The organism is Microbacterium sp. zg.B48 (assembly GCF_024623505.1).
GTDB lineage: Bacteria > Actinomycetota > Actinomycetes > Actinomycetales > Microbacteriaceae > Microbacterium.
Genome location: NZ_JANJFE010000002.1, coordinates 113,869 through 227,232, shown reverse-complemented (window position 1 = coordinate 227,232; position 113,364 = coordinate 113,869). Strand labels below are relative to the sequence as shown.

Below are 113,364 nucleotides of genomic sequence, written 5' to 3'. Positions count from 1 at the left end.
TGAGGCGCGCGAGGGACCGCCCGAGGCCGCAGCGCCGCCGCAGGCGCTGCACCGCACGCTCAAGGAGCAGCGGCAGCTGTTGAACAGCCTGGTGGGCGTGTACGCGCGCCAGACCGGCGACCCGCACGGAATCGTGCACGCCGAGCTGCGCCGCGTCTGCGGCGGCCCTGCGGTCAGCCACGCCACCGTGGCGCAGCTGCAGGCTCGGATCGACCTGCTCCGCGCTCGCGTGCACTCCTGAAGCCGACCCGGACGGTCCTCGTTCGGAGGCCCGAAATGCTGGCAATCGCTGCGCTGAGCTGAGGCCGGCGCACGGCGCTGGCTACCGTTGAACAGTCCCGCACCCCCGCCCGGAGGCTTCATTGACCGCGCCCGCAGAGCCCACCACCCGCGACCGGCGTCGCTGGGCCCAGTACCTCGTCGACGAACGCGCCGAGGCACAGGTGTACCGCGAGCTCGCGGCGCGGCGCGACGGCGAGGAGCGCGCGATCCTGACGGCGCTCGCCGACGCCGAGGGCCGCCACGAGGCGCACTGGCTGCGCCTGCTCGGCGGCGAGCCCGCACAGCTCCCGAGACCGGATGTGGGGACCCGACTGCTCGGCTGGATGGCCAGGCGGTTCGGGTCGATCTTCGTCCTGGCCCTCGCGCAGAATGCGGAGGGACGTTCGCCGTACGAGAGCGAGCCGTTCGCCACCTCCGCGATGGCCGCAGACGAGAAGGTCCACCACGAGGTGGTCCGCGGGCTGGCCGCGCGCGGACGCCGGCGACTGTCGGGCACGTTCCGGGCCGCCGTGTTCGGTGCCAACGACGGGCTGGTCTCCAATCTCGCACTGGTCTTGGGCATCGGAGCCACCGGTGTCGCCCCACAGGTGGTGCTGTTCACTGGCATCGCCGGTCTGCTGGCGGGCGCCCTGTCGATGGGCGCGGGCGAGTTCGTGTCCGTGCGTTCGCAGCGGGAGCTGCTGCAGGCCACCGAACCCAGCGACTATGCGGATGCCGCGCTGCCCAATCTGGATCTGGACGCGAACGAGCTGGCGCTGGTGTACCGGACGCGGGGGCTGTCGCCCGCCGAGGCCCTGGAGCGCGCCCGGCGGGTGGTCAGCGCCGCGCAGGACGGCACGACCCCGCGCGGCGGACCGCTGGACGTGCCGTCGGAGCACGACGTCGTCGGCGGGGCGTGGAATGCGGCCCTGTCGAGCTTCCTCTTCTTCGCGTCCGGTGCGGTGGTCCCGGTGCTGCCCTGGATGTTCGGGCTGTCCGGGCTGCCGGCGGTCCTGACCGCCCTCGTGCTGGTCGGTATCGCGCTCCTGGCGACCGGGGCGATGGTGGGGCTGCTCTCCGGCGGCCCTCCGCTGCGCCGCGCCCTGCGGCAGCTGCTGATCGGCTACGGCGCGGCAGCCGTCACGTACGTGCTCGGATGGCTGTTCGGGGTCTCGGTCGGCTGACCGCGGTTACGGCCTGGGGCTCCGGACGTGATAATGTCGATCTTCGGTTGGCGACAACCCAAACCCATGCGCGGGTGGCGGAATAGGTAGACGCGCTAGCTTGAGGTGCTAGTGCCCTTTAACGGGCGTGGGGGTTCAAGTCCCCCCTCGCGCACAGAACGACGAAGGCCCCCTTTCGAGGGGGCCTTCGTCGTTTCGGACGGCGATCCGTGTGCAGGGCCGGCCGGCGGCCAGCGGGTAGGTTAGTCCGCATGCCCAGCCCCGGTTCAGACCTCCCCGAGGTCGTGCGCATCGCCCGTGATCTGATCCGCTTCGACACGTCCAACTGGGGCGGCGGCAAGGCCGAGGGCGAGCGTGAGGCTGCCGAGTACGTCGGGGCGTACCTGGAGTCGCTGGGCCTGACCCCCGAGTACTACGAGCCCATCCCGCGCCGTACCAACGTGATGGCCCGCGTCCGGGGACGCAATCCGGACAAGCCCGCACTCGTGCTGCACGGGCACCTCGATGTCGTCCCGGCGATCGCCGAGGATTGGTCCGTGGATCCGTTTGCGGGCGAGATCCGCGATGGGATGCTGTGGGGCCGCGGGGCCGTGGACATGAAGGACATGGATGCGATGATCCTGACCTCGGTCGCGGAGATCCTCCGGGCCGGTGAGCGGCCCGAGCGCGACCTGATCCTGGTCTTCTTCGCGGACGAGGAGAACGGCGGGGTCGAGGGATCCCACCTGGTCGTGACCCAGCATCCGGAATGGTTCCACGGTGCGACCGAGGCCATCAGTGAGGTCGGCGGGTACTCCATCGCGGTCGGCGACCGGCGTGCTTACCTGCTGCAGGTCGGTGAGAAGGCGTTGATCTGGATCCGTCTGCGCGCCCGCGGCCGGGCCGGACACGGCAGCCGTGTCCACCCGGACAACGCCGTCACCCGCCTTGCGGAGGCGGTCGCGGCGCTCGGGCGCACCGAGTGGCCGGTCCAGCTGACCGCCACCAGCGAGCAGATGCTGGATGGGCTGAGGCAGCTCACCGGCGCCTCCGACCAGGATCCGGACAGCCTGGCGATGGCCACCGGGCCGGCTGAGGGATTCATCCGGTCCACGCTGCGGACGACGACGAACCCGACCGGGCTCACGGCCGGCTACAAGCACAACGTCATCCCCGACGTGGCCGAAGCGCTGATCGATGTGCGCACCCTCCCCGGGGGTGAAGAGGCCGCCCTGGCCGATATCAGGCGGATCGTGGGCGAGGACGTCGAGGTCGAGGTCGTGGTCCGCGACGTCGGGCTGGAGGTCCCGTTCGACGGTGCTCTGGTGCACGCGATGGTGGCGGCGCTCGGGCGCGCCGATCCGGGCGTGCCGGTGATCCCGTATCTGATGGGCGGCGGGACGGACAACAAAGCGCTGTCGATGCTGGGCATCGAAGGGTACGGCTTCGCGCCGCTGCGGCTGCCGGCCGATCTGGATTTCACCGGAATGTTCCACGGCGTGGACGAGCGCGTTCCGCTGGATGCGCTGATCTTCGGCCAGCGAGTGCTGACGGACCTGCTGCGCACGTACTGACCCGCACCTGACCTCACCGCAACGCTCCACTTGAGCACGAAAGGCGCGCCCATGCTTCTGGAGGCGATCATCCTCGGCCTGGTCCAGGGACTGACCGAGTTCCTGCCGATCTCATCGAGTGCGCACCTGCGCATCCTCGGCGAGTTCCTGCCCGGCGCACAGGACCCGGGGGCGGCGTTCACCGCGATCACGCAGATCGGCACGGAGGCGGCGGTCGTGCTGTTCTTCTGGCGTGACATCGTGCGGATCGTGACCCGGTGGTTCCAGGCGCTGCTGGGCAGGATTGCGCGCAACGATCCGGACGCGCGGATGGGCTGGCTCATCATCGTGGGCAGCATCCCGATCGTGGTGCTCGGTCTGCTCTTCCAGGACCAGATCGAGACCACCTTCCGCTCGCTCTGGCTGATCGCCGGGATGCTGATCTTCTTCGGCGTGCTGCTCGGGATCGCCGATCACGTGGGGGCGAAAAGGCGCCAGCTGAAGGACCTCACCGTCCCGCACGGCGTGATCTTCGGCTTCGCCCAGGCGCTGGCGCTGGTGCCCGGCGTCTCCCGCTCGGGCGGAACCATCACCGCCGGCCTGTTCCTGGGCTACGAGCGGGCCGCGGCCGCCCGTTACGCGTTCCTGCTGGCCATCCCGGCGGTCTTCGGCAGCGGGTTCTATCAGCTGTTCAAGAGCTGGGACGAGCCGGGGGTCTTCACCCTCGGCGAGACGGCGGTGGCGACGGTCGTCGCCTTCGCGGTGGCGCTCGGCGTGATCGCGTTCTTCATGCGCTGGATCTCCAAGCACAGCTTCCTGCCGTTCGTGCTCTACCGCGTCGCGCTGGGCTCGCTGCTGCTGGTGCTGCTCAGCGCCGGGGTCCTCCAGGCGTACTGAGGCAGACCCGCGCTAGCGGCGCGGGTCGTCGCGGCCGGGCTTGGCCGGCCCGTCGCCGCGGCGCCGCAGGTACTTCTCGAACTCCTGTGCGATCGCGTCGCCGGACGCCTCGGGGGAGTCCCAGGTGTCGCGGGTGCGCTCGAGCTGGCGGATGTACTCGGTCATCTCCTCGTCGTCTGCGGCGGCCGCGTCGATCGAGGCCTCCCAGGCGGCGGCGTCGGTCGCGAGGTCGCCGCGGGGCACCTGGGCCCCGGTGAGGTCCTCCAAGCGGTCCAGCAGCGCGAGGGTCGCCTTCGGCGAGGGCGTGTGCCCCGCGACGTAGTGCGGCACGCTGGCCCACAGGCTCGCGGCCGGAATACCCGCGGCATCGGCCGCATGCGAGAGCACGCTGAGAATGCCCACCGGCCCCTCGTACGTGCTGCGCTCCAGGTCGAGGCTGTTGCGGACGTGCTCGCTCTCGCTGCCGGCGAAGATCGAGATGGGCCTGGTGTGCGGCACGTCCGACATCATCGAGCCCAGCGCGACGAACCCGGTGATGTCCTCGCGCAGTGCGACGTCCACGAACTCGGTGGCGAACGCCTGCCAGGCCCGGGCGGGCTCCACGCCGGTCAGCAGCCACAGCTGGGTGCTCCGAGTCTGTTTGACCGGCTTGAGGATCGTCGCCTCCGGCCAGCGGATGACGCGGGTGCCGTCCGCGTCCATCGCGACCTGCGGGCGGGTGTACTGGTAGTCGAAGTACAGCTCCGGGTCGACGGAGAAGACCGGCTCGTATTCGCCGCTGTCGCGCAGGTGCGACACCGCGGCGGATGCTGCTTCGCCCGCGTCGTTCCACCCGTCGAAGGCGGCGACGAGCACCTTGCGTCCCAGTCCGTCCACACGACCTCCTTCCCCCGGCGATCCCGGGGTGCATCCAGGATAGGCTCCGCGGCCGGATGCCGGGCGGCCAACGCCTCGGCGTGCCCCCAGGTGGCCGGAGCGGGAACGGCCCGTCGTCGCCCCGCGACTACCATGGAGCAGTGAGCGATAGCACCTTGGCAGCGGTCCTGTGGGACATGGACGGGACGCTCGTTGACACCGAGCCCTACTGGATGGCGGCTGAGGCGGTGCTCGTCGGCCAGTTCGGCGGCACATGGTCGCACGAGCAGGCGCTGCGGCTGGTCGGCCTGGGACTGGAGGATTCCGCGCGCATCTTCCAGGACGCGGGGGTGCAGATGGGCATCCACGCGATCGTCGACCATCTCACCGACGATGTCATGGGCCAGCTGGCCACGAAGGGCGTGCCGTTCCGCCCCGGTGCGCAGGAGCTGCTGGCCAGCCTCCGTGCGGCTGGCATCAGGACCGGGCTGGTCACGATGTCGTTGCGTCGGATGGCACAGACCGTCGTGGACCTGATGGACTCCCACGCCTTCGACGTGGTCATCGCCGGAGACGACTCCACCCGTCCCAAGCCCTTCCCCGACCCGTACCTCCAGGCCTGTGCCGCGCTCGGCGTCGACCCTCGCGACACCGTCGCGATCGAGGACTCGCCGAACGGATTGCGCTCCGCAGTGGCGTCCGGTGCCGCCGTGATCGGCGTGCCGCACATGGTCTCGATCACGGGCGCCGGCGCGCACGCGGTGTGGCCCACTCTTGCCGGGCGCACCGCCCAGGACGTCGCGCTGTTCCACGCCGGACACGTGCAATCCGCTTCCGAACACCGCCCAGGAGATGCACCATGACCGTCGACCGTCCGAGCGGCCCTTTCCGGATCGGCGACCGTGTGCAGCTGACCGGCCCCAAGGGCCGACTGCACACCGTGACCCTCCGCGAGGACGGCGAGCTGCACACCCACCACGGAGTGCTCCGGCACACCGCGCTGATCGGACAGCCGGACGGGTCCGTGGTCTCCAACAGCGCAGGACACGAGTACCTCGCGCTGCGCCCGCTGCTGCGGGACTTTGTGATGTCGATGCCGCGCGGCGCCGCCATCGTCTACCCCAAGGACGCCGCACAGATCATCGCCCAAGCGGATGTCTTCCCGGGCAGTGTCGTGGTCGAAGCCGGAGTGGGCTCGGGGGCGCTGTCGCTCTCGCTGCTGCGCGCGATCGGCGACGGCGGGCACCTGGTGTCGTTCGAACGTCGGTCCGAGTTCGCCGACGTCGCGCGCGCCAATGTCGAGACGTTCCTCGGACGGGTCCCGGCGAACTGGGACGTCGTCATCGGCGACCTCGTCGAGGAGCTGCCGAACGCGGTGGCCGCGGCATCCGTGGACCGTGTCGTGCTGGACATGCTGGCGCCCTGGGAATGCATCGACGTCGTGGCTGACGCGCTGACGCCGGGGGGAGTGGTGCTCTGCTACGTCGCGACGGCGACACAGCTGAGCCGCGTGGCGGAGTACATCCGGGCGACCGGGCTGTTCACCGAACCGGACGCCAACGAGACGATCGTGCGCGGCTGGCACGTCGAGGGCCTCGCCGTCCGCCCCGACCACCGGATGGTCGCGCACACCGGGTTCCTGATCTGGGCGCGCCGACTGGCACCCGGCGCCATCGCCCCGGAGCAGCGGCGCCGGGCATCGAAGTCCAGCTACGGCGATGAGGACGTGGAGCTGTGGACGCCTGGCGCGGTAGGGGACCGGGTGATCACGGACAAGAACCTCCGCAAGCGTGTGCGCGAGGCCGAACGCGCCGCCGACGGAGCGCGGCAGGCGGCATCCGGCGATCAGGACTGACCGAGTGCGCCCCTAGACTGTTCCGGTGCGCAAGATCTCCGCTTCCCTCGCGGTCCTCGGACTCCTCTCCGTCGGACTCGTCGGCTGTTCGCTGCTGCCGGGCGGGGACGCCTGCCCCCGGCCGACCGCCTCCGACTCGGCGGTGACCGACCTGATCACGGTGTCCGGTTCGACCGACGACGCGCCCGATGTCGACCTGTACCTTCCCTTCCACGCCTCGGCGGTGACGGTGCAGGACGAGGTCGTCGGAGAGGGCAATCGGATCACCACCGACTCCCAGCTGATCATGATCGACGTCAGCATCACCAGCGGAGCGACCGGCGAGCGGGTCGTCGAGACCGCGTACGACGGCGATCTGTCGCGTGTGTCCACGGTCTCGCAGTGGACCGAGGTCATCCCCGGCTTCGAGGATGCCCTGATCTGTGCGACCGAGGGCTCCCGGATCGTCGTCGCGCTCCCGCCGGGCAGCATTTCGGAGGCGACGGCCACCGGCCTGGAACTGGACCCCGAGGAGACCGCCGTCGCGGTGATCGACCTTCGCAAGGTGTATCTGGCCAAGGCGGACGGGGCGGACCAGTTCAACTTCAGCGCCGGGCTCCCGACGGTCGTGCGCGCTCCGGACGGCCGGCCTGGCGTGATCGTGCCGGACGCGGATCCGCCGGCCGACCTGGTCGTCCAGACGCTGAAGAAGGGGGACGGCGCCGTCGTCACCGGCGACGAGCCGGTGCGCGTGCACTACACCGGCCTGACCTGGGACGATCGCGCCGTCTTCGAGACGACCTGGGACGATTCGCCCCAATCGGTCACTCTCGACTCGATGATCCCCGGCTTCGCCGACGCCCTGCGCGGTCAGACCGTCGGCTCGCAGGTGCTCGTGGTCGTGCCGCCCGATCAGGGCTACGGCGATCGGGAGCAGGGAGCGATCCCGGCCGATTCCACCCTGATCTTCGTGGTGGACATTCTGGGGCTGGACCAGCCCGCCACACGCTGACGTCGCACCGGCCCGACGCTTAGGATAAGGCTCGTGCCCGCGAACGCTTCTACGAAGAATCCTCCTGAGGAGCGCCTCGTCAACCTCGTCGTCGCTCTTGTGGCGACCGAGCAGGGACTGACGAAGGACACCATCCTCACCTCCGTCTCCGGCTATCGGGAGCAGACCGAGGCCGGGGCGTCCAAAGACGCGCTCGAGAAGATGTTCGAGCGGGACAAGGAGGCCCTGCGCCGTCTCGGCGTTCCCATCGAGACGATCGGCGACTGGGCGGACCCCGACGATCTGCGCGAAGCCCGCTACCGCATCCCCACCGCCGAGTACGAGCTGCCCGAGGACATCGTGTTCACGCCGGCCGAGCTGGCACTGCTGAACCTCGCCGGCGGCGTGTGGAGCGAAAGCTCGATGTCGGCGGACGCGCGCAGCGGGCTGCGGAAGATCCGCGCGCTCGGAATCGCGGTGGACGAGCCGATCATCGGCTACTCGCCGCGCATCAGCCTCCGCGAGCCGTCGTTCGCGGTCCTGCAGCAGGCGATCGAGCAATCACGCGTGGTGACGTTCGGGTACCTCAAGCCGGGCGAGTCCGCACCGCGCACCCGGCGCGTGCAGCCGCTGGCACTGGTGGACTACGAGGCGCGCTGGCATGTGTTCGGAGTCGACCTGGACGTCGGCGCGGACCGCACCTTCCTGCTCCGGCGCATCGTCGAGGATGTCGTCATCACCCGCGACACGTTCGACCCGGCGCTGCGGGAGGGGGCGGGGGAGCGCGCCCTTGCCGGCTTGAACGAGGTGGCCGCGCGCAGTCGCGCCCTCCTCGAGGTGAATCCCGGCACGGAGGCGGCGCTCCGGCTCAGCCGCAGGTCGCTTCCGGCGGATCAGGGAATCCTCGTGCCGTTCGTCGACATCCACGTGTTCGCGGACGAACTGGCCTCCTACGGACCCGAGGTCAGGGTCGTGCAGCCGGCTGAGCTGCGCGACCAGGTCATCCGGCGGCTCGAAGCCACGCGCGCGATCCACGGAGGAGCAGCATGACCACCCGCAAGCCGCTGATCGCCACCGACCGGGCAGCGCTCATGCTGCAGCTGGTGCCGTACCTGATCGGCAAGGGCGAGGTCTCGATCGCCGAAGCGGCGGATGAGTTCGACGTGACCCCCGCTCAGATGCGGGCGATGGTGGAGACCCTGACCGTGATCGGGCTTCCCGGTGACGGCGGGTACTGGCAGATGGCGAACGACCTGTTCGACATCGACTGGGACCTCCTCGACGAGCGCGACATCATCGTCATCACCAACTCGGTCGGTCTGGAGCGCGCACCCAAGCTCACCGCCCGTGAGGCTGCGGCGCTGCTGACCGGTCTGCAGCTGGCGCGCGCCATTCCCGGCGTCGGGGACACCGAGCTGTTCGCTGGCCTGCTCGCCAAGCTGGCGCGCGGCGCGTCCAGCACTCCGGCCGACGTGATCCTTGCTCCTGCCCCCGTGGACGCGGTGCGCGATTCGGTCGCCGAGGCGTTGCAGCGCGGCGTGGCGGTCTCATTCACCTACAAGGCGCCGGATGCCGCGCCCACCCCGCGCACGGTCGACCCGGTGAAGGTGCTCATCGCCACGGGGGAGTGGTATCTGCAGGGATGGTGCCACCTGCGACAGGCGATGCGCACGTTCCATCTGGACCGCGTCAGCGAGCTGGAGCTGACCGACATCCCGATCGAGCACGCCGCCGACCCGGTCCCGGGCTGGTTCGAAACCGGCACCGGCGAGATCGTCGCGCGCATCCGCTTTCCTGAGTCCGTGGCGCCGCTGCTCGGCGAGTACCTCGATCGGGCGGCCCTCGAGACCGTGGCCGGTGTCACGACGGCCACCATGCACATCGCCGACGAGCACAGTCTGCGCCGGCTCGCAGCGCGTCGTGCCGGAGCGGTCGAGATCCTGGAGCCGGAGTCCGCGCGCCGCGCGGCCGCGGCGTGGGCCGAAGCGGGCCTCGTGCAGTACCGTTGAGATGCCTCGTACTATCCCGCGACCGCGGCTCCCTCGCGCACTGCGGGATAGAATGAAGCGACGAACCGGAAGGACTCGACATGTTGCAAGGTCTCACAGGATGGCACTTCCTGATTATCCTCGCCGTCATCCTCCTGCTGTTCGGTGCCGCGAAGCTGCCCGCACTGGCCAAGAGCATGGGCCAGTCGGCTCGGGTGTTCAAGGGCGAGATGAAGGCCATGAAGGACGACGACCCGGCCGTTGGCAAGACGGAGTCGCTCGCCAGCCCCGCAAGCGAAGGGTCGGTCACGCAGACCACCGCTGACGCGAGCAGGGCTGCTGATAACAAGCCCTGACCTGCGCGTGGCCACCGCAGGACCGTCGCGCATCGCCGACTCCGGCGAACCCCGGCGTGAGAAGCGCATGTCACTCGGACAGCACCTCGTCGAGCTCCGCAAACGCATCATCCTGGCGGCGCTCGCCCTGATCGTGGGCATGGTCGTCGCATTCTTCATCACGGATGCCGTGATCTATCTGATCACCGTTCCCATCCGCGAGATCGCTGAGACCGCGGGTGAAAGCGCGAAGGTGGAGCTGATGTTCAGCACCGTCACGTCCGCGTTCGATCTGCGTCTGCGCATCTCGTTCGCGATCGGGCTGCTCATCTCGGCGCCGGTGTGGCTGTGGCAGGTCTGGGCGTTCATCATGCCCGGGCTGACGCGCAAGGAGATCAGGTACACGATCGGCTTCGTCGCGGCCGCGGTCCCGCTGTTCTTCGCCGGATGCTACGTCGGTCTGCTGGTGATGCCGCACATCGTCGAGCTGATGGCCTCATTCGTGCCCGACGGCGGCGCCTCGTTCTTCGACGCGTCGTACTACTACGACTTCGTGTTCAAACTGCTCATCGTCGTCGGCGTCTCCTTCGTCCTGCCGGTGTTCCTGGTCGCACTCAACCTGGCCGGCGTGATGACCGGGCGCGCGATCCTGAAGGGCTGGCGCGTCGCGGTGCTGGTGGCCGTCGTCTTCGCCGCGATCGCCACTCCCGCCGCCGACGTGGTGAGCATGCTGCTGCTCGCAGGGATGCTGGTCGTGCTCTTCTTCGCCGCCGCAGCCGTCTCGATGCTGTTCGACCGGCGACGCACCAAGCGAGAGGCGAGCTTGCTGCCGCCCGAGGCCCTCGCGTGACGGAGCTGAGCCCCGCAGAGCGTTACGCACGCGCGGCCAAGGACCGGGACCACCCGATCACCGCGGAGTTCGCCGCCTCGCAGCGCTTCGAGCTGGACCCCTTTCAGATCGCCGGATGCCAGGCGCTGGAGGACGGCCGCAGCGTCCTGGTGGCGGCGCCGACCGGAGCAGGCAAGACGATCGTGGGGGAATTCGCGATCCACCTGGCGATGCGCGAGCCGGCCGTCGGCGGATTCGGGGACAAGGCGTTCTACACGACCCCGATCAAAGCGCTCTCCAATCAGAAGTTCCGCGAGCTGCAAGAGGTGTACGGCGCCGACGAGGTCGGACTGCTCACCGGCGACACCAACATCAACGGCAACGCCCGGATCGTGGTGATGACGACCGAAGTGCTGCGCAACATGCTGTACGCCGACTCCGGCGCGCTGCGGGGCCTGCGGTACGTCGTCATGGACGAGGTCCATTACCTCGCCGACCGGTTCCGCGGCGCCGTGTGGGAGGAGATCATCATCCACCTGCCCCCGGCCGTACGGCTCATCTCGCTCAGCGCGACGGTGTCCAACGCCGAGGAGTTCGGCGACTGGCTGGACACCGTGCGCGGGGACACCGAGGTGATCGTCTCCGAGATCCGGCCGGTGCCGCTGGAGCAGCACGTGCTGGTCCGTGGCGACCTGCTCCCGCTCTTCGACGACCGCGCCGGGATCGCCACCGCGCAGGTGAACCAGGAGCTGATGCGCATCCGCTCGTTCAAGGGCCCGACGTTCGAGAACAATCGCCGCGCGTCCTCGATGCGCAGCGGCTCGGCCCAGAACAGCGGTCGGTACGAAGGCGGCGGCCGTCACCAGGGGGGCCGGCGCCCGGCCAAAGGCGGTCAGCGGCCCGTGCGCGCGGCCAACGTGCAGCGCATGGAACGGATCGACCGCCCCGATGTGGTCAAGCTCCTGCAGCGGGCGAACCTGCTGCCCGCCATCTTCTTCATCTTCAGCCGGGTCGGTTGCGACGCGGCGGTCCAGCAGGTGCGCCGGTCCGGCCTGCGACTGACCAGTCCGGAGGAGCGCGGCCAGATCCGTGCGATCGTGGAGGAGCGCACCCGTGCTCTGCTGGATGAGGACCTTGCCATCCTGGGCTACTGGGAGTGGCTGGACAACCTGGAGCGCGGGATCGCCTCGCACCACGCCGGCCTGCTGCCGGCGTTCAAGGAGGTCGTCGAGGACCTGTTCCGTCGCAAGCTGGTCAAGGTGGTGTTCGCCACCGAGACCCTCGCGCTGGGCATCAACATGCCGGCCCGGACGGTCGTGCTGGAAAAGCTCGAGAAGTTCAACGGCGAAGCGCGCGTCGCGATCACATCGGGGGAGTACACACAGCTCACCGGCCGCGCGGGACGCCGCGGAATCGACGTGGAGGGCCACGCGGTCATCCAGTGGACCGAGGGCCTGGATCCCCAGCAGGTCGCTGCGCTGGCATCGCGACGCACGTACCCGCTCAACTCCAGCTTCCGCCCGACCTACAACATGGCCGTCAACCTGATCGACCAGTTCGGACGGGCACGGGCGCGCGAGATCCTGGAATCGTCTTTCGCGCAGTTCCAGGCGGACCGCGCGGTCGTCGGCCTCGCCCGCAAGGTGCGGGAGTCGGAGGAGACGCTGGCCGGCTACCAGAAGGCCATGACCTGCGATCGGGGCGACTTCACCGAGTACTCCGGCATCCGCAGGCAGCTGAGCGATCTGGAGGGGCTGAACCGCAAGGACGCCAACGCGTCACGCGCGGCGCGTGAAGCGCGTCAGCGCGAGATCGGGGACCTGCGCCGCCGCATGCAGCGCCACCCCTGTCATCAGTGCCCGGACCGGGAGCATCACGCGCGCTGGGCGGAGCGGTACTGGAAGCTCATGCGGTCGGTGGAGAAGATGCGGCAGCAGATCGACACCCGCACGGGCACGGTCGCGCGCATCTTCGACCGCGTGGTCGATGTGCTGACGGAGCTGGACTATGTGGAGGTGACCGGCGACGGCACGACGGTGCTGACTCCGGCGGGCAGCACCATGCGACGCATCTACGGCGAGCGCGACCTGCTGATCGCCGAATCGCTGCGCACCGGCATCTGGCGGGGCCTGGATGCCGCATCCCTGGCCACGCTGGCGTGCTGCCTGGTCTACGAGCCACGCCGAGACGAATCCGGCCCCGGCGAGCGGGGACTGCCGCGCGGCGCGTTCCGCACCGCGCTGGCCGCGACGCAGGAGCTCTGGCAGCGCTTGGAGGACCTGGAACAGGACCATCACCTCCCCGGCACGGAGACCGTCGCGACCGGGCTCGCCGAGGCGATGTACTCGTGGGCCCGCGGAATGCCGCTTGATCGGGTGCTGATCGAGGCGGACATGGCCGCGGGGGACTTCGTGCGGTGGGCGAAGCAGACCATCGACCTGCTGGACCAGCTCTCCCTGGTCGCCGACGCCCCGCTGGCCACGACTGCGCGCAAAGCACTGGATGCCGTGCGCCGTGGCATCGTCGCATACAGCTCCGTCTGAGCCGTGCCCGTTTAGGGTTGTCTCGTGCAACTCGCCGCTGCCCCGCGCCCGCTGCTGCCCCTCTGGGCGGCGATCGCGACGTCGGTCGCGGGCGGATTGCTCCTGACCCTCGCCTTCCCGGCTCTGGCCTGGTGGCCCATGGCCTTCCCCGCTGTGGCGCTGGCGCTGCTGGGCCTGATCGGGCGCAAAGTCTGGGCGTCGGCGCTGGTCGGCTTCGCCTTCGGCGCCGCGTTCTTCCTGGTCAACCTGCTCTTCACGATGCGCTACCTCGGCCCGGTGCCGTGGCTCGCCCTCGCAATGCTGGAGGCGGTGATCACCGCCGCCGGTGCCATCCCGATCACGCTGGCATACCGGTGGCTGCCCCGCGTGCTGCCCGGTTCGGCCGGACGTCTCATCGCGCTGCCGGTGCTGGTGGCAGGACTGTGGACCCTGCGCGAGCAGATCGTCGGGTCGTGGCCCTACGGCGGATTCCCCTGGGGCAGGATCGGGATCACGCAGGCCGGCAGCCCACTGGCGCACCTCGCCTCCTGGGTGGGCGTGTCGGGACTCAGCTTCGTGATGGTGCTGCTGTGCGCAGCCGCCATCGAATACGTGCGGGTGGGACGCTTCCGCAGCCCTGCGACGGTCCTTCCCACCGCGATCGTCGCCCTGCTGTTGATGCTGGTGCCGCAGTTCCCGACCGCGGCGGCAGGGACGCTGCGCGTGGGGGCGGTGCAGGGCAACGGACCCACCGGGTACTTCGACCAGCGCGCTCCCGGGGCTGTGCTTCGCGCGCAACTGCAGGCCACCGCTCCGCTCTTCGGAGAGGAGATGGACGTGCTGCTCTGGCCGGAGGGCGGGGTGGATTCCGATCCCACCACCAACCCGGAGACCGCAGACGTCCTGGATGCGCTTTCCGATCGCATCGACGCACCGCTGATCGTCGCGGCGGTGACCGCACGCGATGGCGAGTACTTCAACACGTCGATGCTGTGGCGGGCAGACGAAGGCGCCGTGCAGATCTACGACAAGCGGCATCCCGTGCCGTTCGGCGAGTACGTGCCGGACCGGGCGTTCTTCGAGCCGTTCGCACCCGACCTGATCGGACTCATCCAGCGCGAGTACACACCCGGCACCGCGGCACCGTTCTTCGACCTGTCCGGCGTGGGTGTGGGGCTCGCGATCTGCTTCGACGTGATCTATGACGACGTGATCTGGGACGGCGCGCAGGCAGGCGCGGAGGTCTACATGTTCCAGACCAACAACGCTGATTTCCGCGGCACCGACGAGAACCTCCAGCAGCTGGCGTTCGCGCGCATGCGCGCCATCGAGACCGGCAGATCCGTGGTGAACCTCTCCACCGTGGGCACCAGCCAGGTGATCGCCCCGGACGGGGCGACCATCGACGGGCTCGCGGCCGATGAGGCCGGCCACATGCTCACGAAGGTCCCCCTGCGGACCGGTCTGACCCCCGCCGTGGTCGCGGGGGAGGCTATCAAGACCGTGATCGGCTGGGGGAGCCTGCTCGCGCTGATCGTCGCCGGCGTCCTCACGCGCCGGCCCGCACTCCACCGCGGCAGAGCGGCCGGGGACGCGAAAACGCCGGCCCCCGCAGGGACCGGCGTTCCGGGTTGACGATCAGGCGCTGAGCTTGGTGGCGTCTTCGCCGGATCCGCGCCGGGCGCGGACGAAGGCGAGGCGCTCCTCGAGCAGCTCCTCAAGTTCAGGAATGCTGCGACGCTCCAGCAGCATGTCCCAGTGAGTGCGCGGGACCTTGTCCTCGCTGTGGTCGACGGTCGCGGTGCCCTCGCCGATGCGAAGCAGGGCCTCAGCGCCGCAGATGCGGCATTCCCAGGCCTCGGGGACCTCCGCGTCGACCGCGAAGGTCAGGGTGGTGTCACGTTTGCATGACGTGCACTGGTAAACGTGTTGTGCGCGTTCATGGAACACGACGCCCTCTTCGCTCTGTAAGCTCTGGGCGCCGAGTCGTATGCCGCGCAAGCTGCGGTCTGCCATTTTGTGGTCCTCTCGTCGCTGTATAGGTATAGCGCTGTGACCTGAGCGGATCATCCGAACCGCGCCCCTCCCAGCGTCATTCACAGACGATGCTCAGGGCAGGATGCTCAGGGGTGGGTGGGTGGGGGATTGTCGCCCTGGAGGACCTCCAGGGCGAGGTCTGCGCGGTCGGTGACGAGGCCGTCCACGCCCATCGAGACGAGCCTTCGCATGTCCCGGGGGTCGTTCACGGTCCACACGTGGACCTCGACGTGATGGCGGTGCGCCGCTGCGATCAGCCGCGGCGTGACGATGCCCCACGAGCGGTACCGCTCGGGCACCTGCAGCGCATCCACGTCCGCCAGAGCTCGCGCCACGAGCCCGGACGAGCGGGACGCCAGAGCGCTGAGCACGCGCCCGATCGTCGCGCTGCCGGCCGATGTGGCCGGTCGCGTGCCGGGTGCCGCCGACGTGGCCGCGGCCAGAGCGGTGCGCCGACGGACATCGGAGAAGCTGGCCAGAAGCACCCGGTCTGCGTACGGCGCCACGATCCGACCGACCTGTACCGCGGCATCCTTCGCCTTGACGTCGAGGTTGAAGCGCGTATCGGGAAAGGCGTCGAGCGCCTGCTCGAGCGTGATCATGCCCCCGCGGCCTTCCAGCAGCGAGTCGAGTTCAGCGCTGGTGACGTCGGCGATCCGGCGTCGGTCGCCGGCGACGCGGACCAGGTCGGCGTCGTGAAACAGCACGACCCTCCCGTCCGCGGTGAGATGACAGTCCGATTCGATGTACTCAGCTCCTGCTGCGTGCGCGGCCGCAATGGCCGCGAAAGAGTTCTCGACCACGCCGTCGGCCACGTCCGCCGCGGTCAGCAGACCGCGGTGGGCGAGCACCCGGGGTCGTGCGGCGCCCGCGAACCAGCCGTGCGTCACGACGAGGTGGGCCTGGCGGGTTCCTCTTCGGAGGTGGGCCGCTTGGCGGCGGCCTCGACGACGCTGCCGGCGAAGGCGGTGCTCATTCCCTTGAGCGCTTCGGTGAACTCGCTCGGGATGATCCAGAGCTTGCTGGACGCGCTGTCCGCGATCTTCGGAAGCGTCTGCAGGTACTGGTAGGCGAGCAGCTTGTCGTCCGGGTTGCCGAGGTGGATCGCGCTGAAGACGGTCTGGATCGCTTCGGCCTCGCCCTGCGCGCGCAGAACGGCCGCCTGCTTGTCGCCTTCGGCGCGCAGGATCTCCGCCTGCCGGGCACCTTCGGCGGTGAGGATGGCGGACTGCTTGGTGCCCTCGGCGGTCAGGATGAGAGCTCGCCGGTCACGTTCGGCGCGCATCTGCTTCTCCATCGAGTCCTGGATGCTCACCGGCGGGTCGATGGCCTTCAGCTCGACACGGCCGACGCGGATGCCCCACTTGCCGGTGGCTTCGTCCAGCACGATTCTCAGCTGACCGTTGATCTCGTCGCGGCTGGTGAGCGCCTCCTCCAGGTTGAGCCCACCGACCACGTTGCGCAGGGTGGTGGTGGTCAGCTGCTCGACAGCGCCCAGATAGTTGCGGATCTCGTAGGTCGCCGCGCGGGGGTCGGTCACCTGGAAGTAGATCACCGTGTCGATCGAGACGACCAGGTTGTCCTCGGTGATCACCGGCTGCGGCGGGAAGGACACCACCTGCTCGCGCATGTCGATGAGGGGACGGACGCGGTCGATGAACGGCACCAGGATGTTCAGGCCCGGCATCAGCGTCTTGTGATAGCGCCCGAGGCGCTCGACGACTCCGGCCGTGGCCTGCGGGATGATCCGGATCGAGCGGACGATGACGACCAGAACGAAGATGAATACCGCGATGGCCAGCAGCCAGCCGATGGCCGTCGGGATGAAGCTCTCGGGGGTCATGCGGTCGGTTCCTCTTCCTGGGGGCGGACGTACGCGGTGGCGCCGTCGATTCGGCTGACACGGATGACCGTGCCCGGCTCCAGCTCGGCTCCGCGGTCGGGGCGGGCGGTCCACGTGTCGCCGTTCGCGAGTTTCACCTGACCGCCGTGCGGTGTCACCGTCGAGAGCACCTGTCCGGACAGTCCCACCAGCGCGGCCACGTTGGTCGGTGTGGGATCCTCACCGCGGCGCAGGCGGCGCAGGAGCGGCGGCCGCAGAAGCAGCACCAGCACCGCCGCGACGACAGCGGCGATGATCACCTGCAGCCAGACTGGTGCGCCGATGAGGTCCGAACCCAGCCCCGCGATGCCGCCGATGCTGAGCATCAGGAACGTGAAGTCGAGGGTCAGCATCTCGATCACGAGGAACACCAGGATCAGGACGAGCCACCCGATCCAGGCGAATTGTTCGATGGTCTGGATGAACTCCACGGCATGCCTCCCTGTCGCTCGAACCTATCATGCGGGCCTCCACTCCAGGCCGAACCGCGCCCGCCCGGCGGCGCCCCGATTGGTAGGGTCGAGGGGCGCCCGCGCACCGCGCGCGGAGGCCGCGGCATCCGCCCGATCAGCGCTTTCGCACCCTCCTGGAGTCTCCCGTGACCGACCCCCTCATCCCTCTCGCCCCCGGCTCACTGAGCGGGAAGACAGCACTCGTGACCGGCTCGTCGCGGGGAATCGGGGCCGACACGGCCCGCTATTTCGCGCAGGCCGGCGCGGATGTCGTCATCAACTACCGCAACAAGGCGCCCCGGGCGGAGAAGCTCGCTGCGCAGCTGCGCGAGTCGGGCGTCGAGGTTCTGGTGGTGGGCGCCGATCTCACGGATGCCGAGTCGGTGCAGGCGATGTTCTCCGAGGTGGAGCAGGCCTTCGGCTCCCTGGACATCCTCGTGCTGAATGCCTCCGGAGGCATGGAGTCCGGGATGGGGGAGGAGTACGCGCTCCGACTCAACCGGGACGCGCAGCTGCAGGTTCTGGACGCCGCGCTTCCGCTGCTCTCGGACGGGTCGCGGGTCGTGTTCGTCACGAGCCACCAGGCGCACTTCATCCGGACCACGCCCACCATGCCGGAGTACGTCCCGGTCGCCCTGTCCAAACGGGCGGGGGAAGACGCGCTGCGTGAGCGCATCCCCGAGCTGGACGCCCGCGGGATCGGATTCGTCGTCGTCTCCGGCGACATGATCGAAGGAACCATCACCGCCACGCTGCTCGAAAGGGCCAACCCCGGCGCGATCGCCTCGCGCCGGGAATCGGCCGGCAAGCTCTACAACGTCGGCGAGTTCGCGGCCGAGGTGGCCCATGCCGCGGTCGATCCGATCCCGCCGGCCAACACGCGCCTGGTCGGGGACACCACGTCGTTCGAGGGGGAGTGAGCATGGGACCCGCAGACATCGAGAAGCTCATCTCGGTCGGCCGGCCTGACCTCGCCCCGGATGGATCGTTCGCCGTCTTCGCGACATCGCGGCCCGATCTGACCGCCAACCGTGCCGTCGGCCAGCTGTGGCGCGTGGATCTGCCGGACGGCCAGGCACGCCGTCTCACGCGCGGCACCGCGGACCGGTCACCACAGCTGTCCCCCGATGGGGCGCGGATCGCGTTCCTGCGCGGAGATGACCGAGGCAAGGCACAGCTCCACGTGGTGGACGCCCGCGGCGGTGAGCCGGTGCAGGTGACGGCTGCCCCGCTCGGGGTGGACGCATTCGACTGGTCCGGCGACGGCGCCACCCTCGCCTTCTCCGCGCGCGTTCCCGAGCACGGTCGGTACGGGAGCGTCGACGGCCTGGAGTCATCGGCCGAGGCCCCGCGTCGCATCACCGGGGTGCGCTGGCACTCCAACGGCCTGGGGTACCTCGCCGACCGGCCCGCACAGCTGTTCGTCGTACCGGTCCCGGCCGTGGACGCGGAGCCCTTCTACGAACCCGCACCCGCCGCGCTGCCGGACGGCGCAGACAAGCCGGAGAAGAAGGTCATCCCCGCCGAGCCCGTTCAGCTCACGCACGGGGCGGCATCCCGGACCGGCGCAGTGTTCCGCGACGACGAGGTGCTGACGGTTCTGGACGAGATCGAATCGGACCACCGGGATCTTCGCTCGCGTCTGATCGCCGTGCGCGCCGACGGCTCGGGGGAGCGCGAGCTCATCGACCGGACCGCCGCGCTCTCGATCTCCGAGGTGGCCGTCGCCGAGGACGGGATGATCGCCGTGCTGGCCGCGGACGTGGGGGAGTCCGGAACGGACTTCGTCGCAGCCGCCACGTCGCTGTGGCTGCTCGAGCCGGACGGCCCACGTCGGCTGACGGATCCCGAGACGATCGACCTGGGTGAGGTGGGCAGCGTCATCAGCCCGGTGGGCGAGGACTTCCTCGTGCAGGACCGCACCCGCGGGCGCGTCCGTCTGCTGCGGGTGACCCGCGACGGCGTGACCACAGAAGTGCTCGGCGGCGACGTCGAGGTCCTCGGATCCGCGGCCGCGGGGGAGCGGGTCGTGGCCGCCGTCGCGACCCCGGAGGCACTGGGGGAACTGCTGCTGGTGGAGGGCGGACGCACCCGCGCGCTGACGTCCTTCGGCAACGCGGTGCCGGTCGTCACACCGCGCGAACTGACCATCACGGGCAGGGACGGCTATCCGATCCACGGCTGGGTCGCCCAGCCTGCGGGAGAAGGACCCTTCCCGGTTCTTCTGCAGATCCACGGGGGACCGTACGCCGCATACGGCATCCACCTCTTCGATGAGACGCAGGTGCTGGTGGATGCCGGTTACGCGGTCGTGTACTGCAACCCGCGGGGCTCAGCGGGCTATGGGAGCGAGCACGGCCGCAGCATCCGCGGGGCGATGGGCACCCTCGACTTCGCGGACGTCATCGACTTCCTGGACGGAGCCACAGCGCAGGACGCGCGGCTGGACCGCGAACGCGTCGGAATCATGGGCGGCTCGTACGGCGGCTACCTCACCGCCTGGGTGATCGCCCACGATCACCGCTTCGCGGGGGCCATCGTGGAGCGGGGTTTCCTGGACCCCGTCTCGTTCCAGGGGACCAGCGACATCGGCTCCTTCTTCGGAGACGAATACGTCGGGACCGAGGCGGACGCGATCGCCCGGCAGAGTCCGATGGCGGTGGTGGGCGAGGTGAGGACACCCACTCTCGTCCTGCACTCCGAACTGGACTTCCGCTGCCCGCTGGAACAGGCGACCAGGTACTACTCGGCGCTGAAACGACAGGGGACCGAGGCCGAGCTGCTGGTCTTCCCCGGGGAGGATCACGAGCTCACGCGCGCCGGCCAGCCGCGCCACCGCGTCGAGCGCTTCGAGGCGGTGCTGGACTGGTGGCGGCGGAAGTTGCCGGTCACCGATCGTCCCTGACGACTGAGACGACAGAGCGCCCCGGGATCCCGGGGCGCTCTGTCGTGATGCCGGACTAGATGTCCTTGCTGGCGAAGGTGAAGGCGCGGATGATCTGGATGACGCCGAGCACGATCAGGGAGATGCCCAGCAGCCACCACAGCACCAGGGCGCCCCAGATCGGGGAGAAGAACAGCACGATGCCGGCGATGATGCTGATGATCGCGAAGAAGACCGTCCAGCCCTTGGATGCGGCCATATCCAGCGTGGACAGCGCGACGATGCCCTCGACGATCCACATGATGCCGACGAGGAAGCCCAGGAACAGCGCGAGCCATGCCGTCGCTCCTCCCAGGTTCAGGAACGCGACGATACCGGCGATGACGAACAGCACGCCCAGGGCGATGTGGCCGACTCGCGACCAGCCGCCTCGGGTCTTCGAGAAGATCCCGAGGCCGGCGTATACCAGGCCGGCAGCGATCGCATAGATCGCGATGATCGCGGTGACGACCATCGCGGTCTTGTCCGGCCAGGCCAGGATGAGGATTCCGACGATCAGGGACAGGACGCCGCTGATGCCGAGGGCGGTGCGGATGCCGTTGACGAGGGATCTTTCCGGCGCGAATTCTGTGGACATGAGGCATCCCTTTCTGGGAGATTCCTGTGAGGTGCGGCTCAGCTTAGACCCGGCGGGTGAACTCGCGGCGTCCACGAACGCGGCGTGTCCGTATCGCAGCCCTCAGATCCCGAGGGCCGATCCAGCGCGAATTCGGGCCGAGAGGATGGGCTCGACCGTCACGTCCGCACCGGAACGAGACTGAACGGCCAATTGCCGATAATGCACATTATGTCAGCTCAAAGGAATGCAGCGGTGTTCCCCTATCCGATCTCACACCGCGACGTGCCCCGCCGGCACGGTCCGGTCACCGCGCGAGGAATTCGGTGACGACGGGGCCGAGTGCGTCAGCGTCGATGTCGTGGCTGTGACCGGCGAGCTCCCGATATGAACCGTGCGCAAGTCGGCGGCTGAGGTTCTCGGCGGCGTCGGTGAGGACAGACGGACTGTCTGATCCCGCCACCACCAGTGTGGGGATGCCGACTCTCCCGGGCAGGTCCGGGTCGGAGGCGAGAAGAAGAACCTCGTATTCCAGGGTCGGTGCGACCCGGACCAGCTCGGGCCAGAAGGGCGCGTGGCGGATCTGCGCGACCACCTCCGGCGGTATGCCGACGATGCGGATCTGGAAGAGTTCCACCGCGGCATCCGGCCGCCCCTCAGCGATGAGCGCCCGGATCTCCCCCGCGCTCCGGGTGAAGAAATCGCGGCTCCTGCCCGTCAGGGGGAAGGGCGGCTCGTACAGCGCAAGGCCGGTGATGGGAAGGCCGTGCTCGGCGGCGGCGAGAGCGAGGATCGCTCCGGACGAGTACCCGAACACGGCCGATTCTCCGCCCGCTGCAGCGATCAGCGCGGCGAGATCCTCGATCTCACGCTGGATCTCGTACGGCGCGGTGTCCCCGCTCTGTCCGCGTCCGCGTCGGTCGTAGTTGAAGACCGTGAACCGCTGCGCGAGGTGCACGGCCAGCGACGCGCCGGCGGACCTGGTGTTGAAGGCGCCCAGGACGAGCACCAGCGGCGAACCGGATCCGGACTGGTCGAACCGGATCGATGTACCGTCTGCCGACTGCACGGCACTCATCTGTCCTCCTCAGCTGGTGATGCGAGGGCGCGCGCATAGGCGTTGAAACGGTCCAGCGAACTGAGGAAACCCACCCGCGCATCCTCCGTCATCGCATGTGGCGGGACGAGCGTCTGACGGATGTGGACGTTCGTGCGTCCGTCACCCGTGTCGATGAACAGCGCGGTCGTGACCATGCCCGAATCGATGTCGGCCCACACCAGCCGTTCCGGTTCGGCCACCTCGCGGAAGACCGCGCGCATGCAGTACGAGCTGCCGTCGGCGTCGTTGACCATCGTGGTCTCGAAGGCACCGCCCGGTCGGGCGTCGACGACGATGCCCTCCATCGGCGCGCTCGACCCTCTCGGTCCCCAGAAATGCGTGAGGTGCTGCGGATCGATCATGCACCGGAACACCAATTCCCTGGGAGCATCGAAGGTGCGGGAGATGGTCACGTCGCCAGCGGATGCCGGACGCCGCGACTCAGCCGGAAGGCTGCTCATCGCGCGGCCTCTCCCCCGGCTTGCAGATCGCGAAGGTGCTCGTCGAGCTGATCGAACCGGTCCGACCACACCCGGCGACTCTCTTGGATCCAGCTCTCTGCCTCCGCGAGGGCGGAAACGTTCAGGCGACAAGGACGGAACTGAGCGCGTCGTGACCGGGTCACCAGCCCGCACCGCTCCAGCACCTTGATGTGCTTGGAGACCGCCGGAAGAGACATCGCGAACGGCTCAGCCAGTTCGTTCACCGTCGCATCTCCTTCGGTCAGGCGGCCGATGATCGCGCGCCGGGTGGGGTCGGCGAGGGCCAGGAACGTTGCATCCAGGTGAGCGACGGACATACCGGTACTATACCCGCAGGTTAATTAACCCGCAAGTAAAGTGGCGCGCATTCTCCCCCGCACGGCGATCACGGGCAGACCCGGACCTGACGCCCTTCGAACCCGACGATGTCGCCGAGCTTCAGCTGGCGCCCGCGGCGTCGATCGACCTCGCCGTTCACGCTCACGTAGCCGTCGATGATGGCCTCTTTCACGTCTCCACCGGAGTCGAGAATCCCCGCGAACTTCAGGAACTGCCCGAGGCGGATGACGTCGCCGCCGATCGGGACGTCTTCGATCGGTGCCGGTTTCGTCATCCCCGAATGGTAACCGACCTGGGGTCGGCGCGGATGCCGCTCCCCCGGCCGGCTCACTCGTTCAGGTGGTCGGGCGCGTGCTCCATCATCGGCGCACAGCGTCAGCGCGGTCCTACCTACGGTCTCGATGTGGACAGAAGCAGAATCGCCGCGGCGACGGCGGGCAACCATGCCACCACCGGGCACAGCTCGGCGGCCAGCAGCAACGCGGCGGTGGCGGATACCGCGCCGACCGGCAGCGCCACGACGGACAGCACGCGCAGTCCCTGCCCGTGCGCGCTGCGGACCGCGAGATCGTGCATCGTGGTGGTGAGCGTGCCGGTCACGTAGGTCGTGGTGACCCCCTCGATGTCGGAGAGCTTCTTGGCAGCCACCGTCTGCAGCGCCAGCGCCGCGGCGGACAGGCTGATCACGATGCAGCGCTCCACCATGCCGACGTCACCGCGCAGCGCCGCCCAGATCGCGACGACGAGGGTCTGCAGCACCAGCGAGGGCAGCACGAGACGCCGCAGCGTGTGCCGTTGCGTTACCGGCAGTGCGCCCGTCGGGACAGTGAGCCGAAAAGCCGCGTACAGCACGCCCACGAAAGAGACGATCGCGATGAGTGCCGTCACGAGGGTCTGCGCGAACTCGGGACGGCTGAACATGCCGATCAGCACCAGATTGCCGGTCATGTTCGCCGTGAAGATCCCGCCGAGAGCGAGGAACGCGAACGCGTCGGCAGCTCCGGCCGAGAAGGACAGCAGCACCAGCACCGCATGAACGCGCCGCACCCGCCGCGCATCCACCGAGACGACGCGCTCCGTGGCCATATCCGTCGCTTCTCTCCTGATCCGCGGGTGGAGCGGTGCCGATCGATGGGGTGGCGCCAAAGTAGCAGGTCAGCCCTTGCCTCGCCACAGCGCCGCAGAGCCGAGCGGCGCCGATCACTGCCCGGGCGTCGTGTCCTCCAGCCAGGCGATCGTACGGGTCAGCGCCTCCTGCGCTTCCGGCAGGTCCAGATGGAACTGGTACTCGTGGCCGAGCTGCGGCTCGTGCGGACCCGGCCAGAACAGCTCGGTCACCGGAACGCCACCGGATACGGCGAGAGCCCGGGGCGGAGGCGAAACGGCGCTCCGGCCCGGGCCCCCCGCGGCTCTCAGGTGCTGCGGACTCAGATCGTATCGTCGGTGGAGCTGGTGGACTGACGGGTGACGCGCTCGTTCGCGGCCGGGTCGACCGCTGTGCGGGTCACCGTCTCGCTCGAGCGCTTGCGCATGAGCAGGATGATGCCGACGATGAAAACCAGCACCCCCGCGCCCATGAGGATGTACCCGATCAGATCGAGGTTGATCCATTCGAGTTCGACGTTCACGGCGAACGCGAGGATCGCTCCGATGACGAAGAGGACGACTCCTGCTCCGATGCTCATGGCACTTCCTTTCCGATGGACGCGGCGCGTCCCAGCGATAACACACTGGCCGAGGCGGTTCTCCGGCGGCAAGGGGTTGACACGGGTTACCCGGCCTGTCGGCTGTCCGCCGTCCCGGTTATCGTGGCGCCATGCCACGCGTCGTCTACAACACCGCAACCACCCTCAACGGCTTCTTGGCGGACGATCAGGACTCGTTGTCCTGGCTGTTCGCGGTGTCCGGGGCGGCCGAGGCCGAGTCGGACTTCGCGGGATTCCTCGCCGGCGTCGGCGCGCTGGTGATGGGCTCGACGACGTACGAATGGATCCTGCGCCACGACGATCTGACCGAAAACCCGGAGAAGTGGGGATACCGTGACGTCGCCGCGTTCGTGCTCTCCACCCGGTCGCTGCCAGAGATACCCGGCGCCGACATCCGCTTCCGGGCGGGTGATGTCGGCGCGCTCTGGGATGAACTGTGCGCCGCCGCGGGCGAGCGGGATGTCTGGCTGGTCGGGGGCGGCGACCTGGTCGGTCAGTTCGCCGACGCCGGTCACCTCGACCAGATCCGGGTCTCGGTCGCACCCGTCACACTGACCTCCGGCAAGCCCTTGCTTCCCCGCCGCCTGGAGTCCGATCGGCTGACACTCGAATCCGCGCGCGCGTCCGGCCAGTTCGCGGAGCTCGTCTACTCGGTGCGCTCAGGAGCCTGACGGCTCGATCACGACGAAGTCCGGGTACTTCGCCACCCGGCCGTCGCCCGAGGAGGTGCCGGTGAGCCTGCGCTGCACCCACGGTCCGAGGTGCTCTCGATAGTAGGAGGAGCCGCGCATGCGCGCGCCCGGCGGCAGCGGGGGCAGCGACCACCACTCCGGTGGCGGCTCCATCCCCAGGGCGGTCAGCACGCGCGCGGCGACCCGGTGATGACCGCGGGAATTCATGTGCAGCCGATCCTCGGACCAGTAGGCGGGCGTGGACAGCTCGCGATCCGGCCAGTTGAAGGCGCGGACGATATCCGTGCGATCGACGATGCGGGCACTGACCGCCTGGGCGAGGAGATCTCCGCGCCGCTGGATGAGCCTGCTCAGCGGCAGTTGCGCCGACGGATTCGCGCCGGACAGCAGCAGCAGCTGCACCCCCTCCTCGTCGCAGCGCTCGATCACCCGGCTGAACGCGTCCACGACGTGTGCGATGGAGGTGCGCGGCCGGATCATGTCGTTCCCGCCGCCGTTGAAGGACAGATGCGTCGGTCGCAGGGCGAGGGCCGGTTCCAGCTGTTCCGCGACGATCGGCCAGGCGAGCTTGCCGCGGATCGCCAGGTTGGCGTACTCGATCGGTGCCGCTGTGGCATCGGCCCAGCCCGCGGCGACCAGATCCGCCCAGCCTCGGACGTGACCGTCCGGGAGTTCGTCGCCGACTCCCTCGGTGAAGGAATCGCCGATGGCGACGTAGCGAACGGATGTCACTCCCCCAGCCTAGGTGCGCACGCAGTCCGATCCCGGCGGCCGCCGGCCGAGCAAGATCCTCACCGATCGTCCAGTGCGAGTCCCCGGCGGTCCACGAGGCCCCACGCGGCCCCCGCAGCGATCGCGAAGAAGGCCGCGAAGACCACGAACAGCAGCGGCGCACCACCCGACGCGAGCAGGACCGGCACGCTGAGCGGAGCGATGATGGACGCGATCCTGCCCACGCCGGCAGCCCAGCCGGACCCCGTGCCACGCAGCGAGGTCGGGTACATCTCCGGCGTCACGGCGTACAGCGCTCCCCACGCACCGAGGTTGAAGAAGGACAGCGCCATCCCCGCGCCGATGACCATCGCCTCGCCCGTCGCAGTGCCGAACACCACGGCTGCCGCCGCCGATCCGATGAGGAACACCGACAGCGTCAGGCGGCGTCCCCATACTTCGATCAGCCATGCCGCCACCGCATATCCGGGCAGCTGCGCGAGCGTGATGATGAGCGTGAACCCGAAGGAGCGCACGAGGTCGTATCCCTGCGAGACGAGGATCGAGGGGATCCAGATGAAGGCCCCGTAATACGAGAAGTTGACGCAGAACCACACCACCCACAGACAGGCTGTGCGCAGACGGAACTCGCGCGCCCACAGCGCGGTCAGGCGCTCTCGCGAGGACAGCGCCGCCGGCGGCGGCTCATCGGGCTGCACGTCCAGGACGGCCGGCGGCGTCACACCCGCGGCCGTCTCGAACGAGCGGACGACGGCGTCGGCTTCGGCATGACGACCGCGGCGGGCCAGCCAGCGAGCGGACTCGGGCAAGCCCCAGCGCACGATGAGGGCGTACGCGGCCGGCAGCGCCCCGAACGCGAACGCCCAGCGCCAGCCGTCGTCCGAGCCCGGGATCACCAGGAAGCCGATCAGCGCCGCCGCCGTCCAGCCGACCGCCCAGAACGCTTCCAGGATCACGATCAGCCGACCGCGGATGCGGGCCGGCGCGAACTCGCTGACATAGGTGGAGGCGACCGGCAGCTCCGCACCGAGACCGAGACCGACCAGGAAGCGCAGGATCAGCAGCGCCGCAAGCCCACCGACCAAGGCGCTGGCGCCCGTGGCGACGCCGTAGACCAGCAGCGTGACGGCGAACACCTGCCGGCGCCCGAACCGATCCGCCAGCAGACCGCCCAGGCTGGCACCGATCGCCATTCCGACGAATCCGATCGAGGCGATCCAGGCCGTCTCGCCGGGTTGCAGCTGCCATTGCACCGCCAACGCGGCGATCACGAAGGAGATGAGCCCGACATCCATCGCATCCAGTGCCCAGCCGACCCCGGAACCGGTCAGGACGCGCAGGTGCCGGCGGGTGAAGGGCAGCCGGTCGAGTCGCTCCGAGAGCGGGAAGGTCCGGGCGGGAGCATCCGTCATGCAGTCATGCTACGGATGCCGCGGCCTTCCCGTCACTGCTCAGGACAGCAGGTCGTGCACCAGCGGTCGCACGCGGGTGCCGTACAGCTCGACCGAGCGCATCATCTTCTCGTGCGAGAGGGTGCCGGTGGAGAACTTCATGTCGAACCGGGTGCTGCGCAGCGCCCGCACGGTGTCGGCGATCTTCCGTGCGACCGTCTCGGGTGAGCCCACGTACAGCGCCCCCTCCGGGCCGACGTCGTGCTGGAAGCGCATCCGGCTGTACGGCGGCCATCCCCGTTCCCGGCCGATGGTGTTGTTCATCGACTCGAAGCCCTCGTAGGCCTCTTCCCACGCCTGCTGGTCCGTCTCGGCGATGTGGCCTGGAGAGTGCACTCCGATCGGGAGCCGATCGCGCCCGAAGGAGTCGAGCGAACGGTGGTACAGGTCCACGAACGGACGGAAGCGCGCGGCAGGCCCGCCGATGATCGCCAGCATCAGCCCGTATCCGTAGCGAGCCGCCCGGACGACGGACTCCGGAGTGCCGCCCACGCCGACCCAGGCCGTGAGGCCGTGCTCGGTCTTCGGGAAGACGTCCGCGGCGGTCAGCGGTGCCCGCATCGAACCCTGCCACGTCACCGGCTTCTCGGTGAGAAGCTGCGAGAACAAATCCAGCTTCTCCTCGAACAGCGCCTCGTAGTCGCGCAGGTCGTAGCCGAACAGGGGGAAGGATTCGATGAAGGATCCGCGTCCGAGGATCACCTCGGCGCGTCCGTGGGAGACGGCGTCGAGTGTGGCGAAGCGCTCGTATACGCGCACCGGATCGTCCGAGGACAGCACGGTCACCGCCGTCCCCAGGTGGATGCGCGTCGTGCGGGCGGCAGCGGCGGCGAGGACGATCTCAGGGCTGGAGATGGCGAACTCGGGTCGGTGATGCTCGCCCACGCCGAAGAACGCGAGGCCGACGTCGTCGGCGAGCACCGCCTGGTCCACGACGTTGCGGATCGTCTGCGCGTCGCTGAGCAACTCGCCGGACGCGTCCCGCGTCACGTCTCCGAACGTGTCGAGTCCCAGGTGGAGTTCAGTCGGATCGACATAGGTCATACCCCGCACGTCCTTTCCATTCGCATGCATAGGAACACTGCCCCGCCGGCGCGCATTCCCATACCGTCCGGAGCGGGCGAGCGTAGGGTGTGCGCGTGAAGAGGTTCCACGATCGCGCGGATGCCGGCAGGCAGCTCACGGCCGCGCTCGCGCCGGTGGCCGATCCGCGGGCGATCGTGTTCGGCATCCCCCGCGGCGGGGTGGTGGTGGCCGCCGAGGTCGCGCGGGTGTGCGGTCTTCCGCTTGCCGCCGCGGTCGTGCGCAAACTGGGCGCTCCCCACCAGGAGGAGTACGCCGTGGGGGCAATCGCCGACGGCGTGAGGATCCTCAATCCGGATGCCGTGCGCCATGGCGGTGTGACACCCGAGCAGCTCGCCTCGGTCGAGAAGTCGGAGCGCGTCGAGCTGGAACGCCGGACCGGTTTGTTCGCGGCATCCCTCCCCTCCGTGAGCGGCAGGACCGCGATAGTGGTGGATGACGGGATCGCCACCGGATCCACCGCGACGGCGGCATGCACGGCTCTGCGCGCGCACGGTCCCGCCCGGATCATCCTGGCGGTGCCGGTCGCGCCGGCCAGATGGCTCCCCGATCCCGACGTCGTGGACGACTTCATCTGCCTGCACCCGGTTCGGGACTTCTGGGCCGTGGGGCAGTTCTACACCGACTTCACCCAGACCGGCGACGGGGAGGTCGCGCGACTCCTGTCCCGCGACCTCCCCGCCCCAGAGTGAGCCGATTCAGCTGGCCAGCGCTGAGCGGAGGGTGTCCAGGCCGACGCCGCCCACGTCCAGGGCGCGCTTGTGGAACGTCTTGATGTCGAACGCGTCGCCCTGCGCCGCCCTGGCGTCGTCGCGGATCTGCTCCCAGATCCGCTGACCCACCTTGTAGGCGGGGGCTTGCCCCGGCCAGCCGAGATACCGGTTGACCTCGAATTGGACGAACTCATCCGACATGTTGACGTTGCGGCGCATGAACGCCAGTGCGTAGTCGGCATCCCACGTGCCTCGCCCGTCCGGGCGGGGCTTCTCGAGGTGGACACCGATGTCCAGAACCACCCTGGCGGCCCGCATGCGCTGCCCGTCCAGCATCCCGAGCCGGTCTGCCGGGTCCTCCAGATAGCCGAGTTGCTCCATCAGGCGTTCCGCGTACAGCGCCCAGCCTTCGGCATGGCCGGATGTTCCGGCCAGCAGGCGGCGCCACGAGTTCAGCTGCGACCGGTTGTACACGGCCTGCGCGATCTGCAGGTGGTGGCCTGGGACGCCCTCGTGGTAAACGGTGGTCAGCTCACGCCAGGTGTCGAACTCCTCGACGCCTTCCGGCACGGACCACCACATGCGTCCGGGCCGCGAGAAGTCGTCGGTGGGTCCGGTGTAGTAGATCCCGCCTTCCTTGGTGGGTGCGATCATGCACTCCAGCCGACGGATCGGCTCGGGGATGTCGAAGTGGGTCCTGCCCAGCTCGGCGATCGCCCGATCGCTGGTCTCCTGCATCCAGCGCTGGAGTTCCGCGGTGCCGTGCAGTTTGTGCGAGGCGTCCTCGTCGAGGAAGGCGACGGCTTCTTCGACGGACGCGCCCGAACGGATCTGATCGGCGATCGACTCCTGCTCGGCCACCATCCGGGCAAGCTCTTGGACGCCCCAGTCATAGGTCTCGTCCAGATCGATCGTCGCTCCCAGGAACCGCCGGGACTGAAGAGCGTACAGGTCTCGTCCGACGGCATCCTTGTCTGCGGCGACCGGGGCGAGCTCCGTGCCGAGGAACTCGGCCAGCCCGTCGTACGCCACGCGGGCGGCGTCGGCGTTTTCGGACAGTGCACGCGAGAGGGACGTGGGCAGCTGACCTTCCGCGGGGGCGGCTTCGCCGGCGAACGTGGCGAAGAACCCCCCGTCGTCGGTGTAGCGGGCGATCTGCGTGATGACCTCCACGACCTGGCGGCGGGCGGGGACGGTGCCCTGCGCGATCCCCTCGCGCAGCGTGGTGATGTAGCCCTGGATCGCGGCCGGCAGAGCCTTGAGGCGGGTGGCGACGACGGACCAGTCCTCCGCGGTGTCGGTGGGCATCAGGTCCAGGACGGAGCGGATGTCCTGCACCGGGGAGGCGATCACGTTCATGTCGCGGAGATTCCACTTCGCTTCGTGCAGATCCAGCTCCAGGCGCAACTCGCGGCTGAGGTCCTCCTTGGTGACGACATCGATGTCGTCCACCGCGGTGGCGGCATCGAGCGCGCTCAGGGTGCGGCGGGCGTCGGCGATCAGCCGCTCCGCGCCCTCGGGCGTGTAGTCGCCGTACCGGTCGTTGTACTCGGTGCGCCCGATGTACGTGGCCACCGTGGGCATCTGCTCGGCCAGAGTGTCGACCCAGGCATCGGCGATCGTGTCGATCGGCGTGGGGGTGCGTGGTGCATCTGTCATGCCTCCGAGCCTAGGCAAGGAGCAGCGGGCGACCAAGCGGACTAGTGACCCGCTTCGTTCCAGTCCGCCCCACGGCCGATCTGGACATCCAGCGGTACGGTCAGGCTGGCCGCGTCGCCCATGCGCTCGCGGACGATCCGCTCCGCGGCATCCCACTCCCCCGGGGCCACCTCGACGACGAGCTCGTCGTGGATCTGCATGAGCACGCGGGAGCGCAGCTGAGCGGCCGAGAATTCGTCGTGGATGTGGAACAGCGCGATCTTCATGATGTCCGCGGCGCTGCCCTGGATGGGTGCGTTCAGCGCGGCGCGCTCGGCGTTCTCGCGCAGCACCCGGTTGGGGCTGGACAGATCAGGGAACGGGCGACGGCGGCCGAAGATGGTCTCGGTGTACCCGTCGATCTTCGCCTGCTCCACGGACGAGCGCAGGTAGTCGCGTACCGCGCCGAACCGGTTGAAGTACTCCATCATCAGCTGCTTGGCCTCGGCCTGCTCGATCCGCAGCTGCTTGGACAGACCGAAGGCGGACAGGCCGTAGACCAGGCCGTATGACATCGCCTTCACCTTCGTGCGCATCGCCGGAGTGACGTCCTCGGGGCTGACCCCGAACACCCGTGCACCCACGAATCGGTGCAGGTCTTCCCCGGAATTGAACGCTTCGACCAGGCCGGGGTCCTCCGACAGGTGCGCCATGATGCGCATCTCGATCTGGGAGTAGTCCGCCGTCAGCAGCGTCTCGTACCCCTCGCCGACCTCGAAGGCGGCCCGGATGCGGCGGCTCTCCTCCGTGCGGACCGGGATGTTCTGCAGGTTCGGGTCGGTGCTGGAGAGCCGCCCGGTCTGGCTGCCGGTCTGCACGTAGGTCGTCCGGACGCGGTGATCGGGTCCGATGGCGCTGTCCAGCGATTCGATGATCTGCCGCAGCTTGGTCGCTTCGCGATGCTGCAGCAGCAGGTCCAGGAAGGGGTGCGGGTTGGACTCCTGCAGGTCCGCGAGCACCGCGGCATCCGTGGAGTAGCCGGTCTTCGTCTTGCGCGTCTTGGGCAGTTGCAGCTCCTCGAACAGGACCTCCTGCAGCTGCTTCGGAGAGCCGAGGTTGACCTCTCGGCCGATCGCGGCGTACGCGTCCAGCGCGATCGCGTCCGCGCGGCGGGTCAGATCGGCGGCGAAGTCGGAGAGCTTCGCGTGCGAGACGGCCACGCCGGCCAGTTCCATGTCGGCCAGTGTCAGCAGCGTCGGCAGCTCGATGTCGGCGAGTACAGCCTGCACGCCGGCCGGAAGCTCCACCCGCAGGGCGTCGGCGGCACGCAGCGTGAACCAGGACAGCTGTCCGGGCGTTGCACCCTCGGTCTCGGGAACGAGCTGGGTCGGGTCGGCTTCGGGCAGCTTCTCGCCCAGGTAGCGGTCCACCAGATCCGACAGGGTCTTGTCGGGGAAGCTGGGGCGAAGCAGCCACCCCGCGATGGACGTGTCGAACGCGAGCCCGCCGATGCGGATGCCGACCCGGCGGAGCGCCTTGACCTGAGGCTTGGCGTCGCTGAGGACCTTGGGCGAGTCACCGGACAGCCACGGGCTGAGCTCGGCGGCGACGTCGGCCGTCCAATCGGCTTCGACGACCGCGTCCGCGGTGGCCAGCCCGACGCGACGTGGCAGTCCGCCCTCCAGGACGAGGGTCACGCCCACCTCGTCGGCGGCATCCGCAGCCCACGCCGCCAGCTCGGGTGCGGGCAGCTGCGCCGGGACGGGCATGACGACCGGCGCCGGCGCCGTCGCGGTGCTCGTCGCCTCATCGATCCCGGCGGCGTCGAAGACGCGCGGGAGCAGGGTGCGGAACTCGAGGCGGGCGAAGATGTCGCGCACCGCCTGGGCGTCCATCGGCCGGGCAGCCAGTTCGGCGGGGGTGACCGGGAGCTCGACGTCGCGCAGCAGCCGGTTCAGCTGGCGATTGCGCCGCACGTCCTCGATGTGCTCGCGGAGGTTGTTACCCACGACGCCGGTGACCTTGTCTGCGTTCTCGAGCAGCGCGTCGAGCGAGCCGTATTGCCCGAGCCACTTCACCGCCGTCTTCTCGCCGACCTTGGGCACACCGGGCAGGTTGTCGCTGGTCTCGCCGACCAGCGCCGCGATGTCCGGATACTGCTCCGGACGCACGCCGTAGCGCTCGATCACGGCTGCGGTGTCGTAGCGCTTCAGCTGGGAGACGCCCTGGACATTCGGGTACAGCAGCGTGATGTCGTCGTCGACGAGCTGGATGGTGTCGCGGTCTCCGGAGCACACCAGCACGTTGTAGCCCAGTTCCGCGCCCTGCGTGGCGAGCGTCGCCAGGATGTCATCGGCCTCGATGTCCTCCTTCTGCAGCACCGTGATACTCATGGCGGCCAGGCAGTCCTGCAGGAGCGGGATCTGCCCCTTGAACTCGCTGGGCGTCTCGGAGCGGTTCGCCTTGTACTCGGGGTACTCGCGGGAGCGGAAGGACTGGCGGGACGTGTCGAACGCCACCGCCAGATGGGTGGGTCGTTCCGCCTTGATGAGGTTGATCAGCATCGCCAGGAACCCGTAGATCCCGTTCGTGTGCTGCCCGTCCTTGGTTGTGAAATTGTCGACGGGGAGTGCGAAGAACGCCCGGTATGCCAGCGAATGGCCGTCCACGATCAGGAAGGTAGGCTTTGCGGAGTCCGTCACCCTGACAGCCTAGTCAGGGCGGAGGACAGCAATCCGACGAGTGCCCGAAGGCGAGCGATGACCGACCAGCCTGTTGCAGACACCCAGCGATCGGCCCGGGCCGCCCAGCGTGGAATCGGAGCCCTGGCCCAGAAGATGGGCATGGAGTTCCTGGAATTCTCGGTCGATCGGTGCGTCGCGACGCTGCCGGTCGAGGGCAACACCCAGCCGATCGGCCTCATGCACGGCGGCGCGTACGTGGTCTTGGCGGAGTCGCTCGGATCGATGGCCGCGAACCTCCACGCTGGACCGGGCCGACTCGCGCTCGGCGTCGACATCAACGCGACCCACACGCGTTCCGCCGCGTCCGGGCTGGTCACCGGAGTGTGCACGCCCATCCATCTCGGTCGGAGCCTGACGGTGCACGAGATCGCCGTCAGCGACGATCAGGGACGACGGCTGTCCACCGTCCGGATCACCAACATGATCAAGAGCGCACCGCCGGTCTGAGCTGCGCTGTCGCGGCGGGTCAGCCCTTCTTAGGCGCCAGCTGCTCGATGATCGCCTTGGCGACGTCCTGCATCGTCAGACGCCGATCCATCGACGCCTTCTGGATCCAGCGGAAGGCCTCGGGCTCGGACAGGCCCATCTTCTCGTTCAGCAGGCCCTTCGCGCGGTCCACGAGCTTGCGGGTCTCGAAGCGCTCAACCATGTCGGCGACTTCGGCCTCGAGCGTGATGATCTGTTCGTACCGGGCCAGCGCGATCTCGATGGCGGGCAGCAGGTCGTTCGGTGTGAACGGCTTGACCACGTAGGCCAGCGCGCCGGCTTCGCTGGCTCGCTCGACCAGCTCCTTCTGGCTGAAGGCGGTCAGGAGGACGACGGGCGCGATGTGGTTCTTGCTGAGCTTCTCGGCGGCCGAGATGCCGTCCAGGTGCGGCATCTTCACGTCCATGATGACCAGGTCGGGTCGCAGCTCGGTGGCCAGCTGAACAGCCGTCTCACCGTCGCCGGCTTCGCCGACGACATCGAAGCCGTTGTCCCGAAGGATCTCGACGATGTCGAGCCGGATCAACGACTCGTCCTCCGCAACGACAACTCGTCGGGGCGTGGATGCCGGTGAACCGGTCGCCTGCTCTTCCTCAGTCACCATTGAATCCTACGGTATGGTCGTTCGCGGACGTGCCGGAGCCGGTGTGGCGGAATGGCAGACGCGGAGCACTCAAAATGCTTTGTCCGAAAGGGCGTGTGGGTTCGAATCCCACCACCGGTACGTTGAAATGTCTACGTTCTTGGCGAGATGCATGCGTCTCGCCAAGAATGTCCTCTCGCTACAGCGCTGTCTGTTGGTTGTTGTTGTCTTGTAGGGGCATCTCTGGGGATCACGCGGTCGCGCCCTCCCGCCTGGCCCGTCGAGAGATCAAGCAGTGGCGTACTCCCCCATGCGGTTAGTCGACGCGGCCCCGGTCGCATGTCCTCCCGATAGGAACACTCAAGGCAGAAGTTGGCCATCAGGTCGGAGCATCCGGCATCGCACTCGCGCTGCTGAGACTGAACGAGGCAAACCGTGCCCGCCTCGAAACGCGAGGGTTCCGCACCATCCGGCTCGCCGACGATCCTTTCCCCACGACGTCGTAACCCCCTGCGGGCGCGGCTCGACCGAGCGACGCCACTCCAGACCAGCTACACCCTGGCGATATCGCCGCCGCGGAGGGCAATTCGCATCCAGTGCGGCGAGAGTCGCTCGGTGCGCACGGTCAGGTGCAGGAGGTCCTGCGCAACGGTCTTGCCGAGTCGACTGGCAAGAGCCGTGAGCTCTCCGATCGGTGTGGCGGATTCCCTTGACCGTCAGCCCTTCACGGAAGGTCGTTGCAGGCACAGCGCATATACGCCAGCGCCGAACAGCAGCATCCCGAGTCCCAGCCAGAGCGCGTCAACGGGTGCGGCCCCGTGATCAAAGCCCGGTCAGGGATCCGCTCCCCCGACTCAGACAGTCGCGTTGACCGGCCGCTCAGTCATGAGGCGCGGTGCGGCTAGTGGCATGAGTCCTCCCGCAATCTCCACCGCGACACAGGCTCACGCCGGCTGGCCCTCCTGCGCGACGCTCTCGCGTCACAAGACGGAAAGAACGCTGATAGCGGCGAGCACCACCCATGCCAGGTAGGCGAGAAGGCAGAACCTGTCGGGCCATCCGATTCGGATCTTTGGCGAGCCGCCTTGCCCGTGGGCGGGGGTAGCGGCGATGAGGAACCACACCAGTCCGGCCAACGGAACAACGGAACAGATCACCAACGTCCAGCCAAGCGCGGGCCCCACCCCGACCCCCGCGAGCAGCGCGGCAGGGGGAAAGCCGGCCAGCAACACCACACCCAGCACCGTGTGCGCCCTGCCCACTGGCGTGGCATCAGCGCGCGGAGTCATGATCGGATCGGCGTCGATGAACGCGGCACCGAGCGCGCCGAGGGCGACGGCTGCGAGGCCGATCGTCCACGCGCCGCCGAACGGCCACAAGGCGACGCCCGTCGCCGAGAGGCCTATGGCCATCGTGACGAAGGCGAAGCGCATGACCCACCCGTGCCGCCCGAGGGAGTACTCGCTGATCATCCGCCAGGACGGGTCATACTCGGGCTCGAGTACGTGGAGGATCGCGATCAGCCCCACGGTGAACCCGCCGGCGACGAGCGCCACAGTGGCGGCGATCTCCGCGACGCTCACGTGTGCGCAGCCATACCACCAACAAGCATGGGCCTCCCCTGCGCGGCACTCTATCCCGTTGGTAGCGCGCGGTCCCGTTGGTAGCGCGCGGGACGGGCCGAGCCACGTGGACCTCGCGTCGCGACGCGTGGTCAGACAAGATCGGCTTGTGCATGCCGCTCCTGCGGACGAAATTCGGGCATGAATGCACTACTCATCGGATACGCGCGAGTCTCCACCTACGAACAGGACCTGACCGCGCAGCGCACCGCCCTCGAAAAGCTCGGAGTAGATGCCAAATACATCCACACCGACCACCAGAGCATGCTGTCGCCCTGGAGGGCGAGACTGAGGGCATCCCTCTAGAGCCCGCTTTCGTCGCCTGACGTCGGCGTCTGAAAGTATTCGTATGCGAGCCGACCCGCGTACCGGAATGAACTGTGACGCGTGATCGACTGAACGAGCAAGTCGTCGGGAACGCCAAGCTCGTGCAGCAAAGTCAGCAGCACCAGCGCGGCCGTGACCTCCATGACGGCATTCAGCGCGTCGTTCGTGTGTTGCTCCGACGCACGCGTGTGCGCCAGCTTGTTCCTCGCGTCTTTCGCCGCATCCGCCCACTTCTCGCGATCCGGAATGAGCGCGGCCGCGGGCGCGTCGATCCGCGAGCACAACTAGATCAGGCGTTCTCTTAGCGTCGGATCGTTCCGCGGAATGCGCATCCCGACCCACGCGCGAAGGCGCATTCGGTTACCCGCCTTCGGCCGGCTCGCGGAACGCGTCGTCCTCGTTCGCCTCGCTCGACGCGAGCCCCGGCACCGACCCAGGCCTCCCGATATGGCCAGGGGGCCCACGGTGGGCGACGCGGCCAAGGTCACGCCGGCCTCCGAACTGACGATCACCGCCCGGATAGCCGGTGTGACGATCCGTAAACCTGTCCGAGTCGCAACCGTCGTCGACGAACGATGCGCGAGTGGGCTTCTCATATCGTCAGCCACGCGAGTTCTGCAGAAGCGCTGTTGATAACGCGCTGATATCGACGAGTGGCAGAACGGACATCTTACGAACGGGCACGAGCCCGACAACACAGGGAGTTGACATGAGATCTACGACTTCGCGGATGGCCTGGCTGCTCGCACCCGTGCTCGTGACGATTTCCGTGGTCGGCCTGGCGGGTCCAGCGACGGGCGGTCAGGAGCACGGCGAGACGGGCCCACCGGATGCATCGGTCGCGAATTGGGATGCCGTCGGCACACAGGCGTTCACGGCCGCCGCCCTGTCCCCGGCCGAAGGACATACCATCTTCGCGTACGTGGCGATCGCTGTCTACGACTCGGTGATGGCAGTCGAGGGCGGGTACAAGCCGTTCCTCGTGGATGCCGATGCGCCCGACGGAGCCTCGGCGGTGGCGGCGGTGGCGGCGGCTGCGCGGGGCGTCCTCGACCATTACCTGCCGGATCAGTCGGCGTCGATCGTCGAGCCGGCTTACACCGCGGCCCTCGCCGCGATCCCGGACGGGACGGCGGAGAGCGACGGAGTGGCGATCGGTGCCGAGGTGGCGCGCGAACTGATCGCCTTGCGCGCGGACGACGGCTTCCGGGCTCCGGTGACGTACACGCCACCGGACCCGCCCGTTCCGGGGGCGTGGCTGCCGACAGCGCCGACGCCACCGGTCGGCCCGTACCTCGGTCTCATGAAGCCGTTCGCGCTCGCCTCGGCCGACCAATTCCGGCCGGCCGGTCCACCCGACCTCCGCGGCCGGCAGTGGGCGCGCGACTACAACGAAGTCAAAGAGATCGGTTCGAGCACCAGTACGACGCGAACCGCCGATCAGACCCTGGCGGCCAGGTTCTGGGCGGAACCGCCCGTCCAGCAGGCGCGTGGTTCGTTCCGCAAGTTCGTGCTCGACCACGAGCTCGATGTGGTCGGTGCCGCACGCTTCATGGCGATGATCTCGGTGACCTACGCGGACGCGCTGATCGCCTGCTTTGACGCCAAGTACCACTTCGCTTTCTGGCGGCCGATCACGGCTATCCGAGCCGGCGACACCGACGGCAATGCCAGGACGGCAGGCGATCCGTCGTGGTCGACGCTCCTCCCGGCGACGCCGAACCACCCGGAGTACCCGAGCGCACACTCGTGCATCACGCCTGCCGCGGGGTGGGTGATCGCGAGATTCCTGCCCGCTTTGCGGATCGACTTCACGATCCCCAGCGTGACCGGGCTCGGCGATCGTACGTTCGCGCGCCCCGGCGACCTGACGTACGAGGTCAGCAACGCCCGCATTTGGGGCGGCATCCACTTCCGCTCTGCCGTAGACGACGGCGTCGGCATCAGCATGCGGGTGACGTTCTGGGTGCTCGCCCACCACTTCCACCCATCGCATCGCTAGACACCGGGTTCGCTGGCGCTGGCGAGGTGCGAGATTACGCGGCGCGACTCAGGCGCCGTCAGAGATGCGCCGCCGGCGCGAACGGGCCGAGGGTGAAGCGTGTCGCGTGAGGGGCGCGGGTGCGCCGGGTCGATGTCCACATGGCGAGGTCGTTTCGTTCGATCGGTGCGCGACGGCTGCTCAGTCAGTGAAGAACACGCCGATATCAGTCGGATAGGGACGCTCGTCGACGCGCTATCACCTGTCTTGACGGATGTTGGCGTCGGGGTCACAGTGGCGTCATGGAGGTGCGCGTTCTGGGAGCGCTAACGCTCGACGACGGCCGGATTCCAATGGGTCGGCGGGATCGTGTGGTGATGGGTGCGCTCACGGTCCGGCTGGGCGCATCCTTGTCGGTCGATTCCCTCGCGGCGGCGCTCTGGGGCGACAGCCCGCCCCCGTCGTGGTCGCATATCGTTCCAGGGTGCATCATGCGGTTGCGCCGGCTTATCGCACCGGCCCAGATTGAAACCACCCCGCACGGGTATCGGCTGATCCCGGAGCACCTCGAGGTCGACGCCGAGCGGTTCGAGCTACTCGTCACGCGGGGCACCGAGCAGCTGGAGCTCGGTGAGCCGGAACGTGCGGCGCACACGTTCGCGGAGGCGCTCGCACTGTGGCGGGGCGAACCATTCATCGAGCTTCTCGACTGGGAGCCGGCTCAGATTGCGTCCGGTCGCCTGGAGGAGATGCGTCTAGGTATCGAGGAGCTGCTTCTTGACGCACGGCTGCAGGCCGGCGAGATTCAGGAGGTCGCCGCGTCGGCGCGCGGCCGCGTCGCCGAGGAGCCGTTGCGCGAGCGGCGCTGGGTGATGCTTGGCGTGGCGCAGTACCGTCAGGGTCGGCAAGCCGAGGCGCTGGCCACCGTGCGCCGGGCCCGGGCGCTGCTCGCCGCGGAACTCGGACTTGACCCGTGCACGGAGCTCGCCGAGCTGGAGCAGGCGATCCTGACGCAGGATCCCTGCCTTGTTTCCGACCAGGTGTTCCGAGTCGCGAGCCCGGAGTGTCCGTACTTCGGCCTGCCCCCCGCGGGGGCGGGCGACGCCGAACGGTACTTCGGTCGCGAGCAGGAGCTGGCCGGCGCACTGCGAGCGCTCGACGAGCACGGTGTGCTGCTGGTCGCGGGCTCATCGGGCGTCGGCAAGTCCTCTTTCGTCAGGGCCGGAATCGGTGAGCAGTTCCTCGCGCGCGGCATCGAGGTCGCCATCGTGACGCCCGGGGAGCATCCGATCGACGCACTCCGCAAAGTCGGACTCCCGGCCGGAGAATCGCTGCTCATCGTCGATCAATGCGAGCAGGCGTTCGCCGCGGACGACCCCGCCGAGGTAAGCGAGTTCTTTAGCTTCCTCTCGCGAATGGCATTCTGTGGGATGCTCGTCGTCGCGATCCGCGCCGACCGTCTCGGGGACCTCGCAGATCACGAAGGGTTCGCGCAGATCATCCAGTCCCACATGCTGATACTCACCGCGCTGAGTCCGGAAGGACTCCGGACCGTGATCGAAAAGCCCGCAGAGCAGGCCGGGCTCATCCTCGAGCCGGGCCTTGTCGAGATCCTCGTCCGCGACGCCAATGGGCGAACCCTTCCACTGCTGTCCCACGCCCTGCGTCAGGTGTGGTCGCGCCGTGAAGGGCGCGTTCTGACCGTCGACGGGTATCGGGCATCCGGTGAGATCGAGGATGCCGTCGCGAAGACCGCGGAAGAAGTGTTCGCCGCGCTCCCGCCGGACGGGGAGCGGCTGCTGCGCGACATCCTGCTCCGTCTAGTCGAGGCCTCGGCGGACGGCGCTGTGATATCTCGTCGGGTCGAGCGCACGCGGATTGCGATCGACGAGGCCCATTCGCAGATCGTCAATCGGCTGGTCGATGCGCGCCTGCTCACGACCGACGAGGAGTCGGTGCAGGTGTCGCACGAAGCACTCGCTCGGGAGTGGCCACGGCTCAAGGGCTGGCTTGCCGATGATGTCGAGGGCCAGCGCATCATGCGACACCTAAGTTCCACGGCCGCCGCCTGGGATGCGATGGGACGACCCGACAGCGAGATATACCGTGGCGGCCGGCTCGCGACGGCCCAGCACTGGCGGGATGCCGTCGATCCCGCACTCACGGCGGTCGAGCGAGAGTTCCTCGATGCCTCCGCAGCCCATGAGGCCGCAGGACTCGCGGGCTCGCAGGCGAAGCTGCAGAAGAAGCGACGGATGGTGCGCGGACTGTCCTGGGTATCCGCCGCCGCAGCCGCGCTCGCGATCGTCGTCACGGCAAGCCTCTCTTCGCGAGGTTCCAGCTCAGCCTCACAGACGAGCTCGCGACGCTCCGGGGGCGCGTCTCCGTGCTCGCGCGCTGCTTCTCGCGGTGAAGGCCATCGAACTCAGGGACGAGACGCCCGCCTCAGAGGGTGATGACAGCATCGAAGGCAGAAAAGCAGAAGCTAATCGGCGCGGCGGTCGATCGCGAGGCCGACCGGATCGCGGAGGCGCTGATGAGGGCCTTTTCAGTAGCAGCGCGAATAGCCCCGGTCAGAGACGGGCCGGGGCTCTCCTTGATCCTCGTCGGTTCGCGGCCCGCTGCTTAGGTTCCATCGATTTGTCAGGCCCCTGAGCCGTCGGGGTTCTTTCGAGTGCGGCCGCATCCGCCAGGACGCCATCGACCTGGACGGCCTAATCCATCTCGAGGCGAGTGCCCGGGTAGGGATCCCTCAGCGGGCGAATTTCGGTCGTCCTGACCGAATGTGCCCTTTGATGGGACGATCAATGGAGATTCGCCGCGCGCGTGCTTTGGCACGGTGCCTGTTGGTTCTGTCGGAATTGCTAGTGGCGGGGCAACTTGTCCGGCTAGACATCGGCTGAGCCCGGGGCCATACTTTCGGCCATGGGCGGAGGCGCCGGGCTGATACGGACGCCTGATCAGCGTCTGCGTGTGTTCGTCAGCTCAACTTTGCAGGAGTTGGCGCCGGAGCGTCGAGTGATTCGCGAGGTCATTGAACGTCTCGCGCTGTCACCGGTGATGTTCGAGCTCGGCGCTCGGCCTCACCCGCCACGGTCGCTGTATCGCGCCTACCTTGAGCAGTCCGATATCTTCATCGGCGTGTATTGGGAGTCATACGGATGGGTCGCGCCGGGCGAGGAAGTCTCCGGCCTCGAGGATGAATACAACCTCGCCCCAGATGTTCCCATGCTCATTTACGTCAAACGCAGCGAGCAACGAAACGGTCGCTTGGATTCTCTGCTCAGACGGATTCGAGAGGATGACCGCGCGTCGTACGTGGCGTTCGACGACGCGGAACAACTGGGGCCGTTGCTGACCTCGGACCTTGCAACCCTCCTGGCGGAGCGATTCGACGAGAGCAGTCGACGGCGACCGGTTCCCGCGCATGTCGTGGCCGGGGTGTCACTCTCCGAGATCTTGGACCCGCCCAGGCCGCTGACACGATTGATTGGCCGCGAGCGGGACATGCAGGCGGTTGTGCGTCTGTTGACCACCGACGGGCGCAGGCTCGTCACGCTCACCGGTCCGGGCGGCATCGGGAAGACCCGCCTTGCCCTAGCCGCCGCTCGAGACCTTGAGGCATCCTTCCCGGACGGCATCGCGTTCGTGGACCTTGCTCCGCTCAGAGATCCACGGCTTGTTATCTCGGCGATAGCGAATGCGCTCGGGATCAGGGACACCGGAGAGGCGCCCTTGCGAGCGAAGGTGACGCAAGCGCTTCTCCACCGTCAGGTGTTGTTGTTGCTCGACAATGTGGAGCAGGTTGTCGGTGCTGCCGCCGATCTGAGTGCTCTTCTCAACGCCAGTTCCGTCTCCATTCTTGCTACAAGCCGAGTCCTGCTTCGAATCGACGGGGAGCAGAGCGTTCCGCTGGCTCCGCTTGCATCTTCGGCTGCCGTTCAGCTTTTCCTCGAGCGCGCTCGCGCCGTCAAACCGGAGTTCGAACTCACCGATGACAACGCGGCCGACGTCACCGCGATCGTCACGGCACTGGACAATGTCCCACTGGCGCTGGAACTGGCGGCTGCCCGCTTACGTGTTCTTACGCCCAAAGTCCTCTTGGAACGGCTGGAGCGGGCGCTACCGCTACTAGTGGATGGCGCGAGAGACCGTCCCGAGCGTCAACGCACACTGCGGGCCGCGATTGACTGGAGCGCTCAGTTGCTGAGCAACCCGGAGCGGGACCTATTTCTCCGGATGTCGGTTTTCCGCAACGGCTTCTCGTTGGACGCGGCAGAGTGGATGTGCGAACGCTCGGATGCCGGAAGCGCGGTGGACCTGCTCGGGGGACTGGTCGAGAGCAGTCTGCTGCAAGAGCAGGACCGCGAGTCGCGGTCCTGGTTTTCGATGCTTGCGACCGTCCGCGAGTATGCGCGGGACGAACTCGAAAGCGCGGGCGACCTGCCGAAGTGTCGGCAGCGGCACGCTGAGTTCTTCTCGGCACTCGCTGCGCGTGCCGAGCCGCATCTCACCTCTGCTGGACAGAGCGCCTGGATCGCGAGACTGAACGACGAGTTCGAGGACATTCGCGCCGCGGCTGATTACTACCTCGCCGCCGGACAGCACGAGGCTTTTGCGGATCTCGTCTGGCCGCTCTACTGGTTCTTGTGGAGCACCGGACGCATGCGCGAAGCCGAAGCCTGGATAGCGCGGCTCACCGAGGTGGAGGATCAGCTGAGTGACCGGACTCGCTCCAGAGCCAAGCTGTTCAACGTGGGGATGGCGATCCTGGAGGGGCCTGACCCGAGCCGCATTCCCGAACTCGAGGACTGCATTGCCTATTTCCAGCGGGAGCATGACCTCCCTGGTGAATTTCTTTCGCAAATCGCCATCGGACTGCTCGAGTTAATGCGCGGGTCCTCGCGTCTGGACATCGCCGACCGGCATCTCCAATGCGCCAGAGAGATAGCGGAGACACTCGAAAGCCCCTTCCTAACGTCGATGGCACTGCATATTGCGGGGCAAGTCTTCCTGGCGCGCGGGGACGCGCGCGGGGCAGTAGAGATCTTCGAGGCGAGCCTGCAGGCCGCAAAGGACAGCGGAGAGGTGCTCAGCGAATCGGCGGCGCTATTTCAGCTCGGCTGGGCAATGTTGCTGCAGGGTGAAAACGTCAGCGCCAGCGAATTCTTCGTTCAGCAGATGCGAATCTCGTCGACTGTCGGGCACCAGCAGGGAATTGCCAATGGGCTGGATGGCATGTTCGCAGTTGCCGTCGCCGTCGGCGATTTCGAACGTGCCGGCCGACTGCTGGGCGCGGCGGACGAAGTCCGCGAACGCAAGGGTCTGCTCCCTCCCGCGATGTTGCCGTACCACCAGCGGGTGCTCGCGCAGGTCGAAGGATCACCCGCCAGCGAGGAATTTCAGATCGCCCGCGAGGCCGGTCGCCACGTGGACCTCGCCGAGGTGATTGAGCAAGCACTTGTCTCAGATCGGAGCAGCAGTTGATTTTCCCCGTTCTGATGCTGTCGGGCAGTCAGGGGTATCGACGGTGAGGTACCTGCTCGCGATCTGGGATGGCGGCGGGGCGACGCCGCCGAACCTCGGCGTCGCGCGAATCCTGGTCGAACGCGGCCACGAGGTCGTTGTGTTCGGCGACGCGACGCTCGAGGCGGATGTTGTGGAAACGGGTGCGACCTACCGGACGTGGCCGACCGCACCGCAACGGCGGTCGACCAGGCTCGAGGACGATCTGCTGAAGGACTGGGAGTGCCGCACACCGCTCGGCGCTGCTCGACGGATTCTCGATCGCCTGATCGCCGGACCATCGACGCGCTTTGCCGCCGATGTAACGGCCGCTCTCGATGACGAACAGTTCGACGCGGTGCTCGCGGACGGAATGCTGTTGGGAGCGCTGATTGGTGCCGAGGCGCGCGGTATTCCGGCCGCCACTCTGGTCGGCAGCGTCTACCTGGCGCCGTCGCGTGTTCGGCCGCCGATGGGGCGCATACCACCGGCCCGTGGTGCGATAGGGCGCATGCGCGATCGCATCAGCTTCGCGCTGGTCAACTTGCTTTGGCACGGGGGTATTCGCAGTCTGAACGATGCACGGGCCGACTACGGACTCGATCCGCTAGCTCAGCTGTGGGACCAGTGGGACCGCGCGGACCGCGTACTCATGCTGACGGCGTCAGTGTTCGACGATCCCCCTCCGGACGCACCCAACGTGCGGTACGTCGGGCCCGTTCTCGAAGACATCCCGACCCAGGGCGCCCTCGAGTTACCACCCGGAGATAACCCGCTCATCGTCGTTGGTCTCTCAAGCTCGTACATGGAGCAGTCGGACCTCCTCCGCCGCATCGCCCAAGCGCTATCGCAAATGCCCGTCCGCGGGATCATCACCACTGGGCCGGCAGTCGATCCGTTCGACGTCCCCGCCGCGGACAATGTTCTCGTCGTCCGAGCCGCGGCCCACACCGAACTCATTCCGAAGGCAGACCTCGTCATCACCCATGCGGGTCACGGAACACTGATCAAGGCGATCGCCGCGGGTGTCCCGGCGCTCTGCATTCCACTCGGCCGCGACCAACCCGACAACGCCGCCCGCGCAAAGCGCCACGGCGTCGCCGTCGTCCTGTCACCGCGTTCGGATGCCGCCACCATCACAAAAGCTATCCGTCAGATGTTGAGCGAGCCTTCATACCGAGCCGCAGCCGACGCGCTCGGCGCGCAGATCCGCGCGGAAATCGCATCGGGTGCTCTCCTCGCTGAACTGGAGAGCCTGCCCGCTGCGCACCATCTTCCGTAACGTCCGGTCGACCAAATCAGGCGGTGACTAATCGTCCCAAGCGGGATCCACATGCGCGACCGAAGCCGTTGCGCTGAGGGACCGACTTGCGAGCACATGTTTCGGACGCCCGCTAATCACGGGGTCGGCGATCGAGTCCGCTACGCTGACGAAACTGCGCGAGAGTGATCGCGGTCCACCTCACGCAGGAGGCTCCCAATGCCCGAGACCGCAACAATTCTCGCGTCGACATTGCGCAACGAAATTCCGGTGCCCGAAGAGATCGCGGCTCTGCTCGTTGAGGGCGAAGGGAGTCGCGTCGTTCAAAACCTTTCGCGACTCCGCAACCTTCACCACCAAGCGACTCATCGTCCGCGATGCCCAGGGCATCACCGGCAAGAAGGTCGAAATCTACTCGCTCCCTTACAGCTCCATCAACATGTGGTCCTCCGAGAACGCGGGCCGAATGCTCGACTGCGACGCCGAAATTGAACTGTGGACGCGCGCAGGTCACATCAAGGTGAAGCTCATGAAGGGCGCCGACATCCGTCGCATCGACGGCCTCCTCGCGTGGGCAGTTCTGCAGCCTCACTAACCCGCAGACTCAGCTGAGAACGGAAGATCGCGGATTCACGCCGTCCGCAGATGATCCGCTTTGGCGCTGTTCCTCGCCCTCACCTACCCGCCAGAAGCGCGGTCGAGCTACGCGTTTGCGAGCTCCACTAGCAACGCACTGGCGCCGCCCACTCGCATTCGTGGGGAATCATTTCCTTCGCTCGACGTAGGTCTTCAGGGACTTCATCGTCCGCTCGCTTTCGGCACCCGCCATCCGCAGAAGGATCGGCTGAACCAGCCGAAGCGCCCCGTGGGTCGTCAGTTCTCCGACTCTGGTGAGGTGCGTGCTTGTCTCGGCGGCCTCCATGTCATACCGGATCAGCGCATCGAGGCGGCCGGACGGCTTGCGCTGGTGGAACTGCAGTACCTGATCGGGCACGTCCGCGACGATTTCGCCCCGCATTCGGCCGAGCATGGTCGAGTCTTCGTATGTCAGCCGCGCCCCCACCTCCGGCGTTCGCATTCTCGTTCCGCGGTACACCAGGGAATGTCTGAGCCAGGTCGGATAGGCGTCGAGAGCACGGAGAGCCGAATAGACCTGGTGGGGAGACGCGTTGATATCGATGGTGTTCGTGATCCGGACCATGCGCCCCGTTCTACGCTCTGCCGGGCATCCGCGCCAGCCGGGCACCTCATTGTTCTCGTCGCGTCGACGCCGCCTTGACGCCAGGCGGCCCGCGCCGTGGGGCAACCACCCTGCATGCCTGTGCGACTCAAGCCGGGTGATGGCGCTCGAACCGATCCTCAACTGACGCTCGCGGATCTCTGATCGAGCGTTGTGTCCGGCACCAACGATTCGCGCATGAGGACCCTGATTCGAGCTGGCGCCGGCGGCAGGATCCCGGGACCATCTGAGGTGCTCAGCGTCCTGCTACGGCCGACCACCAGGCCGGCGCCACATGCGTATCACTGAGACCGACGGGTGGCCCCGGACTCGTCGGCTCATTGTGGGGGGCGCTCAAGAATCTGCCTCTCCAGCCACATCCACGCAACCTCCACGCATGCGCGCAAGTGGGCCGGATACGGGCGGCGAGGTAGGGGACCTGACAGGATCGGGAGATGGCCAGCTCGTTCTCACTCGTGACTCGCGCGAGGCTGCCCGTGGCGGAACTGTTCGATGTGTCGCTGTCCATCGACGAGCACGTGGCGTCTATGGCGAAATCCGGTGAGCGGGCGATCGGGGGTGTGACCCGTGGGTCGATCGCTCTCGGCGAGTCCGTGACGTGGCGCGCGAGGCATTTCGGGATCTGGTTCACGATGACATCGCGGATCACCAGCCTGCAGAGACCGGACCGGTTTGTGGACGAGCAAGTCCGCGGCCCATTTCGCACGTTCCGCCACGAGCACGTCTTCACCGGGGATGGCAACGAGACAGTCATGACCGACACACTGACCATCGGATCGCCGATATTCGGCCGGCTCGCGGAACGCGTCGTCCTCGTTCCCTACCTGCGTCGGCTGATCCAGCAACGCAACCACCACCTGCTCACCGCACTCAACGCGAACGCAGGCACCAACCCAGACCTGCCGACATGGCCAGCGGACGGGTCGACCCACTTCCGACGATCCGAAGTTACTGCGCTGATAGGCCACGGCGATCACGCGTGGGAGCGCGCGACACGAGACGTCCTGCGTTGGGCGGTGAAGACTCGCAGCGGGTTCGCCGTCGACGACACGCGCAAGGTCACGCCAGGCTCCGAACTGACCGTCACCGCCCGGATAGCTGGCGTGACCGTCCGCGAACCTGTCCGAGTCGAAACCGTCGTCGAGAGCGACACCCGCGTGGGATTCTCCTATCGCACGCGCCCCGGGCACCCCGTGTCCGGCGAGGAAGCGTTCATAGTGCAGCGCGACGAAGGAAAGGTGTCGCTCACCGTGCGGTCACTGACCGCGCCGGGTGACGAGCAGCCGTGGCGATCGTTGTACCCACTGCTCCGCATCGCCCAAATCATCGCCAGGCGCCGGTACCTTCGCGCTCTCCGCCCACCAGTTGAGCACTGAAGGACCCGCATAGGGGTGGGACTCGCGCGTGGATCCGATCGGATCGGACTGCGATAGTAGGGTGCCGATCGAGGTGCTCCGGAAGGGTGGATGCCGAAGGGAGAGCCGTGATCGCTGAACTGAACAGACTCGTCGCTCTGGTCGAGGATCATCTGACAGACGACCTCGATCTGGCGAGCGTGGCGTCCCCACTCGGCACGACCGAGTACCACCTGCGGAGGATGTTCTCGTCGCTGGCCGGGATGTCCCTCTCCGAGTACGTCCGCCGTCGACGCATGACAGTCGCCGCGGCCGAGGTCCTCGGAGGGGACGACTTGCTGGGAATCGCCGTGCGGTACGGGTACGGGTCGACTGAGGCATTCGGTCGCGCGTTCCGCTCGGTGCACGGCGTGAGCCCCGGCGATATCCGTCGACGGGGTGGCCCCCTTCGCACACAACCGCAGATCAGGTTCCGCCTGACCGTCGAAGGGATCACCACCGTGGATGCTCGCATCACCGACCGACCAGACTTCCGCCTCGTCGGGCACGTCGCCCGCGTGCCTCTCATCCACGAGGGCATCAACCCGCATATCCAGGCGCACATCGCTTCGCTCCCTATCGAGGAGCATGCCCGCCTCAAAGACCTGAGCAGCACCGAACCGGCCGGCCTGCTCCAGGTGAGCGCTGACGTCGATTCTGACTATACGGAGGGCAGCGAACTGACCTACCTGCACGGTGTCGCCGTCACCGACGCCACCCCGGTCCCGGACGACCTTGACACGATCGAGGTTCCGGCCGGCACCTGGGCGGTGTTCCGTACCGGAGGCGACTACCCCGCCGCGCTGCAGTCGGTGTGGGCCGCGACGGCGACGGAGTGGTTTCCGTCCAACCCCTGGCGGCTCCGTCCCGGGCCATCGATCGTCACAGTCCTCGACCGTTCAGACGACTTCAGCGCCGCCACGTGCGAACTCTGGCTCCCCGTCGAACGCGCCTAGTTCGTGCCGGGTGCCCACCCTCCTACGCCGCTGACCCGACCAAAGCGTTCAGGTCAGCCACGAATCGGGCGAAGCCGTTCCCGTCGATCGTGCTCAAGGGTTCGCCGAACCAACGGACCCAGATCACATCTACGTCCGCGTCGCTGATCCGCCCGTGATCGATCAGGTGACGAGCCATCGGCGCCGCCTCGGGGTTGTACTCGTCGGCCGGAGCGCCGTCATTGGCGCCAGGCTCGAGTCCGTATGGATCGAGGTCAGTGAGAAGCGCCAGCACGGCTGCGTTGATCGCCGTCCAAGACTGCCCATCTGAGGAGGAGTCCGCCATCAAATCGTGAGCAAGCGGGTCCTACCGCGTGCACTACGGTTGCTCCAACCGAAGAGATCAGGGTGCGATGAGGCGTGGCGGGACACGAGTTGGGTTGGCCTTGATGCTCGTGGGCATCGTTGCGGTGGGGGCGGCGGGTTGCGTACAGGGCGGTGCATCGGGAAGTCGACACAAGTTGTACGACAGCCTCGACTCACTGGCTCGGGATAGTTCGGCCATAGTCGTCGGATCCGTCACCGATCAGCGCGAGGAGAGCTCCGCGAGATTCACCTCGACGGTCTCAACGGTGGAAGTCACGAACACGCCGGCGGGCCCAGGCCTCGGCGAGAACCTCGACGCGGCGTCTGCGCAGGTAGCGGTAGGAGACGTGATCCAGGTCAGGCAGGACGGCGTCGACCCCTCGGTCCTGCAGCCGGGTCAGGAGTACCTGCTGTACCTGACGCCCAGCATGCTCTCCGGGGAGGAAGCCGCTCACTTCTTCATCACGGGTGCGGTCGCAGGGGCATACCTGAGGGAGGGCGATGATTTCAGGCGCGTCGCTGCCGACAGCGGCGACGACCTCCCAGACACGATCGAGATCGCGGGCGCGAAACGCTGACCGCCCCGGCCGGCGGCCTGCGACGGCCGTCACGACCGTCTTACGGGTTTTTGATTGCGCTACCGGGTTCGATCCGGAACACTCGACTCATACAGTTCGCCGGAGTACTTCCTGAAGATGCCCCTGACCCGCGCCGTGCTGCGGGCGGGCGGTTGTCCGATCTGCCATTCCCACTTGTGGAACTTTCCGCACAACCGACGATTGAAGACACGAACGCCCCGGCAATCACTGAGATTACGGGTTTCGAGGGGCAATCTCACCTCGCGGTGAGTCTCTCGTACACGCTCTGGCGCAATCCCGACGACCGCGCCGATCCCGTCAATCTCAAAGACCTTGACCCGGTCGAGCAGGAAGCCGTTGACGATGTCCCACCGTGGCCGCGGCCATCGTGGCTGATCGAGTACGTCGAGATGATGCGCTATCCCCAATTGTGGGAAGCGGTGAGAACGAGCTGGAACAGCGACGTTTCGGAGCACACCACCCTGGCCCAGCAACTCGTCGACCACACGAACTACATCCTCATGAATCAGTTCCGCAAGGAACTCGGGCTCGCGCCCGGGCCGACCGAGAACGGGCCATGGCAAGTGGGACCGTCTTCTGTCAACACCGCGGTCACGCTTGCTATCGACGGCAAAGACGTTCCGGCCTTCGAGATCGACACGGACCCCTTCGTCTATGCAATCGGCGCCCACGTCCGAAATGACGTCGTTGTCACCGTCGTGATCGCGCGCGAGCATCTCCCATACGTGCGCGTGACGCTGCGCACGCAGAGCGCGGCAACGGCCTAACCTGGCCCCCCTCCCCCGGATCCACTCGCGGGAATCCGCGAACCCATCGTTCACCGCGCGCAGACGACCGGCCTTCGCGTGGCCAGTGCGATGAGGCCACTACCGAACCATGAGTTCTGAGAACGTCATTGGCGACCAGTTCGGTGAGCTCGCGGCGCGTGGTTTGTGCGGCCGCCGAGCGGCCTTGGGAGGAATAGGGTGCCGCGGCGGATGCGGAGGTCGCGGACGGGGGGGGGGGGTCGGAGGTCCGCCTGAAGCGCCGGCTCCAAATGCGACGACCGTGCCGCGCAAGTCACGAAAGAGACCGGAGGCTGGAAGAAGCGCGATGCGTGCCGTCAAGAGGGTGGATCGGGCGAAACGTGTCACCGTCGTCTCCATAGAGCCATCCAGTAACGTTGCCCGACTGATCGTAGAACCGATTCTGCTCATACATCGAGCCGACGACCGCACCGGTCTGGCCGCAGATTGCCTCCATGAGCCACGCCTATGAGTTGCCGCCGACATCGGCTCCGCCGCGCTCGACCAACCCCCTGTTAGGGCAGTGACGTCCGCATGGTCGCAGGGTGGGTCGGTTCGTGCGGGCGTACGGTGGGATCATGTGGAGCCTGATCGCGCTGTTGTTGCTCGCGTGCCTCGGCGTGGCGGCCTTCATCGTGGGAACGGTCGTTCTCGTCGTGTTCCTCGCCCGCATGCATTCGCGTAGACGCGAGAACCCGTCGCAGGGCATCTGAGCAATTTCCCTCCCCGCCACGGTGCTCGTGCTCGTTCACGCTGCCCCGTCCGCGATTTCGAGGAGGGTTTTCGATGAAGCCACGTTGCCACGGCGACTTCGGGTCACAGAAGAAGGATCTCGATCCCGCTGTCGATGCGGACCTTATCCCAGTCCCGCATCTCGGGTCCCTGATCCGAGGTCAACGCGACCCGCAGCTGCTCGGGAAGCTAAGGATGAGAATGGGTAGACGACCCATTTGACCCCGGTGCGGTCGTCAAGCCAGCGATCGCGATCAGAGACACCACAAGCACGATCAGGCCACCGACCATCATCACGATGCGAAGGGCCTAGCCATCTCGCGCGGTGCTCTCAGCTTCAACCATGGATGAAGTGTGGTCGCGGCATCCGATCCACGCAAGCAATACCGGCGCACCCGCGACGCTCCGAGCCGCGCCAACGCGAACTGACGCCTTCGATGTCCAGAGGCTGGTTTCGTTTCTACCGGCTTGCTGCTCGCTGCCTCGCCACCGTCATGCGGACGTTGGTCGACCGCCTGTGGTCCGCCTCCCACTAGATTCGCGTGGTGGGTACTCTTCGTGGTGCAGCGTTGGCGCTTATCGTCCTCGTGCTGCCGGCCGCGCTGACCGGCTGTTCTATCGATTCGGTGATCTGGGGGCCGGACGGCGCCCGCGTGATCCAGATAACTGAGGAACTCGTCGACGCCATGGCCGACGGCAATTCGACTGATCTCATCTGTGCGGACTCGGCAGCAGAGCTCGGAGAACCGAGCGATTGGCTCGGCCTGTCGGCGGGCGAGCCCGAGCGCTTCTTCGCAGACTATTGGGACGAGCAGGTGCCGCTGGACCCTCAGTGGAACATCAACCTCGAGGGCCTGCCCGAGGGTCTGACACCCGGCTCCACCTTCCCCGGTGACGTGTTCTACAGAGAGACCGACGACGGCCTTTGCGTGATCGACATCGCATGGTCAACCCTCGTGACCGAGGGCTGAGTTCCGTCCGTATTGCGGGCTGAGAGTGCCTCCTCTGGAGCTCTCCGCCACGGCTGCGACCCGCGCCGCGGCAGCGACTGCAGGCCGTTTCACCGTGGGCCTTATGCCTCTGCTGCAAGCACATGCGCAGGTTTACGGTCGGGCTGAGGGCGAGGCGGAGTGAACTCGCGCCGCCTCATTCTCCTCGGTGACCCACTCAGGCAATTCACGGGACGAACGGGAGAGGCCATGAACGCATTCCAGGCCGATGGCGGCTTGACTCCGCAGTTTGCCCGCCCAGGAGAGGCGACGGTCGCTGCACGCCACGTCATCCCACAGCAGGAGTCCTTGCCGTCCACGGCCAAGCAGATCGTCGATGACGAGACGATGCTCGACGGCAACTCCCGGCTCAACCTCGCCACCTTCGTCGGCACCTGGATGGACGATGACGCCAAACAGGTGTACGAGGCATCCTTCGACAAGAACATGATCGACAAGGACGAGTACCCGCAGACCGCGGCCATCGAGGACAACTGCTGGCACATGCTGGCGAACCTGTGGAACGCGCCGGACGCGTCCCAGAGCATCGGCACGTCCACGATCGGCTCGTCGGAAGCCTGCATGCTGGGCGGACTGGCCTTCAAGCGGCGCTGGCAGCAGTCCCGCCGCGTCGCCGGCAAAGACACGTCCAAGCCGAACCTCGTGATGTCGTCCGCGGTGCAGGTGTGCTGGGAGAAGTTCTGCAACTACTTCGACGTCGAACCCCGCTTCGTGCCGATCAGCATGGACCACAAGACCCTCGACGGGTACGACCTCGAGAAGTACGTCGACGAGAACACCATCGGCGTCGTGGCGATCATGGGAGTCACCTACACCGGCATGTACGAACCGGTTGCTGAGATCGCAAAGGCGCTGGACGAGATCCAGGCCAAGACCGGCCTCGACATCCCGATCCACGTGGACGGCGCGTCCGGCGCGATGATCGCCCCGTTCCTGCAGCCGGACCTGATGTGGGACTTCCGCCTGGAACGCGTGCACTCAATCAGCACCTCGGGCCACAAATACGGGCTGGTGTACCCGGGCTTGGGCTGGGTGGTGTGGCGCCACACGCAGTGGCTGCCGGAGGACCTCGTGTTCCAGGTGAGCTACCTCGGCGGGCAGATGCCGACGTTCGCCCTGAACTTCTCCCGCCCGGGTGCGCAGGTGCTGCTGCAGTACTACATGTTCCTCCGCCTCGGCTTCGAGGGCTACCGCGCCGTGCAGCAGGCCTCGCAGGACGTCGCGAAATACCTCGCAGAAGGCATCGCCAAGATCGGCGCGTTCGAGCTGTGGAACGACGGCAGCGACATCCCCGTCTTCGCGTGGTACCTGAAAGAAGGGCACACGAAGAACTGGAACCTCTACCATCTGCAGGATCGGCTGCGCATGAAGGGCTGGCTCGTGCCTGCCTACCCCATGCCCGACGACTTGAGCGACCTGACGGTGCAGCGCATCGTGGTCCGCAACGGCCTCAGCATGGACCTGGCCGCCGAACTGCTCGAGAGCATCGAGACCGAGACCGCGTACCTCGACGCGCTCGAGTCGGCCATGCCCGTCGAGGGTCAGCACCCGGCCTTCCACCACTAGGCGGCGGAGATGTCGACCAACACGTCGAAGCAGACAGCGGATGACGCGGCGAAGGCCGCGTCGAATCATCCGCTCACGTCCCGCAAGGTCGTCACGAGCTTTTTGGGGGTCGGCCAGCTCGCGCTGCTGACCCTCGTGGTCGTGGCGAGCCTGCGTTCCCTTCCCGCGATGGCCGTATACGGGCTCGGGAGCATCACCCTCTACATCATCCCGGCCGTCCTGTTCCTCATCCCGACGGCACTCGTCGCCGCCGAACTGGCCACCGGGTGGAAAGGCGGCGTCTACGTCTGGGTACGGGAAGCGTTCGGTAACCGTTGGGGGTTTACGGCGGTCTGGCTCCAGTGGATCCAGAACGTCGTCTGGTATCCCACGCAGATCGCCTTCATCGCCGCGGCGCTCGCGTTCGTCTTCGTCGACCCGTCGCTGGCGAACTCCGGGTTGTTCACCGCGATCGTGATCCTCGTGCTGTACTGGGGATCGACGCTCATCACCCTGCGCGGGGGCAACCTCTTCGCCAAACTCGGCTCATGGGGAGGCATCCTCGGCACGCTTCTCCCGGCCGTGCTGCTCATCATCTTCGGCTTCATCTGGCTCGGCACCGGGCAGAAGAGCGAAGTACCGCTGGACGCCTCGGCGATCATCCCACCGTTCACCGGCATCGCGTCCATCGTGCTCATCGTCTCCAATGTGCTCGCGTACGCGGGCATGGAGGTGAACGCCGTTCACGTGAATCAGATGAAGGACCCCGGCAAGGGGTACCCGCGGTCGGTTCTGCTGGCGTCCATCCTCATCCTCGTCGTGTTCATCCTGCCGACGATCGCGATCTCGATCGCCGTCCCCGAGAAGGAGCTGGGGCTCACCAACGGCATCATGCTCGCGTTCCAGGCCTACTTCGACAAGTGGGATCTCGGATGGGGAACCGCGGTGGTGTCCGCGCTGATCGCAGCGGGCGCCCTCGCCTCCGTCATCACGTGGATCGCAGGTCCCTCCAAGGGCCTGCTCGCTGCCGCCGAGACAGGGCTGCTCCCACCGGCCCTGCAGAAGCGCAACAAGGCGGGCGTCCAGTCCGGAATCCTCATGCTGCAGGGCACGATCGTGACGATCCTTGCGGCGATCTTCATCGTGGTGCCCAACGTGAGCGCAGCGTTCGTCGCCCTCGTCGACATGGCCGCGGCGATCTACCTCATCATGTACATGCTCATGTTCGCCGCCGCGATCGTCCTGCGCCGCAAGGAGCCGAACGTCACACGCACCTACCGGGTACCTGCGATGAACCTCGTGGCCGGCGTCGGATTCGTCGGGTGCCTCGCGGCATTCATCCTCGCCTTCATCCCGCCCACCGGATTCACGGCGTTCTCGCCCGCGGTGTACCCGTGGATCGTGGGGTTGGTGATCATCGGGCTGGGCGCGCCGCCGCTGATCTTCTACGCGATGCGACGACCGAGTTGGGACCGCCGAGCGCCCGCCGACAAGGCGCTGCACGCCACCCACGATGAGGACGAGGCCAGCGCCGCACGTAGCCCTCGTGCGCCCTCCCCGCCGTGATGCTCCGGCCGACGGGCAACCGCGGGTCTGTCCGATAAGCCAGGAACGGCGGGAGCAGTGCGGGGCCTCGGCCCCACAGCAGCAGCAGCAGCAGACCACCTGACCATAGGGCCCACGACGACGAGCACCGTTACCCCCGGCGTGGCAGGCGACGCGAATTCGGCGCGAGGCCTTCCGTCCTGGTTGCGTTCAGCCACCGGCGTGCGCACAGCGGAACTGGCGCCTGGGTACACTCCAGGCGTGCGGATACGCCCGATGGACCTCGTGGACGTCTTGGCGTATCTCGTAGTGCTGGGACTGTTCATACAGCTGTTCCCGCAGGTGATCTCCGAATCGTTCCTTGTCGCTCTACTCACAGCCGTCGTGCTGAAGGTAGTTCTCGAGCTCGTTCTGTGGGTCAAGAAGCGGATCGTGTCTCGGATCCGTGGAGCGCAACGCCGATCGATCCGCATCCTCAACGTGGCTGTCCTTCTCCTGGTTCTCCCGGGAAGCAAGCTCATTGTTCTTGAGCTCATCGACTTTCTGTTCGGGGGCGCTGTGCACCTCGGCGGGTTCTTCCAGGTGAGCGCGCTGATCGTGGCGCTGATGCTGGCCCGGGGCGGAATTCGGCGGCTGATCGCTGACCCCGCCGGGCCGGCCGGTGGCGATGATGAATCTAGCGTGCGCTGAGGGACCGACTTGCGAGCGTCAATGGCTCTACCCGGGTTGCCTTCCGCTTGAAGAGCTTGCCCCAGCAGAGTGTGCGAGCTGAACCGTACCGATCAGGACTACTGCTGCACCCGCGAGCAGCAGCAGCCACGATTCGGGGTTCCATCCGCCGAGACCTGTCTCGTCCACGATGACGGCGTGGTTGTACGTCGCAGCGGCGCCAGCGCCGACGACCAGTACGCTCAACAGGATCACGCCGGCCGTCAACCCGCCTTCATCGTCGCCCGAGGCGTGCTTCGGAACGGATTGCCGACTGGCGCCGATCGGATACCGAAGTGATGGGTTCTGTGTGCGTCACGATGCCTCTCCCCCGTCATCCTGTCACCGTATGAAGCAGATCGCGTGGCGTGATCAGTCAACGTGCGGTCAGCCGCGGAGCGCCCGGAGGTATCTGCGGCGCGCGACAGCCCGCGCGATCAAGAGTGCGGGATAGAGCAACCGCCAGCGGAGACTGTCTTCGCTGAGCGTGGAGCGGTGTATCACCAAGTGCAGACGCGCACTCTTTGCGTTAGGAGCACACGCGGCTTCCCCGGATGCAGTTCAGTGTGCTTTCGCGAGGTCGTCCAAAGACGGTCTCGCCCGAATAGAGGTTCAGAACGAAGGTCGTCATGAACACCATCCGCACCGAGGGCTTCGGGTCCATCGAGCTTCTGCGCGCGTCGCTCTCCCTGGGGGTGTCGCCGGGGGATCTGGCGTCCATCATCGTGGACGAAGCCGAGCGCACGATCGCCGAGGCGGGCGGCAGCCGCCACCGCGCGATCGGTCTCGGGCTCAGGCGCATGCAGCGAAATCACCTTCTGACCGAGGCCGACGTGAAGAGGCTGGACCAGGTGAGTCTCGTCGTCTTCCGCGTCGAGGCGGACAAACAGTCGCCCGAGAAGGCCGCTGCCGTCATCGAGGGGCTCTACCGCGAGTCCCTTGACGATCCCACCGCGAGCGAGCTCGGCTCCACGATGGTCGGATCGACGTATTCCGCGCGCAACAGCACCGTGGCCCCGGCAATGGGCCTGTTCGGGATGCTGATCGGCGCGCTCCTGACAGGAGGCTCCGGCGGCATGCTGATCGGCGGACTCGTGGGCTGGGGTGTCGGCAAGGTCTGCGGCGACGAAGAGGATTGAGGTAGGGAAATGGCAATACTCAGGCTCGAATCGATCACGTGCCTCGGCCAGGCCGAGACATTTACGGACGAGCTGTATGTCACGTTCAACGGAACGAAGCGATCGTTGCCCAACATGACCAAGGGCCAGACCAGGTCCCTGAGCGACGAGTTCGAGTTCGACGGGGAGCGTGAGCTCAGTCTTTTCGAGAACGACGGTGACCATTGGTACGACCGGGACGACTTCATCGGTAAGCAGATGATCAGCCCGTCGCCGGCCGACCTCACGCTCCAGTTCAGCGGCAGCGGAAACGCGGGCGGCGCGCGCTACTCCCTGAGCGTGAGCGTCGACCCGCCGCCGCAGTCGGCCATCCTGCGCTTGCGATCAATCACCTGCAACCAGCAGGCCGAGACGTTCACCGACGAGCTCTACGTGACGTTCAACGGCGTGAAACGATCCCTGCCGAACATGACGCAGGGTCAGACGAAGGACCTTCGCGACGAATTCGTGTTCAACGGCGCGCGCGAGCTCACCCTGTTCGAGAACGACGGTGATCACTGGTACGACCGGGACGACTTCATCGCCAAGCACACCATCACCACCGCGCCCAGGGAGTCGACGGTGGGTTTCGTGGCTTCGGGAGGCAATGCCGAGAAGGCTGACTACTCGTTGAGCCTCAGCGTCACTCCCGTTCCGTGACCGCTCGTCGGTCGTGAGAGAAGGAGGGGTGTCATGCCGGTGAGGGAGAAGTTCGTGCGTTCAGGGGAATGGCGAACGCTCGAGACCTTTTGGAATGTGACCACCACGGCGTGGTTTCAGAAGCCCGAGGGTGCCGAACTGAAGATCCGGTACTCGGGGTGGTGGTTCGGTGCAGATCGACAGCGTCAGCGGCTCGATGGAAGCACCGTGAGGCGCCTGGTGGTCAGTCGCTGGTCGGTGTTCACGGCGCGGCTGCAGATTCGGGTGCAGAGCGACGGCACCGTCCTCTACGTCGTCGAGCCGGGCAACGTCGCGAATCTCCCGCCCGAGATCTCGTTCTAGCGCGACGTGGTCCGCTCAACGACCGGCGTCGGTCGCTTGTACTGGTTGATGACCTGGTCGTACTGGTCGTAGGACTTGTGATTCACCATCTGGCGGATGATCGCCTCGATGAGGTCGAGCACATCCCACCACTGGCGGCGTTCGCCGAGGCGCGACATCGCAAGAGTGCACGCTCACCGCGCGACTGACGCGCATCGCCCGCAAAGGGATCCCTCCTTGCAGAGAGGACGGAAAGAGGTGCTCGAGCGGTGATCAGGCTGACTGGTCGCTTGTGTCCTCGACGAGGGTGGTGAGCTCGAGGATCCGCGCTTCGAGGGCACGCAGGAGTGGTTCGCGTCTGGCCGTCTTCAGCGGTTCGCTGATGTAAGACTGCGCAAGTCCTGTGGCGACGAGGCCGGCGTAGCTGCTGTCTTCGATTTCGATGACGAGGTGACTGATGGCGTCGACGTCGTCGGCGACCATTGCGCGGAGAAGTCGTGTCGCGAGAAGATCTGGTCCGTCCATGTCTGTTCGCTCCCTTCGCTGCGGAATTCTAGGAATCGTTCTGGCATTGCTCAAGGGTGTCTACACCCCTGATGCGCGAGGGGTTTCCTCGTTCGGTTAGCGCTCGCATCTGAATCGTGCTCAAGAAGCGATTGCGGAGACATCGACCAGACTTCGCCTTCGCGGTCATCTCGGCGGGCACTTTGATCGCTCGCTGGCAATTCGGCCCGCAGGAGGACCCGCTTCCGGTCGATCCAGCGGGGAGTGAACAACATCGGCGCTTCGCGAAGGTGGGCCACGGTTTCGGCGAGTTCGAGCAGGGTGGATGCCGCATCCCCGACGCGCACGGAGGCTATTGGACCGAGGGCGAATCTGCCGGTCACCGCCCGGCCTGAGGTCGAGCCGTTCACGATTCGCGGGATTCGGATGAGGGTCCAGGCGAGATCGTCGGTTGCCCGAAGAAGTTCGCCGAGCGCCTCACCGTGGGCGAGCAGGGGACGGCAACGCAGCGCCAGGAAGGCCCTGACGACAGTTTTGGCGGGGTTTCCCGGGTCGCCGGGGAAGTCGATGTGGAAGCCTTGGAGCACGACAAGCCGGTCAGGTCCATCTGCGCGCATCGCCGTGACGATGTTCGCGGTGCCCGCGGAGATGCTCTCTGGTCCGCGATAGCCCCCGAGGGTGGAGACGACGACATCGGCCCCGGCGATCGTCCTCGCCACGGCATCCGCATCGAAGGCGTCTCCTGACACGACTTCGACGTGCGCCAGCGGAGAGCCCGGATCGGACCGCCCTCTCACGAGCGCTCGCACGGAGTGGCCCCGCTGCGTCGCAAGCTGCACCAGCGCTCCTCCGGCACGGCCCGCGCCTCCGAATACCGCGATCTTCATGGCCCGCTCCCTCTGATCGTGAGCCGAACCTACGTCCGCGACGCCGGCGGGCCAATGCCAGAAATCAGCCATACTGCGCACCGGGCGCGGTGATTACCCTGGTGTCATGACTGTCGGCCAGACGGAACGGGCGATCGAGAAGGTCGGAGATCTTGCGGCGACGTCGATGGACCTGGCGTCGTTCTGGCGCTCGTGCACCGAGGTCATCTCCGCTGTGGTGCCGCACTACTGGGCACCCTGCTTCTTCACCCTCGACCCTGCTTCGCTGCTGATCACCAGCCACTTCCACGAAGGTCTCGAAGAGTTCCCCGCCGCAGCACTCGCGCACGAGTACTACGGCGATGACGTGAACAAGCTCATCGACATCGTTCGCTCCCCAGGCGGGTTGTCAACCATCCACGAGGCCACGGACGGCGACCCGAGCAGCAGTCCGCGCTGGCAGTTCAACATGACGATGGGTGGAGATCAGGAGCTGATCGCACGCCTGCGCACGAAGCAGGGTGAGACCTGGGGCGCCCTCGGGCTGTACCGCGAGCCGGGCGCTCCGACGTTCAGTGAAGCAGACAAGCAGTTTCTGCGTGCGATTGGACCGAAGCTCGCCACCGGCGCGCGACGCGCGATGACGGTCGGCGAAGCGACCGACCCCGAGTCGCTTGAGGGCCCGGGGCTCCTGGTGATCGATGACGCCTGGGAAGTGTGTTCCGCCACCGCAGGAGCGGAGCATTGGCTCTCGCTACTGCCGGATGGCGACCGTAGGGTCGGGCGACTCCCGTCGGCTGTCGTCGCCGTGGCGGCGCACAGCCTGCAGCGCGTCACCGACCGCGGTCTCGTGACCGTCGCGTTCTCCCGGGTCCTCGCGGACGACGGTACCTGGATTCTGCTGCACGGTGCGCCGCTCAGCGGTGATGATCGGCAACGAGTCGCGGTGATCATCGAACCCGCGCACCCGGCCCGGATCTATCCGCTCCTGATGTCTGCGTACGGCCTGACCGAGCGAGAACGCGAGGTCGTTGAGCTCGTCCTGACGGGCTACTCCACCAACGAGATCGCCACGGAACTGTTCGTCTCACCGCTCACGGTTCAAAACCACCTGCAGAACGTGTTCGCGAAGGCCGGAGTGCGCAGCCGGCGTGACCTGGTGGCGAAGATCTACTTCACGCACTACGAGCCGCGATTTCGCGACAACGAGCAGCGAGTGCTCCGCGACGAACCAGTCCGGGGCGGCCCCATCGGCGGATGGGGCCCGGGAACTCAGTGACGCGCGGACTCGCTTCAGCTTTGCCGCGAGTTGCCACCCATCGATACGTGCGCGCCCACTTGGCGGTCCGTCAGTGAGGCGATTGTCAACGTCTGTACGAGCGAATGAGCACGTGTGTCTGATGTCACGCTCGCGAAGCGTCGTCCTTACCGGCGAGGTTGAGGAGGATGCTCGCTGGTTCCTCCGCGCCGTCGAGGGTGATCGCGAACTGCTTGCCGTTCTGCCGGGTGAACACCAGCCCGGGGCCCGCCCTCAGGATGATCGCGGACCGCCCTGGCATGATTCGAAACCCCCAGCCACCCCACTGCATAGGTTCCAGCACGGCCACCTCAACAGCCGCAATGTCTTCGGGGGCGATTCGCTTGAGGGGAATACCGAACAGGAGCGACGTGACGCGAAAGCCCCTCCAGTCCACGGTGACCCGGAACGCACAGAAGAGGGCGACAAGTAAGAACGCCCCGAGAAAGGGGATCATCGCCCAGCTCGCTGCCTCGATACCGTCACGAAGGATGGGCATCAAGAAGAGCAGGACTCCCATGATGAGCACCACGACGGTTATCGAAATGAACAACCAGGATGACACGGTGCGGCTCCAAGCGACCGTGTGCATCGGAGCAAGGGTCATCGGTTTCACCGCAACCGGGTCCCGGACGGTCACGGCTGGACCGCTCGGCGAGGGGAACAGCGCCAGAGGCACGAATGCGTAGAACGGCGCGATCAAGGTCGGAATGATCCACGCGCCAAGCTCCACCGTGTACGGGTCGGCGACATCGAGTGACGGAGCAGTGCTCCCCAGCCACATGCCGAACACGAACGCACCGGTGGCAGCCGTATTGCCACCGATGGCACGCTGCTCCCACTTGCCCGACATCGGAATCAAAAGCAGAATCGTACCGATCAGTGCCGCACCAATGGCGACCGCCACCAGCCACCCCAGGAATGTCGCGGCATCCGTCGCCGAATCAGCGGGACCGCTGTTTCCCCAGTGTGTCGGCAGCTGGCCCGGCAAGCGGCCGCTCCATAGCGCCCAGGTACTGAGAATGGCCGCGGCAGGCAGCCACAAGGAGACGATCGCCAGGGCTTTCCGTAGCCCGATCATGCGGCGCCGCCCATGAGCCGATCGATCCGGGCATGCAGGTCCTGCACAGAAATGCCAAGCTTTCGCGCCTCCGCTGCAAGTTGCGCGGCCAGCTCACCCACGCGCAAAGATGCTGCTCCTGCGTCATCTCGCACGAATGCCCCGCGGCCTTGTCTCATCGCTATCAATTCCTCATCCCGCAACTGTTGATACGCCCGCAGCACCGTGTGCATGTTGACCTGCAGCGACACCGATAACTCCCGCGCCGGGGGCAGCCGTTCACCGGGGGCAAGATCGCCAGAAGCGATCGCGGCACGCACCTGTACAGCGATCTGTTCGGCCAGCGTCACCCCCGACCGCTGCAGGCTCACACAATCGCGGCACGGAGCGTGGCGGAGTTGAGATGAGGATCGCGGCGACTCCGGCCGCATGCCGCTATGGTGTCCACCACGGCCGCAGCGGAAGGTCGGCATCGTCGCTGTTCCCCGGGGAGTTGACGGCGAGAACGTGGTGCAGCTCGATCCCGCCCGATTCGAAGGCGAGCCGTGATCCGGCCATGTACAGGCCCCACACCTTCGCAGCGGGCAGTCCGATCTCGGTGACCGCTTCGTCCCAGTGCTCGACGAGGTTCGCGCACCAGTCACGGAGCGTCAGTGCGTAGTGAGGGCGCAGGTTCTCCTCGTGCAGCACTTCGAGCCCGGCATCCTGTGCCTCGGTGATGATGCGACCGGAACCGGTCAGCTCTCCGTCCGGGAAGACGTAGCGGTCGATGAACCCCCGCGCCGCGGGCTCGGTCTTGTTGTCACTGCGGGTGATGCAGTGGTTGAGCAGCAGGCCTCCCGGGCGTATCCGCGAGCGCAGGAAGCGGAAGTACGCCGGGTAGTTGCGCACCCCGATGTGCTCGAGCAGCCCGATCGACGACACCGCGTCGAAACCGGTCTCGGCGATACCGCGGTAGTCGCCGTACCGCACATCAGCATGCTCCAGCCCTTCGCCGGCGATGGCGCGCTGCGCCCACCCGGCCTGCTCCTGCGACAGCGTCACTCCGAGGGCGTGGACACCCCGACGAGCGGCGTAGCGCACCATGCCGCCCCAGCCGCACCCGACGTCGAGCAGCCGGTCCCCCGGCTTCAGCCGCAGCTTGTCGAACACGAGGCGGTACTTGTTCTCCTGTGCCTCCTCGAGCGAAGCGTCGAGGTGCGGGTAGCACGCGCACGTGTAGGTCATCGATGGGCCGAGCACCCACTCGTAGAAGGTGTTCGAGACGTCGTAGTGGTGGTGGATCGCCTGCGCATCGCGTGACTTGCTGTGCCGCAAGCCACCGGCGATGCGCTTCCAGCGCGGGGGCACCTCCTGCGGCGGCGGCGCGACCGGGCGCAGATGCTCGACGCCGATCGAGCGGATGATCCGGGCCATGAGCCGCGGCGATGGTCGCGTGAACTCAAGGCTCTCGAGCGTCTTGAGCAGCTCGTACGGGTCGCCGGGGTGCACACCTCGGATGTCGAGATCGCCTGCGATGTAGGCACGCGCGAGCCCCAGATCGCCGAACCCGGTGACGAGATAGGTCGTGCCGCGGGGTGTCTTCAGGTCAAGGGCGAAGGGCGCGTCGGGAGGTCCGGCCGTGCTGCCGTCATACGCGGTGAAGCGCAGCGGCAGCCGGCCCGCCGTGAAGATCTCGAGCACCTCGGCGAGCGTGAGTTCTCCGGACTCCGCGTCGCCCGTCACGGCCGCGCCGCCATCGGCCGAGGCATCCGTCCGTTCCTTGGATGTGGTCATCGTCGTTGCACCGCCTTCTGATAGAGGTCGAGCAGTCTCGCGTCGGGGTCGTACCGCCTTTTCGCCGCTCGATAGTCGGCCCCGCCGTAGAGCGAGTCGAAGTCCTCCCGTGAATAGAACGCGTCGGAGTACAGCGATTTGTGCCCGTCGAGCTCGCGCACCTTCTGCTCGATCAGCCGATTCGTCTCGCCTTGGGTCGCCCCGACCGGCACGGTGGACCAGAAGCCGACGTTGACGTAGGTCGCGGCTGGATGCAGCGGGTAGAGCGGCCACGCTTCATGGTCGCGCAATCGCAGCGGACAGAGCCAGATCGGCGTGATCGGCACGTTCCCGAGAAACCATTCGACAAAATCGGCGCACCGGGCGATCGGCACTTCGATGTCCTGAATCACGCGCTCGCGCGCGGGGCGCCCGTGCAGCTTCTCCAGGCGATCGCCGATGTCGAATCGGCGTTCCAGCCCCATCAGCCTGCTGTACGTGGCGCTGCGGAGGTAGCGCCGGGGCCACACGCGACGGACGAGGGGGTGTTGCGCCCCGAACGCCGCCGAGCACCAGAACCAGTCGGTGTCCCACCGCCAGAGGTAGTCGTGGATGGTGAGCCGGTCGGCTTTCCCGGCGTCGTCGTGCCGGATGGACCGGTAATAGATTTGTCGACCCGTGTAGTCGCTGACCGCGCCGGGCACGGAGCTCTTCGTCCCGACGCACAGGTAGCTCTCGTCGGCGCCGAACACCACGCCGTCGAGATAGTCCACCGCCACGTCGTCCAGGCAACGCGACGCGACGATGCGGTCCATCGCCGCCATCAGATCGGCGATCGTGTGAAAGCGTACGTGCCGGAGGGTCACGAACGGCTGGACCGTCTCGAGTTCGATGCGCAGACGCACCGCGTAGCCGAGAGTGCCGTATGAATTGGGGAACGTTCGGTACAGGTCGGCGTGCTCGCTCGGGGATGCCGTGATCACCTCCCCCGCGCCGGTGAGGATGTCCATCTCAAGCACCGATTCATGCGGCAGCCCGCTTCGGAACGACGTCGACTCGATGCCCAGGCCGGTGACCGCTCCGCCAAGCGTGATCGTCCTCAGTTGCGGCACGACGAGGGGTGCCAACCCCTGCGGCAGTGTCGCGGCGAGGAGATCCTCGTAGGTGCACATGCCGGCGACGTCCGCCGTGCGGCCCTCAGGATCGACGCCGATGACTCCCGTCAACCCTGACGTGTCCAGGCCAGGGGCGGCAGTTTCCGAACGCGAGCGGAACAGGTTCGAGGTGCGCTTGGCGAGCCGGACCTGCGCGCCCGGCGGCAGCGCCCAGTAGCTCTCGAGCAGCCGCCGCACGCCGGCGGCGTGCGCGGTGCGTGCATCGGTCGCGGGTGCGGACACGACCCCACGCTAGTCCGCGGCAGGGTTCAGGTGAAGGATTCCGCTCCCCGCCGGTCTAGGGGCGTTTCACATCCGCCGCGGCACGTCGACGTCCACCGCGCGGGGTCGGACGCATCCGCAGAACGGCGGGCTGACCGGGTGGGGGCGCCAGCACGGCGCTCAGGCGCCGAAGTACTGGTTGCCCAGCGCCTTGCTCTTGAGCGCGTCGAATTCGCCCTGGCTTATGGTCCCGGCATCCAGCAGAGCCTTGGCCTGGGCGATGTCGGATGCCGGCGTGCGCGACGAGGCGGGGCGATAGTCATCCGCCTCCGCCACGGTGCGGTATCCGCCGCCGCTGCGCTCGGCCATGCCCTTGCCGCGCGCTATCACGTACACCAGGGCGGTCAGGAACGGCAGGAAGACCAGGAAGATGATCCACAGTGCTTTGAACCAGCCGTTGAGCTCCTCGTCGCGGAAAAGATCCCCGATCACCAGGACGACGACGAAGATGTAGGCCGTGAAATAGCAGATCCACAGCAGGATCCAGAGGAAGTCTCCGAAGAAGTTCATCGCGGGCACCCCTAACGAGAATGATCGCGCTCAGCCTAGCGAGCGGGATCATTCTCGGATACGGGGGCCGTCACTCGCGCGACTGGTAGATGGGAGCCTTCCCGTGGACGGCGTCGCCGATCTTGTGAATGCGGATGTCGTTGGTCGAGCCGATGATCCCTGGAGGGGAACCGGAGATGACCACGACCTTGTCGCCGACCTTCGCGAGGTCGTTGGAGAGGAAGTAGTCGTCGACCTGGATGAACATGCGGTCCGTGTGGGCGACGTGCTCCACGAGGGTCGACTGTATGCCCCAGGTGAGCGCCATGCGGCGGCGGATGGCAGGATCGGGGGTGAAGCTGATCATCGGGAATCGCGGCCGCAGGCGGGACATGCGGCGTGCCGTGTCGCCGGACTCGGTGAAGATGCAGACGTACTTGGCATCGACGAAGTCGGCAACTTCCATGGCAGCGAGCGTGATGGCCCCGCCCTGCGTGCGCGGCTTCGTGTTCAGCGGTGCGATGCGTTCCAGGCCGTGATCCTCGGTCGACGCGATGATCCTGGCCATCGTCTCGACCACGACGACCGGGTACTTGCCCACACTGGTCTCTCCGGAGAGCATGACCGCGTCGGCGCCGTCAAGGACCGCGTTGGCGACGTCCGAGGTCTCGGCACGGGTGGGGACGGGGTTGTCGATCATCGACTCGAGCATCTGCGTCGCGACGATGACGGGCTTGGCCATCCGTCGGCACAGCTCGACGGCCCGCTTCTGGACGATCGGCACCGCTTCCAGCGGAAGCTCGACGCCCAGGTCGCCACGGGCGACCATGATGCCGTCGAACGCGTCGATGATCTCCTCGAGGTGATCGACGGCCTGCGGCTTCTCGATCTTGGCGATCACGGGGACGCGACGTCCCTCTTCGGCCATGATGACGTGCACGCGCTGCACGTCCTTGGCGTCGCGCACGAACGACAGGGCGATGATGTCCGCGCCGATGCGCAGGCCCCAGCGCAGGTCGTCCTCGTCCTTCTCCGACAGTGCGGGAACGTTGACGGCGACGCCGGGGAGGTTGATGCCCTTGTTGTTGGACACCGGGCCGGCCACCAGCACCTTGGTCGTGACGACCGTGCCGTCGGTCTCGACGACCTCGACCTTGACCTTGCCGTCGTCGATCAGCAGGAAATCGCCGGGGTGGACATCGGCCGGCAGACCCTTGTACGTCGTGGAGACGAGCTCCTTGGTGCCGGGGACGTCGTCCACGGTGATCTTGAAGATGTCGCCGACGGCGAGATCATGCGGGCCGTCGGCGAACTTGCCGAGCCGGATCTTGGGCCCCTGCAGGTCGACCAGGATGGCAACAGCGCGGCCGGCATCGTCGGCCGCCTTGCGCACGTTGGCGAAGTTCGTCTCGTGCACGGTGTGATCTCCGTGGCTGAGGTTCATGCGTGCGACGTCGACACCCGCATCGATGATCGCTCGGACCTGCTCGTATGTGGAGGTGGCGGGTCCCAACGTGGCGACGATCTTGGCACGTCTCATCGGTAATTTCACTCCGAGTGCTTCAGTGGGGGTGCGGCAGAGTTGCCGCGGCAAGCCTACGCGCGCTGCAGGCCGATCGCGACATCGGACGGGAGCACCGGTGCGGGCAGCGATGTCGCACCCATCAGGTACTCGTCCACCTTCGCCGCGGCGGCCCGCCCCTCGGCGATGGCCCAGACGATCAGCGACTGACCGCGGCCGGCGTCGCCCGCCACGAACACGCCCGGTGAGCTCGTCTGGTAGTCGTCTTCGCGATCGAGGCTGCCGCGCGATGTGAACCGCGCGCCGAGCTGCTCCTCGAGGAGGGTGCGCTCGGGGCCGGTGAAGCCCATGGCGATCAGCACCAGATCAGCAGGAATCTCGCGTTCGGTGCCGCTCCTGGGCACGCGGCGGCCATCCACGAACTCCGTCTCGGCGACACGCAGGGCGCGCACCTCTCCCCCGTTGTTGCCGAGGAACTCGACGGTCGATGCCAGATACGATCGCTCGCCGCCCTCCTCGTGTGCCGAGGACACCTCGAACAGCGTCGGGGACATCGGCCACGGCTGATGATCCGGGCGCACGCCGGGCGGCTGCTTGCCGATGGCGAGGTTGGTGACGCTCAGCGCACCCTGACGATGCGCGGTGCCGATGCAGTCCGCTCCGGTGTCGCCGCCGCCGATGACCACGACGTGCTTGCCTTCGGCGGTGATCTGGTTGGGGACCGCGTCGCCGGCGAGAGCCTTGTTCGATTCGGTCAGGTATTCCATCGCGAAATGAACGCCGGCCAGATCGCGACCCGGGATCGGCAGTTCGCGCGGCACCGTGGCGCCGGTCGCGACCACGACCGCGTCGTACCTGGCGCGCAGGTCGTTCCATGCGATGTCGGTGCCGATCGCGACGCCGGCGCGGAAGCGGGTGCCCTCATCCTGCATCTGACGGAGCCGGTGCTCGAGGTGCCGCTTCTCCATCTTGAAATCCGGGATGCCGTACCGCAGAAGTCCGCCGATCCGATCGTCACGCTCGTACACCGCCACCGTGTGCCCGGCGCGGGTGAGCTGCTGGGCGGCGGCGAGCCCGGCGGGGCCGGAGCCGACCACCGCGACGGTCTTGCCGGTCAGACGGCCGGGCGGTTCGGGCTCGACCCAGCCGTTCGCGAACGCCTCGTCGATGATCGACACTTCGATCTGCTTGATCGTGACGGCGGGCTGGTTGATGCCCAGGACGCAGGAGCTCTCGCATGGCGCGGGGCAGAGCCGGCCGGTGAACTCCGGGAAGTTGTTGGTGGCGTGCAGACGCTCGATAGCCGAACGCCCCTCACCCCGCCAGGTCAGGTCGTTCCACTCCGGAATGAGATTGCCCAGCGGGCATCCCTTGTGGCAGAACGGGATGCCGCAGTCCATGCAGCGCCCCGCCTGACGGCGCAGCACTGCAGAATCGCCCGGCTCGTAGACCTCTTTCCAGTCCATGATCCGCACCGGCACCGGTCGACGAGGAGGCAGTTCGCGCTCCGTCACCTTCAGAAAGCCTTTGGGGTCAGCCACCAGTCACCTCCAGGATGCGGGTCCAGACGACGTCGCCGTCGGGGTCGAGGCCTTCAGCCACGGCCTCCTGACGGGTCAGCAGAACCGCGGCGTAGTCGCGCGGCATGACGCGGACGAAATTGTCCAGTTCGGCGTCGAAGTTCGCCAGCAGGGATGCCGCGAGCGTCGAGTCCGTCTCGGCAAGGTGCTGCTGGAGCAGATCGCGGAGGATCTCGGCATCCCCGGAGCCCAGTTCCCCGAGTTCCAGCTCACCGGTGGCCAGCGCGTCGCGGTTGACCAGTGCCGGATCGAGGCGGTACACGTAGGCGCTGCCGCCGGACATCCCCGCACCCAGGTTGCGCCCGGTGGCGCCGAGGATCACGGCGAGCCCACCGGTCATGTACTCCAGGGCGTGGTCGCCGACGCCCTCCACCACGGCCGTGGCACCGGAGTTGCGGACGAAGAACCGCTCCCCCACGACGCCGCGCAGGAACATCGTGCCCTGCGTCGCGCCGTATCCGATGACGTTGCCCGCGATCACGTTCTTCGACGCGTCGAAGGTTGCGGCGCGCGGCGGACGGATCACGATCTGGCCGCCGGAGAGGCCCTTGCCGACATAGTCGTTCGAGTCGCCTTCCAGACGCAGGGTGATCCCGGCGGGCATGAACGCACCGAAGGACTGACCGGCCGAGCCGGTGAGGTTGACCACGATCGATCCGGACGGCATCCCGTTCTCCCCGTGCGCGAGGGTCACGTGATGGCCGAGCATCGTGCCGACCGCACGCTCGGTGTTGCGGATGGGCAGGTCGAACTCGATGGTGCCGCTGTGCGCGATGACGTCCCGGGCCGCCTCGATGAGCGGGACATCGAAGTGCGCCTCCAGCTCGTGCTGCTGCGGGCGGGTGTTGCGCCGCGCCTGGTCCGGACCGAACTCGGGTCCGGCCAGGATCGGCGCGAGGTCCAGCCCGCTGGCCTTCCAGTGCTCCACCGCGCCGTTGATGTCCAGCATCTCGTGGTGGCCGACCGCTTCTTCGAGCGAGCGGAAGCCGAGCTCCGCGAGGTACTCGCGGACCTCCTCGGCGATGAACTCCATGAAATTGACGACGAACTCGGGCTTGCCGGTGAACCGTTCGCGCAGGACCGGGTTCTGTGTGGCGACCCCGACGGGACAGGTGTCCAAGTGGCAGACGCGCATCATGACGCAGCCGGAGACCACCAGAGGCGCCGTGGCGAAGCCGAACTCCTCGGCGCCCAGCAGCGCGCCGATGATGACGTCCCGACCGGTCTTGAGCTGGCCGTCGACCTGGACCACCACACGGTCGCGCATGCCGTTGAGCATCAGGGTCTGCTGGGTCTCAGCCAGCCCGAGCTCCCACGGGGTGCCTGCGTGCTTCAGTGAGTTCAGCGGGCTCGCTCCGGTGCCGCCGTCGTGGCCGGAGACCAGGATGACGTCGGCCAGAGCCTTGGCGGTGCCGGCGGCGACCGCGCCGATGCCCGACTGGCTGACCAGCTTGACATGCACCCGGGCTGCGGGATTCGCGCGTTTGAGGTCGAAGATCAGCTGCTTGAGGTCTTCGATCGAGTAGATGTCGTGATGCGGCGGCGGCGAGATCAGTCCCACGCCGGCCGTCGCGTGCCGCGTACGCGCGACCCACGGATAGACCTTGGTCGGCGGCAGCTGACCGCCCTCGCCGGGCTTGGCGCCCTGGGCGAGCTTGATCTGGATGTCGTCCGCTTTGGTCAGGTAAAGGCTGGTCACACCGAAACGGCCGGAGGCGACCTGCTTGATCGCGCTGCGGCGCTCGGGATCCAGGAGCCGGTCGACGTCCTCGCCGCCCTCCCCGGTGTTGGACTTGCCGCCCAGGCGGTTCATCGCGATCGCCAGCGTTTCGTGGGCCTCGCGCGAGATGGAGCCGTAGCTCATGGCTCCCGTGGAGAACCGCTTCACGATGGCGGAGACCGGTTCGACCTCGTCGATCGGGATCGGGCTGCGCACTCCGGAGCGCAGTGCGAACATGCCGCGCAGGGTCTTCAATTCGGATGCCTGGTCGTCCACGAGCCTGGTGTACTCGCGGAAGATGTCGTAACGACGCGTGCGGGTCGCGTGCTGCAGGCGGAACACGGTGTCCGGGTTGAACAGATGCGGGGATCCGTCTCGCCGCCACTGGTATTCCCCGCCGGTCCAGAGCCGTTCGTGCGCGCGCACCGCGGCATCCTCGGGGTAGGCGTAGTCGTGACGGGCCTGGTTCTCGGCGGCGATGTGCTGAATGCCGATGCCGCCGAGCTTGGACTCCGTGCCGGTGAAGTACCGGTCCACGAACTCCTCACTCAGACCGACCGCCTCGAACGCCTGCGCTCCGGCGTAGGAGGACACGGTGGAGATGCCCATCTTCGACATGATCTTCAGGACGCCCTTGCCGAGCGCGTAGATGAGGTTCTTGACCGCCTTCTCCGGCGGGATGCCGGTGATGTAGCCGGTCCGCACCAGCGACTCCACCGTCTCCATCGCCAGATACGGGTTGACCGCGGACGCGCCGTATCCGATGAGCGTGGCGACGTGGTGCACCTCGCGCACGTCACCCGCTTCGACGATCAGGCCGACCTTCATGCGGTTCTGCCGGCGGATCAGGTGATGGTGGATCGCGGAGACCATCAGCAGCGAAGGGATGGGGACGAGATCCTTGTTCGAGTCGCGGTCGGACAGGATGAGGAACTCCGCACCGCGGTCGATCGCCTCGTCCACCTCGACGCACATCTCGTCGATGCGCTGGCGCATCTGGTCCGGGCCGGCGTCGAAGTGATAGAGGCCGCGGATCGTCGCGCTGGAACGCTCCGGCAGGGCGCGCTGGATGTGCTGGATCTTCGCGAGCTCGTCGTTGTCGATGACCGGGAAATCCAGGGTGACAGACCGAGCGTGCCCGGGACCCCAGGACAGCAGGTTGGACTCCGGGCCGAGGCCGAGTTTCAGGCTGGTGACCACCTCTTCGCGGATCGAGTCCAGCGGCGGGTTGGTCACCTGGGCGAACTGCTGCGTGAAGTAGTCGAACAGCAGGCGGGGGCGCTCGCTGAGGACGGCCACCGGCGTGTCGCTGCCCATCGCGCCGAGCGGCTCCGCGCCGGTCTGGCCCATCGGGGTCAGGAGGATGCGGACCTCCTCCTCGGTGTAGCCGAACGTGCGCTGACGCCGGGTGATCGAGGCGATCGGATGCACGATGTGCTCGCGCTCGGGCAGATCCGCCAGGCGCACCCGTCCCGCGTCGAGCCATTCCGCCCACGGCTCCTGGTCGGCCAGCTGCGCCTTGATCTCGTCCTCTTCGACGATCCGGCGCGAGGCGGTGTCGACCAGGAACATCCGGCCCGGACGCAGCCGTCCGCGGCGCTTGATCCGCTCCGGTGCGAAGTCGAGCACGCCCGTTTCGCTGCCGATCACGATCAGACCGTCGGTCGTCTCGGTCCACCGGCCCGGACGCAGTCCGTTGCGGTCCAGGGTCGCGCCGACGAGCGTGCCGTCGGTGAAGATGAGTGCGGCCGGCCCGTCCCACGGCTCCATCTGCATGGAGTGGTAGTCGTAGAAGGCGCGCAGCTTCGGATCGATGTCGGCCTGCTTCTCGTAGGCCTCCGGGACCATCATCATGATCGCGTGCGGAAGGCTCCGGCCGGTCAGCGTCAGAAGTTCGAGGACCTCGTCGAACGACGCGGAGTCGCTCGCCCCTTCGGTGCAGATCGGCAGCAGCGGATCGATCTCGCCCAGCAGTTCGGATTCCAGCTGCGACTGACGCGCGCGCATCCAGTTGCGGTTTCCGCGCACGGTGTTGATCTCGCCGTTGTGCGCGAGCATCCGCAGCGGCTGGGCCAGCGGCCACGACGGGAAGGTGTTGGTGGAGTAGCGCGAGTGCACCACGGCCAGCTCCGACGCGAATCGCTCGTCCTGCAGGTCGGGGTAGAACGGCTCCAGCTGCAGGGTGGTGACCATGCCCTTGTATCCGAGCGTCCGGGACGAGAGCGAGACGATGTAGGAGCCCAGCTCGTTGCCGGCGCGCTTGCGCAGACGGAAGACCCGCCTGTCCAGCGCGATCCCGGACAGTGCCGCCTGGTCACCGACAGCGGGACGCGACACGAACAGCTGCTCGAACACGGGCCGGGCCTCGAAAGCCAGTTTGCCGAGATGCTCATCGACGGTCGGCACGTCGCGCCACCCGAGCACGACGAGGTTCTCGGCCGCGGCGATGCGCTCGATCCCGGACTTCTCGGCCGCCCGCAGCTCCTCGTCGCGGGGCAGGAAGATCATGCCGGCGGCGTACTCCCCCACCGGCGGCAGCGCGAAGTCCACGACAGCACGCAGGAAAGCGTCGGGCATCTGGGTGAGGATGCCGGCGCCGTCTCCGGTGCCGGCATCGGAGCCGATGGCACCGCGGTGCTCGAGATTGCGCAGCGCGGTCAGGGCGAGGTCGATGATGTCGTGCCCCGCCTCGCCGCGCAGGGTCGCCACCATCGCCAGCCCGCAGGCGTCCTTCTCGAAGGCAGGGTTGTACATGCCCTGCTTCGGCGGAAGCGTGCCGAAAGCGTGCTCGGCGGTGCCGTGCCCGTGCCGTTCAAGACCGAGGCTCGAAGACATACCTACCGTCCTCACATCCATGTTCATGATGGGACGACGTCGGCCCTGAATTGCGGAAGCCGGTTCACCGTTCGGTGAACCGCTACTTCGAGGCGACTGTGCTTGTGGCGGTGCCCGTAACGAGTTCGTCGGCCGGTGGTTCGCTGACGTCGACGAAGTCGCCTTGCGATTGTACAGTGCCTGGCGGCGACCATTCGCGGCCGGGGACATAGGGCGAGGGCTCCAGCCCCGGGTGCCGCCGTTTCTGGATGAAGAAGAGGGCCAGACCGATCAGGACTCCGACGATGGCGGCCCAGACGTTGCTGCGCAGCCCCAGGATGATCTCGCTCGGATCCAGGCGGATCGACTCCCAGACGATGCGGCCAGCGCTGTACCAGATGAGGTAGAGGGCGAACAGCCGGCCCCACTGCAGGCGGAATCTGCGGCCGACCCAGAGCAGGAACAGCACGCCGAGCGAGTTCCAGATCACCTCGTAGAGGAACGTGGGGTGAAAGAGCGTGCCCGGTGTCAGACCCTCGGGGAACGCGGGGTTGTCGCTGTCGATCTCCAGGCCCCACGGCAGATCCGTGGGCAGGCCGAACAGCTCCTGGTTGAACCAGTTGCCGAAGCGGCCCATCGCCTGGGCCAGGAGCAGCCCTGGTGCCAGCGCGTCGGCGAACGTCCAGAACCGGATGCCGGTCCACCGGCAGCCCAGCCACGCGCCGATGGCGCCGCCGATGAGGGCGCCGTAGATCGCGATCCCGCCCTCCCAGATGCGGAAGACCGCCCAGAAGTCCGCGCCCTCTGCGAAGTAGTACCCGGGATGGGTGAGCACGTGGAAGATCCGCGCCCCGATGATCCCCAGCGGCACCGCGATGAGGCAGATGTCGATGACCACCCAGGGCTCGGCGCCGCGGCGGGTCAGGCGCCAGTTCGTGAGCAGCACCGCAGCGATGATGCCGGCGATGATGCACAGTGCGTAGACATGGATCCGCAGGGGTCCGATGTCGAAATAGCTGACCGTCGGGCTCGGGATGCTGGCGAGCACACCGTGGACCGCGCTCGTTGGGGCGAACAACATGCGTACGAGTCTAGGCGCGGCGCCGGGTACCGGCAGACAGCGCCCGAGCGGTCTCGGCCAGTGCCTCCAGCCCTCCGTCGCGCAGCGCGCGCACCAACGCGGTGCCGACGATGGCGCCATCGGCATATGCCAGCACGTCACTGACCTGGTCCGCCGTGGAGATGCCGATCCCCACGCACGCGCGCAGCGCATCCGCGTCGTGCGTGCGGAGCCTTTCGACCAGACGGCGGGCCGCGGCGTCCAGCTGCGCCCGTTCTCCGGTGATGCCCATCGTCGAGACCGTGTAGACGAAGCCGGTGGAGGCCTTCACGATCATGTCCAGACGCTCATCGGTGGAGGTCGGTGCGGCCAGGAAGACGCGGTCCAGGCCGGTGCGCTCACTGGCGGCGATCCAGTCTGCTGCGGCGTCGGGCGTGATGTCGGGGGTGATCAGTCCGGCACCGCCGGCGGCGAGCAGGTCGTCGGCGTAACGGTCGACGCCGTACTGCATGACCGGGTTCCAGTACGTCATCACCAGAACGGGGACCTCCACGCGTCGCGTGATCTCGCGCACCGCAGTGAATGTGTCCCGAAGGCGGAACCCTCCGGCCAGAGCGGCCTGGGTCGCCTCCTGGATCACCGTGCCGTCCATCACCGGGTCCGAGTACGGCGGACCCAGCTCGAGCACGTCGACGCCGTTCTCGGCGATGGTGACCGCCGCGTCGATGCTGGTCTGCAGGTCGGGGAAGCCCACGGGCAGGTAGCCGACGAACGCGCCGCGCCCGTCCGCGTGCGCTGCATCGATCGCGGCCGATACGCGTGAGCTCACAGCTCGGTCCCCTCGCCCTTGGCTGCGTCGGCGGGGGGCGGTGCCGCCACGGGCGGTCCCTCCAGCGCCGCGTTGGCGTCGTACAGCTCGAAGTAGCGGGCCGCGGTGTCCATGTCTTTGTCGCCACGACCGGACAGGCAGATCGCGGTCACGGCATCCGGGCCCATCTCCCGGCCGATGCGGATGGCTCCGGCCAGGGCGTGGGCGGATTCGATCGCGGGGATGATCCCCTCGGTCTCGGACAGCAGCCGCAGCGCCTGCATCGCTTCGTCGTCCGTCGCCGGGATGTACTCGGCGCGTCCGATGGAGGCCAGCCAGGCATGCTCGGGGCCCACACCGGGGTAGTCCAGGCCCGCGGAGATGGAGTGGGACTCGACCGTCTGACCGTCCTCGTCCTGCAGCACGAAAGTCTTCGCACCGTGCAGGATGCCGGGGCGACCGCGTTCGATCGAAGCCGCGTGCCGGGGCGTGTCCACACCGTCGCCGGCCGCCTCCACGCCGTACAGCGCGACGCCGTCGTCGTCCAGGAACGCATCGAACATGCCGATGGCGTTGGATCCGCCCCCGACGCAGGCGAAGACGGCATCGGGAAGACGGCCGATCTCATCCAGCAGCTGCGCGCGCGCCTCTTCGCCGATGATGCGCTGGAAGTCGCGCACCATCGCCGGGAACGGGTGCGGTCCGGCGGCCGTGCCGAAGATGTAGTTCGTCGTCTCCACGCTCGCCACCCAGTCGCGGTAGGCGTCGTTGATGGCGTCCTTGAGCGTGCGCGATCCCGTGGTGACCGGAATCACCTCGGCGCCGAGCAGGCGCATTCGGGCGACGTTCAGCGCCTGGCGCTGCGTGTCGACCTCGCCCATGTAGATGGTGCAGTCGAACCCGAACAGAGCGGCAGCCGTGGCCGTCGCCACGCCGTGCTGACCGGCGCCCGTCTCGGCGATGACCCGGGTCTTGCCGAGGCGCTTGGTCAGCAGCGCCTGGCCGAGCACGTTGTTGATCTTGTGCGAGCCGGTGTGGTTCAGATCCTCCCGCTTGAGGAAGATCCGTCCTCCGCCGGCGTGCGCGGCGAACCGGGGCACCTCGGTCAGAGCCGAGGGCCGTCCGGCGTACGAGTGCAGCAGGCCGAGCAACTCGGCCTGGAAGGCCGGGTCGGCCATCGCGTCCTCGTAGACGGCGGTCAGTTCGTCGATCGCGGCGACGAGCGACTCGGGCATGAAACGCCCGCCGAACTCGCCGAAGTAGGGTCCGGGTGCCTCACGCAGACTCATGATCCAGCCTCCAGGAAAGCAGTCAGGGTGGCGACGGGATCCCCCGTCACCAGGGCTTCGCCGATGAGCACCACGTCGGCGCCGGCGGTTCGGTAATGTGCGACGTCGGCCGGAGCGAGCACCGCCGACTCGGCGATCTTGATCGCGTCCGCGGGAATGCCTTCGGCCAGTCGGCCGAACAGGTCGCGGTCCAGGGCGAACGTCGAAAGGTCGCGTGCGTTCACGCCGATCAGGCGGGCACCGACGTCGGCAGCACGGGCGACCTCGTCGGCGGAGTGCGTCTCCACCAGCGCAGTCATGCCGAGCTGGATCGTGAGCGCGTGCAGCCGCTCGAGCAGGTCCTGCTCGAGGCTCGCGACGATCAGCAGCACGAGATCCGCTCCGGACGCGCGCGCTTCGAGCACCTGATACTCCGTCGCGATGAAGTCCTTGCGCAGGACCGGCAGCTCGACGGCCGCGTGCACTGCTTCCAGGTCGGCGAGGCTGCCCTTGAACCGGCGGCCCTCGGTGAGCACGGAGATCGCGGATGCGCCGCCCTGCTCGTACCGGCGGGCCTGCAGTGCGGGGTCCGGAATCGCCGCCAGGTCACCGCGCGACGGGCTGGCCCGCTTGACCTCGGCGATGATCTTCACCCGGGGTGCGGGTGCCAGGAAAGCGAGCGCGTCCCGCGCGGCGGGTTGCGCGAGCGCCGCCTGTTCGACGCCGGCGAGGGGCCGCACGGAGGCACGGGCCTCGGCATCCTGAACCGCGCCGGCCGTGAGGTCGGCGAGCATGTTCAATGCTCTTTCGGGGTGTACTTCGAGCCGTTGACTCCGTAGCCCGCCTTGGAAAGACCCCAGCCGACCAGCGCGCCGACCACGAGAAGAGCAGCGGACGCCCACACCAGCCACGCCACGTCGAACCAGTAGGCGACCGTGCCGAGCGTGACCGCCGCAAGCATGATGATGACGGCGGTCCATGCGGCAGGCGAGTGTCCGTGACCAGGGTCGCCGATGGGGTTGCTCATTGAATTTCCTCCGGGATAGCGCGGGTGCGGCAAGTCTAGCGGGGTCCGACCGTCGGCCCCGCGGTCGGGTCGGCGCCGCGGGAGATGTCATCCCACGAGTCGACGGCGTCGAACGGGCGGGATGCCGGGTCGGCGGCGGCCGAGGACCCCGCATCGGCGTCGTACTTGTGCCCGCTCCTGCCCCAGAAGCGGGCGGAAACGAGTGTGAACAGCCCCGCCGCGAGCAGCACGATGCTGCCTGCCAGGGTCACGGCGGGCCAGGGTGTGGCGGTCACCGAGGACACCAGCTCGGCGACGGCATCTTCGCCGGTGATCCCGGTGGCGGTGGTGACGGTGGAGGCGACCGCGGCGATCGGATTGTGGATCGCGATCTGTGCGCTCAGCCAGCCCAGCAGCGCGGCGATGGCCACGGTCAGGGCGCCGAAGACGTACCGCAGCACCACGCCCACGATCGACAGCGCTGCGCCCAGGGCGAGCACCGCCAGGCTCAGCGGGGTGAGCACGGGGACCGCCGCGGCGCCGGCGACGGCGAGCGTGTGCTGGGCTCCGTCGTCCAGCGTCGCGACCAGCCAGGTCTGCGTGGAGGAGATGACGCCCATCGCGCCGACGGCCAGCGTGGTCAGAACGGCGAGGAGGCGGGCGCGCCGGATCATCTGGGCGGGCCGGGTACGGCGTGCAGGTCGTCGGCGTCGAAGCAGGTGCGCGTGCCGGTGTGGCAGGCCGGGCCGACCTGGTCGACCTCCACCAGGATGGCGTCGCCGTCGCAGTCCAGGCGCGCGCTGCGCACGAGCTGGATGTTGCCGGAGGTGTCCCCCTTGCGCCAGTACTCGCGGCGGGAGCGGGACCAGAAGGTCACGCGCCCCGTCGTGAGCGTGCGGCGCAGCGCCTCGGCGTCCATCCACCCCAGCATCAGGACCTCTCGCGTGTCCCACTGCTGGATGATCGCGGCCACCAGCCCTTCGGGGGTGAAGGCGACCCGCGCGATGCGTTCGTCCACGGTGTCGGTCACGCACGCACCTCGATCCCTTCGGCGGCCATGGCCGCTTTCACGTCGCCGACGGTCAGCTGACCGGAGTGGAAGACGCTGGCTGCCAGGACGGCGTCGGCACCTGCCGCGATGGCCGGTGCGAAGTCCTCGGCACGGCCCGCTCCGCCGGACGCGATCACGGGAACGCTGGCGGCCTCGCGCATGAGCGAGACCAGTTCCAGATCGAACCCGGCTTTGGTGCCGTCCGCGTCGATCGAGTTGACCAGCAGCTCACCCGCGCCGCGCTCGATGGCCTCTCGCGCCCAGTCGAGTGCGTCCAGCGTGGTCAGGGTGCGACCGCCGTGCGTGGTGACCACGAACCCGGAGTGGGTACCGGGCGCCCGCTTCACATCGAGCGAGAGGACGAGCACCTGCGCGCCGAAGCGGTCCGCGATCTCCGAGACCAGCTCGGGCCGGGCGATCGCTGCGGAGTTGACGCCCACCTTGTCGGCGCCGACGCCCAGCAGCCGTGCCACGTCCTCGGCCGAGCGGACCCCGCCCCCGACGGTGAGCGGAATGAAGACCTCTTCGGCGGTGCGTCTGACCACGTCGTATGTCGTGGCGCGCTCATCGACGGTGGCGGTGACATCCAGGAAGGTCAGCTCGTCGGCGCCCTGCGCGAAGTACTCGCGCGCCAGCTGCACCGGATCGCCCATGTCGCGCAGGTTCTCGAAGTTCACGCCCTTCACGACGCGTCCCGCCGCCACGTCCAGGCACGGGATGACTCGGCAGACCACGGCCATCGCTACAGCCTCGCGTTGTGGATGGCCGTGACCAGGATGGCCCGCGCGCCGATGGCGTACAGCGCGTCCATGACCTGGTTCACGTCCTTGCGCGCGCTCATCACGCGCACCGCCACCCACTCCGGGTCGCGCAGCGGAGAGATCGTCGGCGATTCGATGCCGGGTGCGATCGCCACAGCGGCATCGATCAGGTGCACCGGCAGGTCGTAGTCGATCAGCACGAAGCGGCGCGCCACCATCACGCCGCGCAGTCTGCGCAGCAGGGTGTCGGTGCCGCGGACCTCCTCGGGTCCCCCGATCAGCACGGCTTCGGACTCCAGGATCACCGGACCGAAGATCTCCAGGCCTGCCTGACGCAGCGTGGTGCCGGTCGAGACGACATCGGCGACGGCATCCGCGACACCCAGGCGCACCGCCGATTCCACTGCACCGTCCAGCGGAACCAGATCGACCGCGACGCCGCGCTCGTCCAGGAAGCCGTCCACCAGTCCCGGGTACGCGGTCGCGACACGGACGCCCTCGAGGTCCTCCACGGAGGTGAACGCGCCGGGCGGGGAGGCGAAGCGGAACGTCGATTCCCCGAAGCCGAGCGCCTCGATCTCGCGCGCGCCGGGCATGCGGGCATCCATCAGCAGATCGCGTCCGGTGATCCCCACATCCAGCGCGCGGGAGCCGACGTAGGTGGCGATGTCCTTGGGGCGCAGGTAGAAGAACTCGACCTCGTTGGCGGGGTCGATCACGTGGAGGTCTTTGGGGTCCCGGCGGCCGATGTACCCGGCCTCCTGGAGCATCTCGGCGGCGGTGTCGGCGAGCGACCCCTTGTTCGGCACGGCGATTCGCAGCATGGCGGAGGAGCTTTCGGATTCGGGGCGGTCGGCGGGGTGCGGCTCAGAGATGTCGGTAGACATCTTCGAGGCTGAGGCCCTTGGCGAGCATCAGCACCTGCAGGTGGTACAGCAGCTGCGAGATCTCCTCGGCCGCGGCATCCGTCGACTCGTATTCGGCTGCCATCCAGACCTCGGCCGCCTCTTCGACGATCTTCTTGCCGATCGCGTGCACGCCCGCGTCAAGCTGCGCGACCGTTCCCGATCCTTCGGGTCGGGCGGCTGCCTTGGCAGTCAGCTCAGCGAACAGCGTGTCGAACGTCTTCACATTGCCAGGGTACCGAACCGGGGCGGCCCCCGACGCCGATGGGGTCAGTGCGCGAGGATGCTCAGCCCGATCACCAGCGCCCCGAGCACCGTGGTGGACGCGATGCCGGCCAGTCGCCAGCCCCACGAGCTGCCGTTGCGGGCCGCGTTCGCGTAGCCGATGAGCGCGAGCATCACCAGGCCGCTGCCGAGCGCGAGGAAGTACGCGGTGTACTCCTCGACCAGCCCGAGCGCCCCCAGCGACAGCAGCAGCGCGGGGACCAGCATGGCCACGAGCATGCCGGAGCTGTGCCGGATGCCGTGGCTCAGAGCCGCGCGCAGGGGCATCGGGGGGGCGGCGGCCCGGCTGGCCACCACGGAGGCGTAGATGTGCGCGAGCCAGAACACCAGGACGGTGCCGACCACGAACACCAGCACCTCCAGATCGGTGTCGTCATCCCAGCCCACCGCGATCAGCGCGGTCACCAGGACGATGCCGTAGACCCCGTGCTCCCCGCTGTACGCACTGAGCACGTGCCGCGCCGGCCGGGCTGCCGCTGCCCGCAGGCCGCGGGCCGCGGGCCGCGCGGGCGCAGCGGGCGGCTCGTCCGGAGGTGGTGCGACCGACTCCATGGCTGTCCTTTCAGTGCGTGTGCCGGTGGCGGCCCGCCGAGGCGCGCAGGGAGGAGATCGCGGCGCCCGGATCGGCCGCCCCGAAGACGGCGGAGCCTGCGACGAACGTGTCCGCGCCCGCTTCGGCCGCCTGGGCGATGGTGGACTCGCCGATGCCGCCGTCCACCTGCAGCCACACCGAAGATCCGCGGCGGCGGGCCTCGTCGGAGAGCAGGCGCAGCTTCGGCATCGTCTCCGGCATGAAGGATTGCCCGCCGAAGCCCGGTTCGACGGTCATCACCAGGATCTGGTCGAACTCGTCCAGCACGTCGAACAGCCCCTCGATCGGCGTGGCCGGCTTGACCGCGATCCCGGCGCGGGACCCGATGGCACGCAGCCGCCGCGCCAGCGCGACCGGATCGGTCGCTGCCTCCAGGTGGAAGGTGACCGAGGCGGCACCGAGCTGCGCGTACTCCGGCGCCCACCGCTCCGGCTGGTCGATCATCAGATGCACGTCCAGCGGCACCGGGCTGGTGTCCTGGATGCGCGAGACCATCTGCGGACCGAAGGTCAGGTTCGGCACGAAATGGTTGTCCATGACGTCGACGTGGACGAAGTCGGCACCCTCGATCCGCGCCAGTTCGGCCTGCATGTTCACGAAGTCGGCGGCGAGGATGCTGGGGTTGATGCGCACGGCGCTGGTGGTCCCGGTACGACTGCCGGCTCGGTCATGGTCAAGGCTGTGCACGCGTCCATTATGGTCGAGGGCCGCGCGGGCCCACGTCCTCGGTCTCAGGACCGGCGCAGCAGCGTGATGGACATCGCATCGGTGTTGTGGCGGTGCGGCCACAACTGGGCCCGGCCGGAGCCGTCCTTCTGCGCCGGCAGGTCAGGTTCGGCATCGGAGATGCCGCGCAGCACCGCACGCGCGTCGAGCTCCTCGATGGAGTCCCCGAAAGCGCGTCTGGCCTCGCTGACCACGCCCGCCGTCTCGCCCAGGTGCGGGGAGCAGGTGACGTAGGCCACCACGCCCCCGGGGCGCAGCCCGCCGATCGCAGCGGCGAGCAGCTCGCCCTGCAGCTGGGTCAGTTCCGCGACGTCGGCCGGGGACTTGCGCCAGCGCGCCTCCGGTCGTCGGCGCAGCGCACCGAGCCCGGTGCACGGTGCGTCGACCAGGATCCGGTCATACCCGCCGGAGCCCGGTCGGGTCCGTCCGTCCTCCTCCGAGACCGGCACCTCCAACGGGATGCCGGCGATCGCATGCCGGACCAGGCCGGCGCGGACCGGTGAGACCTCGTTGGCCTCCAGGCGCGCGCCGACTTGCAGCGCCTCCGCGGCCAGCACCGCTGTCTTGCCGCCGGGGCCGGCACACAGGTCCAGCCACACCTCGCCGGGCCGCGCGGGGACGGCACGGGTCAGCGCGAGCGCCGCGAGCTGGGAGCCTTCGTCCTGCACGCGCACCCGACCCGCGGACTCCCGGACCAGTCGCTCGGGGTCGCCGCCGCCGAGGCGGAATCCGAACGGCGAGTACGGCGTGTGCCGCGCGTCCTCGGGCACCGCGGCCAGGCCGGGCAGCGCCGCCATGGTGACGCGCGGCGCCGCGTTGTCCGCCGTGAGGAGCGCTTCCAGTTCGTCGGCGCGCCCCTCGGCGGCCAGCGCTCGCCGGAACGCCCGGACGATCCACACCGGGTGCGAGTGGACCAGCCCGAGACGTTCGTCGTCCGAGCGTGCGCTCGCAGCGACGCGCGACATCCACTCCCCCGGAGTGTCCCTGGACACCCGGCGCAGCACCGCGTTCGCGAAGCCGGACGCGCCGCGGCTGCCCGCGCTGCGTGCGAGATCGACCGATTCGTTCACGGCGGCGTGCGAGGCCACCCGCGTCGAGAGCAGCTGGTGCACGCCCAGCCGGAGAGCGTCCAGCACGGCCGGGTCGATCTCCTGGATGCCGCGGTCCGCCGCGATCTGGATGACGGCATCGTAGGTGCCCTGCCGACGCAGGGTGCCGTAGGTCAGCTCGGTGGCCAGCGCGGCGTCCGCGGTGCTCAGCCCGGCCCGCGCGATGGCCTTGGGCAGCAGGAGGTTGGCGTAGGCGTCGGATTCGTTCACCGCGCGGATCGTCTCGAATGCGACCCGCCGGGAGGTGTCGGCGGAGCTCACGAGCCGGCCCGGGGCGGGGTGCCCGCGTCGCGGCGCCCGCGCCACCAGTCTGCAGCGTTCATGGGAGCCTTTCCGGCGGGTTGGATCCGATCCAGCATGACCGGGTCGGTGGCGGTGCCGATCAGGACGGCGCCGTCCTGCGCGGCCACCGCCCCCGGCTCGAGATGCGGGGCGTTCTCGGCTGCCTCGCGTGCGGCGAGGATCTTCACCCGTGCACCGTCGAAGGTCGTGTGCGCTCCGGGTTCGGGCGTCACCCCGCGCAGTCGCGCGAGCACCGCGTCCCGGGGCTCCTGCCACCGCAGCCGGCCGTCCTCATCGCCGAGCTTCGGGGCGAGCGTCGTTTCGCCGGTCTGCGGGGTGGCGTGCGCGGTGCCCGCGGCGATCGCGTCGACCACCTCGTGCAGGAGCGTCGCGCCGTCGACCGAGAGCGCGCTCAGTACGTCTCCGGCAGTGGCGCCGTCCGGAACGACGTACTCGCGCGCGGCGTAGATGTCTCCGGCATCGAGCGCGGGAACGAGCTGGAACACCGCCGCACCGGTGACCCGGTCGCCGGCGATCAGCGCGTGCTGCACCGGAGCGGCACCCCGCCAGCGCGGAAGCAGCGAGAAGTGCAGGTTGATCCACCCCTGCCGCGGCGCGGACAGCAGAGGTTCGCGGACCAGGCCGCCGTACGCGACGATCACGCCGAGGTCCGGTTCCAGCGCCGCGATCCGAGCGGTCGCCTCGGCGTCCAGGCGATCCGTGCGGATCGTCGGGATCCCGAGGTCCTCGGCCGCTGCCGCCACCGGCGAGGGGGTGATCACCCGCTTGCGGCCGACGGGTGCATCACGGCGCGTGACCACCGCGACGATCTCGTGCCCGGACGAAGCGAGCGCGCGCAGCGAGGGGACGGCGGCATGGGGCGTGCCGGCGAAGACGAGGCGCATGACGTTCCTCACAGGTCCAGGTCGGGTACGTCGACCCGCACTCTGAGTGTATTGCGGGTGCCCGGCGCGCGAGTCTTCGGGTTCTTCCGCACGCGCAGCGCGTCCGCCACGATCGAACCGCGCAGGCTCTCGGTCACGCGCCCGCCGAGGGCGTACTCGAAGCGGACCAGCGCCCGCGCGCCCGCCTCGGTGGGCACCGGACCGAGGATCGCTTCGTCCTCGAGCGAGGGCACCGCCGTGCGGAGTGCGCCCAGCGCGGCATCGACTGCGGCCGCGCTGCCCTCCAGCGCTGCGACGCGGACGGTGGGCGGCATGCGCAGTGGCGCACGATCGGCCAGCTCGGCGCGGGCGTATGCGGGTTGAGTCCAGGTGGCCAGGGCACGGGCGATGGCTCCGGTGACGCCGACCAGGTGCACGGGCGCCCCGGGCGCGGCCAGGGCGGCCGCGTTGGACCACCACCGCAGGCACGACTCGCCGATGCGCAGATCGTCGGCCAGCAGCATCCGATCCCCGTCCAGCAGGATGACTGCGCGATAGCCCCCCTCGGCGACCGGCTCGGCCCCGCGCGTGGCGACCACCAACGCCGGGCGACCCTCCACGCTCAGCACAGGGTGCTCGCCGTCGGCGAGGATGATCCGGGTGTCGGGGAAGGCCCGTCCCAGGTCATCCGCGGTGCGTTCGCTGCCGGAGGATGCCATTCGGATGCGGACCGACTCGCAGCGCGGGCATGCCCATGCGGTCGCCTGGCGACCGCACCAGCCGCACCCCGGCACCGCGCCGCGCCGTGCGGCGTGCAGCGGGCCCCCGCATGCCGGGCAGCGAGCCGGGGTTCGGCAGTCGGCGCAGACGAGCACCGGTGCGTACCCAGGACGGGACACCTGGACCAGCACGGGGCCGGTGCGCAGCGCTTCCCGTGCTGCCGCGAACGCGGCCGAGGGCACACGGGCGCCCGGGGACTCGCCCTCCTTGGTCGCGCTCAGCACCACCCGAGGCGAGGCGCGTCGCGCCGCGGAGACATCGCGGACCCAGCCCAGCGAGACGAGCCGTTCGACGTCCGTGGTGCGGGTGTGGCCGGCGAAGACCACGGAGCACTCGTCCAACTCCTGCCGGAGAAGGGCGGCGTCGCGGGCGTGCACCCCCGGACTCAACGGCTCGGCGAGCAGCGGATCTCCATCGTCCCAGATCGCGATCAGGCCAGGGGCGTGCGCGGGCGCGTAGACGGAGGACCGATTGCCCACCACGATGCTGGGCACGGGTGCCAGCATGCGCAGGAACGCCGCGTAGCGGGCCGGGGAGCTCTGCCGTGCGTCGTTGCGCAGGATCGCGTCCGCCGGGGCTCGGGCGGCCAGGGCGGTCTCCAGCTGTGCCTGGTCGCGGTGGTCGGGCACCACCAGGATCGCGCTGCGGCCCGCCGCCAGGGTGCGCACGGCGGCGGCGGCGAGCAGCACGGCCCACGAGCCGGTGGTCGCTCCGCCCGGCAGGCGCACCGGCTCGGGGCGGGCGTCCAGCGCCCCGCGCCCGCGATGCTCCAGGCATTCCACCAGCGCGGGGTACGGCCCCAGCACGGCGGCGGCCCATTGCCGGTTCTCCTCGCTGACCACCGGTTCGCCCGGGGGGTCACCCGCGAGCCAGGTCTTCTCCGCGCGCACCATGCGCTTGGGGATCGCCAGCCGCAGGATGTCGGTTGCAGAACCCGCGGCCCGGTCCGCGGCGCGGCGCGCCAGCGCGTACAGGCGGGGGGTCAGCACGGGCACCGTGGAGACGACGGCGTCCACCTCGGACAGCGGACGGTCCGTGGCGTCGGGTTCACCCAGTTCCACGACGTACGCGTCCAGCACTCGACCGGCGCTGCGCAGCGGGACCCGGATGCGCACGCCGGGGCGCACAGCCTCGGCGAGCTCCTCGGGGATCGCGTAGTCGAACAGGCGGTCCAGCTGCGGCAGGGGCGAGTCGATCAGGACACGCGCGACGCGGCGCGAGGCCGTCATCTGCGGTACCCCGCCGCGTAGCGGCGCGGCGTCACAGCCCGGCGGCTGCGCGCAGATCGTCGACGCGGTCGGTGCGCTCCCACGTGAAGTCGGGCAGTTCGCGGCCGAAGTGCCCGTAGGCGGCGGTCTGTGCGTAGATGGGGCGCAGCAGGTCGAGGGCGTCGATGATCGCCTTGGGGCGCAGGTCGAACACATCCAGGATGGCGCGGGTGATCACCTCGTCGGCGACGTGGCCGGTGCCGAAGGACTCCACGTACAGGCCGACCGGGTTGGCCTTGCCGATCGCGTAGGCGATCTGGACTTCGAGCCGGTCGGCGAGGCCTGCGGCCACCGCGTTCTTGGCGACCCAGCGCATCGCGTACGCCGCCGAACGGTCGACCTTGGAGGGGTCCTTCCCGCTGAAGGCGCCTCCGCCGTGGCGGGCGGCGCCGCCGTAGGTGTCGATGATGATCTTGCGGCCGGTCAGGCCGGCGTCGCCCTTGGGCCCGCCGGTGATGAACGGACCCGCCGGGTTGATGTAGAACTCGACATCCGGCAGTGCCAGGCCGGTGGCATCCAGGACGGGGTCGATGACCTCGGCGCGGACGGCGGCGCGCAACGCCTTCTGGGAGATGTCGGGGTGGTGCTGCGTGGACAGCACCACGGATTCCACCGTCTTCGGAGTCTGTCCGTCGTAACCGAGAGTCACCTGGGTCTTGCCATCCGGACGCAGGAACGGCAGGGCCCCGCTGCGGCGCGCGTCGGCCAGTCGCTCGGCCATCCGGTGCGCGGTCCACGCGGCCATCGGCATCAGCTGAGGCGTCTCGGTGGTGGCGTAGCCGAACATGATGCCCTGGTCGCCGGCGCCCTGCTCGTCGCGGGGGTCGGTCGATCCGCCCTCGCGGCGTTCGAAGGCCTTGTCCACGCCGGCGGCGATGTCCGAGGACTGCGCCCCGATCGACACGCTCACACCGCAGGAGTCGCCGTCGAAGCCGGTGTCGCTGGAGGTGTAGCCGATGCGGTTCACGACGCCGCGCACGATCGCGGGGATCTCGACGTAGGCGCTCGTGGAGACCTCACCGGCGACGTGGACCAGTCCGGTGGTGACCAGCGTCTCGACCGCGACGCGACCGTGCGGATCCTCGGCGAGGATCGCATCGAGGATGCTGTCCGAGATCTGGTCGCAGATCTTGTCCGGGTGCCCCTCCGTCACGGATTCGGAGGTGAACAGACGCAGCTCGGTCATCGATGCTCCAGGTTCCTGGCGGAGTCGGCTCGGATCGCTCCAGTATCGCGACCGCGGCCGACGCCGCCGTCACGCGGTGTCACAGCGCCGCCCGGGATGGACGGCGCGCATGCGGCATCGCCGTGATCACTCAGCCGGGCGAAGGCGGAGCTTGTCCTCGTGGATCTCGTGCAGGGCGATCGTGAGGGGCTTGTCCTCGACGGTGGAGTCGACCAGCGGGCCGACGTTGTCGAACAGGTTGCCCTCGTGCAGGTCGGAGTAGTAGTCGTTGATCTGGCGCGCGCGCTTGGACGCGTAGATGACCAGCTGATACTTCGAGTCGACCTTCTGAAGCAGGCTGTCGATGGGGGGATCGATGATCCCCTGGTTCTTTCCGGCCACGGCGAAACCTCCTGGGTTTTTGCGACGGATGTCGGGTGAAAACGTGTTCGCGCTCTCAGACGCGCGCAGATGGGCGCGCGGGCGCATCCACCAATTCTACGACCTCCTGGGCCGCTGCGGCGACGTCGTCGTTGACGACGAGGAAATCGAACTCGTTCTGGGCGGCCAGTTCGGCCTTCGCGGTACGCAGGCGCCGCGCCCGCTCCTCGTCGTCCTCGGTGCCGCGGCCGACGAGCCGCTGCACCAGTTCGTCCCAGCTCGGCGGCAGCAGGAACACCAGCGTCGCGGACGGCTCGGCCGCACGCACCTGTCGTGCGCCCTGCAGATCGATCTCCAGCAGGACCGTCCGTCCGGCCGCCAGCGCCTCCTCGATGGGCCGTCGCGGCGTGCCATAGCGGTACTTGTTGTGCACGGTGGCGTGTTCCAGGAGCTCGCCGGATTCGATCAGACGATCGAACTCGGCGTCGTCGACGAAGAAGTAGTGCTGGCCCTCGACCTCGCCGGGTCGCGGCGGTCGCGTCGTCGCGGACACGGACAGGTGGATCTCGGGGTGCTGTTCGTGGATCCGCGCGGCGACGGTTCCCTTGCCCACCGCCGTCGGTCCGGCGAGCACGACGAGCCGGCTGCGGCCGCCGCGGGCCTGCCGCTCCGGCCATCGGGCGTCCAGGAACGAGCTCAGCACGCGGCGCTGACGGGCACCCAGCCCGCCGAGCCGTTTGACGGGCGAGATCTGCAGCTCCTCCAGGATGCGGTCGCGTTTGCCCTCGCCGATCGCGGGGAGGCTGGTGAGGTACTCCGTGACACGCATCGTGCCGGCCGGAGAGGTCGGATCGGCGAAGGCGCGGCGCGCCAGCTCCTGCGGGGTGATCACCCGCATCGCGACGTCCTTCTTCAGCGCGGCGCGGGCGCGGCGCGCGGCGACCGCGCGACGCGATGCCGCCAGACGATCCACCTCGGGGGGCCGCGTCGGCGAGCCGGGAGCCGCACGGGGGGCCGTGGGGGCCGGAGTCCGGGGGTCAGTCATGCCAGCTCCTGTACTCCTGAACCCGCGAATCGATGGCCTGCGCGAGGCCGGCCGGTCCTGCCGACAGCAGGCTGCGGCTCTCGGACGCGATGACCAGCGGGGCGGAGGAGCCGAACCGCCGGGGCAGGTCAGCCGGCCCGGCGCCCTGGTGACCGAAGCCGGGCGCGAGGATCGGGGCGGGCGGGGTCAGCGCGTCCAGCCCGGCATCGGACCAGTCGACGGTGGAGCCGATCACGAGGCCGATGCTGCCCCACGAGCCGTGGCCGGCCGTGCCGGCGTTGTGCGCGGAGACCTCCGCGACGATGCCCGCCGAGACCGTCCCGCCTGCCGCCAGAGTGGCGCGCTGCAGCGGGAACGCCTCCGCGTTGCTGGTCGCGGCCAGGACGAACACGCCCTTGCCGGTGCGCTCGGCCAACGCGAACGTTCCCTCCAGCGCGCCGATCCCCAGGAACGGGTTCACCGTCATCGCGTCGGACTCCAGTGCGGAGCCGGGGGTCAGCCAGGCCTCGGCGTACGCGTCCATCGTGGTGCCGATGTCGCCGCGCTTGGCGTCCGCGATAACCAGGACACCGGCTGCGCGTGCCGCGCCCAGCACGTCCTCCAGGGCGGCGAAGCCCGCGGAGCCGTAGCGCTCGAAGAAGGACACCTGCGGTTTGACGATGCCGACCCGGCCGGCGGCGGCATCCACCACGCGCAGGCCGAACTCGCGCGCGCCGGCTGCCGAGGCCGCCAGCCCCCACGCCTCCAGCAGCTGCGGATGCGGGTCGATCCCGACGCAGAGCGGACCGGCCGCGGCAAGGGCGGCACGGACCCGGTCGCCGAACCCGGGTGCGCTCAGGCGGTCATCGCTCAAGGCGCGCCGCCCGGTCTGCCGCGTACTCCTGCAGGCTCTTCACGTCGTAGCCGGCACGCACCGCGTCGAAGGAGCTGACCGCGGCCCCGAGCACGGCCATCGTGGTGAACAGCGCCTTGTCGGCCGCGACGGCGGCCGCGCGGATCTCGTAGCCGTCCGCCCTGGCGGACCGGCCGCTGGGGGTGTTGACCACGATGTCGATCTTGCCCGCGTTGATCAGGTCGACGACGTTGGTCTCGCCGGAGTCCAATGTCGCGCTGAACTTGTTCACGACCTGCACGTCGATGCCGTTCCGCGCGAGGATCTCGGCCGTCCCCTCGGTGGCCAGGAGGGTGAAGCCGAGTTCCTGCAGGCGGTGGGCCGGCAGGATGACGGCGCGTTTGTCACTGTCGGCGACGGAGATGAACACCGTGCCCGACAGCGGCATGCCGCCGTACGCGGCCTCCTGGCTCTTGGCGAACGCGCGGGGGAAGTCGCGGTCGATGCCCATGACCTCACCGGTCGAGCGCATCTCGGGACCCAGCACGGAATCGACGGTCTGGCCGTCCTTGGTCCGGAAGCGCTTGAAGGGCAGCACCGCCTCCTTCACCGACACCGGCGAATCCAGCGGAACCCGTGACCCGTCGACCTCCGGCAGCAGGCCCTCGGCCTTCAGCTCGGCGATGCTCGAGCCGGTCATGATGCGCGCGGCGGCCTTGGCCAGCGGGATCCCCAGCGCCTTGGACACGAACGGGACGGTGCGGCTGGCCCTCGGGTTGGCCTCGATCACGTAGAGGACTCCGGCGCTGATCGCGAACTGGACGTTGATCAGGCCCTGCACTCCGACGCCCTTCGCGATCGCGAGCGTCGCGACCCGGACGCGGTCGATCTCGGTCCGTCCGAGCGAGATCGGCGGCAGGGTGCAGCTGGAATCGCCGGAGTGGATGCCGGCCTCCTCGAGGTGCTCCATCACTCCCCCGATGTACAGCTCGGACCCGTCGTAGAGCGCGTCCACGTCGACCTCGATCGCGTCGTCCAGGAAGCGGTCCACCAGCAGCGGCATGCCGGGGCCGATGATCGCCTGATCGGCGATGCGCACGAAGTAGTCGAGCACGCTCGGGGCGTCGTAGATGATCTCCATGCCGCGGCCGCCGAGGACGAAGCTCGGCCGCACCAGCACGGGGTAGCCGATCTCCGCGGCGATGGCGAGGGCCCCGTCCGCGTCGGTGGCGGTGCCGTGACGCGGTGCGATCAGGCCGGCCTCGTCCAGGAGCTGCGAGAACAGCTCCCGCTCCTCGGCCATGTCGATGGCCGCCGGGCTGGTGCCGAGGATGCGGTAGCCGGCATCCTCGATGCCCTTCGCCAGGCCCAGGGGGGTCTGGCCGCCGAGCTGACAGATCACTCCGAGGATCTGACCGGACTGGGCTTCGGCGTGCAGCACCTCGAGCACGTCCTCCAGGGTGAGCGGCTCGAAGTACAGCCGGTCGCTGGTGTCGTAATCGGTCGAGACGGTCTCGGGGTTGCAGTTGACCATGACCGTCTCGTAGCCGGCCGCCGACAGCGCGAACGAGGCGTGCACGCAGGAATAGTCGAACTCGACGCCCTGCCCGATGCGGTTCGGGCCGGAACCGATGATGACGACCTTGGTCCGCTCGGACGGCGCGACCTCGGTCTCGAAGTCGTAGCTGGAGTAGTGGTACGGCGTCAGCGCCGGGAACTCACCGGCACAGGTGTCGACCGTCTTGTAGACCGGGCGCAGGCCGAGGGCGTGACGGATGCCGCGCACCGCCGTCTCCGCGTCGCCGCGCAGCTGCGCGATCTGGGCGTCGCTGAACCCGTGCTCCTTCGCGAGGCGCAGGGTGTCCACGTCCAGCTCCGCGGCCGCGTGCACGGTCTCGGCGATCTCGTTGATCAGGACGATCTGGTCCAGGAACCACGGGTCGATGCCGGTCGCCTGGAACAGCTGCTCGATCGTGCCGCCCTTGCGCAGCGCCTGCTGGACGACCACGATGCGGCCGTCGGTGGGGGTCCGGGCGATCTCGATCAGCTCGTCCACGGAACGCGGCTCGCTCCCCCAGTGGAAGCTGGACCCGCGCTTCTCCAGCGACCGCAGCGCCTTCTGCAGGGCGGTGGCGTAGTTGCGCCCGATCGCCATCGCCTCGCCGACGGATTTCATGGTCGTCGTCAGGGTGGTGTCGGCCGCGGGGAACTTCTCGAAATTGAACCGCGGCACCTTGACCACGACGTAGTCCAGCGTGGGCTCGAAGCTGGCCGGGGTGACCTTGGTGATGTCGTTGGGGATCTCATCCAGGCGGTAGCCGATCGCGAGCTTCGCCGCGATCTTCGCGATCGGGAAGCCGGTGGCCTTGGACGCGAGGGCGGAAGAGCGCGAGACGCGCGGGTTCATCTCGATGACGATGACCCGACCGTCGGCGGGGTCGACGGCGAACTGGATGTTGCATCCGCCGGTGTCCACGCCCACCGCGCGGATGATGTCGATGCCGATGTCGCGAAGCTTCTGGTACTCGCGGTCGGTGAGCGTCAGCGCGGGCGCGACGGTGATCGAATCTCCGGTGTGCACGCCGACCGGGTCGACGTTCTCGATGGAGCAGACCACCACCGTGTTGTCGGCGGTGTCCCGCATGAGCTCGAGCTCGTACTCCTTCCAGCCCAGGATGGACTCCTCGAGCAGGACCTCGCTGGTGGGCGAGTCGTGCAGACCGGCGCCGGCCATGCGCCGCAGGTCGCGCTCGTCGTAGGCGAAACCGGAGCCCAGTCCGCCCATCGTGAAGCTCGGCCGGACCACGAGCGGGTAGCCCAGGTCGTCGGCGGCGGCGAGGACCTCGTCCATCGTGTGCGCGATGTGGCTGCGGGCCACCTCGGCACCGGCATCCAGGACGAGCTGCTTGAAGATCTGGCGGTCTTCGCCCTTGTTGATGGCCTCGAAGCTGGCTCCGATCAGCTCGATGTCGTACTTCTCGAGGATCCCGTGATTGTGCAGATCGATCGCGGCGTTCAGCGCCGTCTGGCCACCCAGGGTGGGCAGGATCGCGTCGGGACGCTCCTTGGCGATGATCGTCTCGATGACCTGCCACGTGATGGGCTCGATGTAGGTCGCGTCGGCGAAGTCCGGGTCGGTCATGATCGTGGCCGGGTTGGAGTTGACCAGGATGACGCGCACGCCCTCCTCGCGGAGCACGCGGCACGCCTGCGTCCCGGAGTAGTCGAACTCGCACGCCTGGCCGATCACGATCGGCCCGGAGCCGATGACCAGGACGCTCTTGATATCTTCGCGCTTCGGCATCAGTTGTTGCCCTTCCGGGTGGCCAGGACCAGGTCGCGGAACCGGTCGAACAGGTAGTTGGCGTCGTGCGGACCGGCCGCCGCCTCGGGGTGGTACTGCACGGAGAAGGCCGGGATGTCCAGCGCCCGCAGCCCCTCGACCACGTTGTCGTTGAGGTCCACGTGGCTCACCTCGACGCGTCCGTAGCCGTTGGGGCTGTCGAACTCGCCCTCCAGCGGCGCCTCCACGGCGAAGCCGTGGTTGTGCGAGGTGATCTCGACGCGTCCGGTCGTCCGATCCAGCACCGGCTGGTTGATGCCGCGATGTCCGAACGGCAGCTTGTAGGTGCCCAGTCCGAGGGCACGGCCGAGCAGCTGGTTGCCGAAGCAGATCCCGAAGAACGGCAGACCGTCGTCGAGGACGCCGCGCAGCACGTCCACATGGTCGTCCGAAGCCGCCGGGTCGCCCGGGCCGTTCGAGTAGAAGACGGCGACCGGGTCGATGGCGCGGATGTCCTCGATGGTGACGTCCTGCGGCAGGACATGGACCTCGAAGCCGCGCGCGGCCAGATTGTCGATCGTGGACTGCTTCACGCCGAGGTCGAGCACCGCCAGGTTCCCGATCCGCTCAACGCCAGCCCGCACCACGGCGGGGGTCACCTCGGGCCGGTCCACCGAGACCTGAGCGGAGAGGTTCTGCCCGGTCATCTCCGGGGCGGCCCGGACGACCTCGAGCTGCTCGCCCGGGTCGAGGTCAGCGGCCTCGCCCGAGAAGATGCCGCCGCGCATGCTGCCGGCCGAGCGGATGTGCCGGGTGATCGCACGGGTGTCGATGCCGCTGATGCCGACGACGCCGTCGCTGACGAGCGCGTCGTCGAGCGATTCCTCTGAACGCCAGTTCGACACGACGCGCGAGGGGTCCCGCACGATGTAGCCGGCGACCCAGATCCGGCGCGACTCGGTGTCCTGCGCGTTCATGCCGGTGTTCCCGATGTGCGGAGCGGTCTGCAGCACGATCTGGCCGGCGTAGGACGGGTCGGTGAGGGTCTCCTGGTAGCCGGTCATGCCGGTGGCGAAGACCACCTCGCCCAGGGTCGTTCCGCGGGCGCCGTAGGCGCGTCCGACGTGACGGGTGCCGTCCTCGAGTACGAGGACGGCGGGATCGGAGGGAGCGCCGACGGCGCGGATGTCGAGGGGGACAGTCATTCGTTCTTTCCTGTCTGCTGAGAGAGTGCGGAGATCTCGTCGGCCACCACGCGGGCGGAGGCGCCCTGTGGCCGGAAGTAGGAGTCAACGACGTCCTGATCGTCGAGCCGCCACGAGATGCGGACCAGCCCGTCGCGCTCCACGACGCGGTCTATCGCTACGGTCGCCTGGGCGACGTCGTCGATCTGGGCGGTGGGCAGGAACAGACGCGGCTGACCGGTCAGGTCGATGGCCACGCCGGCGCTGGTCACGGTCAGGTCGGCGCGGGACCGGAAGCCCAGGCCGCGGATGGCGAGGCGCTCGAGGGGCTCCCCGTGCCGGGTGGTCGCGACGTACAGGCCCTCGTGGCGGCTGAGGACTGCGGCATCCGCCGGAGCCTCTCCGACCGGGGCGCGCAGTCCGGAGTCGCGGCGGGTCCGCCGCCACCACGCCCATGCCAGCAGCCCGATCAGCACCAGCGCGACCAAGACCATCACGGCCAGTGCCCCTTCGCGCGTCATGCGCGCACCCCCGGTGTGTCCAGGAGCGCGCCGTCGGCGACCGTGACCACGCCGCCGTAGACCGTCCAGCGCACCTCGCCGGGCAGTTCGCGTCCGAGGTAGGGCGAGTTGCGGCTGCGCCCGTGCAGATCGGCCGTCGAGAACGTCCGTGTCGGCGCGGGGTCGTAGAGGGTGAGGGATGCCGCTTCCCCCGTCGCGAGCGGAGTGCCGTGCCCGCGGAGGCGGCCGATACGGGCGGGGGTGCGCGACATGACCCGTGCGACATCGGGCCACGCCAGCAGTCCGGTGTCGACCATGGCGAGCTGGACGACGCGCAGTGCGCTCTCCAGGCCGACCATCCCGTTCGCAGCCGACTGCCACTCGCAGGCCTTCGCCTCGGCGGGGTGCGGCGCATGGTCGGTGGCCACGATGTCGATGGTGCCGTCGGCCAGTCCCCGGCGCACCGCGCGGACGTCCTCCTCGCGCCGCAGGGGAGGATTCACCTTGAACGAGGCGTCGTACCCGCGAGCAAGCTCGTCGGTGAGCAGGAGGTGGTGGGGGGTGACCTCCGCGGTCACGTTCACGCCGCGCCGCTTCGCCCAGCGGATGATGTCGACCGATCCTGCGGTGGAGAGGTGGCACACGTGCAGGCGCGATCCGACGTGCTCGGCCAGCAGCACGTCGCGGGCGATGATGGACTCCTCTGCCACGGCCGGCCAGCCGGCCAGCCCCAGTTCGGCCGAGACCGCGCCCTCGTTCATCTGGGCGCCTTCGGTCAGTCGCGGGTCCTGCGCGTGCTGCGCGATGACGCCGTCGAAGGCCTTCACGTACTCCAGGGCGCGGCGCATGATCAGCGGATCCCACACGCACGAGCCGTCGTCGCTGAAGACGCGGACTGCGGCCCGGGAATCGGCCATGGCGCCGAGTTCGGCCAGACGCTCGCCCCGTTGTCCGACCGTGACCGCGCCGATGGGCTGGACGGTCACGTAACCGGCCGCCTCGCCGAGGGCGAGCTCCTGCTCGACGACACCGGCGGTGTCGGCGACAGGTGAAGTGTTGGGCATGGCGAACACGGCCGTGTAGCCGCCGGCTGCGGCGGCCCTCGAACCGGTGAGCACCGTCTCGGATGCCTCGAATCCGGGCTCGCGCAGATGCGTGTGCAGATCCACCAGGCCCGGCAGCGCGACCAGGCCGTCGGCGTCGATCACGGTTGCGCCGGCACGGCTGAGCGTGCCACCGGACTCGGCGATGCGTCCGTCCTCGAGGATCAGGTCGCCGGTGCCACCTCCCTCGATCCGCGCACCGCGGACCAGGAGCGTCTCGGCTCGGAATCGGCGGCCGGAGCCGCTGTCAAGGGCGGTCATCATGCGTCCTCCCTTTCGTCGTTCGCGGGTCGTCCCTCAGCACGTTCACCCGCCAACAGCAGGTAGAGCACCGCCATCCGCACGGACACGCCGTTCGTCACTTGATCGAGCACGGTCGATCGGGAGGAATCGGCGGCTTCGGCGGAGATCTCCAGGCCTCGGTTCATCGGGCCGGGATGCATCACCATGCTACCGGCCCCCAGCACCTCCAGCCTGCGCGCGTCCAAGCCCCAGCGACGGGAATACTCCCGCTCAGTGGGGAAATAGGCGGCGTTCATCCGTTCCAGCTGGATCCGCAGCATCATCAGGGCGTCCGGCTGCGCGGCGACCGCGTCGTCCAGGTCGTAGATCACCCGCGCCGGCCAGGCCGACATGTCCTGCGGGAGGAGGGTAGGCGGGGCGACCAGCGTCACCTCTGCGCCCAGTGTGTTCAGCAGCCAGACGTTCGAGCGCGCCACCCGCGAGTGCAGGATGTCGCCGACGATCGCGACGGTGACGCCGGACAGGTCGCGACCGCGGCTGTCGCGGCCGAAGCGACGCTTGCGAATGGTGAACGCGTCCAGCAGCGCCTGGGTCGGGTGCTCGTGCGTGCCGTCCCCTGCGTTGACCACGCCGGCGCTGATCCAGCCGCTGGTGGCGAGGGTGCGTGACGCGCCCGACGCGCCGTGACGGATGACGACGGCATCCGCGCCCATGGCCTGGAGTGTCTGCGCGGTGTCCTGCAGCGACTCCCCCTTCGAGACGCTGGAGCCCTTCGCGGAGAAGTTGATGACGTCGGCGCTGAGCCGCTTCGCGGCGGCCTCGAAGGAGATGCGGGTTCGCGTGGAGTCCTCGAAGAAGAGGTTCACCACGGTCTTGCCGCGCAGCGTCGGAAGCTTCTTGATCTCGCGCTGCTGGGTGTCGGCCATGTCCTCGGCGACGTCGAGGATCTCCAGCGCGTCCGCGCGGGACAGGGTCTTGGTATCCAGCAGGTGTCTCACCGGTCGGCCCCCTCGATCGTGACGAACTCCTCGCCGTCCACTTCGGCCAGTCGCACGTTCACCCGTTCGTCGGATGCGCTCGGCAGGTTCTTCCCGACGAAGTCCGGCCGGATCGGCAGCTCGCGGTGGCCGCGGTCGATGAGGGTCGCGAGGCGGACCGCGGCGGGGCGGCCGATGTCCTGGAGCGCGTCCAACGCTGCCCGGATGCTGCGGCCGGAGAAGAGCACATCGTCGACGAGGACGACCACGGCTCCGTCGATCCCGCCGGAGGGGATGGAGGTGGGCTGCGGTGCCCGGGTCGGATTCCGGTGCAGGTCGTCGCGGTACATCGTCACATCCAGCGCGCCGACCGGCACGACCGTTCCGCTGAACTCGCCGATCAGCGTGGCGATGCGATTGGCCAGTGCGACGCCGCGAGTGGGTATGCCGAGGATCACGAGACCATCGGGCCCCTTGTTGGACTCGAGGATCTCGTGGGAGATCCGAGTCAGGGCCCGGGCGATGTCGGCTTCATGCAGCACAGTGCGCGTGCTCATCCGCCGCTCCCTTCTCCGCCTCACAGGACGGGGTTAAAGGTTGCTTCGCTCAATCCTACCCGACCCGGATCACGGTGCGCCTCCGTGCGGTGCGGCCGGCACTGGCACGCTGAGCACGTGGCAGATGCAAGCCCGGCGGACGCGCGCAGCCGCGACGCTCCGCGCCCGCGCGCACGACCGGCGTCGTACCTCTCGCGCTCGTCGGTCGAGTTCGGGCGAGGCATCTCGTTCTTCGACGCGATCTACGGATTCGCCGCACGGTCATCGTGGTGTTCTGGCGGGTGAATGTTCGGCTCATGCGCCGCCTGCGCGGATTGGACGCGGTCACCACGGCGATCAATCTCGCGGCTGCCGCGGCCGTGATCCTGATCGCGTACACCACCCAGGGGATCAGCGATCCGGCCACTGCCGCACTGCCCCTTCCGACCGCCTGCTATGCCGCCAACATCGCCCTGGTCGCGTTCTGCCAGATCGCCATGTTCCAGGTCGCCCGCGCGCGGGGGCTGGAGCGGTCCCCGCTTCCCGGCCGTGCGAACCTCCTGGGCGTCGCGGCGGCGCTGGTCACGCCCGTCGTCTTCCTCGCCTCCATACCGGTCGCGCTGATCTGGGGTGCGCCCCCCGCAAAGCTCACGTGGGCGGTGAGTCTGGTGCTCAGCCCGCTCGTGGGCGTGCTGGCAGCACGCGCGAACCGGCCCAGCCGCCAGGTGGAATGACAGCGGCCGCGATCAGGACGCCCGGTGATACCGCGCCCGTTCACGGGCGGGCAGTCGTCACGCCACGGCGGGAGCGGTCGCCTCGCGCGAGAGGGCGTCCTCGGCGGTACGGGAGCGGATCGGATGCCCGTGCGTGGTGAGGCACTTGCCGCTGGCGAGGTCCCACTTCCAGTCGTGCAGGCTGCAGGTGAGCACGCCGTCCTCGATCTTGCCGGTCTTGGACAGGTCCGCCCGCAGGTGCGGGCACCGGCGCTGCACCACCCAGTCGCCCAGCTGCACGTCCTCGGACACATCGGACTGCTCCGCGTACCAGTTCTCGACGTACTCGATCCGGTCGCGGGACAGGCACTTCATGAAGGTGTAGATGAACTCGTTGAACTTGCCCACTCGGCCGGCCTGGAACTGCATCGAGAGGAAGATCGAGTTCGACCAGTCGATCTCGTGGTCGCGGATGTTCGTCGAGACCAGGTCGGCCGGGATGGTGAACCAGTACCCGGTCTCCTCCCCCGCATACTCCCGCACCTTCGCCTTCGGGAAATCGACGACCATGTCCAGTTCGCCGATCGTGTAGCGCACCGGTCCCCCGACGCCGTCGCGGAAGATCCGTCCGCGACGCAGCAGCGGCTCCCACCACTCCTTGAGGGCGGCGAGCATCTCGGCCGGGGGCAGTACCGCTGCGCGCGATGCCTCTTCGCGGGCGACCTCGTCCTGCCGGGAATCGCGCTGTTCGGCCAGGTACGCCCATTTGTCGCCGAAGATGTGCTCGATCTCGTCGTCGGTGTACAGCGTCTGGGTGACGGCGATCTGGCCGTGGTCCAGTTCGACGACCGTCCCGGGCAGGTACAGGTAGCCCTTCTGCTCGGGGCGCAGCTGAGCCATGTGCTCGAGGAACTGCCGCTGGTCGGTGAAGATCGAGTCGTCTTCGAGGCCGTATCCGTTGTAGCGGAACAGCTCTTCGCGCAGGAACATCGGCGGTCCGGCCATCGGGAAGACGTGCTCCGCGCCGACCTTCTCGATGTAGTACATCGCGCGCTTGTTCTGCGCATCGCGTTTGAGCCGTGCGAAGTTCTGCTTCGCCTCCTGGGGCAGGTCGTAGACCATCGGCCACCAGATCGCGCCCGAGACCTGGGTGAAGTAGGCGTCGGGCTTGCTGAAGCCCAGCAGCGCGTCCAGGTCGAGCGGATGCGAGTCGTTCTGGTTCAGGATGCTGGCGGTGCCGTCGTCCACGGAGAGACTGGAATCGCCGATCGGACCGTCGCTCGGCGCGCGCAGCGGCGTGACCATCACCTTCAGGTCGCCGAACTCCAGTGGCACACCGGCCTGGGTGTGGATGATGTTCGAGTATCCGAGAGCACGCAGATCCTGCTCGAGATCGTCGGTGGGATAGTCCGGCAGCAGGACCTTGATGTCCTTCGGGACGAAGCGCTCCATCAGCGCGGGGTCGAAGTGATCGCGGTGCCGGTGCGAGATGTACAGGAAGTCGGCGTTTCCGTACGTCGCCCAGTCCAGTCCTCGGTTGTCCGGGAACGGGAACCACGCCCCGAAGAACGTCGGGCCGATCACCGGGTCGCACAGGATGCTGCCGCCGCGGGTCTCGATGAACATGCCGGCGTGGCCGAGGCCGGTGATCCTCATGGCGCTCCCAAATTCCTCAGATGACGTCGTCTTGTGAACGCCCCGATTCTACGGTGCGACCCTGCGGCGCTCCTGCGGGCCGGCTGTGCGGCGGCGGATCGGACGCCCCGATCAGGACGAGCGGGCGATCCGCGCGAGCACTCCGTGCACGAAGGCGCCGGAGTCGTCCGTGGAGAATTCCTTGGCCAGGTCGACGGCCTCATCGATCGCGACGGCGGTGGGCACCTCGTCGTTGTACAGGATCTCCCAGACGCCCATCCGCAGCAGAGCGCGATCCACGGCGGGCATTCGGGCCAGAGACCAGTCCTTGGCGAAGGTGCTGATCTGCTCGTCGATCTCGTCGCGGTTGTCGATCACGCCGTCGACGATCTCGCGGGCATACAGCCACGAGGACTCGCGGGCGGGTTCGTTCGCGGCTCGCGTCGCCTCGGCGGCGAGGGTGACGGCGAGGTCGTCGCCGCGAACGTCGGACTGGAACAGGATGTCGAGGGCACGCTTGCGCGCCTTGGTGCGGGCGCTCATCAGAAGAAAGCTCGCCCGCGCTAGTTGACGCGACCGAGGTAGTCGCCCGTGCGCGTATCGACCTTGACCTTCGTGCCGGTCTCCAGGAACAGCGGGACCTGGATCTCATAGCCGGTCTCGACGGTGGCGGGTTTGGTTCCGGCCGATGACCGGTCGCCCTGCAGGCCGGGCTCGGTGTAGGTGATCTCCAGCACCACGGATGCCGGGAGCTCGACGTAGAGGGGATTGCCGTTGTTCAGCGCGATCTGGACCTGCTGGTTCTCCAGCAGGAAGTTCGCGGCATCGCCGACGACGCTCGCGGGGACGGTCAGCTGGTCGTAGTCGGCGACGTCCATGAACACGAAACCTTCGCCGTCGTTGTACAGGTACGTGAAGTCACGGCGGTCGACGTTCTCGATCTCGATCTTCGCACCGGCGTTGTAGGTGCGGTCCACCGTCTTGCCGGAGACGACGTTCTTCAACTTGGTGCGCACGAATGCGCCGCCCTTGCCGGGCTTGACGTGCTGGAACTCGATGACGTTCCACAGCTGTCCGTCGATGCTGAGGACGACGCCGTTTCTGATGTCTGCGGTGGATGCCATGACTGGGTGATTCCGATCGTGAGGGGCACGGGGCGCAAGCGCCGAGGCGAGGTCGCCGCCCTTCGCCTAGCTCAGGAACCGCGGCCGGTAGTTGCCGACGATCGATTCTACGGGATTCGGCGGGGGCGGGCAGGTCTCAGCCGTCCGCCTGCCCGGTGAGGACCTCGATCAGGCGCCTCGTGGCGCTCGCATACCCCGCCACGCCCTCGCCGATCACGTGGACGACGGCGACATCCGCGACGTAGGAGTGATGCCGGAAGGCCTCCCGTTCCTGGACGTTGCTGATGTGCACTTCGGCGACCGGCAGCGCAACGGCCGACAGCGCGTCGCGCAACACGACCGAGGTGTGCGTCAGGCCGCCTGGATTGATGATGATTCCCGCGCAGTCCTGCCGCGCCGCGTGGATCGCGTCGATCAGGACCCCCTCGTGGTTGCTCTGCACCGCACGGATGTCGAAGCCGCTCGCGGCCGCGGTCGCCGCGGTGAGCTGCTCGACGTCCGCGAGTGTCTGGGATCCGTAGACGTCCGGCTCGCGCGTGCCGAGCAGGTTCAGGTTCGGTCCGTTCACCAGCAGCAGACGGCGGGGAAGGTTCGCCGACATCAGCCTGCGACCTCCTGGTAGGCGGCGAACAGGAGCGACTCGTCCGGCGCTCGCAGCACCGTCGGCCGCGCGATGTCGTCCAAGACGATGAAGCGCAGCATGCCGGCGCGGCTCTTCTTGTCGCGCTGCATGGTGGCAAGCAGCTGCGGCCACGCGCCGGCACGGTACGTGGTGGGCAGACCCAGCAGCTCCAGGACGTCGCGGTGACGCTGGACCGCGGCATCCGGCAGGCGTCCGGCCAGACGTGACAGTTCGGCGGCGTACATCATGCCCACCGAGATCGCTGCACCGTGACGCCAGCGATAGCGCTCGGCGTGCTCGATGGCGTGGCCCAGGGTGTGGCCGTAGTTGAGCACCTCGCGAAGGCCGCCTTCGCGGAAGTCCTCCCCCACGACGTGGGCCTTCATGCCGATCGCCAGTTCGATGCAGCGCCGGAAGGAGTCGCTGGTCGGATCCACTGCGGCGGTGCTGTCGGCCTCGATGATGTCCAGGATCTCCGGATGCCAGATGAACCCCGCCTTGACGACCTCGGCGAAGCCGGCCACCGCCTCGTTGGGCGAGAGGGACTCCAGCGTGCTCAGGTCGCAGACCACGGCCCGCGGCGACCAGAAGGCGCCCACGAGGTTCTTGCCCTCTGCCGTGTTGATGCCGGTCTTGCCGCCGACGGCGGCGTCGACCATACCCAGCACCGTGGTGGGCACCTGGACGACCTGTACGCCGCGCAGCCAGGTGGCCGCGACGAATCCGGCCAGGTCGGTGACCGCTCCGCCGCCGAATCCGACGACGGCATCCGTGCGGGTGAAGTCTGCTTTCCCCATCACCTGCCAGCAGAAGGCGGCCACTTCCACGCGCTTGCCCTGCTCGGCGTCCGGAATCTCGGCGAGCAGCACCTCACGGCCGCCCTCCGCCATCAGCCGCTCGCGCAGCTCCGCGGCGGCGGCGCCCAGGGTCGGCGGGTGCACGACCAGAACCTTGCGCACTGCGGGATCCAGCGCGGCACCGACCAGGTCGAGGATGCCGCGCCCGATGGTGATGTCGTAGCCTGCGTCCCCGGACACGGAGATGGTGGTCGTTTCGGTCATGCGTCCTCCTCGGCGCTCTGCGTGTTCTGCGCCCACGCCGCGATCGCGGCGACGACGGCGGCCAGCGGACCCGAGGAGGTGTCGAAGGTGACGTCGGCGACCTCCTCGTACAGGCCGCGGCGTTCGGCGAAGATCCGCTGCCAGCGGGCGAGCGGATCGGCGTCGGCCAGCAGGGGCCGGTCGCTGCCGTGCAGGCGGGCGGCCACGATGTGCGGCGAGACCGTCAACAGCACGACCCGATGCGCGGACAGATCCGCCCGGGTGTCGGCGTCCAGGATGGCGCCACCGCCGAGGGCGACCACGCCGCCGTGGGCCAGGGCTTCCGAGACGGCCGTCCGCTCGATCTCACGGAAGCGCGCCTCGCCGAAGCGGTCGAAGAGCTCAGGGATCGGCCCGTGGTCGCGCACGATCGCCTTGTCCGTGTCGGTGAAGGTCTGCCCCAGCGCGCGTGCCACCCGGCGGCCCACGCTGGTCTTGCCCGCACCCATCGGTCCGATCAGGACGATCGCGCTATCGGGCGAGGTCATGCTCGATGAGCGCGGGATCGCTCGTGCTGCGCGTGCGCAGGGTCTCCGGGATGGCGGCCAGGTATCCCTCGAGGTTGCGTCGCGTCTCGGCGACGCTGTCCCCGCCGAACTTCTCCAGCACCACTTCTGCCAGGACGAGGGCGGCCATCGCCTCGGCGACGACGCCCGCAGCCGGAACCGCGCAGACATCGGATCGCTGGTGATGGGCCGAAGCGCTCTCGCCGGTGGCGACGTCGATGGTGCGCAGCGAATGCGGCACCGTGGCGATCGGCTTCATACCGGCGCGGATGCGCAGGACGGTGCCGGTGGACATGCCGCCTTCGATGCCGCCGGCGCGGTCGCTGGAGCGGGTGATGCCCCGCTCGGTGGCGAACAGCTCGTCGTGGGCGGCGGATCCGCGCCGCGTGGTGGTGAGGAATCCGTCCCCGACTTCGACGCCCTTGATCGCCTGGATGCTCATCAGCGCCTGCGACAGCTTGGCGTCCAGGCGGCGGTCCCAGTGCACGTGCGAGCCCAGCCCGGGCGGGAGGCCGTAGGCGAGCACCTCCACGATGCCGCCGAGCGTGTCGCCGTCCTTGCGCGCGTCGTCGACCTCTTCGACCATGAGGGCGGAAGTGGCCGGGTCGAAGCAGCGCAGCGGGTCGGCGTCGAGCTGCCCGACGTCGTCGGGGGTGGGCAGCGGCGCGTCTTCGGGGACGCGGACCGGACCGATGGAGAGCGTGTGACTGACCAGCCGGATGCCCAGTTCGGCCAGGAATGCCCGCGCGATCGCTCCCAGCGCGACGCGCGCGGCGGTCTCCCGGGCGCTGGCGCGCTCGAGGATCGGACGCGCCTCGTCGAATCCGTACTTCTGCATGCCGACCAGGTCGGCGTGGCCGGGCCGGGGCCTGGTCAGGGGGGCGCCGCGTCCGCGGGACATGTCGGTCAGATCGACCGGATCGGGATTCATCACCTCGACCCACTTGGGCCACTCGGTGTTGCCGATCCGCAGCGCGATGGGGCTGCCCAGGCTGGACCCGTGCCGGACGCCGCCGGAGATCGTGAGTTCGTCCTCTTCGAACTTCATGCGCGAGCCGCGGCCGTAGCCGAGCTTCCTGCGGGCGAGGTCGGCTTGGATCGCGGTGCGCGACACGGGGACGCCGGCGGGCAGACCCTCCATGATGGCGACCAGTTCGGGGCCGTGGGATTCACCGGCCGTGAGCACGCGGAGCATTCCCCTAGTCTCCCACGACGGCCGAGTGCATTTCGGCGAGCACCAGGCTCTCGCCCTCGAGGGCATCCTCGGTGCCCCCGGTGACGAAGACGCGCACCTGAAGGAGGGCCTGATGCAGCAGCATCCCCAGCCCGGAGGTCGCCGGACGGCCGGCGCGCTCCCACGCGGACGCCAGGACGGTGGGCCAGTGGCCGTACACGACGTCGAACAGGAGGCCGCCGGACCGGGCCAGCGCGTCCGCAGCGGCGGGGGGCACCTCGGCGTCGCCGGGGAGGGTGGCGATCGTGACCGTCGCGTCGGTGTGGACGGGCGCGTCGAAGGACACGCCGATGACCTCGAGGCCGAGCGTCGTCCCGAGCCGGGCGAGCGGCGCAACCGCTGCGGGGCGCCGCGCGACGACCTCGACACGGTCTGCGCCGAGCTCGCTGAGCGCGACGAGAGCCGACATCGCCGTGGCTCCGGCGCCGACGATGCGGCCGCGGTCCACCTCGTGGACGCCCTCGTCGCCGAGCGCGCGCACGATCCCGCCGACGTCCGTGTTGAATCCGCGGGGCACGTCGTCGGTCAGCAGCAGCGTGTTGACCGCTCCGGTCAGTTCCGCGCGGCGGTCTCGCTGGGCGGAGGCGTGGAAGGCCTGCCCTTTGAGCGGCATCGTCAGCGACAGGCCCCGCCAGCGGTCGGAGAGCCCGGCCAGCTCTCCGGTGAAGGCTGCGGCGGTGACGCGGCGCCGCTCGTAGGTCCAGTTAAGCCCGAGTGCGCGGTAGGCCGCTGCGTGCAGCTGAGGCGAGCGGCTGTGGGCGACGGGGTCGCCCCATACTTCCAGGCGCGTGGCGTCGGGTTTCAGCATCCCGAATCGGGGTTCTCGCTGCACCACGCCTGCCACTGGGCGACCGCACGGTTGTGATCCGCGAGGTTCGACGTGAAGACCGTCTCACCCGTGTCGAGGTTGACCGTCACGAAGTACAGCCAGTCGCCGTCGGCCGGGTGCATCGCGGCGTCGATGGCCGTGTCACCCGGGTTGGAGATCGGTCCGATCGGCAGGCCGGGGTGCACATACGTGTTCCACGGGTTGTCGTTGAACTGCGCTTCCTCGGACGTGCTGGCCGTGCCGTCCGCCTCGCCGTACCCGTACTGGGCGGTCGAGTCCATCTCGAGCTTTCCGAAGGTCTGCTGGTTGTCCGGGGACAGACGGTTCTGGATCACGCGGGAGACCTTGTAGAAGTCCGCCTCGAAGCGCGCCTCGCGCTGGATGATCGAGGCGATCGTCAGCACCCGCTGCCGGTCATCGACGGGCACCGCCGCGGCATCCAGGGATTGCACGGTGCGATCGACCAGCGTCCTGATGATCTCGGGCGCGCTGGCACCGGGGTCGAACGTGTACGTCGCGGGGAACAGCCATCCTTCGAGGCTGTCCGCCGCAACGCCGTAGTCCGCGGGGTTGGCCACCGCCGCCTGGAAGTCCTCGACGGGCAGCCCGGTGCCTTCGGCCAGGATCGGCAGCGACTGCTCCACGGTCAGCCCCTCGCGGAGCTGGGCGCTGTTCTCCAGCTTGTTCGCGGGATTCAGCAGCGCTTCCAGCGCGGCGGCCGAGGTCATCTGCTTCTGCAGCTTGAACACGCCCGGGACGAAGGGCGGATTCTGGCCGGTGTCGATCAGGTAGTCGTAGAAGGCGCCGGGTGTCTTGGTCACGCCCGCGTCGAACAGGCTCTGGGAGATCGGCGCGCCGGTGTCGCCGGAGGCGATCGTCACGAACGCCTCGCCGTCGGCCAGGCCGGGGTCGAAGTCCTTCGGTTCCTGCCAGCCCATCACCTCGCGGATCTGCGGCTCATACGTGTTCCAGACCCACAGCCCCGCTCCGGCGATACCGCCCAGCAGGACCAGGACGACCCCGAGGGCGATCCATGCGCCGGTGCGGCGCTTGCGCCGCTTGCCCGACGGCGGCTCCTGCCCGAGGCTGTCGGTCCTCTGCTCGCCGGTGAAGAGGTCCTCCAATGTCGCGGTCGCCGCCGGGCGGGGGGCAGCGGACTCGCCGCTCCGGCTGTACGGCGGCGGGGTTGCCGCGCCGGCGGCGACGGGCCAGTCGTCCGCGTCGTCGACCGGCAGCACGGAAGGGGAGGAGAGGGCGGACGCTGCCGGCACGGACCGCGCTGCCGGCGCGGCGGCCGATGGTGCCGCGGGGGCGGGAGCTTTCGCGCGGGTCGCGGTCCGCGGGTCCTCCGCGGGAACCCTGTGCGCAGCGGCCTGGCGTGCGGCTGCCTCGCGGGCCTCGCGGCGAGAGAGCGGGCGACCCCCTGCCGGGGTGTGTCCGCCGGTCGGCGTCAGGGGTTCGGAGGTGCCGCGCGGGGCGTCCTCGCCCGACGCACGTCGCTCACGCGGATCGGGGAGTTTGCCGAACAGGTCCGCGAACGGATCATCGAACGGCGATTTCGCTTCGGGCATGTCAGGTGGGCTCCTGGGCCGGGGGAACGGGTGATCCGGCCGGTCGTCCCGTGCTCTTCTCGACATCGAGTGCTTGCTGGAGGAGAACGACGGCGGCGACCTGGTCAACAATGCTACGAGATGAACGCTGGGTTCTACCCGAGTCTCTCAGCGCAGCGTGCGCAGAGACCGTGCTCAGCCGTTCGTCGACCAGGCGGACCGGCAGGCCGGATGCCGCGGCCAGGTCCGCCGCGAAGGCTCGCGCGTCCGTGGTCGAGGCGGTGTCCTCGCCGCGCATGTTCAGCGGTAGCCCGACCAGGAGTTCGCGCGCCTCGTGCTCCCCGGCAAGCGCGACGATCCGCGGAATCGACGCCTCGTTGCGGGGAACGGTCTCCACCGGAGTCGCGAGCATCCCGTCCGGGTCGCAGCGTGCCACACCGACCCGCGCGCGGCCGACATCGATGCCGAGCCGCACCCCCCGCCTGAAGTCCGTCACCGGGACCCGAGCGCGGCCTTGACGGCGTTCAGTGCGGCCGGCAGGGCCGTCGCGTCCGTGCCGCCGCCCTGGGCGACGTCATCGCGGCCACCCCCACCGCCGCCGAGAGCGGTCGCGGCGACCTTGGCCAGCGCTCCGGCGCGTGCACCGGCCTGGCGGGCCGCCTCGTTGGTGGCCACGAGCACCACAGGCCGGCCGCCGACCTCGGCGCCGATCGCGACGATGCCGGGTTCGGTGCCGAGCCGGTCGCGCACGCCGAGGGCCAACGACCGCACGTCATCGGCCGAGGAGACTGTGCCGATCGTCTCGGCGACCACCCGATGCGGCCCCACCGTCTCGGCGTTGGCGGCCAGGGCCGGGATGCGCTCGGTCAGTGCACGGGACTCGAAGGCGGCGATCCGCTTCTCCGCCGCCTTGAGGCTGGCGGTCAGCTCGGCGATGCGCGCGGGCAGCTGGTCGCGCGGGGTCTTCAGCGTGGAGGTGAGCTGCGAGACGATGGCCCGCTCGGCGGCGAGGTCGCGGAACGCATCCAGCCCGACCAGCGCCTCGACGCGACGGTTCGAGGCGCCGACCGAGGATTCGCCGACGAGGTTCACCAGCCCGATCTCTGCGCTGGAGGAGACGTGGGTTCCCGCGCACAGCTCACGCGACCAGGGGCCGCCGATGTCCACCATGCGCACCGTGTCACCGTACTTCTCGCCGAACAGGGCCATCGCGCCGAGGGACTTCGCCTCGTCGAGGGACACCACCCGCGTGGTCACCTCGAGGTTGTCGCGGACGGCGTTGTTCGCGATCTCCTCGATCTCGGTGCGCGTCTCCGGCGACAGGGCCTGGCCCCAGGTGAAGTCCAGGCGCATGTACCCGGCGCGGTTGAGCGAGCCGGCCTGCGTGGCGCTCTTGCCGAGCGTGTCCCGCAGGGCGGCGTGGACCAGATGGGTCGCGGAGTGCGCCTGACGCGCGGCCCGGCGGTTGACGGCATCCACGACGGATGTCGCCGGCTGGCCGACGCCCACGTCGCCGGAGGTGACCTGGACGGTGTGACTGATCAGGCCGGGCACCGGCTTCTGCACGTCGAGCACGTCCAGCTCGTACCCCGGGCCGACGATGATGCCCTTGTCGGCGACCTGGCCGCCGGATTCCGCGTACAGCGCCGTGTCGGCGAGGATCACCTCGGCGATCTGGCCGGCCGTCGCGCGGTCCACGGACACGCCGTCGACGAGCAGCCCGAGGATCGTGGACTCGGTCTCCAGGTCGGTGTACCCGGTGAAGACCGTCTCGCCCTTGGCGCGGAACTCCCGGTAGACGCCGTGGTCGGCCAGAGCGCGCTTGCGGGAACGGGCATCCGCCTTGGCCCGCGTACGCTGCTCCAGCATGAGCGTGTCGAACGCGGCGCGGTCGACCGTGAGTCCGGCCTCTTCGGCGATCTCGAGGGTGAGGTCGATCGGGAAGCCGTAGGTGTCGTGCAGGAGAAAGGCTTCGGAGCCTGCGATCGTGGTGCCGCCGGACTTCTTGGTCTCGGCGACCGAGAGGTCCAGGGTCGTGGTCCCCGCCGCCAGGGTGCGCAGGAAGGTCTCCTCCTCGGCGATCGCGTACGCGGACAGCCGCGCATACTCCGTCTCCAGCTCGGGGTACACGTCCTTCATCGCGTCGCGCGACGCGGCGAACAGCTCCGGGAAGGTCGGCCCGTCCACGCCGAGCAGGCGCATCGAGCGGATGCCGCGGCGCATCAGACGGCGCAGGATGTAGCCGCGCCCCTCGTTGGTGGGGGTCACGCCGTCGGCGAGCAGCATCAGCGAGGAGCGGACGTGGTCGGCGATGATGCGCATGCGCACGTCGTCCCCGTGGTCCGCTCCGTAGCGCCGCCCGCTCAGTTCGGATGCCAGATCGAGCACCGGCCGCACCTGGTCGGTCTCGTACATGTTCTGCACGCCCTGCTTGATGAACGCGATCCGCTCGAGCCCCATGCCGGTGTCGATGTTCTTCTGCGGGAGCTCGCCGACGATGCGGAAGTCGTATTTCGAGGTGACGTCGTCGATCGCGTACTGCATGAAGACGAGGTTCCAGATCTCCACGTACCGGTCATCGTCGGTGGCGGGACCTCCGTCCACGCCGTAGGCGGGACCCTGGTCGAAGAAGATCTCCGAGCACGGGCCGGCCGGCCCCGGAAGCCCGGTGCTCCAGTAGTTGGTGTCCTTGTCCAGCCGCTGGATCCGCTCCTCGGGCAGGCCGGCGATCGTGCGCCACAGCCGGGCGGCCTCGTCGTCGTCCTTGTAGACGGTGACCCAGAGGTCCTTCGGGTCGAATCCGAGTCCGCCGTCCGACTCGGAGGAGGTCAGCAGCTCCCACGCGTACGTGATCGCGCCCTCCTTGAAGTAGTCGCCGAACGACCAGTTGCCGAGCATCTGGAAGAACGTGCCGTGGCGCGGAGTCTTGCCGACCTCTTCGATGTCGTTGGTGCGGATGCACTTCTGGATATCCGCAGCACGCGGGTACGGCGCCGGAACCACACCGCTCAGGTACGGGATGAACGGGACCATGCCGGCCACCGTGAACAGCAGCGCAGGGTCATCGGTGACCAGCGACGCCGAGGGCACGATGGTGTGGTCGCGCTTCTCGAAATAGCGGAGGAAACGGTCGGCGAGCTCTGCGGTTTTCATGGGAATCCTCGAACAAGGGCGGCGTCCCCCATCGGGGGACACCGCCGGGCGGGTCGATCAGTCGGTGAGCTTCTTGGCGGCGGACTCGCCCGCATCGACGGTGCGGGATGCCGCATCCGCAGAGGCTGCGACCGCATCCGTCGCGCCGTCCTTCACCGCGTCCACTGCGTCAGCCGCGGATGCCTTCGCGGCGCCGTACGCGTCGCTCGCGGCATCCTTGACCTCGTCCACGATCCCGGAGAAGCGCGCTTCCTGCTCGCGATAGGCGTCGCCGATCCGGTCGGTGAACTCCGTGATGCGAGCGTCCACATCGGCGAGGACTTCGTGGCCGCGGGGGTCCTTGTTCATGAGATGTGCGGCGACGAAACCGCCGATCACGCCGAACAGGAACCACAGCAGGCTTTTCATGTCACCACTTTCCTCGTCCGCAGGCGCGGCACTCCCCCATCGTAGGGGTGCGCCGGTACGCTCGCAGGCTCGATCTTCGAGAATCGAGTGTACGCGCACGCATGCAGAAGGGCGCCGGGTCTCCCCGGCGCCCTTCTGCAGAAACGCGCTATCGCGCGGCGTAGTACTCCACGACGAGCTGGACGTCACCGGTGACCGGGACCTCAGCGCGCTTGGGACGACGCAGCAGACGTGCGTGCAGCTTGTCCAGCTCGACCTCGAGGTAGCCCGGAACCGGGGGCAGGACCTCGGCGTGACCGCCGGCGGCTGCGACCTGGAAGGGCTCGGTGCCCTCGCTCTTGGCCTTGACGTGGATGAGCTGTCCCGGCTTGACGCGGAACGACGGGCGGTCGACGAGCTGGCCGTCGACGAGGATGTGGCGGTGCACGACGAGCTGGCGGGCCTGAGCCGTGGTGCGGGCGAAACCGGCACGCAGCACGAGCGCGTCCAGACGCATCTCGAGGAGCTCGACCAGGTTCTCACCGGTCAGGCCCTGGGTGCGGCGGGCCTCGTTGAAGGTGTTGCGCATCTGCTTCTCGCGGATGCCGTACTGCTCGCGCAGACGCTGCTTCTCGCGCAGACGCACGGCGTAGTCGCTGTCCTGCTTGCGCTTGGTGCGGCCGTGCTCGCCGGGAGCGTACGGGCGCTTCTCGAGGTACTTGGCGGCTTTCGGCGTCAGCGGGATGCCGAGCGCGCGAGACAGGCGGACCTTGCGGCGGTCCTGGGACTTCGTGGGCACGGATGTGTCCTTCCAAAATGACATGGCCGCGTCTTTCGCGACTCATGGACGTATCTGCTGCCCTTCCCATCCGGGGCGCACGTCGGGGCGCACCGAAGGTGTGTTGGGGGCAGGAGATACCCGAAAACTGGGTTTCGAGCCGGTCCAGCTTAGCAGGTGCGGGCTGTGGACCCGCTCAGGAGCCGGACCCCAGGATTCGGCGGATCTTGTCCAGGCGTGCCTGGACCTCGCGTTCCTGACCGTGGTTGGTGGGCTCGTAGTAGCGCCGCCCGGCCAGTTCCTCGGGAAGGTATTGCTGTGCGACCACACCCACGTCCGAGTCGTGCGGATATCGGTAGCCCTTGCCGTGGCCGAGCCGTTTGGCGCCGGGGTAGTGCGCGTCGCGCAGCGGCGGGGGCACGCGGCCGAAACCTCCGGCTCGGACGTCCGCGATCGCCTTGTCGATCGCCAGGTACGCGGCGTTCGACTTCGCGGTGGTGGCCAGGTATGCGGTCGCCTCGGCCAGCGGGATGCGTCCCTCCGGCATCCCGATGAACTGCACCGCGTCGGCGGCCGCGACCGCGAGCGGCAGAGCCTGCGGGTCGGCGAGCCCGATGTCCTCCGCTGCGGAGATGATCAGCCGTCGTGCGATGAACCGCGGATCCTCCCCCGCCTCGATCATGCGCGCGAGGTAGTGCAGCGAGGCATCCACGTCCGACCCGCGGATGGACTTGATGAAGGCGCTGATCACGTCGTAGTGCTCGTCCCCCTGCCGGTCGTAGCGGAGCAGGGCCCGGTCCACCGCATTGGACACGTCGTCGGCGGTGATCTCCGGGGGCGCGACGGCCTCGTGCGGCTCGTCCCCCGGCTCGGCGCCCTCGTCGCTGACAGGTTCGGCGAGGGATGCCGCCGCCTCGAGCGCCGTCAGCGCGCGGCGGGCATCCCCCGACGCAAGTCGCACGAGAGCGTCACGGGCCTCCGGCAGCAGCGTCACGGCCCCGCCGAGGCCCCGGGGATCGGCCACGGCGCGGTCAAGCAGCATCCCGAGGTCATCGTCGGTGAGCGGCTGCAAGGTCAGCAGCAGCGACCGGGACAGCAGCGGAGAGATCACCGAGAAGGACGGATTCTCGGTGGTGGCGGCGATCAGCACCACCCAGCCGTTCTCGACACCAGGCAGGAGCGCGTCCTGCTGAGCCTTCGTGAAGCGGTGGATCTCGTCCAGGAACAGGATGGTGGACTGTCCGTACAGGTCGCGTTGGGTCAGCGCCTCCTGCATGACCTCGCGGACGTCGCGGACTCCGGCGGTCACGGCCGACAGCTCGACGAAGCGGCGTCCGGAAGAGCGGGCGATGGCCTGGGCGAGGGTGGTCTTGCCGGTTCCGGGCGGTCCCCACAGGATCACCGAGGACGCAGCCCCCGTGGACACATCCGGCCGCGCCAGCAGCACGAGCGGGGAGCCGGGGCGCAGGAGGTGCGACTGACCGGCCACTTCGTCGAGGGAGGTCGGTCTCATGCGCACCGCGAGCGGGGTCTGCCCTTGGAAGAGCGCGGTGGAGGTCACCGATCAAGGCTAACCGGCCCCTGCGACTCCGGCGCGGTGGCTGGTTTGGCGGCGATCCGGCCCGCGCCGTAGGATCAAGCCGGCCGGGACGACCCGGGAACGAGGGAGGTCCCGTGGCGCCGGGTGGAAAGCAGCGTGACACGCGTGCGGAGCGGGAACGCGCCCGTGTCTACCAGGCACGCCGGGCGTTCCACGAGGGGCAGGCGCGGCGACGCACGCGCGACAACCTCATCGCCGGCATCGGCGGCGCAGTCCTGATCCTCGCGGTCATCGCCGGTCAGGCCGCGTACTTCATGTCGGGCCCGGGAGCTCCCACTCCGACCCCCTCTTCCTCGACCTCGCCGGCGCCGACGTCGACTCCGGCGCCGGGCGGTTCGCCGGCCGTGACGCCGGCCCCGAGCGACTCGTCCGTGCCCGTCCCGACACCCACCACAGCTCCCTGACGAGTGCGAGCCGGGCGCCCGCGCTCTCGGTTGCCCGGCCTCGCCGTACTAGGCTGGGGCCGTCCATCCCCCACAGGCGGCGAGAGCCGCGATGAGGTGCATCCCGTGACTG

The 113,364-nt window shown here is 68.4% G+C and carries 113 protein-coding genes, 2 tRNA genes and 2 pseudogenes (1 of these 117 only partly in view); 41 read left to right on the top strand and 76 right to left on the bottom strand.

What is annotated here, in order from left to right; genetic code table 11:
- The 5 genes from NQ152_RS01135 to NQ152_RS01115 all read left to right on the top strand — a co-directional run.
- On the top strand, positions 1-241 hold the end of the coding sequence (locus tag NQ152_RS01135) for a DEAD/DEAH box helicase (RefSeq protein ID WP_257522719.1). It extends 1,595 nt beyond the left edge of the window; the window shows 241 of its 1,836 coding nt (coding positions 1,596-1,836); the start codon falls outside the window, past its left edge; it ends in the stop codon at positions 239-241.
- A gap of 121 nt (positions 242-362) precedes the next feature.
- The gene (locus tag NQ152_RS01130) at positions 363-1,445 is read left to right on the top strand and encodes a VIT1/CCC1 family protein (protein ID WP_257522718.1); all 1,083 of its coding nucleotides are present in this window, start codon (positions 363-365) and stop codon (positions 1,443-1,445) included.
- A 68-nt stretch (positions 1,446-1,513) separates the two neighbouring features.
- Positions 1,514-1,599 (top strand) — tRNA-Leu (locus tag NQ152_RS01125).
- A 97-nt stretch (positions 1,600-1,696) separates the two neighbouring features.
- Positions 1,697-2,998, top strand: a complete 1,302-nt coding sequence (locus NQ152_RS01120) for a M20/M25/M40 family metallo-hydrolase (protein WP_257502544.1) — start codon at positions 1,697-1,699, stop codon at positions 2,996-2,998.
- Between the two features lie 51 nt (positions 2,999-3,049).
- Positions 3,050-3,874 carry an undecaprenyl-diphosphate phosphatase gene (locus tag NQ152_RS01115; RefSeq protein ID WP_257502639.1) on the top strand — a complete coding sequence of 275 codons (825 nt, stop codon included), beginning with the start codon at positions 3,050-3,052 and terminating at the stop codon, positions 3,872-3,874.
- 12 nt (positions 3,875-3,886) lie between these two features.
- Here the strand turns inward: NQ152_RS01115 and NQ152_RS01110 are convergent, their stop codons facing one another.
- On the bottom strand, positions 3,887-4,750 hold the full coding sequence (locus NQ152_RS01110; protein ID WP_257502545.1) for a PAC2 family protein: 864 nt from the start codon (positions 4,748-4,750) through the stop codon (positions 3,887-3,889).
- Positions 4,751-4,890: 140 nt separating this feature from the next.
- On the opposite strand from NQ152_RS01110, the gene NQ152_RS01105 reads away from it, so the two are divergent.
- From NQ152_RS01105 to lnt, 9 genes are all read left to right on the top strand, one after another.
- On the top strand, positions 4,891-5,592 hold the full coding sequence (locus NQ152_RS01105; protein WP_257522717.1) for an HAD family phosphatase: 702 nt from the start codon (positions 4,891-4,893) through the stop codon (positions 5,590-5,592).
- Complete coding sequence (locus NQ152_RS01100) at positions 5,589-6,584, top strand: tRNA (adenine-N1)-methyltransferase (RefSeq protein ID WP_257502547.1); 996 nt, start codon at positions 5,589-5,591, stop codon at positions 6,582-6,584. Before NQ152_RS01105 ends, NQ152_RS01100 begins: the two co-directional genes overlap by 4 nt.
- A gap of 25 nt (positions 6,585-6,609) precedes the next feature.
- Positions 6,610-7,575, top strand: coding sequence for an FKBP-type peptidyl-prolyl cis-trans isomerase (locus NQ152_RS01095; RefSeq protein WP_257502548.1), 966 nt, complete (start codon positions 6,610-6,612; stop codon positions 7,573-7,575).
- A gap of 33 nt (positions 7,576-7,608) precedes the next feature.
- Complete coding sequence (locus NQ152_RS01090; RefSeq protein WP_257522716.1) at positions 7,609-8,604, top strand: YafY family protein; 996 nt, start codon at positions 7,609-7,611, stop codon at positions 8,602-8,604.
- The gene (locus NQ152_RS01085; RefSeq protein ID WP_257502550.1) at positions 8,601-9,563 is read left to right on the top strand and encodes a YafY family protein; all 963 of its coding nucleotides are present in this window, start codon (positions 8,601-8,603) and stop codon (positions 9,561-9,563) included. The genes NQ152_RS01090 and NQ152_RS01085 overlap by 4 nt, the downstream gene beginning before the upstream one ends.
- 80 nt (positions 9,564-9,643) lie before the next feature.
- Positions 9,644-9,898, top strand: a complete 255-nt coding sequence (tatA, locus tag NQ152_RS01080; RefSeq protein WP_257502551.1) for a twin-arginine translocase TatA/TatE family subunit — start codon at positions 9,644-9,646, stop codon at positions 9,896-9,898.
- A gap of 67 nt (positions 9,899-9,965) precedes the next feature.
- Positions 9,966-10,727 carry a twin-arginine translocase subunit TatC gene (tatC, locus tag NQ152_RS01075; protein WP_257522806.1) on the top strand — a complete coding sequence of 254 codons (762 nt, stop codon included), beginning with the start codon at positions 9,966-9,968 and terminating at the stop codon, positions 10,725-10,727.
- Complete coding sequence (locus NQ152_RS01070) at positions 10,724-13,249, top strand: RNA helicase (RefSeq protein WP_257522715.1); 2,526 nt, start codon at positions 10,724-10,726, stop codon at positions 13,247-13,249. Before tatC ends, NQ152_RS01070 begins: the two co-directional genes overlap by 4 nt.
- Positions 13,250-13,273: 24 nt before the next feature.
- On the top strand, positions 13,274-14,863 hold the full coding sequence (lnt, locus tag NQ152_RS01065) for an apolipoprotein N-acyltransferase (protein ID WP_257522714.1): 1,590 nt from the start codon (positions 13,274-13,276) through the stop codon (positions 14,861-14,863).
- A gap of 3 nt (positions 14,864-14,866) precedes the next feature.
- Here lnt and NQ152_RS01060 read toward each other — a convergent pair whose 3' ends face one another.
- From NQ152_RS01060 to NQ152_RS01045, 4 genes are all read right to left on the bottom strand, one after another.
- Positions 14,867-15,244, bottom strand: a complete 378-nt coding sequence (locus NQ152_RS01060; RefSeq protein WP_257502554.1) for an RNA polymerase-binding protein RbpA — start codon at positions 15,242-15,244, stop codon at positions 14,867-14,869.
- Positions 15,245-15,351: 107 nt separating this feature from the next.
- Complete coding sequence (locus NQ152_RS01055; RefSeq protein WP_257522713.1) at positions 15,352-16,155, bottom strand: glycerophosphodiester phosphodiesterase family protein; 804 nt, start codon at positions 16,153-16,155, stop codon at positions 15,352-15,354.
- Positions 16,152-17,108: an SPFH domain-containing protein gene (locus NQ152_RS01050; RefSeq protein ID WP_257502556.1), complete on the bottom strand. Its 957-nt coding sequence runs from the start codon at positions 17,106-17,108 to the stop codon at positions 16,152-16,154. The genes NQ152_RS01055 and NQ152_RS01050 overlap by 4 nt, the downstream gene beginning before the upstream one ends.
- A complete protein-coding gene (locus NQ152_RS01045; protein ID WP_257502557.1) occupies positions 17,105-17,578 on the bottom strand; it encodes an NfeD family protein in 474 nt (157 codons plus the stop codon). The genes NQ152_RS01050 and NQ152_RS01045 overlap by 4 nt, the downstream gene beginning before the upstream one ends.
- 167 nt (positions 17,579-17,745) lie before the next feature.
- Here NQ152_RS01045 and NQ152_RS01040 point away from each other — a divergent pair, with 167 nt between their 5' ends.
- Complete coding sequence (locus tag NQ152_RS01040; protein WP_257522712.1) at positions 17,746-18,519, top strand: SDR family oxidoreductase; 774 nt, start codon at positions 17,746-17,748, stop codon at positions 18,517-18,519.
- A 2-nt stretch (positions 18,520-18,521) separates the two neighbouring features.
- The gene (locus NQ152_RS01035; protein ID WP_257522711.1) at positions 18,522-20,504 is read left to right on the top strand and encodes a S9 family peptidase; all 1,983 of its coding nucleotides are present in this window, start codon (positions 18,522-18,524) and stop codon (positions 20,502-20,504) included.
- 55 nt (positions 20,505-20,559) lie between these two features.
- On the opposite strand, the gene NQ152_RS01030 is transcribed toward NQ152_RS01035, so the two are convergent.
- From NQ152_RS01030 to NQ152_RS00995, 8 genes are all read right to left on the bottom strand, one after another.
- Positions 20,560-21,120, bottom strand: coding sequence for an HdeD family acid-resistance protein (locus NQ152_RS01030; RefSeq protein WP_257502560.1), 561 nt, complete (start codon positions 21,118-21,120; stop codon positions 20,560-20,562).
- Positions 21,121-21,406: 286 nt separating this feature from the next.
- Positions 21,407-22,177 (bottom strand): alpha/beta fold hydrolase, encoded by a 771-nt coding sequence (locus tag NQ152_RS01025; protein WP_257522710.1) that lies wholly within the window; start codon positions 22,175-22,177, stop codon positions 21,407-21,409.
- Positions 22,174-22,659 (bottom strand): SRPBCC domain-containing protein, encoded by a 486-nt coding sequence (locus NQ152_RS01020; protein ID WP_257522709.1) that lies wholly within the window; start codon positions 22,657-22,659, stop codon positions 22,174-22,176. The genes NQ152_RS01025 and NQ152_RS01020 overlap by 4 nt, the downstream gene beginning before the upstream one ends.
- Positions 22,656-22,997 (bottom strand): helix-turn-helix transcriptional regulator, encoded by a 342-nt coding sequence (locus tag NQ152_RS01015; RefSeq protein ID WP_257522708.1) that lies wholly within the window; start codon positions 22,995-22,997, stop codon positions 22,656-22,658. The genes NQ152_RS01020 and NQ152_RS01015 overlap by 4 nt, the downstream gene beginning before the upstream one ends.
- A 68-nt stretch (positions 22,998-23,065) precedes the next feature.
- Positions 23,066-23,293 (bottom strand): RNA-binding S4 domain-containing protein, encoded by a 228-nt coding sequence (locus tag NQ152_RS01010; RefSeq protein WP_257522707.1) that lies wholly within the window; start codon positions 23,291-23,293, stop codon positions 23,066-23,068.
- Between the two features lie 116 nt (positions 23,294-23,409).
- A complete protein-coding gene (locus tag NQ152_RS01005; protein ID WP_257522706.1) occupies positions 23,410-24,105 on the bottom strand; it encodes a DUF1275 domain-containing protein in 696 nt (231 codons plus the stop codon).
- Between the two features lie 114 nt (positions 24,106-24,219).
- Entirely contained in the window at positions 24,220-24,357 is a 138-nt protein-coding gene (locus NQ152_RS01000; RefSeq protein WP_257522705.1) for a hypothetical protein, read from the bottom strand.
- Positions 24,358-24,446: 89 nt separating this feature from the next.
- Complete coding sequence (locus NQ152_RS00995; protein WP_257502567.1) at positions 24,447-24,704, bottom strand: DUF6458 family protein; 258 nt, start codon at positions 24,702-24,704, stop codon at positions 24,447-24,449.
- Between the two features lie 131 nt (positions 24,705-24,835).
- Here NQ152_RS00995 and NQ152_RS00990 point away from each other — a divergent pair, with 131 nt between their 5' ends.
- A complete protein-coding gene (locus tag NQ152_RS00990; RefSeq protein ID WP_257522704.1) occupies positions 24,836-25,396 on the top strand; it encodes a dihydrofolate reductase family protein in 561 nt (186 codons plus the stop codon).
- Here the strand turns inward: NQ152_RS00990 and NQ152_RS00985 are convergent.
- Genes NQ152_RS00985 through NQ152_RS00975 form a run of 3 tightly spaced genes read right to left on the bottom strand, consistent with a single transcriptional unit; the run spans position 25,385 to position 28,644 of the window.
- A complete protein-coding gene (locus NQ152_RS00985; protein WP_257522703.1) occupies positions 25,385-26,149 on the bottom strand; it encodes an SGNH/GDSL hydrolase family protein in 765 nt (254 codons plus the stop codon). The two genes, NQ152_RS00990 and NQ152_RS00985, sit on opposite strands and share 12 nt — an antisense overlap.
- Positions 26,150-26,208: 59 nt before the next feature.
- Complete coding sequence (locus tag NQ152_RS00980) at positions 26,209-27,561, bottom strand: MFS transporter (RefSeq protein WP_257522702.1); 1,353 nt, start codon at positions 27,559-27,561, stop codon at positions 26,209-26,211.
- A 39-nt stretch (positions 27,562-27,600) separates the two neighbouring features.
- Complete coding sequence (locus NQ152_RS00975) at positions 27,601-28,644, bottom strand: LLM class flavin-dependent oxidoreductase (protein WP_257522701.1); 1,044 nt, start codon at positions 28,642-28,644, stop codon at positions 27,601-27,603.
- Positions 28,645-28,739: 95 nt separating this feature from the next.
- Between NQ152_RS00975 and NQ152_RS00970 the strand changes: the two genes are divergently transcribed.
- Positions 28,740-29,375, top strand: a complete 636-nt coding sequence (locus NQ152_RS00970) for a phosphoribosyltransferase family protein (protein WP_257522700.1) — start codon at positions 28,740-28,742, stop codon at positions 29,373-29,375.
- 6 nt (positions 29,376-29,381) lie between these two features.
- On the opposite strand, the gene NQ152_RS00965 is transcribed toward NQ152_RS00970, so the two are convergent.
- Entirely contained in the window at positions 29,382-31,055 is a 1,674-nt protein-coding gene (locus tag NQ152_RS00965) for a DUF885 domain-containing protein (protein WP_257522699.1), read from the bottom strand.
- A 41-nt stretch (positions 31,056-31,096) separates the two neighbouring features.
- Positions 31,097-33,736 carry a DNA polymerase I gene (gene polA, locus NQ152_RS00960; protein WP_257522698.1) on the bottom strand — a complete coding sequence of 880 codons (2,640 nt, stop codon included), beginning with the start codon at positions 33,734-33,736 and terminating at the stop codon, positions 31,097-31,099.
- A 57-nt stretch (positions 33,737-33,793) separates the two neighbouring features.
- On the opposite strand from polA, the gene NQ152_RS00955 reads away from it, so the two are divergent.
- Positions 33,794-34,225 (top strand): PaaI family thioesterase, encoded by a 432-nt coding sequence (locus tag NQ152_RS00955; RefSeq protein ID WP_257502576.1) that lies wholly within the window; start codon positions 33,794-33,796, stop codon positions 34,223-34,225.
- 19 nt (positions 34,226-34,244) lie between these two features.
- Here the strand turns inward: NQ152_RS00955 and NQ152_RS00950 are convergent, their stop codons facing one another.
- Positions 34,245-34,868 carry a response regulator gene (locus NQ152_RS00950; protein ID WP_306815474.1) on the bottom strand — a complete coding sequence of 208 codons (624 nt, stop codon included), beginning with the start codon at positions 34,866-34,868 and terminating at the stop codon, positions 34,245-34,247.
- Positions 34,869-34,905: 37 nt separating this feature from the next.
- Here NQ152_RS00950 and NQ152_RS00945 point away from each other — a divergent pair.
- Positions 34,906-34,988 (top strand) — tRNA-Leu (locus tag NQ152_RS00945).
- Positions 34,989-35,827: 839 nt separating this feature from the next.
- On the opposite strand, the gene NQ152_RS00940 is transcribed toward NQ152_RS00945, so the two are convergent.
- On the bottom strand, positions 35,828-36,430 hold the full coding sequence (locus NQ152_RS00940) for a DUF998 domain-containing protein (RefSeq protein WP_257522697.1): 603 nt from the start codon (positions 36,428-36,430) through the stop codon (positions 35,828-35,830).
- Positions 36,431-36,610: 180 nt separating this feature from the next.
- Here NQ152_RS00940 and NQ152_RS00935 point away from each other — a divergent pair, with 180 nt between their 5' ends.
- Positions 36,611-36,775, top strand: a complete 165-nt coding sequence (locus tag NQ152_RS00935) for a recombinase family protein (protein WP_257522696.1) — start codon at positions 36,611-36,613, stop codon at positions 36,773-36,775.
- Here NQ152_RS00935 and NQ152_RS00930 read toward each other — a convergent pair.
- Positions 36,772-37,080: a HEPN domain-containing protein gene (locus NQ152_RS00930; RefSeq protein ID WP_257522695.1), complete on the bottom strand. Its 309-nt coding sequence runs from the start codon at positions 37,078-37,080 to the stop codon at positions 36,772-36,774. The two genes, NQ152_RS00935 and NQ152_RS00930, sit on opposite strands and share 4 nt — an antisense overlap.
- Before the next feature lie 425 nt (positions 37,081-37,505).
- Here NQ152_RS00930 and NQ152_RS00925 point away from each other — a divergent pair, with 425 nt between their 5' ends.
- The 5 genes and pseudogenes from NQ152_RS00925 to NQ152_RS00905 all read left to right on the top strand — a co-directional run bounded on the left by NQ152_RS00925 (position 37,506) and on the right by NQ152_RS00905 (position 46,138).
- Positions 37,506-38,798, top strand: coding sequence for a vanadium-dependent haloperoxidase (locus NQ152_RS00925; RefSeq protein ID WP_257522694.1), 1,293 nt, complete (start codon positions 37,506-37,508; stop codon positions 38,796-38,798).
- Positions 38,799-39,154: 356 nt separating this feature from the next.
- Positions 39,155-41,233, top strand: coding sequence for an AfsR/SARP family transcriptional regulator (locus NQ152_RS00920; RefSeq protein WP_257522693.1), 2,079 nt, complete (start codon positions 39,155-39,157; stop codon positions 41,231-41,233).
- A gap of 469 nt (positions 41,234-41,702) precedes the next feature.
- Positions 41,703-44,264, top strand: coding sequence for a DUF4062 domain-containing protein (locus NQ152_RS00915; RefSeq protein ID WP_257522692.1), 2,562 nt, complete (start codon positions 41,703-41,705; stop codon positions 44,262-44,264).
- A 43-nt stretch (positions 44,265-44,307) separates the two neighbouring features.
- The gene (locus tag NQ152_RS00910) at positions 44,308-45,564 is read left to right on the top strand and encodes a glycosyltransferase (RefSeq protein ID WP_257522691.1); all 1,257 of its coding nucleotides are present in this window, start codon (positions 44,308-44,310) and stop codon (positions 45,562-45,564) included.
- Between the two features lie 198 nt (positions 45,565-45,762).
- A pseudogene (locus tag NQ152_RS00905) lies at positions 45,763-46,138 on the top strand (PH domain-containing protein).
- A 168-nt stretch (positions 46,139-46,306) separates the two neighbouring features.
- On the opposite strand, the gene NQ152_RS00900 reads toward NQ152_RS00905, so the two are convergent.
- Complete coding sequence (locus NQ152_RS00900; RefSeq protein WP_257502585.1) at positions 46,307-46,744, bottom strand: SRPBCC family protein; 438 nt, start codon at positions 46,742-46,744, stop codon at positions 46,307-46,309.
- 473 nt (positions 46,745-47,217) lie between these two features.
- Between NQ152_RS00900 and NQ152_RS00895 the strand changes: the two genes are divergently transcribed.
- Entirely contained in the window at positions 47,218-48,159 is a 942-nt protein-coding gene (locus NQ152_RS00895; RefSeq protein ID WP_257522690.1) for a DUF1990 family protein, read from the top strand.
- A gap of 107 nt (positions 48,160-48,266) precedes the next feature.
- Positions 48,267-49,133: an AraC family transcriptional regulator gene (locus NQ152_RS00890; protein WP_257522689.1), complete on the top strand. Its 867-nt coding sequence runs from the start codon at positions 48,267-48,269 to the stop codon at positions 49,131-49,133.
- Positions 49,134-49,155: 22 nt separating this feature from the next.
- Here the strand turns inward: NQ152_RS00890 and NQ152_RS00885 are convergent, their stop codons facing one another.
- The gene (locus NQ152_RS00885) at positions 49,156-49,458 is read right to left on the bottom strand and encodes a hypothetical protein (RefSeq protein WP_257522688.1); all 303 of its coding nucleotides are present in this window, start codon (positions 49,456-49,458) and stop codon (positions 49,156-49,158) included.
- Between the two features lie 103 nt (positions 49,459-49,561).
- On the opposite strand from NQ152_RS00885, the gene NQ152_RS00880 reads away from it, so the two are divergent.
- Both NQ152_RS00880 and NQ152_RS00875 read left to right on the top strand, forming a co-directional pair.
- Positions 49,562-50,056 (top strand): hypothetical protein, encoded by a 495-nt coding sequence (locus NQ152_RS00880; RefSeq protein ID WP_257522687.1) that lies wholly within the window; start codon positions 49,562-49,564, stop codon positions 50,054-50,056.
- Positions 50,057-50,232: 176 nt separating this feature from the next.
- Entirely contained in the window at positions 50,233-50,844 is a 612-nt protein-coding gene (locus tag NQ152_RS00875; RefSeq protein WP_257522686.1) for a hypothetical protein, read from the top strand.
- Between the two features lie 99 nt (positions 50,845-50,943).
- Here the strand turns inward: NQ152_RS00875 and NQ152_RS17330 are convergent, their stop codons facing one another.
- Complete coding sequence (locus tag NQ152_RS17330; protein ID WP_374113543.1) at positions 50,944-51,222, bottom strand: 4-fold beta flower protein; 279 nt, start codon at positions 51,220-51,222, stop codon at positions 50,944-50,946.
- Positions 51,223-51,440: 218 nt separating this feature from the next.
- Here NQ152_RS17330 and NQ152_RS00870 point away from each other — a divergent pair, with 218 nt between their 5' ends.
- Entirely contained in the window at positions 51,441-51,575 is a 135-nt protein-coding gene (locus NQ152_RS00870) for a hypothetical protein (protein WP_257522685.1), read from the top strand.
- 66 nt (positions 51,576-51,641) lie between these two features.
- Here the strand turns inward: NQ152_RS00870 and NQ152_RS17325 are convergent.
- Positions 51,642-51,783 (bottom strand): annotated as a pseudogene (locus NQ152_RS17325) (IS30 family transposase); the annotation flags it as partial.
- Positions 51,784-52,139: 356 nt separating this feature from the next.
- Here NQ152_RS17325 and NQ152_RS00865 point away from each other — a divergent pair.
- The 7 genes from NQ152_RS00865 (at position 52,140) to NQ152_RS00835 (ending at position 58,561) form a co-directional block, all read left to right on the top strand.
- Positions 52,140-52,565: a hypothetical protein gene (locus tag NQ152_RS00865; protein ID WP_257522684.1), complete on the top strand. Its 426-nt coding sequence runs from the start codon at positions 52,140-52,142 to the stop codon at positions 52,563-52,565.
- A 228-nt stretch (positions 52,566-52,793) separates the two neighbouring features.
- Complete coding sequence (locus NQ152_RS00860; RefSeq protein WP_257522683.1) at positions 52,794-54,170, top strand: glutamate decarboxylase; 1,377 nt, start codon at positions 52,794-52,796, stop codon at positions 54,168-54,170.
- 9 nt (positions 54,171-54,179) lie between these two features.
- Entirely contained in the window at positions 54,180-55,715 is a 1,536-nt protein-coding gene (locus NQ152_RS00855) for an amino acid permease (RefSeq protein ID WP_257522682.1), read from the top strand.
- 255 nt (positions 55,716-55,970) lie between these two features.
- Positions 55,971-56,384, top strand: a complete 414-nt coding sequence (locus NQ152_RS00850) for a hypothetical protein (RefSeq protein WP_257522681.1) — start codon at positions 55,971-55,973, stop codon at positions 56,382-56,384.
- 647 nt (positions 56,385-57,031) lie between these two features.
- Positions 57,032-57,541 (top strand): hypothetical protein, encoded by a 510-nt coding sequence (locus NQ152_RS00845; protein WP_257522680.1) that lies wholly within the window; start codon positions 57,032-57,034, stop codon positions 57,539-57,541.
- A 9-nt stretch (positions 57,542-57,550) separates the two neighbouring features.
- Positions 57,551-58,219: a hypothetical protein gene (locus tag NQ152_RS00840; protein WP_257502595.1), complete on the top strand. Its 669-nt coding sequence runs from the start codon at positions 57,551-57,553 to the stop codon at positions 58,217-58,219.
- A 33-nt stretch (positions 58,220-58,252) separates the two neighbouring features.
- Complete coding sequence (locus tag NQ152_RS00835; protein ID WP_257502596.1) at positions 58,253-58,561, top strand: hypothetical protein; 309 nt, start codon at positions 58,253-58,255, stop codon at positions 58,559-58,561.
- Here the strand turns inward: NQ152_RS00835 and NQ152_RS00830 are convergent.
- The 3 genes from NQ152_RS00830 to NQ152_RS00820 form a co-directional block, all read right to left on the bottom strand.
- On the bottom strand, positions 58,558-58,719 hold the full coding sequence (locus NQ152_RS00830) for a hypothetical protein (protein ID WP_257502597.1): 162 nt from the start codon (positions 58,717-58,719) through the stop codon (positions 58,558-58,560). The genes NQ152_RS00835 and NQ152_RS00830 overlap by 4 nt on opposite strands.
- Before the next feature lie 94 nt (positions 58,720-58,813).
- Positions 58,814-59,065, bottom strand: coding sequence for a hypothetical protein (locus NQ152_RS00825; RefSeq protein ID WP_257522679.1), 252 nt, complete (start codon positions 59,063-59,065; stop codon positions 58,814-58,816).
- 50 nt (positions 59,066-59,115) lie between these two features.
- Entirely contained in the window at positions 59,116-59,931 is an 816-nt protein-coding gene (locus NQ152_RS00820) for an NAD(P)-dependent oxidoreductase (RefSeq protein WP_257522678.1), read from the bottom strand.
- Between the two features lie 106 nt (positions 59,932-60,037).
- Here NQ152_RS00820 and NQ152_RS16980 point away from each other — a divergent pair, with 106 nt between their 5' ends.
- A complete protein-coding gene (locus NQ152_RS16980) occupies positions 60,038-61,189 on the top strand; it encodes a helix-turn-helix transcriptional regulator (protein ID WP_306815473.1) in 1,152 nt (383 codons plus the stop codon).
- 124 nt (positions 61,190-61,313) lie between these two features.
- On the opposite strand, the gene NQ152_RS00810 is transcribed toward NQ152_RS16980, so the two are convergent.
- From NQ152_RS00810 to pyrR, 33 genes are all read right to left on the bottom strand, one after another.
- Positions 61,314-62,288 carry a hypothetical protein gene (locus tag NQ152_RS00810; RefSeq protein ID WP_257522677.1) on the bottom strand — a complete coding sequence of 325 codons (975 nt, stop codon included), beginning with the start codon at positions 62,286-62,288 and terminating at the stop codon, positions 61,314-61,316.
- Positions 62,285-62,617: a GntR family transcriptional regulator gene (locus NQ152_RS00805; RefSeq protein WP_257522676.1), complete on the bottom strand. Its 333-nt coding sequence runs from the start codon at positions 62,615-62,617 to the stop codon at positions 62,285-62,287. Before NQ152_RS00805 ends, NQ152_RS00810 begins: the two co-directional genes overlap by 4 nt.
- Before the next feature lie 85 nt (positions 62,618-62,702).
- Complete coding sequence (locus tag NQ152_RS00800; RefSeq protein WP_257522675.1) at positions 62,703-64,043, bottom strand: class I SAM-dependent methyltransferase; 1,341 nt, start codon at positions 64,041-64,043, stop codon at positions 62,703-62,705.
- Positions 64,040-65,419 (bottom strand): FAD-binding oxidoreductase, encoded by a 1,380-nt coding sequence (locus NQ152_RS00795; RefSeq protein ID WP_257522674.1) that lies wholly within the window; start codon positions 65,417-65,419, stop codon positions 64,040-64,042. Before NQ152_RS00795 ends, NQ152_RS00800 begins: the two co-directional genes overlap by 4 nt.
- A 159-nt stretch (positions 65,420-65,578) precedes the next feature.
- On the bottom strand, positions 65,579-65,968 hold the full coding sequence (locus NQ152_RS00790) for an SHOCT domain-containing protein (protein WP_257522673.1): 390 nt from the start codon (positions 65,966-65,968) through the stop codon (positions 65,579-65,581).
- A 70-nt stretch (positions 65,969-66,038) separates the two neighbouring features.
- Positions 66,039-67,487, bottom strand: a complete 1,449-nt coding sequence (gene pyk, locus NQ152_RS00785) for a pyruvate kinase (protein WP_257502606.1) — start codon at positions 67,485-67,487, stop codon at positions 66,039-66,041.
- A 56-nt stretch (positions 67,488-67,543) separates the two neighbouring features.
- A complete protein-coding gene (locus NQ152_RS00780; protein WP_257502607.1) occupies positions 67,544-69,010 on the bottom strand; it encodes a glutamate synthase subunit beta in 1,467 nt (488 codons plus the stop codon).
- On the bottom strand, positions 69,003-73,523 hold the full coding sequence (gene gltB / locus NQ152_RS00775; RefSeq protein ID WP_257522804.1) for a glutamate synthase large subunit: 4,521 nt from the start codon (positions 73,521-73,523) through the stop codon (positions 69,003-69,005). The genes NQ152_RS00780 and gltB overlap by 8 nt, the downstream gene beginning before the upstream one ends.
- Before the next feature lie 163 nt (positions 73,524-73,686).
- Positions 73,687-74,664, bottom strand: a complete 978-nt coding sequence (gene lgt / locus NQ152_RS00770) for a prolipoprotein diacylglyceryl transferase (protein WP_257522672.1) — start codon at positions 74,662-74,664, stop codon at positions 73,687-73,689.
- Positions 74,665-74,674: 10 nt separating this feature from the next.
- Positions 74,675-75,472: a tryptophan synthase subunit alpha gene (gene trpA, locus NQ152_RS00765; protein ID WP_257522671.1), complete on the bottom strand. Its 798-nt coding sequence runs from the start codon at positions 75,470-75,472 to the stop codon at positions 74,675-74,677.
- The gene (gene trpB / locus NQ152_RS00760; protein ID WP_257522670.1) at positions 75,469-76,740 is read right to left on the bottom strand and encodes a tryptophan synthase subunit beta; all 1,272 of its coding nucleotides are present in this window, start codon (positions 76,738-76,740) and stop codon (positions 75,469-75,471) included. Before trpB ends, trpA begins: the two co-directional genes overlap by 4 nt.
- Complete coding sequence (gene trpC / locus NQ152_RS00755) at positions 76,737-77,513, bottom strand: indole-3-glycerol phosphate synthase TrpC (protein ID WP_257522669.1); 777 nt, start codon at positions 77,511-77,513, stop codon at positions 76,737-76,739. Before trpC ends, trpB begins: the two co-directional genes overlap by 4 nt.
- A gap of 2 nt (positions 77,514-77,515) precedes the next feature.
- Positions 77,516-77,746, bottom strand: coding sequence for a DUF6704 family protein (locus NQ152_RS00750; RefSeq protein ID WP_257502612.1), 231 nt, complete (start codon positions 77,744-77,746; stop codon positions 77,516-77,518).
- A 35-nt stretch (positions 77,747-77,781) separates the two neighbouring features.
- A complete protein-coding gene (locus NQ152_RS00745; protein ID WP_257502613.1) occupies positions 77,782-78,399 on the bottom strand; it encodes a Trp biosynthesis-associated membrane protein in 618 nt (205 codons plus the stop codon).
- Positions 78,396-78,755, bottom strand: a complete 360-nt coding sequence (gene hisI / locus NQ152_RS00740) for a phosphoribosyl-AMP cyclohydrolase (RefSeq protein WP_257502615.1) — start codon at positions 78,753-78,755, stop codon at positions 78,396-78,398. The genes NQ152_RS00745 and hisI overlap by 4 nt, the downstream gene beginning before the upstream one ends.
- Positions 78,752-79,516, bottom strand: a complete 765-nt coding sequence (gene hisF, locus NQ152_RS00735; protein WP_257502616.1) for an imidazole glycerol phosphate synthase subunit HisF — start codon at positions 79,514-79,516, stop codon at positions 78,752-78,754. The genes hisI and hisF overlap by 4 nt, the downstream gene beginning before the upstream one ends.
- Before the next feature lie 2 nt (positions 79,517-79,518).
- Entirely contained in the window at positions 79,519-80,361 is an 843-nt protein-coding gene (gene hisG, locus NQ152_RS00730; protein ID WP_257502643.1) for an ATP phosphoribosyltransferase, read from the bottom strand.
- Between the two features lie 43 nt (positions 80,362-80,404).
- Positions 80,405-80,668, bottom strand: a complete 264-nt coding sequence (locus NQ152_RS00725; RefSeq protein WP_257502617.1) for a phosphoribosyl-ATP diphosphatase — start codon at positions 80,666-80,668, stop codon at positions 80,405-80,407.
- Positions 80,669-80,712: 44 nt separating this feature from the next.
- Positions 80,713-81,279: a hypothetical protein gene (locus NQ152_RS00720; RefSeq protein WP_257522668.1), complete on the bottom strand. Its 567-nt coding sequence runs from the start codon at positions 81,277-81,279 to the stop codon at positions 80,713-80,715.
- Between the two features lie 10 nt (positions 81,280-81,289).
- Positions 81,290-81,910, bottom strand: coding sequence for a ribulose-phosphate 3-epimerase (rpe, locus tag NQ152_RS00715; protein WP_374113542.1), 621 nt, complete (start codon positions 81,908-81,910; stop codon positions 81,290-81,292).
- A 140-nt stretch (positions 81,911-82,050) separates the two neighbouring features.
- A complete protein-coding gene (locus NQ152_RS00710; RefSeq protein ID WP_257522666.1) occupies positions 82,051-83,415 on the bottom strand; it encodes a transcription antitermination factor NusB in 1,365 nt (454 codons plus the stop codon).
- Positions 83,412-84,341, bottom strand: a complete 930-nt coding sequence (fmt, locus tag NQ152_RS00705; RefSeq protein ID WP_257522665.1) for a methionyl-tRNA formyltransferase — start codon at positions 84,339-84,341, stop codon at positions 83,412-83,414. Before fmt ends, NQ152_RS00710 begins: the two co-directional genes overlap by 4 nt.
- Positions 84,342-84,349: 8 nt before the next feature.
- The gene (locus NQ152_RS00700; RefSeq protein ID WP_257522664.1) at positions 84,350-86,329 is read right to left on the bottom strand and encodes a primosomal protein N'; all 1,980 of its coding nucleotides are present in this window, start codon (positions 86,327-86,329) and stop codon (positions 84,350-84,352) included.
- Positions 86,330-86,360: 31 nt separating this feature from the next.
- Entirely contained in the window at positions 86,361-87,554 is a 1,194-nt protein-coding gene (gene metK, locus NQ152_RS00695) for a methionine adenosyltransferase (RefSeq protein WP_257522663.1), read from the bottom strand.
- Between the two features lie 126 nt (positions 87,555-87,680).
- Entirely contained in the window at positions 87,681-87,935 is a 255-nt protein-coding gene (gene rpoZ / locus NQ152_RS00690) for a DNA-directed RNA polymerase subunit omega (protein WP_257522662.1), read from the bottom strand.
- Between the two features lie 55 nt (positions 87,936-87,990).
- On the bottom strand, positions 87,991-88,959 hold the full coding sequence (gene gmk, locus NQ152_RS00685) for a guanylate kinase (RefSeq protein ID WP_257503712.1): 969 nt from the start codon (positions 88,957-88,959) through the stop codon (positions 87,991-87,993).
- Positions 88,952-89,812, bottom strand: coding sequence for an orotidine-5'-phosphate decarboxylase (pyrF, locus tag NQ152_RS00680; RefSeq protein ID WP_257522661.1), 861 nt, complete (start codon positions 89,810-89,812; stop codon positions 88,952-88,954). The genes gmk and pyrF overlap by 8 nt, the downstream gene beginning before the upstream one ends.
- Positions 89,802-93,095, bottom strand: coding sequence for a carbamoyl-phosphate synthase large subunit (gene carB / locus NQ152_RS00675; RefSeq protein WP_257503714.1), 3,294 nt, complete (start codon positions 93,093-93,095; stop codon positions 89,802-89,804). The genes pyrF and carB overlap by 11 nt, the downstream gene beginning before the upstream one ends.
- The gene (gene carA / locus NQ152_RS00670) at positions 93,095-94,279 is read right to left on the bottom strand and encodes a glutamine-hydrolyzing carbamoyl-phosphate synthase small subunit (RefSeq protein ID WP_257503715.1); all 1,185 of its coding nucleotides are present in this window, start codon (positions 94,277-94,279) and stop codon (positions 93,095-93,097) included. The genes carB and carA overlap by 1 nt, the downstream gene beginning before the upstream one ends.
- A complete protein-coding gene (locus tag NQ152_RS00665) occupies positions 94,276-94,779 on the bottom strand; it encodes a hypothetical protein (RefSeq protein ID WP_257522660.1) in 504 nt (167 codons plus the stop codon). The genes carA and NQ152_RS00665 overlap by 4 nt, the downstream gene beginning before the upstream one ends.
- On the bottom strand, positions 94,776-96,125 hold the full coding sequence (locus NQ152_RS00660) for a dihydroorotase (RefSeq protein WP_257522659.1): 1,350 nt from the start codon (positions 96,123-96,125) through the stop codon (positions 94,776-94,778). Before NQ152_RS00660 ends, NQ152_RS00665 begins: the two co-directional genes overlap by 4 nt.
- Complete coding sequence (locus tag NQ152_RS00655) at positions 96,122-97,102, bottom strand: aspartate carbamoyltransferase catalytic subunit (protein ID WP_257522658.1); 981 nt, start codon at positions 97,100-97,102, stop codon at positions 96,122-96,124. Before NQ152_RS00655 ends, NQ152_RS00660 begins: the two co-directional genes overlap by 4 nt.
- A complete protein-coding gene (gene pyrR / locus NQ152_RS00650) occupies positions 97,099-97,638 on the bottom strand; it encodes a bifunctional pyr operon transcriptional regulator/uracil phosphoribosyltransferase PyrR (protein ID WP_257522657.1) in 540 nt (179 codons plus the stop codon). The genes NQ152_RS00655 and pyrR overlap by 4 nt, the downstream gene beginning before the upstream one ends.
- Before the next feature lie 117 nt (positions 97,639-97,755).
- Here pyrR and NQ152_RS00645 point away from each other — a divergent pair, with 117 nt between their 5' ends.
- Both NQ152_RS00645 and NQ152_RS00640 read left to right on the top strand, forming a co-directional pair.
- Complete coding sequence (locus tag NQ152_RS00645; protein ID WP_257522656.1) at positions 97,756-97,923, top strand: hypothetical protein; 168 nt, start codon at positions 97,756-97,758, stop codon at positions 97,921-97,923.
- Positions 97,924-97,934: 11 nt separating this feature from the next.
- On the top strand, positions 97,935-98,351 hold the full coding sequence (locus NQ152_RS00640) for a hypothetical protein (RefSeq protein WP_257522655.1): 417 nt from the start codon (positions 97,935-97,937) through the stop codon (positions 98,349-98,351).
- Between the two features lie 57 nt (positions 98,352-98,408).
- Here NQ152_RS00640 and NQ152_RS00635 read toward each other — a convergent pair whose 3' ends face one another.
- The 15 genes from NQ152_RS00635 to NQ152_RS00565 form a co-directional block, all read right to left on the bottom strand.
- Positions 98,409-99,986: a Rieske 2Fe-2S domain-containing protein gene (locus NQ152_RS00635; protein WP_257503721.1), complete on the bottom strand. Its 1,578-nt coding sequence runs from the start codon at positions 99,984-99,986 to the stop codon at positions 98,409-98,411.
- Positions 99,987-100,097: 111 nt separating this feature from the next.
- Entirely contained in the window at positions 100,098-100,508 is a 411-nt protein-coding gene (nusB, locus tag NQ152_RS00630) for a transcription antitermination factor NusB (RefSeq protein ID WP_257503722.1), read from the bottom strand.
- A gap of 20 nt (positions 100,509-100,528) precedes the next feature.
- The gene (efp, locus tag NQ152_RS00625; protein ID WP_257503723.1) at positions 100,529-101,089 is read right to left on the bottom strand and encodes an elongation factor P; all 561 of its coding nucleotides are present in this window, start codon (positions 101,087-101,089) and stop codon (positions 100,529-100,531) included.
- 136 nt (positions 101,090-101,225) lie between these two features.
- A complete protein-coding gene (gene aroQ / locus NQ152_RS00620; protein WP_257522654.1) occupies positions 101,226-101,690 on the bottom strand; it encodes a type II 3-dehydroquinate dehydratase in 465 nt (154 codons plus the stop codon).
- Positions 101,690-102,772: a 3-dehydroquinate synthase gene (gene aroB / locus NQ152_RS00615; RefSeq protein ID WP_257522653.1), complete on the bottom strand. Its 1,083-nt coding sequence runs from the start codon at positions 102,770-102,772 to the stop codon at positions 101,690-101,692. The genes aroQ and aroB overlap by 1 nt, the downstream gene beginning before the upstream one ends.
- The gene (locus NQ152_RS00610; protein WP_257503726.1) at positions 102,769-103,299 is read right to left on the bottom strand and encodes a shikimate kinase; all 531 of its coding nucleotides are present in this window, start codon (positions 103,297-103,299) and stop codon (positions 102,769-102,771) included. Before NQ152_RS00610 ends, aroB begins: the two co-directional genes overlap by 4 nt.
- Positions 103,283-104,512 carry a chorismate synthase gene (aroC, locus tag NQ152_RS00605; RefSeq protein ID WP_257503727.1) on the bottom strand — a complete coding sequence of 410 codons (1,230 nt, stop codon included), beginning with the start codon at positions 104,510-104,512 and terminating at the stop codon, positions 103,283-103,285. The genes NQ152_RS00610 and aroC overlap by 17 nt, the downstream gene beginning before the upstream one ends.
- Before the next feature lie 4 nt (positions 104,513-104,516).
- Positions 104,517-105,359 (bottom strand): shikimate dehydrogenase, encoded by an 843-nt coding sequence (locus NQ152_RS00600; protein ID WP_257522652.1) that lies wholly within the window; start codon positions 105,357-105,359, stop codon positions 104,517-104,519.
- A complete protein-coding gene (gene mltG / locus NQ152_RS00595; protein WP_257522651.1) occupies positions 105,353-106,951 on the bottom strand; it encodes an endolytic transglycosylase MltG in 1,599 nt (532 codons plus the stop codon). The genes NQ152_RS00600 and mltG overlap by 7 nt, the downstream gene beginning before the upstream one ends.
- Position 106,952: 1 nt before the next feature.
- Positions 106,953-107,426 carry a Holliday junction resolvase RuvX gene (ruvX, locus tag NQ152_RS00590; protein WP_257503730.1) on the bottom strand — a complete coding sequence of 158 codons (474 nt, stop codon included), beginning with the start codon at positions 107,424-107,426 and terminating at the stop codon, positions 106,953-106,955.
- Positions 107,423-110,083 carry an alanine--tRNA ligase gene (alaS, locus tag NQ152_RS00585; protein ID WP_257522650.1) on the bottom strand — a complete coding sequence of 887 codons (2,661 nt, stop codon included), beginning with the start codon at positions 110,081-110,083 and terminating at the stop codon, positions 107,423-107,425. Before alaS ends, ruvX begins: the two co-directional genes overlap by 4 nt.
- A 57-nt stretch (positions 110,084-110,140) precedes the next feature.
- Complete coding sequence (locus NQ152_RS00580; RefSeq protein ID WP_257503732.1) at positions 110,141-110,491, bottom strand: ATPase; 351 nt, start codon at positions 110,489-110,491, stop codon at positions 110,141-110,143.
- A 148-nt stretch (positions 110,492-110,639) separates the two neighbouring features.
- Positions 110,640-111,269 carry a 30S ribosomal protein S4 gene (rpsD, locus tag NQ152_RS00575; RefSeq protein WP_257503733.1) on the bottom strand — a complete coding sequence of 210 codons (630 nt, stop codon included), beginning with the start codon at positions 111,267-111,269 and terminating at the stop codon, positions 110,640-110,642.
- Between the two features lie 175 nt (positions 111,270-111,444).
- On the bottom strand, positions 111,445-112,761 hold the full coding sequence (locus tag NQ152_RS00570; protein WP_257522803.1) for a replication-associated recombination protein A: 1,317 nt from the start codon (positions 112,759-112,761) through the stop codon (positions 111,445-111,447).
- A gap of 325 nt (positions 112,762-113,086) precedes the next feature.
- A complete protein-coding gene (locus tag NQ152_RS00565) occupies positions 113,087-113,239 on the bottom strand; it encodes a hypothetical protein (protein ID WP_257522649.1) in 153 nt (50 codons plus the stop codon).
- Positions 113,240-113,364: the final 125 nt, after the last annotated feature.

Coding starts and splice junctions, on each gene's coding strand:
- NQ152_RS01120 (WP_257502544.1), top strand. CDS start 1,697: ATGCCCAGCCCCGGTTCAGACCTCCCCGAGGTCGTGCGCATCGCCCGT.
- NQ152_RS01115 (WP_257502639.1), top strand. CDS start 3,050: ATGCTTCTGGAGGCGATCATCCTCGGCCTGGTCCAGGGACTGACCGAG.
- NQ152_RS01100 (WP_257502547.1), top strand. CDS start 5,589: ATGACCGTCGACCGTCCGAGCGGCCCTTTCCGGATCGGCGACCGTGTG.
- NQ152_RS01085 (WP_257502550.1), top strand. CDS start 8,601: ATGACCACCCGCAAGCCGCTGATCGCCACCGACCGGGCAGCGCTCATG.
- tatA (WP_257502551.1), top strand. CDS start 9,644: ATGTTGCAAGGTCTCACAGGATGGCACTTCCTGATTATCCTCGCCGTC.
- tatC (WP_257522806.1), top strand. CDS start 9,966: ATGTCACTCGGACAGCACCTCGTCGAGCTCCGCAAACGCATCATCCTG.
- NQ152_RS01060 (WP_257502554.1), bottom strand. CDS start 15,244: ATGGCAGACCGCAGCTTGCGCGGCATACGACTCGGCGCCCAGAGCTTA.
- NQ152_RS01050 (WP_257502556.1), bottom strand. CDS start 17,108: ATGACCCCCGAGAGCTTCATCCCGACGGCCATCGGCTGGCTGCTGGCC.
- NQ152_RS01035 (WP_257522711.1), top strand. CDS start 18,522: ATGGGACCCGCAGACATCGAGAAGCTCATCTCGGTCGGCCGGCCTGAC.
- NQ152_RS01030 (WP_257502560.1), bottom strand. CDS start 21,120: ATGTCCACAGAATTCGCGCCGGAAAGATCCCTCGTCAACGGCATCCGC.
- NQ152_RS01025 (WP_257522710.1), bottom strand. CDS start 22,177: ATGAGTGCCGTGCAGTCGGCAGACGGTACATCGATCCGGTTCGACCAG.
- NQ152_RS01020 (WP_257522709.1), bottom strand. CDS start 22,659: ATGAGCAGCCTTCCGGCTGAGTCGCGGCGTCCGGCATCCGCTGGCGAC.
- NQ152_RS01015 (WP_257522708.1), bottom strand. CDS start 22,997: ATGTCCGTCGCTCACCTGGATGCAACGTTCCTGGCCCTCGCCGACCCC.
- NQ152_RS01010 (WP_257522707.1), bottom strand. CDS start 23,293: ATGACGAAACCGGCACCGATCGAAGACGTCCCGATCGGCGGCGACGTC.
- NQ152_RS01005 (WP_257522706.1), bottom strand. CDS start 24,105: ATGGCCACGGAGCGCGTCGTCTCGGTGGATGCGCGGCGGGTGCGGCGC.
- NQ152_RS00995 (WP_257502567.1), bottom strand. CDS start 24,704: ATGAGCATCGGAGCAGGAGTCGTCCTCTTCGTCATCGGAGCGATCCTC.
- NQ152_RS00990 (WP_257522704.1), top strand. CDS start 24,836: ATGCCACGCGTCGTCTACAACACCGCAACCACCCTCAACGGCTTCTTG.
- NQ152_RS00980 (WP_257522702.1), bottom strand. CDS start 27,561: ATGACGGATGCTCCCGCCCGGACCTTCCCGCTCTCGGAGCGACTCGAC.
- NQ152_RS00975 (WP_257522701.1), bottom strand. CDS start 28,644: ATGACCTATGTCGATCCGACTGAACTCCACCTGGGACTCGACACGTTC.
- NQ152_RS00965 (WP_257522699.1), bottom strand. CDS start 31,055: ATGACAGATGCACCACGCACCCCCACGCCGATCGACACGATCGCCGAT.
- NQ152_RS00955 (WP_257502576.1), top strand. CDS start 33,794: ATGACCGACCAGCCTGTTGCAGACACCCAGCGATCGGCCCGGGCCGCC.
- NQ152_RS00950 (WP_306815474.1), bottom strand. CDS start 34,868: ATGGTGACTGAGGAAGAGCAGGCGACCGGTTCACCGGCATCCACGCCC.
- NQ152_RS00935 (WP_257522696.1), top strand. CDS start 36,611: ATGAATGCACTACTCATCGGATACGCGCGAGTCTCCACCTACGAACAG.
- NQ152_RS00925 (WP_257522694.1), top strand. CDS start 37,506: ATGAGATCTACGACTTCGCGGATGGCCTGGCTGCTCGCACCCGTGCTC.
- NQ152_RS00920 (WP_257522693.1), top strand. CDS start 39,155: ATGGGTGCGCTCACGGTCCGGCTGGGCGCATCCTTGTCGGTCGATTCC.
- NQ152_RS00915 (WP_257522692.1), top strand. CDS start 41,703: ATGGGCGGAGGCGCCGGGCTGATACGGACGCCTGATCAGCGTCTGCGT.
- NQ152_RS00900 (WP_257502585.1), bottom strand. CDS start 46,744: ATGGTCCGGATCACGAACACCATCGATATCAACGCGTCTCCCCACCAG.
- NQ152_RS00895 (WP_257522690.1), top strand. CDS start 47,218: ATGGCCAGCTCGTTCTCACTCGTGACTCGCGCGAGGCTGCCCGTGGCG.
- NQ152_RS00885 (WP_257522688.1), bottom strand. CDS start 49,458: ATGGCGGACTCCTCCTCAGATGGGCAGTCTTGGACGGCGATCAACGCA.
- NQ152_RS00880 (WP_257522687.1), top strand. CDS start 49,562: ATGCTCGTGGGCATCGTTGCGGTGGGGGCGGCGGGTTGCGTACAGGGC.
- NQ152_RS17330 (WP_374113543.1), bottom strand. CDS start 51,222: ATGGAGACGACGGTGACACGTTTCGCCCGATCCACCCTCTTGACGGCA.
- NQ152_RS00870 (WP_257522685.1), top strand. CDS start 51,441: ATGTGGAGCCTGATCGCGCTGTTGTTGCTCGCGTGCCTCGGCGTGGCG.
- NQ152_RS00860 (WP_257522683.1), top strand. CDS start 52,794: ATGAACGCATTCCAGGCCGATGGCGGCTTGACTCCGCAGTTTGCCCGC.
- NQ152_RS00855 (WP_257522682.1), top strand. CDS start 54,180: ATGTCGACCAACACGTCGAAGCAGACAGCGGATGACGCGGCGAAGGCC.
- NQ152_RS00850 (WP_257522681.1), top strand. CDS start 55,971: ATGGACCTCGTGGACGTCTTGGCGTATCTCGTAGTGCTGGGACTGTTC.
- NQ152_RS00845 (WP_257522680.1), top strand. CDS start 57,032: ATGAACACCATCCGCACCGAGGGCTTCGGGTCCATCGAGCTTCTGCGC.
- NQ152_RS00840 (WP_257502595.1), top strand. CDS start 57,551: ATGGCAATACTCAGGCTCGAATCGATCACGTGCCTCGGCCAGGCCGAG.
- NQ152_RS00835 (WP_257502596.1), top strand. CDS start 58,253: ATGCCGGTGAGGGAGAAGTTCGTGCGTTCAGGGGAATGGCGAACGCTC.
- NQ152_RS00830 (WP_257502597.1), bottom strand. CDS start 58,719: ATGTCGCGCCTCGGCGAACGCCGCCAGTGGTGGGATGTGCTCGACCTC.
- NQ152_RS00825 (WP_257522679.1), bottom strand. CDS start 59,065: ATGGACGGACCAGATCTTCTCGCGACACGACTTCTCCGCGCAATGGTC.
- NQ152_RS00820 (WP_257522678.1), bottom strand. CDS start 59,931: ATGAAGATCGCGGTATTCGGAGGCGCGGGCCGTGCCGGAGGAGCGCTG.
- NQ152_RS16980 (WP_306815473.1), top strand. CDS start 60,038: ATGACTGTCGGCCAGACGGAACGGGCGATCGAGAAGGTCGGAGATCTT.
- NQ152_RS00810 (WP_257522677.1), bottom strand. CDS start 62,288: ATGATCGGGCTACGGAAAGCCCTGGCGATCGTCTCCTTGTGGCTGCCT.
- NQ152_RS00800 (WP_257522675.1), bottom strand. CDS start 64,043: ATGACCACATCCAAGGAACGGACGGATGCCTCGGCCGATGGCGGCGCG.
- NQ152_RS00790 (WP_257522673.1), bottom strand. CDS start 65,968: ATGAACTTCTTCGGAGACTTCCTCTGGATCCTGCTGTGGATCTGCTAT.
- pyk (WP_257502606.1), bottom strand. CDS start 67,487: ATGAGACGTGCCAAGATCGTCGCCACGTTGGGACCCGCCACCTCCACA.
- gltB (WP_257522804.1), bottom strand. CDS start 73,523: ATGTACAACCCTGCCTTCGAGAAGGACGCCTGCGGGCTGGCGATGGTG.
- lgt (WP_257522672.1), bottom strand. CDS start 74,664: ATGTTGTTCGCCCCAACGAGCGCGGTCCACGGTGTGCTCGCCAGCATC.
- trpB (WP_257522670.1), bottom strand. CDS start 76,740: ATGAGTCTGCGTGAGGCACCCGGACCCTACTTCGGCGAGTTCGGCGGG.
- trpC (WP_257522669.1), bottom strand. CDS start 77,513: ATGCTCGCCGACCTCACGGCCGGCGCGGTTCAGGATGCCGAGGCCCGT.
- NQ152_RS00750 (WP_257502612.1), bottom strand. CDS start 77,746: ATGAGCAACCCCATCGGCGACCCTGGTCACGGACACTCGCCTGCCGCA.
- NQ152_RS00745 (WP_257502613.1), bottom strand. CDS start 78,399: ATGATCCGGCGCGCCCGCCTCCTCGCCGTTCTGACCACGCTGGCCGTC.
- hisF (WP_257502616.1), bottom strand. CDS start 79,516: ATGGCCGTGGTCTGCCGAGTCATCCCGTGCCTGGACGTGGCGGCGGGA.
- hisG (WP_257502643.1), bottom strand. CDS start 80,361: ATGCTGCGAATCGCCGTGCCGAACAAGGGGTCGCTCGCCGACACCGCC.
- NQ152_RS00720 (WP_257522668.1), bottom strand. CDS start 81,279: ATGGAGTCGGTCGCACCACCTCCGGACGAGCCGCCCGCTGCGCCCGCG.
- rpe (WP_374113542.1), bottom strand. CDS start 81,910: ATGCAGGCCGAACTGGCGCGGATCGAGGGTGCCGACTTCGTCCACGTC.
- fmt (WP_257522665.1), bottom strand. CDS start 84,341: ATGCGCCTCGTCTTCGCCGGCACGCCCCATGCCGCCGTCCCCTCGCTG.
- NQ152_RS00700 (WP_257522664.1), bottom strand. CDS start 86,329: ATGACGGCCTCGCGCCGCGTCGCGCGTGTCCTGATCGACTCGCCCCTG.
- metK (WP_257522663.1), bottom strand. CDS start 87,554: ATGACCGAGCTGCGTCTGTTCACCTCCGAATCCGTGACGGAGGGGCAC.
- gmk (WP_257503712.1), bottom strand. CDS start 88,959: ATGACTGACCCCCGGACTCCGGCCCCCACGGCCCCCCGTGCGGCTCCC.
- carB (WP_257503714.1), bottom strand. CDS start 93,095: ATGCCGAAGCGCGAAGATATCAAGAGCGTCCTGGTCATCGGCTCCGGG.
- carA (WP_257503715.1), bottom strand. CDS start 94,279: ATGACTGTCCCCCTCGACATCCGCGCCGTCGGCGCTCCCTCCGATCCC.
- NQ152_RS00665 (WP_257522660.1), bottom strand. CDS start 94,779: ATGACGCGCGAAGGGGCACTGGCCGTGATGGTCTTGGTCGCGCTGGTG.
- NQ152_RS00660 (WP_257522659.1), bottom strand. CDS start 96,125: ATGATGACCGCCCTTGACAGCGGCTCCGGCCGCCGATTCCGAGCCGAG.
- pyrR (WP_257522657.1), bottom strand. CDS start 97,638: ATGAGCACGCGCACTGTGCTGCATGAAGCCGACATCGCCCGGGCCCTG.
- NQ152_RS00640 (WP_257522655.1), top strand. CDS start 97,935: ATGCGCCGCCTGCGCGGATTGGACGCGGTCACCACGGCGATCAATCTC.
- NQ152_RS00635 (WP_257503721.1), bottom strand. CDS start 99,986: ATGAGGATCACCGGCCTCGGCCACGCCGGCATGTTCATCGAGACCCGC.
- nusB (WP_257503722.1), bottom strand. CDS start 100,508: ATGAGCGCCCGCACCAAGGCGCGCAAGCGTGCCCTCGACATCCTGTTC.
- efp (WP_257503723.1), bottom strand. CDS start 101,089: ATGGCATCCACCGCAGACATCAGAAACGGCGTCGTCCTCAGCATCGAC.
- aroQ (WP_257522654.1), bottom strand. CDS start 101,690: ATGTCGGCGAACCTTCCCCGCCGTCTGCTGCTGGTGAACGGACCGAAC.
- aroB (WP_257522653.1), bottom strand. CDS start 102,772: ATGACCGAAACGACCACCATCTCCGTGTCCGGGGACGCAGGCTACGAC.
- NQ152_RS00610 (WP_257503726.1), bottom strand. CDS start 103,299: ATGACCTCGCCCGATAGCGCGATCGTCCTGATCGGACCGATGGGTGCG.
- aroC (WP_257503727.1), bottom strand. CDS start 104,512: ATGCTCCGCGTGCTCACGGCCGGTGAATCCCACGGCCCCGAACTGGTC.
- NQ152_RS00600 (WP_257522652.1), bottom strand. CDS start 105,359: ATGCTGAAACCCGACGCCACGCGCCTGGAAGTATGGGGCGACCCCGTC.
- mltG (WP_257522651.1), bottom strand. CDS start 106,951: ATGCCCGAAGCGAAATCGCCGTTCGATGATCCGTTCGCGGACCTGTTC.
- alaS (WP_257522650.1), bottom strand. CDS start 110,083: ATGAAAACCGCAGAGCTCGCCGACCGTTTCCTCCGCTATTTCGAGAAG.
- NQ152_RS00580 (WP_257503732.1), bottom strand. CDS start 110,491: ATGAAAAGCCTGCTGTGGTTCCTGTTCGGCGTGATCGGCGGTTTCGTC.
- NQ152_RS00570 (WP_257522803.1), bottom strand. CDS start 112,761: ATGAGACCGACCTCCCTCGACGAAGTGGCCGGTCAGTCGCACCTCCTG.